This window comes from Pseudomonas sp. MIS38, from assembly GCF_019891575.1.
Taxonomy (GTDB): domain Bacteria; phylum Pseudomonadota; class Gammaproteobacteria; order Pseudomonadales; family Pseudomonadaceae; genus Aquipseudomonas; species Aquipseudomonas putida_A.
The window spans coordinates 512,813-628,155 of the sequence record NZ_JAFLXF010000001.1; the positions used below are offsets into that span (position 1 = coordinate 512,813).

Sequence of the window (115,343 nt, forward strand, 5' to 3'; positions counted from 1 at the left end):
CGCGAAAAGTTGAAAATCTTGATATTGCTGTTGCCGGCGCGTTTATCCACAACGTTAACGTGGCGGTCATCCACCTTCTCGATCTCTATTCCTTCCACTTTCCCATCGGGCACAGCCACCATTAAGGGAAACGCCATATCGCGTCCCACCTCCGCAGTAACGTAAGTCACAATCCGCCCTATATCCGACGTCCCCTTTAATACCAGCAGCTTCACGGCCTGCGCAGTTAGTCGCTTCTGCGACTCGACATTAGCGGAGAATGCTGGAAGAAACTGTGCAAAGTCTTGCGTAGGGCACGAGCCACGTCCAATTGTCGGGCCACTCCCGGTATCGGACGCGATATTGTCCAAAAACACTGAACGGTCGCGACTCATACTGGCGATGCAATTGTTCACCGCTGACACATGCGCCGAAGAGCCCGGTTCCGTCTCCAACGCATCGACCTGGCAATCGGTATCGCGCAGTTTGATCCAGGCGCGCTGAGCCTCCTGAACCATTGACTTTTGGCTCGCCGCAAGAACTGGATCGGTTTGATACCCACCCTCGAGCCGAACCATCAGTTCTTGATAACTGGTATTCAACTGTTTATCTGCAGCAACCTTGGCACTCACAGAACATCTTTCCCTCTGAGAGTTCGTAGTGATATCGGCACATGCATCGTCAGCAAATGCATGTCCCCCCAACAGAGATAAACCACCAATCAGCACGGTGGGAAGCACCGGAATAAGATATTTACTCAAGGCAAATTCCAACAATATTTTGCGAAAGTGTATTTTAAAGTCGTGCTTATTCTTCAAGGGAGATAGCCATTTTCAGAGTAGATCCATTCAGATAAACGACTGCTTCGCGCCCATTAATATCGACAGGGGTAGGATTCTGGATCATTCCTTCATCACTAGCCTTCGCAATTTTTGTTAACGTCTTATCCGCAACATTGGCACGCCAAATAGTTTCATCACCATTCTTGAAATAAAACGTCGGCCGTGACTTGCTCCAAATCGGAGCATATATATTCCAACCAGCCTCGAGCCGACCAGCCTGCGCTATCGTTTCATACCCTGGGGTGTGCGAGTAGTACGCTTGCAATTTTCCATACTCACCACCCCAACCGAATGTCAAACCACTAACAGCATTTTCATCAGTATTTGGCCACTGCTGGAACAGCAAACTGCTTTCCAATGGCGGAGATTTTGAACCGAGCTTATAGACCATCCCCCGCAGCTGATTCTTGGAGAGCTGCTGTCGATAGTAAAACGCCCCATCCAAGATTCCCGCGAATCTTTTCCCTTCGTCGTTTGAACCCAAACTCAAAGCACCGTCAAAACCGATATCTTTCGCAATCGTGTGCAATACCGGCCTGTCGTTGCGATCAACGTACTCATATAAATTACCCCGGTACGCAATCATCGCCGCATCAAAATGCCCTTCAAACACGATGACATGCAACATGCCTGAAATTGTTTCTGCGGAGATCACAAATCGTTCGACAGCCCCTTTTTCATTGGGAAGCCATGCTAAATCAATGACCTTCCATGAGCGCTCAAACTGTGTGTACGGCTTATCACCCAACATTAACTTAATATCTTTCTGATTTTTCCTAGGCGCAATAGGAACCGGCGACAGAAAGCGTATCTGCCGAACATAAGAGTCCTCTAAACACTCCACTGACTCACAAGAGTTACGCTCTGACTCAAGCCATTCACTTTCGATTATTTGTAAAGCTCGCCGATTTTTTATCGGTTTGAAGACCTCACTGAGCTTTTCGTCCATTGCGGACAAAGAAGGAGAACTACAAATTTTCCTCTCTACGTTCGTCGAAGCTTTGCCACAGTCGAAACTCGCAGAAAATGCGACCGAACTGAATAGCAAAAAGGTTAACGATAAAAAGCAGGGGAGCGAATATAAATTTTTCAATGAATCAGCCATAGGAGAAATTTTCCCACCATCGAAACGGATACGTTTACGCTCCGCCTCAAAATCAAAGAATGTTGGCGCAACAAATAAATCCGCCCCCTCTCACAGTCAAGACATGCTGTCCATCAGCGCCATCGCCGCAAAACTAGCGGACGACATCGAAGGCTCGAAGCGCTCCGTAGCGGTGGTCCTTGCCCGAATTGCCGATGGTGCACAAATTATAGTGGAACGCGCTTTGGACCATTTGGAAAAATTGATAGCGGTGAGGCAGACAGTGAATACGTAAGAGGTACCTGTGGGACGGACTAAAAAATAAATCCGTCCCTTTTTCTTGCGTCCCTTTTCCTTAATAAAAAGATCCGTCCCTTTTATTCGTTTCTCTCACTTTCTCCCATCACAAAGTCTCACTTAAAATCTTCAGCACTTTTCGGGAGGAGAAAATAGGGGACAGACCACGTTTTTCGGATTCTACTAAAAGGTGGTCTGGCCCTATTTCACTACTCTTAACCACCAAGCTCAGCAATCAAAAAATCGGAATCTGAAAACGCATCCTTCCCATGCACCGATCTTTAGCTTCGCCGAATAACCGGGATGTTATCGCGCAATTTTCTTCTGCATATCCTTTCCAAACCGGTCCAAAATCCTCGTTACCACCTACAAATTTCAAAGCTTCCGAATAATTCATAGCGGTGGCTTTTTCATTAACTAGCGATACGGCTTTATAAAAACCATCTCCTATGACCCCGGTGCGAAGATAAATAAGTTCGGCAACACGAAAACTCGTCAACTGTTTCTTACACGACAATTGCTCAATCGGAGACTCTCCGCCCTCTTCATCATCGTTTTTGCAGTATTCATCCCTAAGGGTTATCCATTTTTTTTGCGTAGAAAGCAGCGCCGCTTTATTTGATGAATCGAGCTCGGCAGACAAAGCTTTGTATTGCTCATTCAGAACTTTATCAATTTTTTCAAACGATTTCTGGGAACAGTTGACAATGTCAGGATTTGTTGAATTGACGGTGTTACAATCAATATCGGCCGACGCAACGCCGGCATAAAGAAATACCGTCGATAAAACAGAAAATATTTTCTTCGTCACTTCCAGCAATTGCATTTCAACGCCTCCTCAAAAAAAACCGCTTCTTTTTCACGTCTCGTGGCTACGCCGGCGGTATTAGGATCATTCTCCCAAAGCCGCTTCATGCTACGTAGCCGGGATGGAATCAGTTCGGGTTTATCGTTATCGAAATCTTCTTTTATCTGTTTCATCTCTAGTCGCTTCAATGCCTTAGCGGGCGTATTCCCTGATAACGAATTGCCCCGATTGACTACAAGAGAAAGTAATACACCCTGACAATCCGGATGCAAATTTATAGCTTTAGGGTATACGTCAACAACTTGTTGCGCATACCGTTTCTTCATAATTACAGCTAACTTTAAAGCGTTATCCTTACTAATGGATATCGAGCTGACGTTGTGCACATAGTCGCGCGCATCCTGACCTTTCTTGCCAAGAGCCCCTTTTAATCTTTCTATTTCTTCAGGGGTATACAGATCTTTAAGCTCTGCATCAACTCTCGCCGCTGTTTGCTGCCCCAGATCGTAACCATAACCTATCGTTATTCCACTGCTGGCATCGGACAAAGCATATGGATGTTCCCGATAAGCTTCGATTGCTAACAGAAATTCAAATAGCTTCTTGGACACCACATATGGCCCGACCGTTGTATCGAGGGTATAGACTTCGGCCTTGCACTTCTCAGGACAGCCGGACAAGAAACCGCCCAACAAACCAAGCAAATGAATATGCTGAACGTTATTATCACTGGTTATGCCATGTTTCCCAACCAGCTTATCCCACCAACTCAAGCGTTCAATTCTAAGTTTTTCTTCCACCCACTGCTGATGAGGATCCGAGACACTATGCCCCATCAGTTCGTCCAGCGAATCCCACTTTTCTCTTTTGAACTGCCACTCGCTTTCGTAGCGCGTAACCATTTGAGATATCGGCTGAGAAAACCAAGGCTTGCTTAACACTTCCTTGATTTCCGCGGGCGTAAGTTTGTTGTCGCTGTTTTTATCGAGCATCTTGTATAGGCGCTGCTTAGCGGGACCGTCATTGGCGTTTCCAATGTTTGGCAAATATGTCGCTCGCTCTTCCTCGGTCAAATTTTCCTGAGCATGGAGAGATGCCGCGAGGTGGTCCGCATTACTGACAGTTTCTTCGATGAAACTGAAACCTTCCCACTCAAAGGGTGAATGCCGCGATAACTTGGTATCTGGCTCTGCAAACCATCCATTGAGCTCATTCCCGTCGGCATCACCCAATAACCCGTCCAGGCGCCACCACAACGTATAGGTAGTGTTTCCTCCCATGACAACAGGAACCTTTATTTTTTTCTCAGCGGGTAGAGCTTCCAGCACTCCGACGGGAACCAGAAAATCATAGCCAACCGTTTTGTGTGGATCAGTCACTTTAGGTGGATTAGAAGGACCCATTCCTTCCATATGAGTAACCACCACGCTGCCTTTCGGGATTTTCACTAACGTTTTTTCAGCTGCTGGCAGTCCCGCAGCTTTCTCTTTGCTCAGCGCGGTAAAGGCTTTCACGTCTTCACAGCTGAACATCTCAACGTGCAGTAGGTTTTTGGGGGCTGAATCGGAGTGATTCTGATACTGCCCTACATGTCCAATCAGACTGCCCGCGGTAATCGGGAATGGAGTCGCCAAGACATGCACGGCGTCCTTTTCGGCTGGCTCACTCTTGGCCTCAAGTAGCCCTTCCCAGACATATCCAAGCACCTCCCCCGCTGCCAGCGGCGGAACAGCATTCCCACTGACGATCTCCAGTAGTTTCTGGTACTTACCACGCGTCCCGTCGTTTCCGATTTTAACTTGCGTACCGTGCGGCAAAATTGCTTTCACGGCGCCTGACTGGCTGGCAGAGGCGCGTACGACAAGACCTTTCTGTGGCGGAGTCATTGGGTCTTTGGCAGCGGCGCCAATGACGTAAGTATTGGGCGTTGGACCTGCGGTCATCTCTCTTTTGAACACCCAGCCTGTACCTGGCGGCAGGGCGCCACTGGCTGGCGTGACGCTGACAACCTTGAGCCAACCATTGTGCTCTTCGCCTGTCTCGACAACCGTGCCGCGATTCAAAACTGTCAAGACCGTTGCATACCCGGGCTTTCCTCGTGGTTCCTGGCGGACACGCAAGCCCAGAAGTTCATCGTTTGCAGTCTCCTTGACCTGCAACGTACCACCGCTCCAAAAGACCGGCCGCGGCAGTGCCGGGGTTTCTTCGTAGCTTTTCCATTGCAACAAATGCATATACAGACTGAAAAAGGTAAGACTCGGGCCGGGAACGGGTGCTGCAGGAGGAGATCCCGCAGGTACCGCTGGCGCTGGCGGCATCGGCGCTTCCAATCGGTGTTTGACCAATACAAAGCCAGTGGAAAAGTCGGACTGGCTTGTACCGAAATTCGACTTGGGATAGGTGCTATCGATTCGATAGGCAACCACTTCACCGTCCGCAATGCATCGGACTTCTGTCGAGTCCTGCACCAGACCCGAATCTTCATCGAAATGCACGCCGCCATGCCAAAGCCCATTGGCCCCCAGCGGATAGTAACCATCCTTCGCTTTGGCTAACGCCTTGTAGAACTGCTGCGGATTGCTCGCTTCCGCTGCCCCTACTTTCAATGGATACGACCATTTTTCTACTTTCTTGGTTGTCTCTGTCATTACCAATTACCTGAATTCTGATCCCTGGTGGCTTGGATTGCCGTCGATGTCTTAGCCAGAAAAATTAAGCATCCGCTTCGGTTTGCGTTTGATCTTCTCTTCAGACGCATTCCCCACCGCCTGATCCATCAAACTCCCCGCCTTATCCTTATCTGCCGCCCCCGGCAGTACCGGCGGTTTAATCCCGATCCCAGTCCCACTCCCCGGCGAGCCACCGGCATTAATCTTCACCACCGGCCCAACCACTGTCACCCCACCGCCATCGAGCTTGATAAAGCTCCCACCCCCCAGGATGGTCAGCTCCGTCCCCGCCTCGATAACAATCTTGTCCCCAGCCTTAAGGTGAATCTCTTTGCCCACGCTGGTGAGCTGCGCCGTACCCAGCTTCACATGCTGGTTCTGCCCAACCGTCAGGTGATCATCCAGCTTCGCTTCGATCTTGCGGTCGGAGATCGTCGTGCGGTGTTCTTCAGCCTTGAGTTCGGTGTAAGTGTTCTTCACCACCGTGTCATGACGTTCATTGCCGACCCGAATCTTCTGGTCATGCTCAACGTTTTCGTCCCAATCACGCTGGGCGTGGATGAAGATTTGTTCGGCGCCTTTTTTGTCTTCGATGCGCAGTTCGTTGTAACCGCCGCCACCCGGGGAGCTGAGGGTTTTGAAGACGGTGCGGGTTTTGTTCGCCGGCAGGGCGTACGGCACCGGGTTTTCCTTGTGGTACAGGCAGCCGGTGACGAGGGGCTGGTCGGGGTCGCCTTCGAGGAAGGTGACGAGGACTTCCATGCCGATGCGCGGGATGGAGATGGCGCCGTAGCGGTCGCCGGCCCAGGAGCTGGAGACGCGTAGCCAGCAGCTGGTTTTGTCGTCTGCCAGGCCTTCGCGGTCCCAGTGGAACTGGACTTTGATGCGGCCGTATTGGTCGCAGTGGATTTCTTCGCCTTTGGGGCCGGTGACCATGGCGGTCTGGCTGCCGAGCACGCGCGGTTTCGGGTGTTCGAGGGCCGGGCGGTAGAACACGTCCCATGGGGTGGCGAGGAAGGTGTTGCGGTAGCCCTGGTGGAAGTCGTCCTTGTTGTCGGTGGTGTCGCTGGTCACGCCTTCTTCGAGGACTTGCGGCTGTTTGCCTTCGTGGAAGATTTCGGTGAGCAGCCACAGGTCGTTCCACTCGCTGCGCGGGTGGTCGGACAGGGCCATGAAGTGGCCGCTGACCAGTTTGGTCTGGTCGCCGCGACCTTCGGCCTGGCGGTAGTCGGCGCGATGGCGTTCGAGGGCGCGCTGGCTGAGGAACTTGCCGCGCGCGCGGTCGATGAAGCGGCCCGGGTAATCGTAGTCTTCGAGATCCGGTTCGCTGTTTTCGCTGTCGGAAGCGCCGTCCGGTTTGTAGGCCGCTTCCATCTGCAGGCGCGGTTTTTCGAAGTCGTAGTCGCGGCGCGTGGTGCGGCTGGTGCGGGTTTCCAGGCGCAGTTTGAAGCCTTTGATCACCGGTTCTTCGGCGACCATGCCGCTGCCCTGTATGTAGGCGGTCGGCTGGCCGAGGTCGGGGAACACGGTCTGGTCGTCGCCGAACACCAGCAGGTGAGCCTTTTCGCTGTGCTGGAAGTGGTAGTGAATACCCTCCTCTTCGCACAGGCGCTGGACGAAGTGCAGGTCGGTTTCGTCGTACTGCACGCAGTAGTCGCGATCCGGGCACGGCTGGCTCAGTTGGAAGCTGTAGGCGTTGCCCTTGATCCCGTGTTCGTCGAGGATCAGCGCGATGATTTTCGGCGCCGACATCTGCTGGTAGATGCGCTGGTTGGTGCGGTGATGCAGGTATTGCAGCTGCGGCACCAGCGAGACCTTGTAGCGGGTCAGGCGCTTGCCGGCATCGCCCTGGGCGACGCGGTAGATCTGCCCGTGGATGCCCGAGCCCTGTGGATCGAACGCGAGGAACGCCTGCTTGTGCAGGAGTTTTTCCAGGTCCAGATCGGGGTTTTCGCTGACCAGTTCGAGGTCGAAACGAAACGGCTGGCTGATGCCTTCAGTGCCGGTGAACGACAGCACTTGCAGGTCGCCCACGTAGTCTTCGACCTTGAGGCTGAAGTGGGTTTCGTTAGCTGGGTTGAACATAAAGCGCTCCCTGTTCGAATGTCGTCCGTTACGCCCGAAGTCGCAACCGTTGCAGCCAGGACGAAGTGGCGCCCAAGGCGTCACGCAATTGGTCGGCAGTGATGGTGCGTTCTGCCGCATTGAAGCTCAGCGCGGTTCGCAGCGCTGGCCAGCCGTGTTTCGGTAAGTTCGCCGGGGCTTGCAGCTCGCGCTCCAGGTGCTCGTCGCGGGCCTGGGTCGAGGGCAAGCGGCGGAACGGGTGTTTGCCGCTCGCCAGTTCATAGATCACGCAGGCCACGCCGTACACGTCCGCGCTGGCCGACAACGGTTGGCCCTCAAGCAGTTCGGGGGCGGCGTAGCCCGGGGTCCAGGCGTTGAAACGCTCGCGGCTCAGGTGCGGCAGGCCGGGCAACACGCCCTCGTCTGCCTGACCGAGACCGAAGTCGAACAGGCGCAGGCCGTCTTCGCTGAGCATGACGTTGCTCGGTTTCATGTCACCGTGCAGCACGCCGCGACGGTGGGCGTAGGCCAGCGTATCGAGCAGCGGCAGCGCGATGTCGCGCGTTTCTTTCCACGGCAGGCCGAGGGGCCGCTCGCAGAGCAATTTGTCCAGGGTCAGGCCACGCATGTATTCCATGGTGATGAAGGCCCGCTGGCAGTCGGTGTCGACTTCAAAAGTGTGCGCACGCACGACGTTGTCGTGGCGCAGGCGTCGGGTCAGGGCGAACTCGCTGTAAAGCAAGGCACTGGCGTCCGGCGATTCGGCAAATTCTTCGCTGAGGATTTTCAGCGCAATGTAAGGGTCGGGATCGCCGAACTGTTCGTGCAGCAGATCCCGTGCCCGATAGACCGCACCCATGCCGCCCGCCCCGAGCAGACGCTCGAGGTGGTAACGGCCGGCGAGTACGTCCGGCAATGCACCGATGCTGGCCTTGGTCGGCGCCAGCAACGGCTCGGCGTTGTTTGCCTTGGCGAAGGCGAAGTAGGTCAGGTTGCTGGCCTGCTCTTCGCTCATCAGCAAGTCATCGACTGAGGATTCGATTTCAGTCATTGGCGGATCACCACGGCAGTCAGGTTGTCCCGGGCGGCGCCACGCAGGGCGCCGTCGAACAGACGTTCCAGCGCCACATGCGGCGCGCTGAGGCTGAGGGCGTTGCCCAGGGCATCGCTGCTCAGGCCCTGATACAAACCATCGCTGCACAGCAAAAACGCATCGCCCGGATAGACCTCGAGTTCGAGGACATCCAGGGTCAGCTGTTCGGCCGCACCGACGGCGCGGGTCAAGGCCTGAGCCGCCGGGTGCGCTGCCGCCTGTTCGACGCTCATCTGTTGCTCGTCGATCAGTTGCTGTTGCAGCGAATGGTCTTTGGACAGCTGATACAGCCGCTGCCCGCGCCACATGTAACAACGGCTGTCGCCGGCCCAGATGCAGGCCGCGCGATTGCCTTCCACCAGCAGCGCCACAACGGTGCTGCCCATGATGCTGTCATGGCGTCCGGCGGTGACCGTCAACTCCTGCCCCAAACGCCGATTCAACCAGTGCAGGCACTGGCGGATGGCTTTGAGGCGTTCGTCGAAGTCCTCGTGCTGCGGCAGTTCAGCCAGGCTGGCGACGATCAACTGGCTGGCGATGTCGCCACCCTGATGACCGCCCATGCCGTCCGCGACCACCCACAGCCCCTGCTGTGGCGAGTCGAGGAAGGCATCTTCGTTGCGCGCCCGCACCTTGCCCGGGTCGGTACGCGCCGCGCTGCGCCAGGGACTGGCCACCAGCATCAGAGCTGCACCGGCATACGGAAGGTGCGCAGCACGCCCATGTCGAACGGGTTCGGCGTGCGCTGGCTGGTCAGCAGGTAGTTGGCGCGCAGGCCACCCACGTCGGCTTTCAGCACCAGCACGTCGCGACCGGTCAGGTACTCGGTCTGCATCAAATCGAACAGACGGAACAGCGACCATGGGCCGGAGTTCTTCTCGATACCGATCGGACGCCCGGCCATCTTGTCCATCACCAGGCTGGTGCGACCGTCTTCAGCATCGGTCGGCCACTTGAACGTCATTGGCAGGATCGGACCGTGGCGGTACTCCATGGTCTTGTCGCCGAACTTGAACTCGGAACGGCTCACCGCCGGATCGAGGGTGTACGGTTCCAGTTTGAACTGCACGGTCGGCTCGGCCGGGTTGATCGAGAAGAAGCTCTGGCGAATCGTCAGCGCCGCCGCCATCTGGTCGAGGTACATCTTCGACACCGGCAGGCTGTGACCGTCGACGCTGCGCATCCGGTAGTTGCCCGGATCACCGCTGACGAACGGACGCATGTAGCTGTCGAAGAAGCGATCGACGGTGCCTTGAGCGCGGAAGAACTCGCGGAAGTCGCTGATCGCCACGTCGCTGGTGCTGCTGGCGCTGAACGGATAACGCTTGCTGATGGTTTTGCCATACACGCTGTACAGCTCGTTCTGATAACGGCCGTTCAGGTATTGGTAAGCGTCGTTAAGCACCAGGCGCCACGAGTCTTCGGCCAGCACGTTGAACCACACGCTCAGCGGACGCGGCAGGCGACCCGAGGCCGCACGCAGGTTGGTCAGCGCATCACGCTGGCCGCTCATGCGGGTTTTCGCCATTTCGAACGCGGCTTGTTCCGGCGTGCTGGAACGGGCCAGACCGGACAGTTGCAGTTGCAGATCGTTGAGCGCGCTGATGGCCGGGGTCAGGTCTGCGGCCGGGCCGTTGTTGTCATCGAGCAAACGGTGCAGCGGCTCGAAGCGGCGTTGCAGCGACTTCTTCGCGGTGTCCGGCAGGCTTTTCGCCACGGCCATCGCCGAAGCCTTGTCGGCGACAGCCGAGGCCAGTTTGCCGACCTTGCCCAGTTTGCCCTTCTGCCCGGCCAGTGCATCGGCGGCATCACCGGCTTCATCCACCGGATCGGCGGCGGCCGGGAAGCGCGTGTTCTCGCGCACTTCCGTGAGCAATGCCAGCACCGGCGAGTTGGCCGAAGTCAGGCCCGCCAGTTGCTCGGCGCCTTCACCGGCGTCGCTGATCGGCGGCAAGGCCACCTGGCCAACGGCTTCGCTCCAGTAGTTGGCGTAGTCGCGGAAGTACAGTTGCTCCAGCTCTACCATCAGGCGACGCAAGTCCATGTCGCTGATGCCCGCGCCTTCGCCCAGCACCCAGTTGTCACGCAGGATGTCGGTGACCAGCGCCGAACCCTGCACCGAGAAGTACTGCTGATAACCCTGCTGGGTGTAGAAGCCCGGGATCACGTATTCGGTGCCGATGAACAGCGAGCCTTGCGGGCCGAGGTGTTGGCTGAAACGGTACTCCGGCAGGTTGCGCGCCTGCTCGCGGAGCATGCGGTAAACCACGGTGGCCAGCGATTCGGCGCGCAGCACCTGACGTGCCTGAGTCACCAGTTGATCGTTCAGCGGGTAGATGAACGGCTGCTTCAGCAGGCGCTCAAGGTGAGTGTTCAGACCATTCTGCACCGCGGTGTTGCCGGTGTAGCGCTGCGACCAGTCAGTGGCGACCCAGTCCTTGAGCCACACGGCGTCACGACGGTCTTTCATGTTCAGCATCAGGTACGCACGCAGGCTGTTGAGCAGCTTGTCGCGGTCCTTCATGTTGGCGCGGATCTGCCCTTCGAGCATCGTCGCGACCCGTGGCAGCAATTGCGCTTCGAGCTCATGTTCGTAGGCTTGCTTGACCACCGGATTGACGTCTTCGCCCTGATACAGACCGCCACGCTCGTGGTACGAGACGTCGCCCTTCTTCGGGAACACCTGAGTCGCGGCGTAGCTGGTGTCGAGGGTTTTCAGCACGCCCATCGCATCATCACGCGGGGTCAGCGCTGAACGCTGCTGAGTCCAGTTCTGCGCCAGTGTGCGCAGGTTTTCCAGACGCTCATAGTTGGCCGAGAAACCACCGGCCCAGAGCATGCCGAACAGCGCCAGTGCCGCCAGTGCACCGACGTACAACGCACGCTGGCCCCAATGAATGCGGCTGCGCTCGCGCTTGTCCAGACCGGCCAGATCCGATTCCGGGAAGATCACCCGGCTGAGCAGATGATGGATGAAGCGCGAACGGCCGCTGCGCAGGGTAGGCAGCACACCGGCATTCATGCCCAGGTTGGCGCCGATGCCGGCGGTGGTCGCGTCCATTTCCTGCGTCAGATGCGGAGCACTGGTCAGGTAGAAACCCCGCAGCAGCGACGCGCGCTGGTAGCGGTTGCCAGTGAACGCCATGTCGACGAACAGGCACAGGCGCTCGCCGATCTGCCCCAGTTGATGCGGGAAGTCGAGGATGCGGCCACGGCGCTGGGTATCGCGCTCGGAGTGCATGCGCATGATCACCTGATTGTTCAGGCGCCGCAGCAGCTCTTCGAACTCGCCGCGCAGTACCGCGACGTCGGTGCCGACCTGATCCTTGCGGAAACTGGTACCCAGCACCTGATCGCTTTCTTCGCGAGTCAGTTGATCGAAGAACTCGTCGAAACCGAGCAGCTTGTCCGCCTTGCTCAGCACCAGGTACACCGGCACGTCGACATGCAGTTTCTGATAGACGTCTTGCAGACGACCGCGCACCTGGCGCGCCAGGGTATCGATGTCCTGCTCGCTGCCACCGATCAGGGATTCCACCGGAATGGTCACCAGCACACCGTTCAACGGACGCCCGCGACGACGCTTGCGCAGCAGTTCGAGCAGGGTGGTCCAGGCACTGCCGTCGACTTCCGCGTCCGGCTGGGTGGTGTAGCGCCCGGCTGTGTCGATCAGCACACCGTGATCGGCGAAGTACCAGTCGCAATGACGGGTGCCGAGGGTGTCGCGGGTCAGCTTGCGGTCGATCTTGTTGATCGGGAATTCCAGCCCGGAGAAGTCCAGCAGGCTGGTCTTGCCGGAGGCCTGCGGACCGATCAGCAGGTACCACGGCAAATCGTTGCGCCAGCGTTCGCTGCGGCCGCGATACAGGCTCGAAGTCTTCAGGGTTTTCAGCGCGTCCTTGAAGCGCGCCTTCAACTCTTTCTGCTCTTCTTCGATCAGCTCGTCACGACGGATGCGGTCCTGACCGTCTTCGGTTTCTTCGACGGCTTTCTTGCGGATGCCCGCGCGCCAGCTGACGAAGACCATGGTCAGGCCCCAGATCAGGAACAACACGGCGATGGTCAGCAGACGCGAGGTCGCGCTTTCCCAGAACTTGTAGTCATCCACCGCCAACAACGGACCAACGAACCACACCAGCAGTGCCACGAACAGCACCAGCAGCAGGGTCCAGACCCAGGTCTGGCGCAGGAAGGCGCCGACTTTCTTGAAAAACTTTTTCATCACACGTCCCTGTTTACGGCTGCGACTGCGGTTGCACCGCGGCCGGATCAAGCGGCTGATAAGGTTGCAGAACGGTGTCGCGCTGCTCGCCCAGGACCCAGGCGAAGCCCGAATACATCACCACCAGGCAGACCAGCGTGAACAGCACCACCATCCACGCCGGCACGATGCGCACCAGGTTGCGGCGCTGGTCGTTGAGGCCTTCCCAGTGCGGCGACAACTCGCGCGGCACGTCGCCACGCAACTGACGGATCTGCCGGTACAGGGCGTCGCGGATGCCTTCAAGCTCAAGCATGCCACGGGCCTGCACGCGGTACTTGCCCTCGAAACCAAGGGACAGGCACAGGTACATCAGCTCGAGCATCGGCAGGTGTTTGACCGGGTTCTTCGACAGCCGATCGAGCAGCTGGAAGAACTTCTCGCCACCGAACGTCTCGTTATGGAAGCTGCTGAGCAGGCTCATCTGCGACCACTCGCTTTCGTTGCCCCACGGCGTGGTCACCACAGCTTCGTCGACCACGGTGCAGAGCACGTAACGCGCGGCCATCACCTGGCTGCTTTCGGCGCCGTTGTGCAACGCGCGCACTTCAAACAGCTTGAGCCCGGCGGTCAGGCGCTCGTTGAGCGCGTAGAGGTCTTCGCGGGTTTCGCTGTGCTTGAGGCGCACCACTTCCGAGAGCAGTTCGGACGACGCCGCCACCAGCGAATTCAGGCTGATGTTGAACGCCTCCGCCGGGCGCAGGCGCGCGGCGTAGATCATCCGTTCTTCCAGTTGCTCGAAGCGCGGCGGCGCGGCGAAGTCGGTCAGCGGACTGGCTGCCGGTCCGTGGCCCTGACGATCGAGCAGGACGGTTTTGTCGTCCTGGTTGTAATCCGTTTCCTTGATCATGTCGGTCAGTTCCTGATGGCCCAGAATTTCAGTTCAAGCTCGGCGAATTCGCCGGACACGTGGAACGCGAAGCCGCCGGAGCGCTCGAGTTGCGCCAGGTCTTCGGAACTGAGTTCGAGGATGAAGTAGGTTTTGTTCGAGTGGAACGCGATCTGCCGCGGGGCCACCGGCAACGGTTTGACCTTGATCCCCGGCAAGTGCAGGTTGACCAGTTGGCGGATACGCTCCACCGGGCCGACCTTGAGGTGCGCCGGCAAGCGGTGGCGCAGTTCTTCGGAGTCGCAGTTGGCACTTGCCGCCAGCACGAACGATGCCGAGCCGAGCAGTTTGTGGTCGTGCAACGGCGACACGATGATGCCGTACTGACGCGCTTGCAGGATCAACTCGATGGCGTGCTGTTCCAGCACCATCGACAGCACCTGACGAATCGCTTCCATCAGTTTGCGGAAGCTCGCGCCCTGATCGGCGTGGGAATAGCGGCTGTCCAGACGCGGGCGCTTGCTGTCGCTGGAGAAGGTCGCCAGATCACCGAGCATGGTCAGCAGCGTGCGGTACAACTCTTCCGGGTGCACCTGCTCCAGACCGAGGTAGTGGCGCAGCAGCAGTTCGGTACGGTTGATCAGTTGCAGCATCATGAAGTCACCGACTTCCGCGCCACCGACCTTGCCGTTGGAGCGGATCCGCTCGGCAATCGTGTCGCCCCGGTGGTTGAGCATGCTGATGACTTCTTTGAGGCACGACAGCAGATAGCTGGAAGCATGAGCCTGGATGTAGGTCGGCACGAAATCCGGATCGAGGCTGATCACGCCGTCCGGCGTGGTGTCGAGCACGTCGCAGATCTTCAGCTTCACGTAGGCCTGATCGCTCTGCTGCTCGCCGAGCAACAGTTTGAAGTCCGGGCGGCCACAGCTGACCTGGCTGGCGGAATCATCGCCGGCGTTGGAGTCGGCCACTTCGGCGTCGTACGCGGTGTAACGTGCGAGCACGTCGGACTGCTCCGGGCGGCGCGCTTCGATGTGGTTACCGGTGACCAACGGCAGCGCCAGGTAAATCGGCGTGTTACCGGTGTTCGGCGGCACGTCCAGCGCCAGCGGCTCGGTGTTGCCGCCGAGTTCGAACAGGCTGCCGTCCGGCAGGATCCCCGAGGCGGCACTGATCACCAGTTTGCCCATGTTGAGGAACTGCAGGTCGATCTCCAGATTGAGGAAACCCCAGGTGTAGCCACCCAGCAACTGGGTGCGGGTTTTCATCTGGTGATCGTAATAGCGATCGTTGTGCTGGAAGTGCTGCGGCCGCAGCAACATGCCTTCCTGCCAAATGACTTTATGGGTATTCATGTTCAGTCATCCGCCTTGGCGAGCGCTTCATGGGTGTTGCGGATACCGGCCTGATCGAGGGTCAGATCGGCCTCGGTCAGCTCCAGCGGGGTGACCTGAACGGTGTAGCGCCACTTGGTTTCCGGCAGATCGCGGTAGGCGGCGAGAACGCCGACGTAGCGGCTGCCCTCCTCCACGCTGAGTTTCATTTCCACGGTTTCACCCGGGCGCAGTTCGAGTTCTTCGCTGGCCACCAGATCCGGGTTGAGGGATTCCTTGGCGCGCTCGTAGAGGCTGAAGAAATCAGCGTTCTCGAAGGTCACCGGGTGCTTGAGCTCGAACAGGCGCACGACGATCGGCGAAGGACGGCCGTTGAGGTCCGGGTTGAGCTGATCGCTGCCGGTCAGCTTCAGATTGATCTTGGTCACTTTCGAGTACGGCGACAGCGACGAGCAACCGGCGAGCAGCACCAGCACGGTGAGCGCAGTCAGCGTCTTGAAAAAAGCGGTCGAGCGGCGAGACATGCGCATCATCCTTGGTGGTCGGTGTGGAGGGTGGAGATCAGGCGGATCTGTTCTTCGTAGGCCTGGGCGAAGTCGCGGGCCAGCAGACGCTCGCTCCAGTCATCGTCCTGACGCAGTGCCTGGTGGTAACGGCCGAACGCTCTCCAGCGTCCGCCCGAGGTGGCGATCAACGGTTTGTTGTCGCGCTCGAAACGCAGGGTCAGTTGCTCTGGCGAGAAGTGCTCCAGAGTGCCGCGTACGGCGGCCCGGCTGGCGGTGAGCAAAGCCACCTGATGCGCCTGCAGATCGCGGAACGCCCGAGAGATCGCCTGCTCGGCCGGCAGATGACCGGGCTTGTGCGGCTGTAGCAGAATCTGCAGCGCTTCGCTCGGATCGACGGCGAATTTCAGCGGGTTCTTGTTGGTGCCTTGCACGGTGGTCTGGGCCAGACGCAGTTCATTTTTCAGCTCCGAACGAGTGCGCAGGCTCTGCTGCAAACCGCCGATGCTCTGGCGCAGCAGACGCGCGGCGTTCAGCGCCAAGGCTTCGCGGGCGTCGTGATCCAGGCCTTTGACATCCACGCCCAGCGCCGCGCCGAAATGCTCCCAGAACCCTTCGCTCTGACGCTCGACGGCTTTCGGGGCCGGAGCTGGCTCGGGTTCAACCGGGGCGATCAGCTCGGGCACCATCAGGCTTTCCATGTCGATGCGCGCGTAGTCGGCACGCTGACGGGAGTCCTCGGGCTTGGCCATCGGCGCCAACAGTTCGTCGATTTCCGAATAGACGCGCTCCTGCTGTTCGATCGCGTTCAACGGATCGAGGTCGAGGAAGGCGTCGTCCGGAATGATGCTGCCGGCGGCACGCGGACGGCCAACTTCGCCGTCGAAGGTCGCCGGATCGCGCACCAGCCGTGCACGAATCTCGAAGTCACCGAGCACGTAGGTGCTGCCGTGCTCGATGCGCACCGGTTCGCCCTTGTGCAGGCGTGCGCCGCTGCCGCCGTCCTGGACGCCGTTGCTGCTGGTGTCGGTGAGGAAAAACGTGCCTTCGCGGTAGCTGACAATCGCGTGGTGATTGGACAGGTGACGCTTGCGGTCAGGAATGATCCAGTCGCAGTCCTCGCCCCGCCCGATCACGCCGCCAGCCTGTTTGAAGGTCTTCTGGCACAACTCGGTGGGCACGAACTGCTTGGTGTTCAGCATTTCGAAAACCAGTTCCATGTTTGATGCTCCTTGCGGTCACTTGCCGCGATTGACCGCTTGCGGATCACCCAACGGGCGATAGTCGTTGTCGTTGAATTTGTAATTGCCGCTACAGCCGCCAAGGCCGCATAGAACGACGAGGGTCAGCAGGACAGCGTGCCAGTGACGAACAGACATCAGAGGGTCTCCAGGGGTAGACAAAGCACAAAGCGCCGACCCTTGCGGGCGGCGCTGAAATTAATTCTTTGAATGGTCTCGAAGGCTCTACATCGGGGCCTTGAGCCAGACCACCGAGGCGTACGCACCTCCTGTGGCAAGTGAGCAATTTGTGGCGAGGGGACTTGTCCCCGATGGGCTGCGAAGCAGCCCCAAAACCTGATTACCGGTTCTTTCAGGAGAACCGCGTTTGCTGGATTACGGCTGCTGCGCGGCCGATCGGGGATAAATCCCCTCGCCACAGAGAAGCCCTTCAAGACAGGAGTTGTGCAAACGGCAAGAGCCAGGTTCAGATCAACCATCGAAGTCACCCAAATTGATATTCAGGCGCCCGAGGCGGTAGAGCAGCGTGCGGCGTGGCAGGCCCAGTTCGCGGGCAGCGAGGGTCTGGTTGCCGTCGTTCTTGCGCAGGCAGTCGAGCAACAACGTGCGTTCGACTTTTTCCAGGCGTTCGCGCAGATTCAGGCCGCTGTGGTCTTCGGGCATCGGCTCCATGCGCAGGGAGAAATGCTCGGCCAGCAACTCGCCGCCCTCGCACAACAGCACCGCGCGTTCGACCAGTGCCTTGAGTTCGCGCACGTTGCCGGGGAAGGTGTAACCGGACAGGTGCTCCAGCGCCGCGCTCGACCAGCGCACCGGATCACGCTGCAAATACGCGCAGGTCTTCTCGGCGAAGTGCTGAGCCAGTTCGAGGATGTCGCCTTCGCGCTGACGCAGTGCCGGCAGCTCGATCGGAAACTGCGCCAGTCGGTAATACAGGTCCTCGCGGAATTTGCCTTCGCTGACCAGCGTCGACAGATCGCGGTGGGTCGCGGCGATGATGCGCACATCGATCTTGTGCGTGTCGTTGGAACCCAGCGGGCGAATCTCGCCCTCCTGCAACACCCGCAGAATCTTCGCTTGCAGCGACAGCGGCATGTCGCCGATCTCGTCGAGCAACAGCGTGCCGCCGTTGGCCGCATCGAACAGCCCCGCGCGGTCACGGTCAGCGCCGGTGAAGGCGCCTTTGCGATAGCCGAACAGCTCGCTTTCCAGCAGGTTTTCCGGGACGGCCGCGCAGTTCTGCACGATGAACGCCTGAGAGCGGCGCGGGCCGCAATCGTGAATCGCCCGGGCCACAACTTCCTTGCCGGTGCCGGTCTCGCCGCGCAGCAGCACGGTGTACGGGCTGTGCAGGACTTTGCTGATCAACGAGTGGGTCTGGCGCATGGCGGCGCTTTTGCCGATCAGGCCATAGCCGTTGATGCTCGGCACACTGCGCGCCACCGTGGACGACTCTGCCGGCGGCTGGCGCAGACGCTGCAGCAAATGCAATTGACCGAGGACGAACGAGCCGAGCTGGCCGAGTGAGTCGGCAAAACCCTGCAGGTCGACGTGACGACGACTGGCGCACAGCAGCAGGCCTTCAACCGCCTTCTGCTGATTGACCAGCGGCACGCACAGCAGCGATTGCCAAGCACCAGCGGTGGCCGGCAGGAAACTGGTTTCGTGCAGGCTGGCGCCGAGATCATCGAGGCAGACCACGCGGTTCTGGCACAGGGCGAACTGCAGCAGCTGCTCACCGTTGTAGTCCGCCGGCAGGCTGGTGGCGGCGCGCGGTTGCAGCGCGCCGTCGAGGCATTCGGCGTTCATCCCCAAGCAAGTGTGGGTGGCGTCGAGCAGATACAGCTGCGTCAGTTCGCAACCGCTCAGTTCGGCCAGTCCACGCACGAAGTCACCCAGCAGCGCAGCACCGTCCGCCGCGCGCGACAGGCTGGCGAACTGCGCCAGCAAGGCTTCGGCATAGACCAGTGGCTGCGGCACTTGAGTGAACATCACACCCACCTCAGGCGAACTCGCACGTCACGCTGGCGTTGCCGTCGAGCGTGGCATGCACACGTTTGAGGCTTTCACCGGTGGCCATCGCATCGAGCAGGCGGTCGGCTACCAACGGCAGCACATGCTGATCGAGCAGATGGTCGATCAGGCGCGCGCCGCTTTCGCTTTGCGTGCAGCGCTCGGACAGATGATCGACGAGGTTCTGGCACCAGCTGAAATCCAGCTGACGGCGGTTGAGGCGCTCGCCGAGACGACCGAGCTTGATCTCGATCAGCTCGCGCAACACCGGACCGCCGACCGGGTAGTACGGCACCACTTTCATCCGCGCCAGCAGCGCCGGTTTGAAGTGTTTGCTCAGCACCGGGCGAATGGTCTCTTCGAGCAGCTCGGCGGTCGGGCGGGCGCCGTCTTCGCAGAGGTCGCTGATCTTGTCGCTACCGAGGTTCGAGGTCATCAGGATCAAGGTGTTGCGGAAGTCGATTTCGCGACCTTCGCCGTCGTTGGCCACGCCCTTGTCGAAGATTTGGTAGAACAGGTTGAGCACGTCCGGATCGGCCTTCTCGACTTCATCGAGCAGCACCACCGAGTACGGTTTCTGGCGCACAGCTTCGGTGAGCATGCCGCCCTCGCCGTAACCGACGTAGCCCGGTGGCGCACCGATCAGACGCGATACGGTGTGTTTCTCCTGGAATTCGGACATATTGATGGTGGTGATGAAACGGTCGCCGCCGTACAGCAGGTCAGCCAGGGCCAGCGCGGTTTCGGTCTTGCCGACGCCGCTCGGGCCGACCAGCAGGAACACGCCGACCGGTGCATCAGGTTTGTTCAGGCCGGCGGCAGTGGCGCGCATCGAGCGATCCAGCGCGTGCACGGCTTGTTCCTGACCACGGATGCGCGTGCGCAGGTCGGTGGCAAAACTCGCGACCTTGGCGTTGTGCTCGCGGGCCAGTTGCGCCAGCGGCACGCCGGTCCAGGCGCTGATCACTTCGGCCACCAGACGCGGGCAGACTTCGAAGCTGACCAGACGCTCTTTGACCTGCGCAGCGGTCAGGGCGCTGTGGGTCTGGTGCAGTTCGGCTTCCAGCGCTTCAACGCTCTGGCCTTCCTCGACCTCGGCGGCGATGGTTTCGATCACCGTGCCTTCGGCGTCTTCTTCAACGCTGACGGTCGGCTCGACAGCGGCAGCTTCGCGGGCCTTGGCCAGTTGCTGGCGCAGTTCCAGCAGGCGCTCGGCCAGTTGTTTCTGCTCGGTCCACAGACTTTCCAGCGCGACCATTTCGCTTTCGGCTTCGTCCAGCCGCGCTTCCAGCGCATCCAGCGCTTCGTGGTCGATCAGCAGACCGGCCTCGGCATCGCGACGCAGGGCCTGACGCTGACGGCCACCTTCGGCCAGTTCGCCACGCAGGCGTTCGAGGCTTTCCGGGGCAGCGGCGAGGCTGATGCGCACCCGAGCGCACGCAGTGTCGAGGACGTCGACGGCTTTGTCCGGCAGTTGGCGACCGGCCAGATAGCGGGCCGACAGCTCGGCAGCGGAGACCACCGCGTCATCCCGCAGGTAGATGCCGTGGCTCTTCTCGTAGACCTGCGCCAGCCCACGGAGGATGGTCACCGCTTCGCTGACAGTCGGCTCATGCAACTGCACCGGTTGGAAACGCCGAGCCAGCGCCGGGTCCTTCTCGAAGTATTTCTTGTACTCGGCCCAGGTGGTGGCGGCGATGGTGCGCAGTTCACCACGGGCCAGCGCCGGTTTCAGCAGGTTGGCCGCGTCGGAACCACCGGCATTGCCACCAGCGCCGATCAGGGTGTGGGCTTCGTCGATGAACAGGATGATCGGTTTCGGCGAGGCTTTGACTTCGTCGATCACGCCTTTGAGACGACGCTCGAACTCACCTTTGACGCTGGCGCCAGCCTGCAGCAGGCCCATGTCCAGCGACAGCAGCTCGACGCCCTTGAGCACCTGCGGCACTTCACCGGCAGCGATGCGCGAGGCCAGGCCTTCGACGATGGCGGTCTTACCCACGCCAGCCTCGCCGACCACGATCGGGTTGTTCTTGCGGCGACGGGCGAGGATGTCGACCATCTGCCGAATCGCGCCATCGCGGCACAGCACCGGGTCGAGTTTGCCGTCGCGGGCCTGCTGGGTCAGGTTGTGAGTGAAGCGCTGCAGCAGCGATTCGCCCTGCGCCGCTGGCTTGCCGTTAGCGGCCGGTTGCTCCTGTTGCGACAGGGCGAATTCCTTCAGGCGATCGATGTTCAGTTTGGCGAGCAGCGGCTGGTAACGGCTGCCGGCATAGCGCATCGGGTTGCGCAGCAGCGCAAGGATCAGCGCGGCATCTTCGACCTGGGTCTGGCCCAGTTCGAGGTTGGCCACCAGCAGCGCGTCTTGCAGCCACTGCACCAGTTCCGGGGCAAACACCGGGTTGCGCGAGGCGCTGTGTTCAACCCGAGATTGCAGTGCGGCGCTCAGCTCACCCGCGTCGACATCCGCATCCTGCAGCGCGCGCGACAGCAAGCCGTTCGGACGCTCCAGCAGACCCAGCAACAGGTCTTCGACGAGGATCTTGCTGCCGCCACGGGCCACGCAACGTTCAGCCGAACGCTCCAGATCGCGACGGGTTTCGGCGTCCAGCGCCTGGATGAGTTGTTGCAGGTCTACGTTGATCATGGCTCACGTCCTTAATGAATTTTGCTGCCGAGGGTGACCACGCCGTCTGCTTTTTCGCAGCCCAGCCAACTGGTCCACCCCAGGCGACAGTCGTTCTTCTCACCAATGCGCAGTTCGCGGATTTCTTCCGGGCGCAGCACCAGGCGAATGTCGTAATCGAGCGGGTCACGCAAGGTGAACCGCACCAGCGCGCACAGCGGCTGGTAACCGAAACCGATCGGCAGAAATTCGTGGAATCGCTCCCAGTCGAGTTCGGTGATGTGAATGCGGAATTTGCCGCTGCGGTCGCGCACCTGTTCGCCCAGCACCAGGTCTTCACCGAGCAGGCTGTTGGCGCGACCGAGGCGGTTGCGCTGCTCGTCGAGGATCTCCACGCGACGCTCGATGCACTGCTCGATGACCAGGTCTTCGTGCTTGAAGTAATAACGCAGCACGGCTTCGATCAGCGCCGCCGAGTGCGCGCGCAAGCTGAGCAAACCGAGGTACGGCAGCAGGCGTTTCCAGTTCAGCTCCTTGGCCTTGCGGATCTCGTCGCCACCCAGACCGATCAGCGCGAACAGCTGCGAGGAGAACGGGTCGATCGCGCCGCTCTGGAAGCTGGCGCGATAGCGGTACTTGCGCCAGATCGGCAGCATCAGTCGTTGCAGGCGATGGTGGAACAGGTCGAGGAAGTTGCGCGTCGGGTTGCCGTCCTCGCTGTCGCCCAGAGCCTGCTCGCCGTAGAACGCCGGCAGCGGCGAACCGGAGCCGACCAGCCCGATCAGGTTGAAACGCATGCGTGCGCGCATCTGCCCGTGCTCTTCGAAAAACTCCACGCGATCAACGTCGCTGCGCGGAAAGCCCAGACTCGGGTTGGCCTGGAACTCCACCTGATCGTACAGATCGTCTTCGCTCAGGTACGGGTGCGCCTCGCGCAGCCGGTCGATCACCAGCAGCACGGCCTGAAACAGCGAGTACTCGCGTATTACCTTGGTCAGCCCGCTTAAAGCAGGGGCTGCAGGCCCATACGTGGTGTCCATTGGTACACCTCTCCCTGTGTGCTTTTTACCCGCAGCTCGTGGTACGAATTGAGACTGGCGTAAAGCGCGAAAAACTCGTTAAGAACCGAGGCGAAAACGAACAGGTCGCCTTCGCCGATATACCCTTCCGGGTCGATGGTCAGTTCGGTGCGCAGACCGCGCACCGGCAAGCCACGGTGCAGCCGGTCGACGTGGTGGTGCTTGATGTGCTTGAGGCCGCCGAGCAGGCGTTTGCTGACCTTCTCCGCGTGCTGGTCGTAGTAGCGCGGCAGGTCGTAGGTTTCGAGAATCACCTTCAACGCGTTGACGTCGGCCAGCGACAGATAGTTGAGCGACATGTTGCTGATCAGCTTCCACAGAAAGTCACGGTTCAGCGGCGGCGCAAAGCTCGACGTGGCCGGGGTGATGTTGCGGAAACTGAGGAACTCCGGGGTCTCTTCACAGGCCATGCAGATGTCGCCGAGCTTTAGCTTGCGCGGCAGGTTCTGGTTGGTGCAGATCAGCTCGATCGACAGGGTTTCGTGGGCTTCGGTGTGGCGGATGCCGAAGCTCAGGTAGGTGTCGAGGCCGTCATGCAGCAACGACGAACGCTGGCGGATGCTGTAATGCGGACGGCTGTTGGGCACGTCGAAACTCGGGTCATGCTCGAACGATTCGAACGGCACGTACTCCTGATAACCCAGGCCGCCGGGCTTCCAGCCGGTGACGGTTTCCACCGAGAACACGCCGCAGTTTTCCAGATCGTATTCCGCCGGCAGCAGCAGGTATTCATCCTGTTTGCCATCGAGGCGGATCGGCAGCGCGTCGTGGGCGAACAGGTTGGCAATCGGCGTGCAGAACAGCTTCACGTTATCCAGGGTCGGCCGCATGCGCATGATCCCGCTCTTGCGAATATCGAAACGCAACTCCAGGCCGCGCATCTGCTTGAGCGTGTCTTCCGGCAGCGCCTTGAGAATGTCCAGACCGTTGACGTCGACAAACAGGAACTTGTCCTGGAAGGCGAAGTATTCCTGCAGGTAGCGATAGCCACGGAAGGTGTTCAGCGGATACGGGATCAACGCTTCTTCTTCGGCAAAGCCCACCGGCTTGACCCGGTCACCGGGAATCTTGAACGCCATCGGCTTGCCCGCCACGCCATCGATTGGCTTGCCGGCGCCGTCGAGCGGGATCAGCTCGATGCCTTCCAGGTTGCGCAGCAGACTCAGGTAGAGCATCTGGCTGATGTAGCGCTCGCCGGCAAAATGCAGGCGCAGTTTGCTCAGTTCCAGCTCACCGAGGTGGCCGTCGGCGCTCATTTCCAGACGCAGGCTGAGCAGCGAACCGTCGCCCTTCACCGAGTAGTTCAGCGCCGCCAGATCCAGCGGCAAGACTTCAGTCGGGTAGCAGGTGCGGAAGCGGCAACGCACGTCTTCGATCGGTTTGCTTTCGATCGGCGTATCGCGCTCGACCACCAGCGCCGGGCCCGACCGCTTCAGCGGATCGAACTGCAGAATGCTGAACGCCGGCAGCGGGCGCATGTAATTCGGCCACAGCAGTTGCATCAGCGAGTGACTGAGCTCCGGCAGCTCGTCGTCGAGCTTCTGCCTCAGACGCCCGGTGAGGAACGCAAAGCCTTCCAGCAACCGCTCCACATCCGGATCCCGCCCAGCCTGGCCCAGGAACGGCGCCAACGCCGGACTACGCTCGGCGAAACGGCGACCGAGTTGGCGCAGTGCGGTGAGTTCGCTTTGGTAGTAGTGGTTAAAGGACACGGGTTACCTGCCTGGTAGTGGAACTCATGGAATAACTGTCCTGCGGATTACGCTGGATGTCCGACCTGGTCATTGGATTGCACCTGCAGGCTGACTTGGCTGAATGCGACCTGCGATGTTTCGCAAAGCCCAACGCAACTCGATGACTTGAGTGGTGAGGATCGCCAGCAACGTGACGCAGCCTTGAGCTACGCCGTAAAACAGGGCTCTTAACGGGGTGTCGGGTAGCATCCAGAGCAGGATGAAGCCCACCATCAGAAAAAGGATGGCCAGCTTGGCGACCAGACCTGGAATCAGCGCAACGATCAGGTTGACGCCCAGAAAAATGTAAAACAGTGCGTAACTCGCAATGCCGATGGCGACACCATGGGAGGTAAATCCGCCGTTAAAAAGCCTGTAAGCATGCACAACCGCGTCATTCAAAAATGCATAAGCCACGCATCCGAGGGCGTGGATTAATAAGCATAGGGTGAGACGAACGTAGCTGTTCATACTGCTATCAATTTTCCAGAATCTCGTAGGGTGTATTACTGATGAAAATATTCAGCCAACTTTCTTCCCATTGCGGCATGGAGATTATAAAAGTCTTATCTTTCTTTTCGAAGGCGATCCAAGTAATTCCAACTTCAGTATCATCTTCGAATGTGCGCATATCCAATGACTGAGTATCATACAGTGGGGTTCGATATACCTTTCCTGGTTCTTTTGAGTCGACAACTCTTAAATACGCCATACCGCCAAGCATGAAGATCCTGCCGACACGCACATTCTCAATTGTGTAGCGACCCGAGGGGCTAGCTGTAGTTGTACTTGCAGGATACCCTAGCATTGCGCTTACGCAATAAACGATCAATGCAATCAACGCCAAGAGCAAACTGATAGGCACTAGCCATTTCCTTTTAAGCGTAGTCATTCTTTCGCCACACCCACTTCGACAGCGATTGTATATGAGCAGAAAATGCGCATCATTTATTCCAAACATTAATAACTGTCACGGGAACATTCTGATATTGAACATCAGACAAAACCTGGAAATCACCGCCTTTTTTAAATTCCGTCCGATATTTTACAAAATGAGAATTCGTAATATAGAAATAACGCGAGTTCTCTATTTCCCGAAACATCGCCTGAGAATCTTCTGCACTGATATAGGGATTTGAAGCGATGTCTGACTTCATCTGCGCCGCACCGGCATTTGCAGTGGCCGCATAGGCCGGGTTGGCTATACCATCGAAGTTCCAGAACCCCAATGGCTGACTGAAATTGTCATCCGGTGCGTCATTGAAGTCATAGGCATCCTCAGCGTAAAACCCAATTCGCTCTACAAACAGTTGAATGCTGTCTACGGAAATAACCAGCTTTCCTTCTGGAAATACACGGACGTTAAAGTTTGCCAGCGCAGCTCGCAATTCATCAGTCTTCTCTATTAGACCGAATTTAACTGCTCGATTATTACTGTATCCAAACTCTTCAACCTTCCTGGCGCTCGCAAACTTAAAAGGATAGACACCCGGCGCCGAGCCAAGATACTTATCTTTAATCTTCTTGCTTATATTATTGCGGCCTGCAGGATTATCCCAGGCTGACTTAAGCTCTTCAATGACAGCTTTCGCAGGTTCAAACTTTTCCAACCAGGCCATTTTTACGATGGTGTCATTTACGTAGGCGATGTCAGCAAGAGCAATATGGTCTTTGACCTCTTTACTCATCGCACCATCGGCAGTTGGCCATGGCTTGCCATCAAACCAATGGCGCATCAGCTTCGCAGCAACTGGCCACTTCATCTTATCCATCGCATCAGGTATATCTGTGATTTTGAATTGACGGACAGCTGCAGACTTACCAGTTTGGTTACTGGCCGGCGTCAGACTTGATGCTATTTTCGTATCCGCCATAACAAAATCCTTTTATCCAATTACGACTTCAGATTGCTGTTCAATAATCAACTCATAGGACTCCGCTACAGAGGACGAGATTTTTTGCGTCTTCCCGTCGGCTCCCGTGACGCCACTGATAACTTTCCCCGAGGCGGTTTTGAAACTGTATGCCACTCCCGCCAGGGGCTTCCCGGAGTCCTGACAATTGATGACGTAGTGCTCGTTAAACGGCCATTTGATCTCCACCGGTAACGGCGGCACAAACGGCGCCGGCGAGTGCGAATTACCGATAATCACCGTCCCGGAACCTGCCGTGACTTTATTGCCGTGAGAACCAACCGAACCTACGGTCGCAGCTGGTTTGCCATTGATCAAAACCGTGGTCGCCAGATCGCCAACCAACGCACCACCACACGCCGAGGCATCGCCTTGGCGGGCGGCCGCGAGGCCGTCGAAGAACACGTCGCCGGAACCGGCGGCGATCGGGTTGGTACCGTGGCCAGGAAGTGGGCAAGCGGTGGGGTCGGATACGCGTGCTGCGGGTTTGCCAGACATCGGGAATCTCCTTAGGTGACCTTCACTTGACCGCTGCCATCCAGGCGCGCGGAAAAACTGACCTGACGCTTGAAACCCTCGACTTCCAGCAGGCCTTCGATGCTGAAGGCCAGCCGTAGCTGGTCGTGGTCACGCGGCAGGGAAATGACACGCACGTTGCTCAGGCGCGGCTCGTAGGCTTCGATGAAGTTTTCGATGGCCAGACGGGCCTGACTCAGGGAGTCGTGCAGGCTCAGACGCATGTCATTGAGATCGGGCAACCCGTAGTCGGCCAGCGTTTGCACGCTGCCGGCCCGGGTGCTGAGCATTTTGGCCAGATGGGCAGCCACTGACGCCATGGCACAAGCCTCAAGGCTGTTGCCCTTGCGTAGTTGCGCGTCGCCGTTGAGGCGCTCGAACAGGCTGCCGTATCCGTCCATGAGTCGCTCTTACTCTTTGTCCAGCTTGCCAACCAGCGACAGGGTGAAATCGGCACCCATGTACTTGAAGTGCGGACGCACGTTCAAGCTCACGCGGTACCAGCCCGGCTCGCCTTCAACGTCGCTGACGATCACTTGCGCAGCGCGCAGCGGACGACGGCCACGGACTTCGGCGCTCGGGTTTTCCTGGTCGGCGACGTACTGGCGGATCCACTTGTTCAGTTCCAGCTCGAGGTCGGTACGCTCTTTCCACGAACCGAGTTGCTCGCGCTGCAGCACTTTCAAGTAGTGAGCCAGGCGGTTGACGATCATCATGTACGGCAGTTGGGTGCCGAGCTTGTAGTTCAGCTCTGCCGCCTTGCCTTCTGCACTGATGCCGAAGAACTTCGGCTTCTGCACCGAACTCGCGGAGAAGAACGCCGCGTTGTCGGAGCCTTTGCGCATGGTCAGGGAGATGAAGCCTTCCTCGGCCAGTTCGTATTCACGACGGTCGGAGACCAGAACCTCGGTCGGGATCTTGGTTTCGATTTCGCCCATGCTTTCGAAGTGGTGCAACGGCAGGTCTTCAACCGCGCCACCGCTCTGTGGACCGATGATGTTCGGGCACCAGCGGAATTTGGCGAAGCTGTCGGTCAGCTTGGTGCCGAACGCGAACGCGGTGTTGCCCCACAGGTAGTGCTCGTGGCTGTTGGCAACGGTTTCCTTGTACACGAACGATTTGACCGGGTTTTCTTCCGGATCGTACGGGTTACGCAGCAGGAAACGCGGCACGGTCAGGCCGACGTAGCGGGAGTCTTCCGAAGTACGGAAGCTCTGCCATTTGGCGAATTGCGGGCCTTCGAAGTGGTCTTTCAGATCTTTCAGATCCGGCAGGCCGGTGAAGCTTTCCAGACCGAAGAATTTCGGGCCGGCGGCAGCGATGAACGGCGCGTGGGACATGCACGAAACGCTGGCCACGTACTGCATCAGTTTCACGTCCGGCGAGCTTGGGGACATGAAGTAGTTGGCGATGATCGCACCCACCGGCTGACCACCGAACTGGCCGTATTCAGCGGTGTAGATGTGCTTGTACAGGCCCGACTGCATGACTTCCGGCGAGTCTTCGAAATCGTCCAGCAGGTCTTCTTTGGAGACGTTGAGGATTTCGATCTTGATGTTTTCGCGGAAGTTGGTGCGGTCCACCAGCAACTGCAGGCCACGCCACGACGATTCCAGTGCCTGGAAATCCGGGTGGTGCAGGATCTCGTCCATCTGACGGCTGAGCTTGGCATCGATCTCGGCGATCATGCGGTCAACCATGGCCTTCTTGACCGGTTCACCGTTGTTCTGCGGCTTGAGCAGTTCTTCGATGAACGCCGACACGCCACGCTTGGCGATGTCGTAGGCTTCGTCGTCCGGAGTCAGACGGGTTTCGGCGATGATGCTGTCGAGAATGCTGTATTCGCCGCTTTCGGCGCTCTTCTCTTGTGCTGCGCTAGTGCTCATTGTGTTGGCTTCCTTGGCTGGAGTCTCAGGCGTCCGGGGCTGCGGCGTTCAGGCCCAGCTCACCGAGTACGCGACCGCGGGATTCGTCGTCGGCGAGCACGCCTTCGATCGCTTTACGGAACGCAGGTGCGTTACCCAGCGGGCCTTTGAGGGCCACCAGCGCATCGCGCAGTTCCATCAGTTTTTTCAGCTCAGGCACTTGCTCGACCAGGCTGGCCGGGTTGAAGTCCTTCATCGAATTGACGCGCAGTTGCACAGCCAGCTCGTCGGCCTCGCCATCTTCCTGCAGACGGTTCGGCACGCTCAGCGTCAGACCCAGCTCTTGCTTGGCCAACACTTCGTCGAAGGTCATCTTGTCGATGCTGATCGGCTTGCGATCTTCGATTTTGCGATCGTCCTTGCGGTGGGTGTAGTCACCGATTGCCAGCAGCTTCAGCGGCAGTTCAATCTCTTCCTGAGCACCGCCGGTGGCGGGTTTGAAGGTGACGTTGATGCGTTCCTTGGGGGCTACCGAGCCTTCTTTGGCCATGGCTTTTCTCCTTGCGGTTGTGGCCCTGGGGCCTATTCGAGTACCACTTCGAGATCGAGGTGGCACAGCCTGCGATAAATCTCTTCCTTGCGTTCACGCACTGCATGGTTCTGCGGCAACAACTCGCAGCAACTGTGCAGCAGGTGCAGCACTTCCAATGCAAGATCGGGCTCCCAGGCGTGCAGGCCTGAGTCCTGTAATGTCTGATCGAGGGTTTCGAGCTGGTTCTTGGCCAGTTCGTACTTCTTGGCCATGAAGCACAGCCGGGCGAGGGCGAACTGCCAGAAGAACCGCTCGCGGCCACCGTGGGCCGACTGCAGCCCCTGCTTGAGGATTTGCACGGCAGGCTTGAGGCCTTCTTTGCGCAGCAGCGGCAGCACGTCCTGCAGGGCCTTTTCCCAGGCGGGCTGGGTTTCGACGTCGTCGGTTTCGACCTTGCGCGGCGCGCTGGCGCTCTGCAGGTGCGGCATGACATTGCCGGCGATCCACGCCCGGGTGGACGGATCGGCAAACGGCGCGCCGTCATGGAAACGACATTCGATGATGCCGGGCAGGCGCTGAACCAAAAGCGCGAAGTGGATTTCCACTTCGCGCATTGCCATCTCGGCGTTGAGGTTCTGGAGACATTCCCAGACCATCCTCTGGCCATCGAACCAGAACGGCGCCTTCGCCAGGCTCGCCTCCAGTTCCACCAGCAGGTCGGCGTATTTGCCCTGATCGAAGCGATCCTGATACTGCTTGAGTTTGTCCACCGGCAGACCGCGCAGCACGGTGATCTGCTCAGCGTTGCGTTCGGGCACCGCGTCGATCGGCAGCCAGAGCAAAGTGCGGTTCAGGCGCAGGGCGCGCAGGTCGGTGGCCTTCTGCTTGAGCCACCAGGCACACAACGGACGCGCGCTTTCCTGCTGCGCGCGCAAAGCCTTGTAGGCATCTTTTTCGTTATCGATCGGTGCGCCGGGGGTCAGCAACTGGCTCGCGGCCTGCTTGACCTGCGCCACTGCTGCACCCACCACACCGGGGGCCGGCTGATTGTCGGCGGCACGCTGGATCATGGTTTTCAGGCGACGCGAGAGCGGCAGCAGCAGCGGTGCGTCATCGCCCAGGTGCTCGGTGCATGCGGCATCGAGGCCGGCCAGATGCTCGGACAGTTGCCGGAACATCGGCAGCTGTTCCTTGATCGCAATGTTTTCGGTGAGTACCTGCTCCAGACGCGGCACCAGCCAGCCGATGGCGGCGGCACGGGTGCGCGGTTTGAGCGGGTGAACGTCGGCCCAGTGGTTTTCCGACAGATGGTGCAGCAGACCGAGGCCGGCCAGCAGCCCGGGGAAGGATTCACGCTGGTACAACGACCAGGTCAGCCAGGCGCCGACGCGTAAATCCTTGGATTGGGTACGCAGCAGATTTTCGCTGTTTTCACGGATTTTCAGCCAGTCGATCTGCCCGCTTTCGTGCATCGACGAGGCTTTGGCCAGCTCGCTTTCCAGCGCCTCGAATTCGCTCGAAAAACGAACGTCTTCGCCCGCGAAATTCTCTTTGGAAACAGAGACTTTTGCGAGTTCGAGGTAATGGGCGGAAAGTTTGCTTGAGTAGGACATCCATGGCCTTTAATTAGGATTACAGTCATGCGCCTATTGGAGTTGCCGCGGCGCGGGACAGTATCGAAGAGCAGTGAAGCGACTCATCCAATTGAGATGTGCTCTTTCAAGTGGGCGCATCGTAATCACTATGATGGCCACTAGCAAGCATCTGGTTAAACAACAAGACGAAGTGTTCATTGGGCCGTGTAGGAGATCGCCCTATATGTGGCAGGGGAATCCCTGATGGCGATTTATATTGTGAACATTTGCCCTGCGCCCTCAGAACCCTTGATCCAGAGCGGCCCGATCCAGCCTGCGCGAATCGCGTCGAACATCCGTCCTATTACACGGGGGCCAGCATGACAACTCTCGAAAAAAATAGAAGTAGGATTTTTCCGAGAACCCGCTGGAATTACAAACAATTCAGCGGCGACAACGCTCAACAAAAAAAGTGCCATCAATTTGATGGCAATTCATTTTTCTGAAACTTTATTCATCTCGTGAATGCTGTACTTCAGTGCCAACTCAATAATTATCGAAGTGCGATCCAACAGTCATTTCCACCACTTACGCAACACTTCCACGCCGAAAATACTCTGACAAATGTCAGGGATAATTCTTACATCGTTTTATTTCCCACGTTGCCAGCTTGCCTTGGTAAATTCTTTTCGACCGGCAATGTCAACCAGACCGGCTGACTGTTGAGCCACGGTCCGAAGCCTGCATCTCATTCGGCTCCCGAGCCCGGAGCCGCCAAGGAGCTTTACCTCATGGAATTGAAAGCCATATTTTTTGCAGCACTTATTTGGTTGCCAACAACTCAAGCGTCAGCGGACACCCCGCCACTGGACGGTCATTACTATCTGACCGGCGCAATGGAAATGGGCGCCGAATTGCTGCTGCGCAAGGACGGCACGTTTGACGCAGGCGTGGCATATGGCAGCGCTAACGGCTTTGCCAAGGGCACCTGGCAGATGCAAAACAACACCGTGACGCTGAAGAGCGATACCCAACCGGCGTCGAACAGCGATTTGTCCGGCCTGTTTCAGGATCTGCAACTGGCGATCGAACCGAACTGTCTGGCCGTGGATTTCGGCAACGGCAAGGCCTGCTTCCGGCGTCAATAAGCCGATTGGCAGGCACAAAAAATGGGCACCCGACCGCAATCGGTGTGCCCATTTTTTATTGCAGTTATCCCACTTCTCAGGGAGTTCGCCGCAATTTAAGGATTGACGCTGTCTTTCAACGACTTGCCTGGCTTGAATGCCACGGTGTTGCTGGCCTTGATCTTCACCGGCTCACCGGTTTGCGGGTTCTTGCCGGTGCGGGCGCCGCGGTGGCGTTGCAGGAAGGTGCCGAAGCCCACCAGCGTGACGCTGTCCTTGCGGTGCAGAGCGCCGGTGATTTCTTCGAGGACGGCGTTGAGAACGCGGTTGGCCTGTTCTTTGGTCAGATCCGCTTTTTCAGCGATTGCAGCGGCGAGTTCTGGTTTACGCATTAGTGAAGCCCCTTTGACGGTTTTTTGTTGTTATGTCCGTGCTGTTCTCGTTGGAACAGCGCCCAAGGCGCCGCAGGCTCTACTCTGCGGCAGACGGGAGTGAGGATGGCACGCGGATACCGGCGGCGCCAGTCTCCCCGCGACCTTTGTAGGGGCAAAAGCGGGGTGATTCCGACAGAACGACCGGTATTTACGCCAGCAGGGGCGGAAGCTGTTTGTTCAGAGCAAGTTTTTCCATCACCGCCGCACCGGTCAGTGCATAGCCGAGCAACTGACCATCGGCACTGTGGCACAGGGCCTTGATGTCGGCGCCCTGCCCTTCAACGGTCCAGACGCCTTCGCTGCCCCGTGGCGGTGGCGAAACGACCAACGGGCACACCGGAGTTTTCACCGTGATCGGCATCGGGCCGTAACTCACGGCCGTCGGATTGCCGGCCAGGGTTTGTGCCAGCGCACGCGCACAGCTCATGAGGGGCATCACGTACAACAAATTCAGCCCATCGACCTCGGCACAGTCGCCCAAGGCGTAAATATTGGCGTGGGACGTCTTCAGATACCGGTCGACTACGACACCGCGATTGACCTGCACCCCGGCCGCCGCGGCCAGATCGATGCGCGGGCGCAGGCCGATGGCCGACACCACCACATCGCAGGCAATCACCTGCCCGTCGGACAGATGCGCTTCCAGCCCGTCTGCGACTTTTTGCAGGCGGTTCAGCACCGGGCCGAGGTGAAAACGCGCGCCCAGGCTTTCCAGCCCGGCCTGCACGGCGGCCGCAGCGGCCGGGTGCAGCAGCATCGGCATCACTTGCTCGCACGGCGCCACCAGTTGCACCTCGTAGCCGCCGAGGATCAGGTCGTTGGCGAATTCACAGCCGATCAGCCCGGCGCCCAGCAGCAACACGCGGCGCTTGCCCGCAGCGGCTGCACGAAAGCGCGCGTAATCTTCGAGATCGTTGATCGGGAACACCAGATCAGCACCGTCACCTTCGATCGGCACTCGCACGGTTTCCGCACCCCAGGCGAGGATCAGATCGCGGTAGTACACCGCTTCTTCGCCGATCCACAGGCGCTTGTGGCCGGCGTCGATGCCGCTGATGCGCGTGTGGGTGCGCACTTCGGCCTTCAATTGCTCGGCCATGGCGCCGGGTTCGGCCATGCTCAGGCCATCGGCGTCCTTGTTCTTGCCGAAACCGGTGGAGAGCATCGGCTTGGAGTAAGAGCGCCCGTCATCGGCGGTAATCAGCAGCAGCGGGGTTTCGCCATCGAGTTTGCGAAACTCCCGGGCCAGGTTGTAACCCGCAAGCCCGGTGCCGACGATTACGACAGGTGCGTTCATGCCTTACTCCTTGGTTTTTCTCAGTTGATTTCGATCATTTCGAAGTCCGACTTGCCCACGCCGCAGTCCGGGCACAGCCAGTCTTCCGGCACGTCCTGCCACAGGGTGCCCGGCGCGATGCCGTCATCCGGCCAACCGTCAGCTTCGTTGTAGATCAGGCCGCAGACGATGCATTGCCACTTTTTCATTCAGGTACTTCCTCAGGATTCAGGCTTTTGTCGGCGCGGACGGTCGATGGTGGGAGCGCTGCCATCCGGCTCAGGGCGTTTTGTACTGAGGGTGCCGGGCAGATGCAAGCCTGTTCGGCGCAACGGCGCCCCGGATCCATCAAATTCGCAGCACGCCATGTTAAGCTCGCCGCCTCATTTGCGGCCAATAATGACTCATTGTGCAACATTCAAATGCCTGCCCGACCCCGCTCTGGCTGACTCAAAGCCGACTGACGTCCCTTCCCGATTCGTTGACCCTGAACTGGTTGTTCGACGAAGGCTCGCTGACCCGCCGCCTGACGCGGCTGTCGAATGACGGCTTCAGCGTCACACCGTTGTTCGAAGGCTGGGACACTTTGCGCAGCGACGAATGCGCGGCGCTGGATCTGGCCGAAGGCAGCGAAGGCTGGGTGCGCGAGGTGTATCTGCGCGGTTACGGCGAGGCCTGGGTGTTCGCCCGTAGCGTGGCGTCACGCGTCGCCCTGCAAGGCGACGGCCTGCACATGGACGAACTGGGCAGCCGCTCGCTGGGCGAACTGCTGTTTTGCGACCACGCCTTCCAGCGCCGCGCCATCGAGGTCTGTCACTACCCGCAAGACTGGTTGCCGCCAGCCTGCCGCGCGCCCGAGCTGTGGGGCCGGCGCTCGCGTTTCGACCGTGGCGCCTTGAGCGTACTGGTGGCGGAGATTTTCCTGCCGACGTTGTGGAGCGCCGCCCGCGCCCATCCGGAGAACTGCTGATGTACCAGAGCCTGCTCAAATCCCTGAACCGCTTGAACCCGCGCGCCTGGGATTTCATTCAGCTGACGCGCATGGACAAGCCGATCGGCATTTACTTGCTGCTGTGGCCGACGCTGTGGGCGCTATGGATTGCCGGTAAGGGCTCGCCGTCGCTGGCCAACATTGTGATTTTCGTCCTCGGTGTGGTGCTGACCCGCGCCGGTGGCTGTGTGATCAACGACTGGGCCGATCGCAAGGTCGACGGCCACGTTAAACGCACCGCGCAACGACCGCTGGCCAGCGGCAAGATCAGTTCGAAAGAGGCGCTGGTGTTCTTCGCGCTGCTGATGGGCGTGAGCTTCCTGCTGGTGCTGTGCACCAATGCGCCGACCATCTGGCTGTCGCTGGGCGGCCTGGCGCTGGCATTCACCTACCCGTTCATGAAGCGCTACACCTATTACCCGCAAGTGGTATTGGGCGCAGCGTTCTCGTGGGGCATGCCGATGGCATTCACCGCCGAAACCGGCGCCGTGCCCGCCGCCGCCTGGCTGCTGTGGATCGCCAATCTGCTGTGGACGGTGGGTTACGACACCTATTACGCGATGACCGATCGTGACGACGACCTGAAGATCGGCGTGAAATCCACGGCGATTCTGTTCGGCGATGCGGATCGGGTGATCATCCTGACGTTGCAGGCGCTGTCGCTGGGCTGCCTGTTGCTGGCCGGGTCGAAGTTCGAGCTGGGCATCTGGTTCCATCTCGGCCTGTTGGTGGCCGCTGGATGCTATGCGTGGGAGTTCTGGTACACCCGTGATCGCGACCGGATGCGTTGCTTCAAGGCGTTTTTGCACAACCACTGGGCCGGGTTGGCGATTTTCGTCGGGATTGTGCTGGATTACGCGCTGCGTTGATCCACAAAACCTGTGGGAGCGGGCTTGCTCGCGAAAGCGTTTTGCCAGTGGCCTCTTCGTCAACTGACACACCGCTTTCGCGAGCAAGCCCGCTCCCACAGGGGATTTGCGTTTACTTGGCCTTGGCGACGTGCCAGGCGCCGTCCATTTTGCCCTCACCGGTCATGTCACCAGCCTTCTTGTCCATGACGAAGGTGTACAGCGGTTTGCCCTCGTAAGCCCATTGCATCTTGCCGTCATCGCGCTTGATCACGGTCCAGTCGCCCATGGACTTGTCGCCGGCCGTAGCCATTAGCGGTGGCCAGTTCGCCGCACACTTGTCGTTGCACATGGACTTGCCCGCAGAGTCTTTGGCAAAGGTATACAGGGTCATGCCCTTGTGATCGGTAAATATGCCGTCCTTCTCCATCGCTGGCTCAGCAGCAAACGCCATGGTCGGTAAAGCAACGGCAGCAGCCATCAGCAGAGCTTTGAAAGAAGCAGTCATTTGAGTCATGGAAACCTTCTTTTGTGGTTGTCAGGATTCGGACTTAGAGCTTAGTCCAGGATCACGCCAACCGCCGGGCGACTAAAATACTGTCACACGACTGCAATAATTCCGTTATCTAATGCGGCGCAAGACAGTTAAATGACAAGAGGATTAAGGCATGGTTGGCAGGAGCATTCTGATCGTCGACGACGAAGCGCCCATTCGCGAAATGATCGCCGTTGCGTTGGAAATGGCCGGCTATGACTGCCTCGAGGCGGAGAACTCGCAGCAGGCACACGCCATCATCGTTGACCGCAAACCAGACCTGATCCTGCTCGACTGGATGCTGCCCGGCACCTCCGGCATCGAACTGGCCCGCCGCCTCAAGCGTGACGAGCTGACCGGGGACATCCCGATCATCATGCTCACCGCCAAGGGCGAAGAGGACAACAAGATTCAGGGTCTTGAAGTCGGCGCCGACGACTACATCACCAAACCGTTTTCTCCACGCGAACTGGTCGCACGCCTCAAGGCTGTGCTGCGCCGCGCCGGCCCGACCGATGGCGAAGCGCCAATCGAAGTCGGCGGCCTGCTGCTCGACCCGATCAGCCACCGCGTAACCATCGACGGCCGTCCGGCCGAGATGGGCCCGACCGAATACCGTCTGCTGCAATTCTTCATGACCCACCAGGAACGCGCCTACACGCGCGGGCAGTTGCTGGATCAGGTCTGGGGCGGCAACGTCTATGTTGAAGAGCGCACCGTCGACGTGCACATCCGTCGCCTGCGCAAGGCCCTCGGCGACGCCTACGAAAATCTGGTACAAACCGTGCGCGGCACCGGCTACCGGTTTTCCACCAAGGCCTGATCCGACCGCCAGACTCGCTGACAAGGACCGTATTTTCCGTGAATCAAAACTGGCATGGCACCCTGATTCGCCACATGCTGTTGCTGGTCACAGCGTGTCTGGTGATCGGCCTGATCACCGGCTATTACGGCTGGAGCCTCGCTGCCGGCCTGGGCATTTACCTGGCCTGGACGCTCAAGCAACTGCTGCGTCTGCACGAATGGCTGCGCCTGCACCAACCCGATGAAGCACCGCCCGACGGCTATGGCCTGTGGGGCGAGGTGTTCGACAGCATCTACCACCTGCAACGCCGCGACCAACGGGTGCGCGGGCGCCTGCAAGCGGTGATCGACCGGGTGCAGGAGTCCACCGCCGCGCTCAAAGACGCGGTGATCATGCTCGACAGCGACGGCAACCTGGAATGGTGGAACCGCGCCGCCGAAACCCTGCTCGGCCTCAAGACCCCGCAGGACAGCGGCCAACCGGTGACCAACCTGGTACGGCATCCGCGCTTCAAGGAATACTTCGAGCAGGAAAGCTACGCCGAACCGCTGGAAATCCCTTCGCCGACCAATGATCGGGTGCGCATTCAGCTGTACCTGACGCGCTACGGCAACAACGAACACCTGATGCTGGTGCGCGACGTCACGCGCATCCATCAGCTGGAACAGATGCGCAAAGACTTCATTGCCAACGTCTCCCACGAACTGCGCACGCCGCTGACGGTGATCTGCGGCTACCTGGAAACCCTGCTCGACAATGTCGAGGAAGTGAACCCGCGCTGGAGCCGCGCGCTGCAACAGATGCAGCAACAGGGCGGGCGCATGCAGACGCTGCTCAATGACCTGCTGTTGCTGGCGAAGCTGGAAGCCACCGACTACCCGTCGGACAACCAGCCGGTGCAGATCGATACCCTGCTGCAATCGATCAAGAGCGACGCCCAGCAGTTGTCCGGGCAAAAAAACCAGAAAATCACCCTCGAAGCCGACGGCAAAATCCTGCTCAAGGGCAGCGAGGCGGAACTGCGCAGTGCCTTCTCCAACCTGGTGTTCAACGCGGTGAAATACACCCCGGCCGAAGGCAACATCCGCATTCGCTGGTGGGGTGACGATCAAGGCGCGCACCTGAGCGTGCAGGATTCCGGGATCGGCATCGACAGCAAGCACCTGCCGCGCCTGACCGAACGTTTCTACCGCGTCGACTCCAGCCGCAACTCCAACACCGGCGGCACCGGGCTCGGTCTGGCGATCGTCAAACACGTGTTGCTGCGCCATCGCGCGCGGATGGAGATCAGCAGCGTGCCCGGTCATGGCAGCACGTTCACCTGCCATTTCGCCCCGGCCCAGGTGGCCCAGGCACGGGCCATCAGCGCCGCCGAGTGATACCGGCCAGCACGCGCCACTAGGCAATCGCCATGTCAGCCGCTACATTGGCTGACTTGCGTCTGCCTTTCAGGCGCGATTTCTTCTCTCTTACGAATCACACGGAACCTGCAAAACTCCATCATGGACCCTTCCCCTGGCTTGTCCCTCGCTACGATTTTCGCCGATTTCGGCATGATTCTTTTCGCTCTGATCCTGGTTTTGCTCAACGGCTTCTTCGTTGCGGCGGAATTCGCCATGGTCAAACTGCGCTCGACCCGGGTCGAGGCCATCGCCGACAAGAACGGCTGGCGCGGGCACATCCTGCGCACCGTACACAGTCAGCTCGATGCGTACCTCTCGGCGTGTCAGCTCGGTATCACCCTCGCCTCCCTCGGCCTCGGCTGGGTCGGTGAGCCGGCATTCGCGCACATTCTCGAACCGCTGCTGAGCGCGGTCGGCGTGCAGTCGCCGGAAGTGGTCAAAGGCATTTCGTTCTTTACCGCGTTCTTCATCATTTCCTACCTGCACATCGTGGTCGGTGAGCTGGCGCCCAAGTCGTGGGCGATCCGCAAACCGGAGCTGCTGTCGCTGTGGACGGCGGTGCCGCTGTACCTGTTCTACTGGGCGATGTACCCGGCGATCTACCTGCTCAATGCCAGCGCCAACGCGATTCTGCGGATCGCCGGCCAGGGCGAACCCGGCCCGCACCACGAACACCATTACAGCCGCGAAGAACTGAAACTGATCCTGCACTCCAGCCGTGGTCAGGACCCGAGCGACCAAGGCATGCGCGTGCTGGCCTCGGCGGTGGAGATGGGCGAACTGGAAGTGGTCGACTGGGCCAACTCCCGCGAAGACCTGATCACCCTGGAATTCAACGCGCCGCTGAAAGAAATCCTCGCGATGTTCCGTCGCCACAAGTTCAGCCGGTATCCGGTGTACGACAGCGAACGTCAGGAGTTCGTCGGCCTGCTGCACATCAAGGACCTGCTGCTGGAGCTGGCGGCGCTGGACCACATTCCGGAGTCGTTCAACCTGGCTGAACTGACCCGTCCACTGGAGCGCGTGTCGCGGCACATGCCGCTGTCGCAGCTGCTGGAGCAGTTCCGCAAGGGCGGCTCGCACTTCGCCGTGGTGGAAGAAGCCGACGGCAACATCATCGGCTACCTGACCATGGAAGACGTGCTGGAAGTGCTGGTCGGCGACATCCAGGACGAACACCGCAAGGCCGAGCGCGGGATCCTCGCGTATCAGCCGGGCAAGCTGCTGGTGCGTGGTGATACGCCGCTGTTCAAGGTTGAACGCCTGCTCGGAATCGACCTGGATCACATCGAAGCCGAAACCCTCGCCGGTCTGGTCTACGAGACCCTGAAACGAGTGCCGGAAGAGGAAGAAGTGCTGGAAGTCGAAGGCCTGCGGATCATCATCAAGAAGATGAAAGGGCCGAAGATTGTGCTGGCGAAGGTGTTGATGCTGGATTGATGGGTGTTTTGGGAGACGCTTCTGTGGTGAGGGGATTTATCCCCGATGGGTCGCGGAGCGGCCCTGTAATCTGCAATCGCGTAACTCCTGACTCAATGCCTTCAATGATTTTGGGACGGCTGCGCCGTCCATCGGGGATAAATCCCCTCACCACAAAAGCCCCTCCACAGCGGCCCCCTAACGCTTCTACTGTTTGCCCAACGCAAAGTTGGGCAACGCCCCCAGTGGCTGGTTGAACTGATACGGAATCGACACCAGCCCCTGCCCGGTATTGCGCTGCACCACAAAGTGCAGGTGCGGGCCGCTGCTATTGCCGGTATTGCCGGACAGCGCCAGCGGGCTGCCAACCGTCACCCGCTGCCCCTCGCGTACGCTCACCGAACCTTGCTTGAGATGCAGGTAAACACCCATCGTGCCGTCGTCGTGCAGCACCCGGACGAAATTGCCGGACGCATCATTGCCGCGCCCGCTCTGTGAATTTTCGGTTTTCACCACCACACCGGCCCGTGCGGCAATGATCGGCGTGCCAACTGGCATGGCGATGTCCATCGCATACCGGTTCTTCGGCCCGTAGTGGCTGTACTGGCCGTTGGCGCCCTGACTGAGACGGAACGGCCCGCCCCGCCACGGCAACGGATAGCGATAGCTCTGCGCAGCGCCTGCGGGGTCACCCAGCGAATACTGGAATTGCGGCGAATACACCAGCGGCTGACCCCGGCTGATCGCCGTCAGCAACGCCAACCGGGTATTGCTGCGCGCCGGCAGCACCCGGCGAATCGTCTGCGCCGGAGCGCCACGCACATTGCTCAGGCCGGTAAACGCCAGTGCAATCTCGACCGGCGCATACAGATCGTTGCGCACGAACACCACGTCGCTGCCCTTCTGTTTCTTGATGTCGAGGTACACCTGACGTTCGAGGTGCTCGACCATGCGGTCCTGAAACACGAACACCTGCGAGCCTTTGCTCGGCCGGTCGCTGTACGAGACCACTCCGTTGGCATCGGTGGATTTGTAGATGGTCATGGCCACAGTCGAGGTGGAGGCCAGGAAAAGACCACAGAAAAACAGCAGGCGCGCGAGCATGGGCAAAGAGTCTGTCGAAGGAAGGCCTGGAAATGAGCCTAGCAGCTGAGACAGACCAGGCTAGTCGACAGATGTTTCAAATTGGGCAGTCTGGAAAATGGACGTCGTCAGTGATGACCCCTTCGCGAGCAAGCCCGCTCCCACCTTGGAATGCATTTCAAAGGTGGGAGCGGGCTTGCTCGCGAAGGCGGTGTGTCAGGCGACGAGGATCAAGCGCCCGGAACGAAGTGCTTCTGCGCCGTGCCGCGGGCGATCAGGCGGGAGATGTAATCGAGCTTCTGCGCATCCTGGTCGACGAAACGGAAAGTCAGTTGCAGCCAGTCGCTGTCGGCTTTTTGCTCGTGGGCAACGATGGCGTGCAGGTAGCCGTTGAGGCGGGCGATTTCGGCGTTGTCGCCCTGCTCCAGATCGAGCACGGCGCTGTCGAGGATCTGCGGCAGGGTGTCGGTGCGTTTCACCACCAAAAGCGCTTCCTTGATGCTCAGGGCCTTGATCACGCATTGCTGGGTGCCGCTCGGCAAGCGCAACTGGCCCTGGCCACGACCACCGGCCGGCGCTTTCGAGGCAGCCGGTGCCTGCACCGGCGGGCTGTTAAGCAAACCGCGCGACGGCGCAGCAGCTGGCGTTGGCGCGACAACAGCCGGTTTGGCAAACGGATTGACCGCAGCAGCGGCCGCCGGCGCAGCACCGACCACGGCAGGCTTGCCGCCGGTCAATGCGCTCAGGGAATCGTTGCCGAACGCCGAGTTCATCTTGGTCGGTGCGCTGTTCATCAGGGTGTCGAGCTTGCCAACCTTGTTCAGCGCCTGCTTGACCTTGGTCAGCAGTTGTTCGTTGGTGAACGGCTTGCTGACGTAGCCGGAAACCCCGGCCTGGATCGCCTGTACCACGTTCTCTTTATCGCCACGGCTGGTGACCATGACGAACGGCATGGTCTTGAGATTGTCCTGCTCGCGGCACCAGGTCAGCAGCTCGAGGCCGGACATTTCCGGCATTTCCCAGTCGCACAGCACCAGGTCAAACGCTTCCCTGGCCAGCATGGCCTGGGCCTTTTTGCCGTTGACGGCGTCCTCGGTGCGGATCCCCGGGAAGTAATTACGCAGGCACTTTTTCACCAGGTCACGAATGAACGAAGCATCGTCCACGACCAACACACTGATCTTGCTCATCCAACACCCCTATAAAAATCCCGGCAAGCATACCGCTTTTACTGATGGCACATTGCCAACAATCTTCAGTCACGCCGGGACTTTTCGTTCGCGGGTGCTGCTTTTTAATTCGATTTCCTGATTCAGGCGCCCTAAACAAAAACGCCCGGCCAAAGGGCCGGGCGCTTTTCTCAGGCAATCTTACTTATCGTCAGCATTGCCCGGAACATTAGCGGTTTCGCCGCTTGTACCTTCAACTTCTTCTTTCATGCGTTTGAGGCCCAGGTGACGCACGTCGGTGCCGCGCACCAGGTAGATCACCAGTTCCGAGATGTTGCGCGCATGATCGCCGATGCGTTCCAGCGAACGCAGCACCCAGATGATGCTCAGAACCCGCGAGATAGAGCGCGGGTCTTCCATCATGTAGGTCGCCAGCTCGCGCAGGGCGGTCTTGTATTCGCGGTCGATGACCTTGTCGTATTGCGCCACCGACAAGGCTAGATCGGCATCGAAGCGGGCAAACGCGTCCAGCGCATCGCGAACCATGTTGCGCACCTGATCGCCGATGTGACGGACCTCGACGTAACCACGCGGCGCTTCACCTTCTTCGCACAGCTGAATGGCGCGACGGGCGATCTTGGTCGCTTCGTCGCCGATGCGCTCCAGATCGATCACCGACTTGGAGATGCTGATGATCAGCCGCAGGTCGGACGCCGCCGGCTGACGACGGGCAAGAATGCGCAGGCATTCTTCGTCGATGTTGCGTTCCATCTGGTTGATCTGGTCGTCGATCTCGCGCACCTGCTGAGCCAGGCCAGAGTCGGCCTCGATCAGCGCGGTGACCGCGTCGTTGACCTGCTTCTCGACCAGCCCGCCCATGGCCAGGAGGTGGCTGCGCACTTCCTCAAGCTCGGCGTTGAACTGCGCGGAGATGTGGTGGGTAAGGCCTTCTTTACTAATCATGGTGGCGTCCTTGGAGCGTCCGGTAAGGTGCGGTGGGCCGCAGCGTCAATTCTGTGAATAACCGCAACTGTCAGCCATAACGACCGGTGATGTAGTCTTCGGTCTGTTTCTTCGCCGGATTGGTGAACAGGGTGTCGGTGTCGCCGAATTCCACCAGTTTGCCCATGTACATGAACGCCGTGTAGTCGGAAACCCGCGCGGCCTGCTGCATGTTGTGGGTCACGATGACGATGGTGAACTTGGACTTCAGCTCGTAGATCAGCTCTTCGACTTTCAGGGTCGAGATCGGATCGAGGGCCGAGCACGGTTCGTCGAGCAGCAACACTTCCGGTTCAACGGCGATGGTGCGCGCGATCACCAGACGCTGCTGCTGACCACCGGACAGGCCGAGTGCCGAGTCGTGCAGACGGTCTTTGACTTCGTCCCACAGTGCCGCGCCTTTCAATGCCCACTCGACCGCTTCGTCGAGAATGCGCTTCTTGTTGATGCCCTGGATGCGCAGCCCGTAGACCACGTTTTCGTAGATGGTTTTGGGGAACGGGTTGGGCTTCTGGAACACCATGCCGACGCGGCGACGCAGCTCGGCAACGTCTTCACCCTTGCGGTAGATGTTGTTGCCGTACAGGTTGATCGCACCTTCGACACGGCAACCGTCAACCAGGTCGTTCATACGATTGAAGGTACGCAGCAGCGTGGACTTGCCGCAGCCGGACGGGCCGATAAACGCGGTCACGCGCTGTTTCGGGATGTTCATGCTGACGTCGAACAGCGCCTGCTTCTCGCCGTAGAACAGGCTCAGGCCCGGGACTTCGATGGCCACGGTTTCCTGCTCAAGGCTCAGGCTCTGCTTGTCGCGACCCAGGGCCGACATGTTGATGCCGTGGGTATGTGTTTCGTGCTGCATGGGAGGCTCCCTGTGCTAACAAATTCGGTTCGGTTAGCCGCTTGGTGCGGCTGTACTCAATCTAGGGTGGGAGCGGGCTTGCTCGCGAAGAGGCCGGCACACTCGACATCAATGTCGCCTGACCCACCGCTTTCGCGAGCAAGCCCGCTCCCACAGGAATATCAACTGTCCAAAGCTTTGTATTTTTCACGCAGGTGGTTACGAATCCACACCGCCGACAGGTTCAACGTAGCGATCACCAGCACCAGCAGCAGCGCCGTGGCGTACACCAGTGGTCGTGCCGCTTCGACGTTCGGGCTCTGGAAGCCGACGTCATAGATGTGGAAGCCCAGGTGCATGATCTTCTGGTCCAGGTGCAGGTACGGGTAGTTGCCGTCCACCGGCAGCGACGGCGCCAGTTTCACCACACCCACCAGCATCAACGGCGCCACTTCACCGGCGGCGCGGGCCACGGCGAGGATCATGCCGGTCATCATCGCCGGGCTGGCCATAGGCAGGACGATCTTCCACAGCGTTTCCGCCTTGGTCGCGCCCAGCGCCAGCGAGCCTTCACGGACGGTGCGCGGGATACGCGCCAGACCTTCCTCGGTCGCCACGATCACCACCGGCACCGCCAGCAGCGCCAGGGTCAGCGAGGCCCAGAGCAGACCCGGAGTACCGAACGTCGGCGCCGGCAGTGCTTCGGGGAAGAACAGTCGGTCAACCGAACCACCCAGCACGTAGACGAAGAAGCCCAGACCGAATACGCCGTAGACGATCGCCGGAACGCCGGCGAGGTTGTTCACCGCGATGCGGATGATCCGGGTCAGGGCGTTCTGCTTGGCGTATTCACGCAGGTAGACCGCCGCCAGCACGCCGAACGGGGTGACGATCATCGCCATGATCAAAGTCATCATTACCGTGCCGAAAATCGCCGGGAAGATCCCGCCTTCGGTGTTCGCTTCACGCGGGTCGTCGGAAAGGAATTCCCAGACCTTGCTGAAGTAGAAACCGATCTTGGTCATCGTGCCCATGGCATTCGGCTGATAGGCGTGAACCACTTTACCCAGACTGATTTCGATCTCTTTGCCGTTGGCATCGCGGGCAGTCAGCGCGTCGCGGTTGAACTGCGCATGCAGATCGCTCAGACGCGCTTCGATGTCCTGATAACGCGCGTTCAGCTCGGCACGCTCGGCGTCCATGTCCGCTTGCGCGGTGGCGTCGAGCTTGCCGTCGAGTTCCAGTTTGCGCCCGTGCAGACGGATGCGCTCGAGCCCTGCGTTGATCGCACCGATGTCGGTCTTTTCCAGCGATTTGAGTTGTGCAGCAAGGCCGTTCACACGGTTGATCCGCGCTTGCAGCTCAGGCCAGGCCGCTTCGCCTTCGGCGATCACCTTGCCGTCCTGTTTGACGTTGACCAGGTAGCCGTAGAAGTTGCCCCACTCGCGACGCTCGATCGCCATCAGTTCCGGCGGCGTGGTCTGGTTGGTCAGCCACTCGCCGACCACCCAGGTGAAGTCGTTGCCGTTCAGGTCACGGTTGCCGACCTTGATCAGCTCGCGGGTCATGAATTCCGGGCCCTGATCAGGCACCGGCAGGCCGGCGCTTTTCAGGCGGGCGCGCGGCACTTCTTCTTTCTGTACCACTTCGCCGATGACCAGGTGATTGGCCTGGCCTGGTACGTCGTAGCTGGCGTGGATCAGGTCCGCCGGCCAGAAGTGACCCAGACCGCGCACGGCAATCACCGCCAGCAGGCCAATGGTCATGATGACCGCGATGGACACCGCGCCACCGCTGATCCAGACGCCCGGGGCGCCGCTCTTGAACCATCCATTCAGGGAGTTCTGTTTCACAGACTTCTACCTTTCTTAAAGCGACGAGTATTTCTTGCGCAGACGCTGACGAATCAGTTCTGCCAGGGTGTTCATGACGAAGGTGAACAACAGCAGCACCAGCGCCGAGAGGAACAGCACGCGGTAGTGGCTGCCGCCGACTTCCGACTCGGGCATTTCCACCGCGACGTTGGCGGCCAGGGTGCGCAGGCCTTCGAACAGGTTCATTTCCATGACCGGGGTGTTACCCGTGGCCATCAGCACGATCATGGTTTCGCCGACCGCACGGCCCATGCCGATCATCAGTGCGGAGAAGATGCCCGGGCTGGCGGTGAGGATCACCACGCGGGTCATGGTCTGCCACGGCGTGGCACCGAGCGCCAGGGAACCGAGGGTCAGGCCACGCGGCACGCTGAACACGGCGTCTTCGGCGATCGAGTAGATGTTCGGGATCACCGCAAAACCCATCGCCAGACCGACTACCAGAGCGTTGCGCTGGTCGTAGGTGATGCCCAGGTCGTGGGAGATCCACATGCGCATGTCACCGCCGAAGAACCAATTCTCCATGTACGGACTCATGTACAGCGACAGCCAACCGACAAACAGGATCACCGGAATCAGCAGCGCACTTTCCCAGCCGTCCGGGACTTTCAGGCGGATCGACTCAGGCAGACGACTGAAGGTAAAACCGGCGACCAGAATGCCGATCGGCAACAGCATCAGCAGGCTGAAGATGCCCGGCAGATGCCCTTCTACATACGGCGCGAGGAACAGACCGGCGAAGAAACCGAGGATTACCGTCGGCATCGCTTCCATCAGCTCGATCACCGGTTTGACCTTGCGGCGCATGCCCGGGGCCATGAAGTACGCGGTGTAGATCGCGGCGGCAACCGCCAGCGGCGCGGCCAGCAACATCGCGTAGAACGCGGCTTTCAGGGTGCCGAAGGTCAGTGGCGAGAGGCTCAGTTTCGGTTCGAAATCGGTGTTGGCAGCGGTCGATTGCCAGACGTATTTAGGCTCGTCGTAGTTTTCGTACCAGACCTTGCTCCACAACGCGCTCCACGACACTTCCGGGTGCGGGTTGTCGAGCAGCAGCGGTTGCAGCTTGCCGCCGGCCTCGACGATCACCCGGTTGGCGCGTGGCGACAGGCCGAACAGGCCCTGGCCTTCGGCGACCGGCTCGACCAGCAGGGTGCGGTGCGCGGTGCTGTGGAACACGCCGAGCTTGCCGCTGGCATCGAGGGCCACGAAGCCCTTGCGACGCTCTTCGGCGGTAATTTCAACAATCGGCGTGGTGCCCATCTGGAAGGTACGGATCTGCTTCAGGCGCAGCTCGCCATCGGTATCGCGAGCCATGAACCACTGGGCCAGACCACCCTTGGAATCACCGATGATCAGCGAGATGCCGCCCACCAGTTGCGTGCTCGCGGTGACTTCGGCGTCAGCGTTTTCCAGCAGTTTATAGCGACCGTTGAGGCTCTTGTCGCGCAAGCTGAACACGTCGGCCTGGGCACGCCCGTTGACCACGTACAGCCATTGCTGGCGCGGGTCGACGAAGATGTTTTTCACCGGTTCAGTCATCTGCGGCAGCTCGATACGCTTCTGCTCGTTGGTGACTTCGCCGGTCATCATGTTTTCTTCGCTGGTCAGCGCCAGCACATTGAGCTGCGAACCGGTAGAACCGACCAGCATCAGCGTCGAATCGGTGGCGTTGAGGCTGACGTGCTCCAGTGCCCCGCCGCCCTCGTTCACTGCGATCGGCGCTTCGCCGTACGGGTATTCGATGGCCGGGGTGATGGTTTTCTTTCCATCGGGGTAGCTGACTTTATAGGTGTGACGGAACACCAGCGCCTGGCCGTTGGACAGGCCCACGGCTACCAGCGGATGACCTGGCTGGTCTTCGCCAATGGAAGTTACGGTAGCGCCGGCAGGCACCGGCAGATCGACGCGCTTCAATTCAGCGCCACTGTCGATGTCGAAGAACAGCGCCTGGCCCTTGTCGGAAACGCGCATCGCCACCTGATTCTGCTCTTCGAGCGAAATCATCAGCGGCTTGCCGGCGTCCTGCATCCAGGCTGGGGTAATGGCATCTTTCGCGGTCAGGCTGGCACCCTGGAACAACGGTGCAACGACGTAGGCGAGGAAGAAGAAGATCAGGGTGATGGCTGCCAGCACCGCCAGACCGCCAACGAGGACGTACCAACGGGTGAAGCGATCCTTGAGCGCGCGAATGCGGCGCTTGCGTTGCAGCTCAGGCGTATTGAAATCAATGCGCTTGGGAGGGGAAGTCGTAGTCATTGGGGAATTGGCCAGATCATTCATGCGCTCACCCTAGCGATCCTGTATGACAGAAAGATGACAGTGCAGTGACGCAGCAAATCCACCGCCAGCGGGACTGGCAGAGGATCGAAAATTTGAGGTGTGTAAAAGGCCGGTCTGCGGGCAGAGCCGGCCTTTTACCTGAGTCCGGTGGGGTTCACCTCGGACTCAGTTTGTTACTTTTTTGCGACTTCAGCGCCGCCTTCCTGCAGACCCAGGTCAGCCAGTGCTTTTGCAGCAACCTTGGCCGGCAGTGGGATGTAGCCGTCTTTCACCACAACTTCCTGGCCCTGTTTGGACAGAACCAGTTTCACGAACTCGGCTTCCAGCGGGGCCAGAGGCTTGTTCGGGGCCTTGTTCACGTAAACGTAGAGGAAGCGCGACAGCGGGTACTTGCCGTTCAGGGCGTTTTCTTCGGTGTCTTCGATGAAGTCAGTGCTGCCTTTCTTCGACAAAGCAACGGTCTTCACGCTGGAAGTCTTGTAGCCGATGCCCGAGTAACCGATGCCGTTCAGCGAGGAGCTGATCGACTGCACGACCGACGCCGAACCTGGTTGCTCGTTGACGTTAGGCTTGTAGTCGCCTTTGCACAGGGCTTCTTCCTTGAAGTAGCCGTAGGTGCCGGATACCGAGTTACGACCGAACAGCTGAACCGGTTTGTTGGCCAGGTCGCCGGTCACGCCCAGGTCGCCCCAGGTTTTCACGTCGGCTTTGGCGCCGCACAGACGGGTGGACGAGAAGATCGCATCAACCTGTTCCATGGTCAGGTGCTGGATCGGGTTGTCCTTGTGCACGAACACCGCCAGGGCGTCCACGGCCACCGGGATAGCGGTTGGCTTGTAGCCGTATTTCTGTTCGAAGGCCGCCAGTTCGGTGTCCTTCATCTTGCGGCTCATCGGGCCGAGGTTGGAGGTGCCTTCAGTCAGCGCAGGTGGCGCGGTGGCGGAGCCAGCGGCCTGAATCTGGATGTTTACGTTCGGGTATTCTTTCTTGTAGTTCTCAGCCCACAGGGTCATGAGGTTGGCCAGAGTGTCGGAACCAACGCTGGACAGGTTGCCCGATACACCGGTGACCTTGGTGTAAGCCGGAATTGCCGGGTCAACGCCAGCGGCTACCGCGTGGGCAGTCGCAACGCCAGCAGCGACAAAAGTCATTGCCGCCATCAAACGCTTCAGTTTCATGCCTTACTCCTAGCAGATAGGGTGTGTTAAGTCGGGGCCAAGTATCAGCAGGCCGTGTGAACACTCTATGGCTGAAATATGACAATTGGATGAAAGGCCAGTATCGGGGTTTTGCAGGATGATTCGAAGATCTCAGAGAACAACACAGAACTAATGTGGGAGCGGGCTTGCTCGCGAAGAGGCCGTGTCAGCCTATTCATATGCAGACTGACACAACGCATTCGCGAGCAAGCCCGCTCCCACAGGTGAAAATTTTCAGCGCCCCTTTTTCCAGAGCCACGCCCCCACCAGAATCCCCATCGTGCACAGCACCGCCACATAGTAGGCCGGACCCATCGCACTCTCTTTAAGCAGCAGGCTGACCACCATCGGCGTCAGGCCACCGAAGATCGCGTACGCCACGTTGTACGAGAACGACAATCCGCTGAAGCGCACCACCGGCGGGAATGCCTTGACCATCACGTACGGAACCGCACCGATGGTGCCGACCAGCAGACCGGTCAGCGCATACAGCGGGAACAGCCAGTTCGGGTGATCGGCGAGGCTGTGATAGAAGGTCCAGGAGCTGATCAGCAAGCCCAGGGAACCGAAGACAAACACCCGGCCGGCGCCAAACCGATCCGCCAGGGCACCGGAGATGATGCAACCGACGCTGAGGAACACGATCGCCAGACTGTTCGATTGCAGCGCCACTGTCGCTGAGAAGTGATAGACCGTCTGCAGCACGGTCGGGGTCATCAGGATCACCACGACAATCCCGGCGGACAGCAGCCAGGTCAGCAGCATCGAGACCGCAATCGCCCCGCGATGGTCACGCAGTACCGCGCGCAGCGGCACTTCTTCGGCCAAGGCCTTGCGCAGTTGCAGCTCAGCGAACACCGGAGTTTCGTGCAGCCAGCGGCGCAGATAGACCGAGAACAGGCCGAATACGCCGCCGAGCAGGAACGGAATCCGCCAGGCGTAATCCGCGACTTCCCCCGGTGTATAAATGCTGTTGATTGCCGTGGCGACCAGCGAGCCGAGCAAGATGCCGGCGGTCAAACCGCTGGTCAGCGTCCCGCAGGCGTAGCCGATGTGCTTTTGCGGCACGTGTTCGGAAACGAAGACCCACGCCCCCGGCACTTCCCCGCCAATCGCCGCGCCCTGAATCACTCGCATCAACAACAGCAGGATCGGCGCCCACATACCGATCTGCGCGTAGGTCGGCAGCAGGCCCATGATCAGGGTCGGCACGGCCATCATGAAAATGCTCAGGGTGAACATCTTCTTGCGCCCCAGCAGGTCGCCGAAGTGCGCCATGACGATGCCGCCCAGCGGCCGCGCAAGGTAACCGGCGGCGAAAATGCCGAAGGTCTGCATCAGGCGCAGCCATTCGGGCATGTCGGCCGGGAAGAACAGCTTGCCGACCACAGTGGCGAAGAACACGAAGATGATGAAGTCGTAAAACTCCAGCGCACCGCCCAGGGCCGATAGCGACAGAGTCTTGTAGTCATTGCGGGTCAGGGGGCGTGCAGGTTGCTCGGGCTGCGCGAGGCTCGAAGGCGCTGTGGTCATGGCAAGGGCTTCTCTTATAGGCGGATCTACCGCCACAACAACGCTGGCTGTGGCTTGGGCAGGTTCGGCACCATAGCAAATTGTTCGAAAAAGCACATAGAGGCGCGTATTTGCCGGTCAAAATCAGAACCCGATGGTCGTCGTGGAGTCTACCGACCGATATACTCGCAACCTTGCTCCGGTTTGTAGGGGGTTGCTGTGCGAAAACGTCGTTGGCCCGGCCTTTGAACGGGATCAGCCGGTTTCGCAGAGTTTCCCCTTTAGGCGCCTATGGAAAACGTGACGAACGCAGTATGTTCGGTGCTGAATCGTTTTTCCTGAAGACGGCTACCACCAGCAATACCAACGAAGAGTCACGGGTCAGAGGCACCCCCGGCATGATAGAGCTCGAACAAGAAGATCCGATCCCGCAAGGCGACCTGGCCTTGCAAATTACCGCACTCCCGCGCGAAACCAACGGCTTTGGCGATATTTTCGGCGGCTGGCTGGTGGCGCAGATGGATCTGGCGGGTACCGCAATGGCCAGCCGCGTGGCCGGTGGTCGCGTAGCCACTGTCGCCATCGACCGCATGGCCTTCCTGGTGCCGGTCGCGGTGGGCGCGCAATTGTCCTTTTATACCCAGACCCTGGAAATCGGCCGCAGCTCGATCCAGATGATGGTCGAAGTGTGGAGCGACGATCCGCTGTCCAGCGAGTGGCGTAAAGTGACCGAGGCGGTATTCGTCTTCGTCGCCATCGACGGCAGCGGTCGCACCCGCTCGGTGCCACCACGCGCGCGTTAAACATCGCCGCGGTTTTGCGGTCGATAGTCGTCCCAAGTGTCTGATCGAGAGTTGCCCCATGAACACGCCCAACGTTGAAGCGGTGAAACTGGATGAACTGAACTGCTGGCGCATCCGCCACGGTCAGGCCGAAGTGCTGGTGGCCCAGCAAGGCGCGCACATCCTCAGTTATCAAATCGACGGCCAGCCGCCGATCATCTGGCTCAACGACAAGGCTGTGTTCAAGACCGGCAAGAGCATCCGTGCCGGTGTGCCGGTGTGCTGGCCGTGGTTCGGCAAGTTCGAACGCAACCCGCAGAGCGTGCAGGCCATGTATACCGGTGAGCAACCGGCACCCGCGCACGGTCTGGTGCGGGCGATGGATTGGGAGCTGGGCGGCATCGAATCAGAGGCTGACGGCGTCAAGGTTGAATTCAGGCTGCCCTACCCCGAAGGTGGCCTGCCGGGCTGGCCGCATCAGGTCGATCTGACCCTGACCCTGCATCTGAGTGATCAGTTGCACATCAGCCTGACCAGCCACAATCGGGGTGTCGAAACCGTCAGCATCAGCCAGGCGCTGCACACTTATTTCGCAGTCAGTGATGTGCGCAACGTGCACGTCGAGGGTGTGGCCGGTCTGGATTACATCGAGACGCTGGATGAGTGGAAAACCCACAGCCAGCAAGGTGACCTGCATTTCGCTGGCGAAACCGACCGCATCTACCTCGACGCTCCGCCGCAACTGAGCATTGTCGACCCGACCTGGGAACGGCACATCGTACTGAGCGCCAGCGGCTCACGCACGGCAGTGATCTGGAACCCGTGGATCGACCGCGCGGCAGCACTGGCCGACATGGACGACGATGGCTGGCAGCGCATGCTGTGCATCGAGACGGCGAATGTGATGGATGATGTGGTCACGCTGGGCTCGGGTGCGAGCCATACCATGGGCGTCAGCATCGGCAGCAAACCGCTCTGACCAACACCGCAATATCAATGTGGGTGAAAGCCTTTGTGGTGAGGGGATTTATCCCCGATGGCCTGCGGAGCAGGCCCCTGCCCCTGATTCAAAGCGGGGGTCGCTTCGCAACCCATCGGGGATAAATCCCCTCGCTACAATTGTTCAGATGTTAGAGATCGGACTCCTGCACCACCCGCACTTTGTCAGCTTCCAGCGCATACGCCGCATCGGCCAGGTCATTGCTGACCTTCTCGATCTTCAGCGTGCCGGTCACCCACAGCGGCGTGTAGATATCGTCCAGCTTCAAACCCTTCGGATAACGCACCAGCACCAGTTGATTCGGTGGTGGCGGTGGCACGTGGATGCAGGCGCCAGGGTACGGCACGAGGAAGAACAGCGTGCTGCGGCCCTTGGCGTCGGATTCCAGCGGCACCGGGTAGCCGCCGATGCGGATGTGCTTGTCGTTCATCGACGCCACGGTCTTGGTCGAATACATCACCGCCGGCAGGCCTTTAGCCTGTTTCATCCCGCCCTTCTCGGTGAAGGTGCCGGTGGCTTCCGGGGAGTTGTGGTCGATTTCGGGCATGGCCTCGAGGGCTTTCTGGTCCGACTTGGGCATCAGTTCCAGCCAGTCGGTTTCCGGCAGTTCGCCGGCGTGAGCCAGACCGCTGCCCAGCAAAAGAAGAGTCAACAGAAGACGGCGCATGGAGGTGCTCGGTAAAAGATGCTCGGATAAAGGAAGGACGTTAAATCGCCGAGCATTCTAGCCCTCCCTGCCACGTTGGCAGAGAGGACTTGGTCGCTTGGATCAGTTCTTTTTGATCAGGCCGTAGATCACCAGCAGCACGATCGCGCCGACCAGTGCACCGATGAAGCCTGCGCCCTGACCTGCCTGATAGATACCCAAGGCCTGGCCGCCGTAAGTGGCCGCCAGCGAACCGCCGATACCGAGCAGGATGGTCATGATCCAGCCCATGCTGTCATCGCCCGGTTTGAGGAAGCGTGCCAGCAGGCCGACGATCAAGCCGATAAAGATGGTTCCGATAATTCCCATGGCATTTCCCTCTGATTTGGTAGATATGCCAAAGCCTAGTCAGACTTTGGCATCCTGCCATGAGAGAACGGCGGCTCCCGAAGGTTCCGCCGTTGCCACATGAAACTGTTTACTCGGCGATCAGCGCTTCAACCTTGACGATCTGTGCCTGCAGCGTGGCCATGTCGGCGCAGCGCAGGTTGGCGTGACCGACCTTGCGCCCGGCCTTGAAGGCTTTGCCGTAGTGGTGCAGATGGCAATCTTCGATGGCGATCACTTTCTCAACCGGCGGAACCACGCCGATGAAGTTGAGCATCGCGCTCTCGCCGACCTTGGCGGTCGAACCCAGCGGCAGGCCGGCCACGGCACGCAGGTGGTTTTCGAACTGGCTGCACTCGGCGCCTTCGGTGGTCCAGTGCCCGGAGTTGTGCACGCGCGGGGCGATCTCGTTGGCCTTGAGGCCACCGTCGACTTCAAAGAACTCGAACGCCATCACGCCGACGTAATCCAGCTGCTTGAGCACACGGCTGGAGTAGTCTTCGGCCAACGCCTGCAGCGGGTGATCGGTGCTGGCTACCGACAGCTTGAGGATGCCGCTGTCGTGGGTGTTGTGTACCAGCGGATAGAACTTGGTTTCACCATCACGGGCACGCACGGCAATCAGCGAAACTTCGCCGGTGAACGGTACGAAGCCTTCCAGCAGGCAGGCAACGCTGCCCAGCTCGGCGAATGTACCGACCACGTCTTCCGGCTTGCGCAGGACTTTCTGGCCCTTGCCGTCGTACCCCAGGGTGCGGGTTTTCAGCACGGCCGGCAGACCGATCGAAGCCACGGCGGCGTCCAGATCGGCTTGCGATTGAATGTCGGCGAAGGCCGGGGTCGGGATGCCCAGGTCCTTGAACATGCTCTTCTCGAACCAGCGGTCGCGAGCGATGCGCAGGGCTTCGGCGCTCGGATAGACCGGGACGAATTGCGAGAGAAACGCCACGGTTTCCGCCGGGACGCTTTCGAACTCGAAGGTCACCAGGTCGACTTCATCGGCCAGTTGGCGCAGGTGATCCTGATCGCCGTAATCGGCCCGCAGGTGTTCGCCCAGTGCTGCGGCGCAAGCGTCCGGCGCCGGGTCGAGGAAAGCGAAGTTCATGCCCAGCGGAGTGCCCGCCAGCGCTAACATGCGGCCCAACTGGCCGCCACCGATTACACCGATCTTCATCTCAACAACCTCAGGCAATACGTGGGTCTGGATTGTCCAGGACGCTGTCTGTCTGCTCGGCACGGAAGGTTTTCAGTACCGCGTGGAACTGTGGATGCTTGGCACCAAGGATGCTCGCCGAGAGCAGCGCGGCGTTGATCGCGCCGGCCTTGCCGATGGCCAGGGTGGCAACCGGAATGCCCGCCGGCATCTGCACGATCGACAGCAGCGAATCAACGCCCGAGAGCATCGACGACTGCACCGGAACGCCCAGTACCGGCAGGTGGGTCTTGGCCGCACACATGCCTGGCAGGTGGGCTGCGCCACCGGCACCGGCGATGATCACCTCGATGCCGCGGCCCTCAGCCTCTTCGGCGTACTGGAACAGCAGATCCGGGGTGCGGTGGGCAGAGACCACCTTGACCTCGTACGGGATGCCGAGCTTTTCCAGCATATCGGCGGTGTGGCTAAGGGTGGACCAATCGGACTTGGAGCCCATGATCACGCCAACCAGTGCACTCATCGTCGCGCCTCTTCTCTCTGGGCGCCCGCAGGCGCGTCAAAAACAACAAGCCACGCAGGATTGCGTGGCTTGATTGTACGAAAAATGGCCGGACGTACCGGCCGAAGGCCGCGCAGTATACCGCAAAGAAAGCAATAAACAGCCCCCGAAACGACCATCTGTCAAATCAGCCAAAGGCCCGGTTTTATTGACTTGAAGGTCAGCGACAGAACACCGCAAATCCCCCCTGTGGGAGCGGGCTTGCTCGCGAAGGCGTCAGGTCAGATACATGAATGTCGACTGACACACCGTATTCGCGAGCAAGCCCGCTCCCACAATTGGATCTGCGATGGCTCAGGAAGCCTGTGCAGCGCCGCCTTCAAGCTTGCGCCACAGCAACCGCACGTTGGCCTTGCGCACCAGTGCGCAGCGATACAGGCGAATCTCCAGCGGCACGTGCCATTGCGGGCCGCCGCAGACAACAAGTTCGCCACGGGCCAGCTCTGCGCGCACACTCAACTGCGGCACCCAGGCGATGCCGAGCCCCTCCAGGGCCATGCTCTTGAGGCTGTCGGCCATGGCGGTTTCATAGATGGTGGTGAAACGCAGCTGACGCTGGCGCAACAAACCATTCACCGAACGCCCGAGAAACGCCCCGGCGCTGTACGCCAACAGCGGCACACTGGCCTCGCCTTCCAGATCGAACAGCGGTTTGCCATCGGCATCGGCTGCGCACACCGGGAGCATTTCAGTCTGGCCCAAGTGCAACGACGGGAAAATTTCCGGGTCCATCTGCATCGCCGCGTCCGGGTCGTAGAACGCCAGCATCAGGTCGCAGCCACCCTCGCGCAGCGCGTGCACCGCGTCGCCGACGTTGGTCGCCACCAATCTCGTCGCTATGTTCAGCCCTTCGTTGCGCAGTTGTGCGATCCAGCGTGGAAAGAAACCCAGCGCCAGCGAGTGCGCCGCCGCGACCTGGATCACTTCGCCCTGCCCACCTTCCAGGTGATGCAGATGGCGCAGCACTTCGCCGAGCTGTTCGACCACGGTACGCGCGGTCACCAGAAACAGTTGCCCGGCCGCCGTCAGCTCGATCGGCGTGCGCGAGCGATTGACCAGCGTCAGCCCAAGCGCAGCTTCCAGGCTGCGGATCCGCCGACTGAACGCCGGCTGGGTCACGAAGCGTCGTTCGGCCGCCTGCGAGAAGCTGCGGGTGGCGGCCAGAGCACTGAAGTCCTCGAGCCATTTGCTTTCCAGATTCATCACGCCCTCCCGGGAACGCACCAAAACAGGTCACACGTCTGCCGCGCAGGCGGCGTCACACGGGCATTATGCCGAATGTGCATAGGCCAGTGTTTAACAGCATTGGCCCAAAAAATCCCACAAGCCTAGCATTCGCAGCGTTCCGGCACAGACCGGGTCCATATCGAGATGATTTCTATCATGTCCTCCGCTGCATCTTTCCGCACAGAAAACGACCTGCTTGGCGCCCTCGAAGTACCGGCTCAAGCGTATTACGGCATCCAGACCCTGCGAGCGGTGAACAACTTCCGTCTCTCCGGCGTCCCGATTTCGCATTACCCGAAACTGGTTGTCGGTCTGGCCATGGTCAAACAGGCCGCTGCAGACGCCAACCGTGAACTGGGTCATCTGAGCGAAGCCAAGCACGCTGCCATCAGCGAAGCCTGTGCACGACTGATCCGCGGTGATTTCCACGAAGAATTCGTGGTCGACATGATTCAAGGTGGTGCCGGTACTTCCACCAACATGAACGCCAACGAAGTGATCGCCAACATTGCGCTCGAAGCAATGGGTCACCAGAAAGGCGAGTACCAGTACCTGCACCCGAACGACGACGTCAACATGGCGCAGTCGACCAACGACGCCTACCCGACCGCGATCCGCCTGGGTCTGCTGCTGGGTCACGACGCGCTGTTGGCCAGCCTCGACAGCCTGATTCAGGCCTTCGCGGCCAAGGGCAAAGAATTCGATCACGTCCTGAAAATGGGTCGTACCCAGCTGCAAGACGCCGTGCCGATGACCTTGGGTCAAGAGTTCCGTGCCTTCGCCACCACCATGGGCGAAGACCTGGCCCGTCTGAAGACGCTGGCCCCGGAACTGCTGACTGAAGTGAACCTGGGCGGCACCGCGATCGGTACCGGCATCAACGCCGACCCGCGTTATCAAGCGCTGGCCGTTCAGCGTCTGGCGCTGATCAGCGGTCAACCGCTGGTGCCAGCCGCCGACCTGATCGAAGCCACTTCCGACATGGGCGCCTTCGTGCTGTTCTCCGGCATGCTCAAGCGCACCGCGGTCAAGCTGTCGAAGATCTGCAACGACCTGCGCCTGCTGTCCAGCGGCCCACGCACCGGCATCAACGAGATCAACCTGCCAGCGCGTCAGCCAGGCAGCTCGATCATGCCCGGCAAGGTCAACCCGGTAATCCCGGAAGCCGTTAACCAGGTGGCCTTCCAGGTCATCGGTAACGACCTGGCGCTGACCATGGCAGCCGAAGGCGGCCAACTGCAGCTGAACGTGATGGAGCCGCTGATCGCGTTCAAGATCCTCGACTCGATCCGTCTGCTGCAACGCGCCATGGACATGCTGCGCGAGCACTGCATCGTCGGCATCACCGCCAACGAAGCACGCTGCCGCGAACTGGTCGAGCACTCGATCGGTCTGGTCACCGCGCTGAACCCGTACATCGGCTACAAAAACGCCACCCGCATCGCCCGTATCGCCCTTGAAAGCGGCCGCGGCGTGCTGGAACTGGTGCGCGAAGAAGGTCTGCTCGACGAAGCCATGCTCGCCGACATCCTGCGCCCGGAAAACATGATTGCCCCGCGTCTGGTTCCGCTCAAAGCCTGAGCCGACGCGTTACTTGTAGCACCGCTCACCAGGTCGAGGGACTAGACACCTCTCACCTTTTGAGGGCTTGGGGATCAGTCCCCAAGCCCTTTTTTTTAACTTTCTGATCCTGAGACCCGTATGTCTGGGGATTGCTCAATGTAGAGGTGAGCCCTTGTGGTGAGGGGATTCATCCCCGATGGGTCGCGAAGCGGCCCCAAAACCTGCAATCGCGATGTAACAAGTACACCGCATGCAATGATTTGCGACTGCTCCGCAGTCGATCGGGGATGAATCCCCTCGCTACAGGGTTTGCATCAACAGGAATGCAGTTCCCGCACAAGCCCGACGCCGGTAACGTCGGGTGTTTCAAAGCTTCGTTTCGTCGCTTGCACCACGAGCGTGCAGACGGGCGCCGCACTGATCGGTATAGTGCCGCCCCTCTTCGCGTGAGCGGTCGTCGGTAACGAGGCCATAACCCATGCGAAACCCGAACTAATAACAAACCCGCGAAATGGATCCGGGACGAAACCTTCGCCTCACCTGTCGTGCCGCGCGCAAACCGGTGTAACGCGATGTTTCGGAACATCCAGCATTTGCTTAAACAAAAAACAGCGAGGAAAAATCCATGCTCGAAGTCATCAACGACTTCCTCTCAGGGAAAGTACTGATCGTGCTCATTGTCGGGCTCGGTAGCTACTTCACGATTCGCTCGCGTTTCGTTCAATTGCGCCACTTCTTCCACATGTTCGCGGTGTTCCGCGACAGCCTGAAAAGCAGCGGCGGGCAACTCAGCTCGTTCCAGGCCCTGATGCTCAGCCTTGCCGGCCGCGTCGGTGCAGGCAACATCGCCGGTGTCGGCATCGCCGTGACCCTGGGTGGTCCGGGTGCGGTGTTCTGGATGTGGGTGACCGCACTGGTTGGCATGTCCAGCAGCTTCTTCGAGTGCACCCTGGCGCAGGTCTACAAGCGCGCCGAAGGCGACGGCCTGTACCGTGGCGGCCCGGCCTACTACATCCAGCACGGCCTGAAGTTGAAAGGCATGGCAGTGGTGTTCTCGGTCCTGCTGCTGGTCACCTACGGCTTCGCCTTCATCGGCCTGCAGTCCTACACCGTGACCCACTCGCTGCAAAACGCCTTTGCCTTCGACCCAAGCCACACCGGGATCGTCCTGGCGGTGCTGCTGGCCATCACCTTCATCGGCGGCATCAAGCGCATCGCTGCAGTGTCCGACCTGCTGGTACCGGTCAAGACCCTGGCCTATATCGGCGTGACCCTGTACGTGATCGGCACCCAGATCGAACACGTGCCAGCGATGCTGGAAACCATCTTCAAGAGCGCCTTTGGTCTCGACCCGGCCTTCGGTGGCCTGCTCGGCAGCGCCATCGTCATGGGCGTGAAGCGTGGCGTGTTCGCCAACGAAGCGGGCCTGGGCAGTGCGCCGAACGTCGCCGCCGTGGCCTCGGTGAAACACCCGGGCGCTCAGGGCGTGGTTCAGGCCTTCAGCGTATTCCTCGACACTTTCGTGATCTGCACCTGCACCGCGCTGCTGATCCTGTTGTCGGGCTTCTACACCCCGGGCTTCGAAGGTGACGGCATCGTCCTGACCCAGAACTCGCTGGCCGCCGTGGTGGGTGACTGGGGCCGCATCTTCGTCAGCGTCGCGCTGTCGCTGTTCGTCTTCACCTGCATCCTCTACAACTACTACCTGGGCGAAAACAGCCTGCAGTTCCTCAGCCGCAACCGCGCGTTGCTGATGGTGTTCCGCGGTCTGGTCCTGGCGCTGGTGGTATGGGGTTCGATGCAGGATCTGTCGACCGTGTTCGCCTTCGCCGACATCACCATGACCTGCCTGGCCTTCGTCAACCTGATGGCCCTGGCCATGCTGTTCAAGGTCGGCATGCGCGTGATGCGCGACTACGACGAGCAGCGCCGCGCCGGCATCAAGCAGCCGGTGTTCGACTCCAGCAAATTTACCGATCTGGATCTGGACCTGAAGGCCTGGCCGACCGAGGCGCCAGCCGCCGGCAAGACCGCAGTCGAGCCACAAGGCGTGCCTGCAGCGCAACGCTGACAGGTGAATGACGGGCGCATCCCCTGCGCCCGTCAGTTATTGTGATGCAATACCTGTAGGAGTGAGCCTGCTCGCGATAGCTGTCTTTCAGCCAACATTAATGTTGAATGATGAACCGCTATCGCGAGCAGGCTCACTCCTACAATGTCATCTCTTGTGGAGACCCTCAGATGATTGCCAACACCTTCCCCGCCGCCCAACACGTCATGGTGCTCTACACCGGTGGCACCATCGGCATGCAGGCCAGTGCCAACGGTCTGGCCCCGGCGTCCGGTTTCGAAGCGCGGATGCGCGACTACCTGCACAGCCAGCCTGAACTCGTTGTGCCGCAGTGGCGCTTCCGGGAAATGTCGCCGCTGATCGACAGCGCCAACATGACCCCGGCCTACTGGCAGCAACTGCGCGAAGCGGTGGTCGATGCGGTGGACGTGCAAGGCTGCGACAGCGTACTGATCCTGCATGGCACCGACACCCTGGCCTACAGCGCTGCGGCGATGAGTTTCCAGTTGCTCGGCCTGCATGCCCGCGTGTGTTTCACCGGCTCGATGCTGCCGGCTGGCGTCACCGACAGCGATGCCTGGGAAAACCTCGGTGGCGCGCTGGTTGCTTTGGGCCAGGGTCTGGCGCCGGGCGTGCACCTGTACTTCCACGGCGAGCTGCTGGCGCCGACCCGTTGCGCGAAAGTGCGCAGCTTCGGCCGGCATCCGTTCAAGCGCCTGGAGCGTCAGGGCGGCGGGGTGAAAGCGCCGTCGATTCCGGCCGCACTGAACTACAACCAGCCGAAACAACTGGCCAAGGTTGCTGTGCTGCCACTGTTCCCCGGCATCGGCGCCGAGGTGGTTGATGGCCTGCTGGCCAGCGGTATCAAAGGTCTGGTGCTGGAGTGCTACGGCAGCGGCACCGGACCGAGCGACAATCCCGAGTTCCTTGCCAGCCTCGGCCGCGCACGGGACAACGGTGTGGTGGTGGTTGCGGTCACGCAGTGCCATGAAGGCGGGGTCGAGCTGGATGTGTATGAAGCCGGCAGCCGTTTGCGCGGCGTTGGCGTGTTGTCCGGTGGCGGCATGACCCGAGAAGCGGCGTTCGGCAAGCTGCACGGCTTGCTCGGTGCGGGTCTGGACAACGCCGAAGTGCGGCGTCTGATCGAACTCGACCTGTGTGGCGAATTGCGCTGAGCCTGGTCCGGCGCCGGCGATAGTCCGACGCCCTACATATCTACCACCCACGCTGCATCGTGCCTCCCTAGCATGGAGCGATCCCGAGACTTGTCCTCGGGATCGCCTCCATCACCAGAACGCAGGGACGCACGATGAGTTCAGCAACCACAAGCTCCACCCGGCAGACGGCTGCCGGCACCAATCCCACCGAAGCCCTGATCACCCAATTGAGTGTCGGCCCCGACTTGCGCGACGTGGCCGCCGTGCTGTTGCGCGAACATTTGCGCAAGCTGTACCCCACGCTTGATCTGGAGCCGAGCATTACCATGATCGGCACGCCGCAATGGTCCATCGTCGACGAACAGATCGTTGCCGGAAATCCGACCTACCAGGCCTTGACCGAAATCCTCGCCGCCCAGGTCGTGCAGGGCACGCCGACGCTGTATATCGAAGGTGAACACTTTCTGACGCAACAACCGATCAGCGATCCGGCCGTCCACCTGCCGGTACGGATCGACGAAATCGCCAGCCTGCTCAACCTGCTGGCACCGGTCATGCTCACGGCGTTTCAGGAGCAACAGCTGGCGTACTGGAACAACGCCGACGACAGCAACGGCCCGCGTTGGCATACATTGTCGAACACCCTGCGCGAGATCTGGAACGTCAATCAGGTACAAGGCTGGAGCGAGAGTGACTGCGCAATGGCCCGCGCGCTGTATCGCACTGCCGGTCTGGCCGGCAGGAAAATCGATGACCAGAACAGCGCCTGCCTGATCGCCATTGATCTGATCGATGGCACAACCGTAAAGCATCTGAACGAAGTATCGATGGCCGTGCTGATCGGCACACAACAGGGAAAGACGGTCATCCTCGCCCATTCACTGCTCAAGGGTTATCAGAAGTTCGACTCTCTTGATGACCTGGGCAAATCCTTGCCTGCGCACGTGGGCAATCTTCAGCCGTACCAGCAGTTGAACTGGCGATTGCTGGAACCCTCGGGCAGCATCTTCGATTATCAGGCGTGTGCACTGGTCTCGATTCAGATCGATGTGATCGGCGCGCTGGATTTTTCTCCTGCCACACCTGCCCCGCTCGACAAGCCATTGTCCACGGCCACCCCCGAAGTCGACGCCACGGCGAAAAAGCCCGGCCCGCCATTGAGCTGGTTTCAGAATGCCTTGCCTGACTGGCTCATTGCTGCATCACTGCCGGATCTGAACAACTATTCCCGGCACTTGAAGGATCTGGCTGCACTGCATAACCAGAACACCGGCAAGTCCTATCTGGATGGCATCCTGCCAATCAGCGAATACGCGCTGAGCGAAATGAACGCCTTGCATGCCGAGACCCTTCGCGCGCACGCCGATGCGCAGCGTACCGATCTTGAAACAGCTCTGGAGTCGATCCAGTTGCGGGTCAAAAGTCCGGTGATCTGGGGCACCTTTACTGTTCCGGGAAAAATCGAGACTTACAATTTCAGCGTCACCGATCTGGCCTTGCAGAATCTGATTGCAGTGCCGGTAGGCAACAAGACCCTGCACTCCACCCGTGGCAAGCCATTGCCGACATGGCTGACCGTAAGCTATCTGGAAGACCTGGTAACCCGCGCGGATATCGGTACGACCTACCCGGCGCTGATCAAGCGTCAGTTGGTCGACACCACGCCAGCTTCCGCCGGGAGACAGGCACTGTTCACTCAACACTTGCGCATCCAGTTGCCGCTGCTGGCCCTGCAATCGAAAATTCGCGGCAAGGCCGGTATCGACGCACGCGGTTACCGCTATGTCGTCGCGGTGCTGGATCCCGACAGCAACCATCGCATGGTCGAGGACCAGACCATCGTCATGCGGCCTCTGGCTTTCGTACCTCAACGCAGAACAGACGGCAGCCATGACGAAGTCGCCAACATGTTCGTGATCGGTCCTGAGGACCCGAGCGCCGGGCCGTGCCTGCTGTATCGACCGATGCTCGACCAGCCGTTGACCCAATACCCTTCCCCCAGCAACTTGCTGTACGCCATCCAGCAATCCGCCAGTCTGCGTGACTCGGTGCTCGCCTGGCTCCCGGACCGCGTGCGCAGCGACTACGCCAACTATGTGTTTCCAGGCACGTTGCCCTCCCCCTGGGCCGTCACCGAGTTTCTGGTGGATGCGGAAAAAATGAGGGTCATGAGTGGGCCGATCAGCCTCGGTAGAAAGACCGTGGAGGGCGATCTGCCAGGCGCTCTGTACAAAGCCAACGCGTCGGCGCTGGTCGAGCTGGCCGACCGCCAGTCGGTGTCAAATGCGGAAAGTCGCTGGGCCAGTTTCAAACAGGCCGGATGGACCCTGTTCAATGCCGTCTTGCCGTTCCTCGGACGCACGGTGGGTGTCGCGACGTGGATCTGGCAGGTGATGGAGCAACTGCAAGCCCTGAAGGAAGCCCGGGAGCAGGATGACTCTTCCGCGCAATGGTCAGCGTTCACCGAGGTGTTGCTCAATCTGGGGATGGCGATCACGTTGCACATCGCAGGTCGCTCCCGACCACGGCTGGCCCATGAGACAGCGGCACGCGAAACACCGAAAAACCCTGACCCCACGACCACTGAAATCACCGTGCAACAACTGGAAAAAAGTGCTCCCCATGAAACCGCTGACCTGCAGCAAACCCTGAATATCAGCGGCGCCGCGAATCGCACGCCCGCAAGTCTGGGCACCGTGCTGTCCCACTTCAAAATCCTTCGCCCGCAACGTCTGGGTAGCGCCAACACCACGCCAGGGCTCTATCGCAATCTCTACAGCTACAACAGCAAATGGTACGCCCCGGTGGGCCATGACTGGTTCGAGGTCGCGGTGGACGAAAACGGTACCGTCATGATCATCGATCCGCAGGATCCAACCCGTACCGGCCCAGCCTTGATCGGCAATCTGCGTGGCGATTGGTTCGTCGATACCCGACTGCGTCTGCGCGGTGGCGGCTCGGCCGGCCTGACACAGCTGGCTGAAGCACAACGCCGCATCGAAGCGGAAAAACTGCGCACCCGCCTGACCGCCTTCGAAAGCCGTAAGGCGGCAGCGCAAGGCGAGCTGGAACAGGTCCGCCAGGCAATGAACGCTGCCACCGCTCAGACCGCTGCGGCCCACCGCCAGCTCTTTCTACAGTCTCTGGACAGGCAACGCGTCGCTTATGCCCAGGCGTTGAGCGATCTCAAGGCGTTGCATGTATTCTCGCCAACGGCTGACTACCAACAGAGATCCCTGAGCTACCTGAAGGCGCAGCTCGAACTCATCCATGCAGGGATTCGCGAAGCGCTGACCCTGTTCACGCCGACATTGCGCAGCGTACTCAATCATCTCGAAGAACAGGCTGAACAGCCCCAGAACCGGCATATTGCCGAAACGCGGCAGATGCTTGAGCTCAATCTGGACATGATCACGCGTCTGGAGCAGATCCAGGCACAATTGGTGCAACTCAAAGAGTTCGAGAGAGACGGCTTGCGCTTGATTCAACTGACCCGCAAGGCACTCCCGGCGTACTCGATCGAGGATCTCAAGGCACTGCAGGTGACACTGGCGCGCAATGTCTGCCTGCCCGAACACTCGGTAGCGACCGCCGCGGATGCCTGGCTCAGTCTCGACCAGATTGTCGATACCGCCGATATCGCCGTTCAAGCGCTGCGCGACACCCTTGAGGAGCGCAGCGTTTCCCGGCTCGACGAACGCATCGACTGCCTCAACGATCTGATCGAACAATTCAACGTACTCGACGAGCGCCTGGCAGACTTCAAGTCCGCGTTCGCTGACAGTGTGCAAGAGGCACCGCTGACAAACCTTCGCCAACAGCTCGAGCAATTCAACCGCAGCGCCCGCCACAACCTGGTGCTGTTGCTCGAAGAGCGCGACACCCTGCGCAGCCGCCCGGCGCTCCCCGTGCAACCGCCAAGGCCGAAAAAGAAGTTCATCCGCACCCGCTACAACGGCGTGCTGATCGGCGAGCCGCGCCTGACGGCACAGGGCCTGGAAACCGACCTGGTCGACATCAAGTCACCGCTCACGGACAAGGTCATCTCGACCTTTCATCAAAAAACTCCCGGGGTGTGGGTCGAACGTATCAGCACTGCCTTGCCGACGCCGACGCCAGCGCTCGAAACCAGCCTGAACAAGGGGCAGGACCTGCTCGACGGCCTGCCGGCGTTCACCCTGCGCATGAACGAACTCATGAAGCAGGCCGGACGCTCGGCGGTCGGTATCGAGTACCTGTTTCACCAGCACGCCCTGCAACTGGAACACGTCAGCGCGGCCATTGAACAGGCCCTGACCGACAGCAACGCCACGGACAGCAGCCAGCGCTCGGCTGCGGTGCTGAACAAGGCGCTGAGCGATGCCGTCGACAGCCTATATCAGCAGGCCAAAACCGCCATGTCGATGATGACCAGGGCACAATCACCCACACCATCAGGTGTCGCCTGGCTTCAGACCAATGACAGCATCCGTATTGCAAAAACTGTCAGTCGACGCCGCCTCAAGGGCGGCAAGGCGCTCTACCTGGACGAATACAGCATCACTGACCAGACCACGCGCAAGGTGCTGTGGTACGCGCACTTTCTGTACTCCACCTCATGGGTGCCGGACAAGGCCTTCCTCTCTGCACGTTTGAAAACCCCCGCGGAGCGGCAACTGGGATCCGATGCCGACAGCACTCGCGGGTTGAGCCGGGCCGAACGGCTGGCGTACTACCGCAGCATGATCGGCGTGGAGCAGGCCCGACAGCTGTTTTTCAGCGCGAGCTAAGGCATACGCTGATGACCGTGCACGACGTCACTCCTGCCTGTGGGCGTCGTGCACGGCACGCTACTTGCTGCCTCTTTTGCCAAAAACCAGCGGATGCCGCCTCATGCTCCACTCCCACCTCACGACGCTCAATGCCGTCTCACTGGTGCTCAACACCTTCAAGACCGAAGGCCTGTCGAGCGAAGCGCTGCTGGCCGGCAGCGGCATCAGTACGGCGGATCTGGCCCGTGCCGACACACGCATCACCACCAATCAGGAAATGCAGGTCTGCGCCAATGCGGTCGCGCTCAAGCATGACATCGGCCTGGAACTGGGCCGACGGATGCACGTTTCCTGCTACGGCATCCTCGGTTACGCCCTGCTCACCAGTGCCACCTTAGGTGACGCTTTGCGCCTGGCGATTCGCTATCCGGCGCTGCTGGGAACACTTTTCGAACTGAGCCTGGAAGACGACGGCGAGCGGGTCTGGTTCGTCGCCGCCGATTACCGCGAGAGCCCGTCGATGGCGGTGTTCAACGCGGAGTTCTGCCTGGTGTCATTGAAGGTCATCTGCGACGATTTGCTCGGGCATCCGCTGCCGCTGCTGGCGACACGCTTTGAACATGCCGCGCCGGATTATCGCGACAGCTACGCCGAGCACTTCGCCAGCCCGTTGCACTTCGGCGCCAAGGACAACGCCTTCGCCTTCGATCGGCGCTGGCTCGATCAACCGTTGCCGTTGGCCGACAGCATCACCCATCAGGCCATGGCCGACCGCTGCCGCAAACAGAACCTCGAGTTCACCGGGCGGCAGGCGTGGCTGGGGCGGATTCGTCAGTTGCTCAGTGCCCAGCTCAATGCAGCACCGGGGCTTGAGGGACTGGCCCAGCAGATGAAATGTTCGCCGCGCACCTTGCGCCGCCATTTGAAGGACATGGGCAGCAGTTATCAGGAACTGCTCGACGAACTGCGCTTCGAGCGGGCCAAGCAGATGCTGTGTGAGGATCAACTGCCGATCTACCGCATCGCCGAGACCCTGGGCTTCAGCGAGACCGCGAGTTTCCGCCATGCGTTCGTGCGCTGGAGCGGGGTGGCGCCGAGCCAGTTTCGCCCTCATTGATGTTCCAATGTGGGAGCGGGCTTGCTCGCGAATTCGCAGTGTCAGTCGCGATCAATTTATCTGACATACCGTATTCGCGAGCAAGCCCGCTCCCACCGGGACGCATTTCATGCCTGAATCGAAGCAAGGCTGTACTGAAAAGAGGGGCGAATTGCGGTCAGAGTTTTTGGCCATATCGATCCCCTTTTGGCCTTTCCTGCCGTTCTCCGATTCGCCGCGCGCCGCAACACTGGGGGCAACCGAATCAGCCCCCTGCGGAGAACAACAAATGCTGACGATCTACTCGGACGATCACCACCTGCACCACGGCCGCTGCGAACTCATCGACGGCCAGCTCAAGCCGTGTTTCGAAATGCCGTCGCGCGCCGACCACGTGCTGCAACGGGTACAGCACCAGAACCTCGGCCCGGTAGAAGCGCCAAAGGATTTTGGCCTCGAACCGATCGCGCGCATCCACAGCCGCGATTACCTCGACTTCTTCAAAGGTGCATGGGCACGCTGGACCGAATTCAACACCGACGGCGACCTGCTGCCCTACACCTGGCCCGCCCGCACTCTGCGGCAAATCAAACCGACCAGCCTGCACGGCCAGCTCGGCTACTACAGCTTCGACGGCGGCGCGCCGATCACCGCCGGCACCTGGCAAGCGGCGTACAGCGCAGCGCAGGTCGCCCTCACCGCCCAAGCGGAAATCCAGCGCGGCGCACACAGCGCCTTCGCCCTGTGCCGACCACCGGGACACCACGCCGCCAGCGACTTGATGGGCGGTTATTGCTACCTCAACAATGCCGCCATCGCCGCCCAGGCATTTCTCGATGCCGGCCACAGGAAAGTCGCGATCCTTGACGTCGACTATCACCACGGCAACGGCACCCAGTCGATCTTCTACGAGCGCAGCGACGTGCTGTTCACCTCGATCCACGGCCATCCGGAAGCCGAGTTTCCGTTCTTCCTCGGCTACGAGGATGAACGCGGTGAAGGCGCCGGTGAAGGTTTCAATTTCAACTATCCGCTGCCGGCCGGTTCCGGCTGGGATGTGTGGAGTGCGGCGCTGGAACAGGCCTGCAACGAGATCGACAGCTACGGTGCCGACATCATCGTCGTGTCGCTGGGCGTCGACACCTTCAAGGACGATCCGATCTCGCAGTTCAAGCTCGACAGCCCGGATTACCTGGCCATGGGCAAACGCATCGCCGCCCTCGGCAAGCCGACGCTGTTCGTCATGGAGGGTGGTTACGCGGTGGAGGAAATCGGCATCAACGCAGTGAACGTGCTCGAAGGGTTCGAACAATGAACCGACTCAAGCACTGCATTGCGCCAGCCCTGTGCGCCGCGCTGCTCAGCGTCGGCGCCCACGCCGAAGAACGCACCCTGCGCGTCTACAACTGGTTCGACTACATCACGCCCAAGGCGTTGGAAGACTTCAAGGCACAGAACACCCAGACCAGACTGGTCTACGACATCTTCGACACCAACGAAGCACTGGAAGCCAAGCTGCTGACCGGCAACTCCGGCTATGACGTGGTGGTGCCGTCCAACGTGTTCCTCGCCAAGCAGATCGAAGCCGGGGTGTTCCAGCCGCTGGATCGCAGCAAGCTGCCGAACTGGAATCATCTCGATCCGAAACTGATGAAGCTGATCGAAGCCAACGACCCGGGCAACAAATTCGCCGTGCCGTACATGTACGGCACCATCCTGATCGGCTTCAACCCGGCCAAGGTCAAAGCCGCGCTGGGCGATAACGCGCCGGTGGACAGCTGGGACCTGATCTTCAAGGAAGAGAATCTCAGCAAGCTCAAGCAGTGCGGCGTCGCCCTGCTCGATTCGCCGTCGGAGATCCTGCCGCTGGCGCTGCAACACCTGGGTCTGGATCCCAACAGCAAGAACCCGGCGGATTACGCCAAGGCCGAAGCGCTGCTGATGAAGATCAGGCCGTACATCACCTACTTCCACTCATCCAAGTACATGGCCGACATCGCCAACGGTGACATCTGCGTCGCGGTCGGTTATTCCGGCAGCTTCTCGCAAGCGGCCAACCGCGCCAAGGAAGCGAAGAACGGTGTGGTGGTCGACATGCGCCTGCCCAAGGAAGGCGCACCGATCTGGTTCGACATGCTCGCCATTCCCAAGGGCGCGAAGAACACCGAGGACGCCTACACCTTCATCAACTACCTGCTGCAACCGGCGGTGATCGCGCCGGTCAGCGACTTCGTCGGATATCCGAACCCGAACAAGGACGCCACGCAACTGGTCGATCCGGCGATCCGCAACAACCCCAACCTGTACCCGACCGATGCGGCGATGGGCACGCTTTACACCCTGCAACCGCTGCCGCGGGATGCCGAACGGGCACGCACCCGGGCCTGGACCAAGATCAAGTCCGGTACCTGAGCCGACGCTGACGACAAGACCCGCCGCCGTGCGGGTCTTTTTTTGCCTGCGATATCTATCTACCACCTTCGGTGCTCGGCCCGTCACTACCTTGCAACGCATCGCCCGCCGCCACTTTCGCGGTGCCTGCTGTTCTGACCAAGGATGTGACCATGCCAGAAACCCTCAACTCTCCCGCCGACCACAAGCTGCCGGATGATCAAGACGCCCTGCTCACCCAACTGATCGCCGGCCCCTCAATCAGGGAAGTCGCCACCCGCGCCCTGCAACCGGCACTGAAGACGCTATACCCCAAGTTACAGATCGACCCGCGACTGGCAATGGTGGTGACACCTGGCTGGACCTTGCGTGACCAGCGTGTCGTCCCCGGGCCGCGACACTTCGAATCGCTGACCGATGCGCTGGTGCGTCATGGCGTCGCCAACAAGCCAGTGACCTACCTGGATGGCGAGCACTACCTCACCTTGCATCCTGCGCACGAGACGCCGGTACAACTGCCCGTCAACATCGAGGCCATCGCCAGGCTGCTCAATGAACTGGCGCCGCTGCTGTTTGTTGCCTTCGAGGAACAACAGGTCGATTACTGGAACCAGTTCACCCGCGCCTCCGCCCCGCGCTGGCAGGGATTGTCCAGATCCCTGCGCGAACTGTGGAACGTCGGGACGAACCCGGCGTGGGACGACGACCAGCGCGCCATGGCTCAGAGTCTTTTCGACCATCCGCAAAAAACTGCCCGCAGTACCGATGATCGCTATCAGTCCCGCGCCTGCCTGATCGATCTGGACACCACGCGCGATGGTACTTCCAGTCACCTGCACGTCCTCGACATGGCCGTACTGATCGGCACGCTCGGCAGCCGCACGCTGATTCTCACCCACACCATCACTCGCGGTTTCCAGGCCTTCGATACCCTGCAGGAACTGGGTGCCTCACTGCAGAGCCAGACGGAGGGACCGCCGCCTGCAACCCTGCAATGGCGGCTGATCGAACCTGACGGTGACTACTTCGATCATCTGGCGTGCAATCTGATCGCCCTGCAGGCCGACGCGATTGGCGAGCTGGCAAACGAACCGGCGACAACCAACCTGACGCCCCACGTAAGCCGCGCGACCAACGAACTCGATCCCACGGACAAGCAGTCGTCTTCACGCTTCAACCTGGTCGAGCAAGCGTTGCCAGAGTGGATGGTCGACGCCTCGCCCAGCGACCTGACTGCCTACAGCCGTCATCTGATGGATCTGGCGCAGGTGCAAAGTCAGAACGCCGAGCAGTCCTTTGACGACGGCATCAAACCGATTCGCGAGTTCGCGCTGGAGCAACTGCAGGCGGCCCTGCTCAAGGAGCATCCCGAAGCCACTGAACTGAATCTGGCCGAGATTCGCATCGTGGTCGACAGCGTGGTGGTGTGGGGCAGTTTCACACCGTTGCTGGAGCCCGAACGCAGCACCTTCAGCCTGGTCGATCTGGCGTTGCAGAATCTGATTGCCTTGCCGCTGGGCAACAAGACCGTGAGCAGTATCGGTAGCACTGCGGTGCCGGCATGGATGACGGCCGATTATCTGGAGAGATTGATCGTCAGTGTCGACATCGGCCAGACCTATCCTGCGCTGATCAGGCAAAAACTGCGCGATGACCCGCTGGAAAGCCTGCGACGGCAGAACCTGTTCACCAGCCGGCTGCGTGTCGAATTGCCGTTACTGGCGTTGCAGCAGAAGATTCGCGCGCAGGGCGGGGTCGACGAGGCGGGCTATCGCTATGTCGCGGCCGTGGTTCAGTTGCTGGACGCCAATCGCCGGGTGGACGGTCAGGAGATCGTCATTCGACCGCTGGCCTTCAATCCCGCGTGGCGCCCGGGGACGACCACCGATGAAGTGGCCAACATGTTCGTGATCGGGCCCCGACAGATGGACAAGGGACCCTGCCTGCTGTACCGGCCGCTGTCCGATCACGCCTTGCTCCAGTACCCGTCGCCGGCCAACCTGGTGTACGCCATCAAGCATTCACCGACATTGCGTCAGGCGGTTCTCGCCTGGTTGCCGGACAGTGCGCGCGCCAACTATGCCAATTACGTGTTCTGCGATGATCGCCCCTCGGTATGGTCGCTCTCACAACTGCTCGCCGATCCACTGACTTCCTTGCAGATGAGCGGCACGCTGACCTTGGGAACAGCAGTCATCGCTACCGATTACCTGGCTGTTCTGTTCAAGGCCAACGTCAGTGCAATGGTCGAACTGGCGAATCGGCAATCGGTGTCCAATAGCGAAAGTCGCTGGGAAAGCTTCAAGCATGCGAGCTGGATGATCCTCAGCGCCGCACTGCCGTTTTTCGGTCGAACCGTCGGTACCGCCGCCTGGATCTGGCAAGTGCTGGACGATCTGCAACAAACCTTCGACGCCGCCGCCACAGGCGACACCGCGCAGCAGAAAACCGCGATGACCGATCTGTTGCTGACCCTGGCCATGGTGCTCGCCCATCACGCCAGCACCCGTAACGCGACGCCTCGGGACATCACTGAAAAGAAGCCGGTGACCGTCGAGACCGAGCCCAGGGAGCCGGCACCACCAACGCCGGTAAGCATCGTGCAACGCCCTGATGTGATCGGTGAGTATCCGGCGCAACACCAGACTTCGCTGATGACCGACACCGCCCTGAGCCTGACCCAAACCCTGGATCGGTTTGCCGTTACGCGCCCCGAAGCGCTCACCCCGACCGCCAGCGACGCCGGCCTTTATCGTCACCTTTATCGACATGCCAGCGGGTACTACGCACCCGTGGGTGAGCGCTGGTTCGAAGTAGCGGTCACCGACACCGGTGAGGTATCGATCATCAATTCGCAGCGACAGCCCGGACGTGCGGGTCCGGGGTTGATCCGCAATCGACGGGGCGAGTGGTTCGTCGACACTCGCCTGCGTCTGCGCGGTGGTGGTCTGTCGAGTCGGCGCAAGGCCAAACGACGGGAAAACAATGAACGCATCGCCGAACTCAAGAAACAACTGACCGAGTTCGATAACACGCGCGAGCAGGCCCGCACAGAGCTGACAGCCGCTCACACCGCCATGACCGCGGCCAGCGATGACACTCTGGTGGCGCAGCAGACCACGTTTCTTGCAGCACTTGAACGCCGCACCGGGGAATACGCGGCGCCCATCGACCAACTGAAATCGCTGAACCTGCTTGAGACCGTACCCCATTTCCGCACCGCCATGACCGAGATGCTCGGTACCCAGTTGTTCTTCAACCAGACATGGCTCACTCAACGTGACCCCCTCTTCGCCAGAACCCTCAAGGAAACCCTGGTGCTGCTCGAGGCCGAGGAAATGGCTGCAGGCACCGGTGACCCCGTCACCTACCGCAGAATGTACGATTTGACCGAGGACATGATCAGCAAGATCGAGTTTGCCCAGTCACGTTTTCAGGAGTTGAGCCGACTGGGCAAACGTGCCGCTGAAGTCGCCAATACCTATCGCGCAAAGCTGCCTGTGTTCAGTCTCAATGATCTCAAGGCGCTTCAGGTGTCGCTGGCTCGCGACATCTGCCTGCAAGAGCAGGCTTCGCCAGCGCTGACTCAGGCACAAGGCGATCTGGTACGCCTGCTCGACACAACCAACCTGGTGATTCAGACCTCCCAGGAACTGCTGCTTGACCACACCAGCCTGGGGGCCAACGAGCGGATCGAAGGCCTCAACGGCATGCTCGAACAGTTTGCCGCCATCGATCAGTCGTTCGAGGATTTCGCCCTCAACCACAAGGATGTGCTGCTCGACGAGCCCTTCAGCCATACGCGTAAACGAATCAACGAGTTTCAGCACCAGACCGAAGAGCACCTGGCGCAATTGCTCCTCGAACACCGGCCGGTGGAGCCTCGGCCCGGTCCTTCAAGGCCCGCGCCAGCCTCACGTAAACGGATTATCAAAACCCGCTTCAAGGGCACAGTGGTCGGCGAGTTGCGTTCCTCGGCGCCAGGGCAACCGGTCCTGCTGGACGTGAAAGCGCCCATGACCGGGAACGTCATCGCCACTTTTCACGAGAAAACGCCCGGTGTCTGGGTCGAACGCATTCAGCCCGGACGGCGCCGCCCGCCTGCTCCGGTAGCGGATCTCGCCACCCAGATCAGCCAGGGCCAGACGCTGCTCGATGGCGTGGAAAGCTTCATCCGGCAAACCGAAGCCCATGCCAAAAAACCCGGTCGGATTCCGGTGGAGATCGAAGAGCAGTTCCAGCGCAAGGCCGAACAGCTCGACGAAAGCGCGAAAAGCCTTGAACAGGCCCGGCTGCGGGCGAACAGCACCGAGGAGCCGCCAGCCCTGATCGGCCAATTGAACCAGGCGGGTGAACGCCTGTACGCCGAGGGCTACCGGATACGGGTCGAGATGACCAAGCAACAACCGCCAACCGCCGCCCGGGTCGAATGGTTATTGCACAAAAATGAGATCGACATTGTGTCTGGCGGTGCCCGGCGTCGCCTCAAAGGACCGCGCAGGGATTATCTGCAGGAGTACGAAATTCGCGAGCGGCGCACCGGCAAGACGTTGTGGTACGCGCACTTCCATTACAACAGCCCCGATGCACCGGCCGACGCCTTCACCGCCGCCCATTTGAAACTGCAGGAGCAACGGCGGATGGCCGGCGCCTTCGACCTGGACTCAACCACCAGCAGCCCGCAAATCATCGCTATCTATCGCAGCGCGATCGGCCCGCAGCTGGCGCGTTCGCTGTTTTTCTCATAAGCCCCAAACGTCAAAAAGGACAATGACAATGACTGAGCATTCAGCGAACACCGAAACCCATGCATTGCTGCAAAAGAGCCAGATCGTCCATCAGACCAGTCGCGGGCCCACAGTCGATGAAGTCGCCAGCGCAGTGCTGCGCCAGGCGCTCGAAGCGCTGTATCCACAACGCAAGATCGATCCCGAGCAGGCCATGATCGGCACGCCACAATGGCAATGGCTGAACGCGGAACGAGTGGCCCTGCCGACCCGATTTGAATCACTGACAGAGGCACTCGTCCGGCAATTTTTCAACGGCTCCAGCGCCAACTATCTGGAGGGTGAACACTTTCTGACCTTGAACCACCAGGCCACGCCAGTGGTGCATATGGATGTCGATATCGAGGCCATTGCCGATCTGCTCAACGATTATTCGCCCCTGTTGTTTGTCGCCTTCGCCGAGCGACAGCTGGATTACTGGAACAGCACCCGACGCCAATTGCCGCGCTGGCAAGAACTCTCCGATGCCCTGCGCGAAGCCCTGAACGTCCATCACGCCGAGGGCTGGGACGATGAACAGTGCCTGGTCGCCCGGGCGATTTCGCGGCGCCCGGACAAACAGGAGCGCCAGCGTCACGACATAACACTGTCGGACATCCGCGTGTGCCTGATCGACATCGACTCGGTCGATGCTCAAGGCGCTGCCCGGCACCTGATTCTGGGCGGCGCCGTGGTGATTTTCGGACGCTATGGCCTGCGCGATCTGGTCATGATGTACACCGTGGAAGATGGTTACGAGACATTCGACTCTCTGCAGCAACTGGGTGAATCACTGCCGCAGCGTATCGAACTGTTGCCGGCCGGACAGAATCTGCAGTGGCAGTTGTTCGAACCCGAGGGCAATTTTTTCGACCACATGGCCTGGGTCCTGATTGCCAACCAGCTCGATGCCATCCGGGCAATCACCCGACAAAGTCTCGACGAGGAAAGCGAGGACGGCTCCTCCCTTCTGCCCCTGATCGAGCAAGCCAGCGAACCGCAGAAAAACACCCTCATCGACCTCGATGATTCGATACCCGACTGGTTGCTCGACGCTTCGGCTTCCGAGCTCGATCAATACAGCCAATCGATCAATGCGCTGGGCCAGTTGTACCGGCAGGCAGACAAGGCGCTGTTGCCAATCCCGCCGATCGATACCTATGCACGCAATTGCATGCGTGAGGCGATCATTGCCGATCAGCCATCGGCGGCCAGGCTGCCTTTGGACAAATTGCAAATCCGCATCACCAACAGCTTCGAATCGGGAGGCGTGACACTGCCCGATCCGCATGACACCCATATCGAAACCCTGGGCGAGTACGCCTTGCAAAACCGCACGCCGTATCTGGCGACTCTGCAATTCGACCCGCCACAAGCGCTGCCGCAGTGGCTGACTGTCGCCTACCTGACGAAGATGGCAAACAAGATCGACATGGGTGAGGTATACCCCGGCTTGATCAGGGACAGGCTGATCAACGATCCGCTGCAGGCCCCCCTGCAGCAGCGTTTTTACCTCCGCCAGTTGCACGCACTGCTGCCGCTGATTGCACTGGAATCCAAGCTGCGTCGCCTCGGCGGCGTGGATGAGCAGGGTTATCGCTGTGTCCAGGAGTGGCTCAAACCGATACCCGGTCATCCACACACTGTGGTCATTCGCCCGCTGACGTTTATCCATGCCGGGGAGACTGTTGGCGATGTTGTCACCAACATGTTCATCATTGCCCCGCGTCTGCCTGGAGCCGGGCCATGCCTGCTGTATCGTCCGTTGCTTGAGCAGCCATTGCTGCAATTCCCCTCAACGCAAAACCTGCTGTACGCCGTCCATCAGCCAGGCGAACTGAGAGATTCGGTGCTGGCGTGGCTGGCGGATTCCCAAACCAGCTTCAAATATGCCCAATACACCTTCCCCATCGGTCTGCCCAGTCCGTGGCTGGGCGCGCAATTGCTCGCCGAGCCCTGGACCAGCGTCAAGTGGGCCGGGCCGGTCGGGCTTGCCTCCACGGCGCTGACTGGCGACGTGTTCCCGGTGCTGTTCAAGACCCATGCACTGGCGATGGCCGAACTCGCTGACCAACAGTCGTTGTCCAATGCGCAACGCCGCTGGGCCTTGCTGCGAGACAGCGGGTGGGCGTTGTTCAACGTTGCCGCGAACTTTCTCTGCGGCCCGGCAGGCGCGGCGATCTGGGTCTGGCAAAGCATCAGCGAAATCGATCAGGTCGTGGATGCCCACAACCGTGGCGATACCCACGCCCAGTGGAGCGCGGTTGCCGATATGTTGCTGAACCTGGGCATGATCCTGGCCCATCATGCGGCCACCCAACGCACAACCGGCCCCCGCACAGCGTTACGCAGCGAAGGCGCAAGCGATATCGAAAGCGAAGGACTGCCCCGGATCCAGACCGCCCCTGCACAAGCGCCTGTCCCGCCCACGGTTACACACGTCACCACGCTGCTGAAGGACCAACTCCCGGCCAGCCATTACTCCTCGCTTGAAGCCTACGGCTCGGTGCCCCGGCGTTCGCCCGGTGCCTTGGCAACGTTTCTGAATACTCTGGCCGTGCCGGCTCCCGACCTCACGGCAGCCGCGGTGGAAACCCTGCTGCGCGGCAAGGCGACCTTGTATCGCCTCGCTAACAGCACCTATGCGCAGGCGGGCGACCGCTGGTTCCGCGTGATTGAAAACGATGACCAGCAAGTGCAAATCGTTGATCCGCAGACACCGTCAAAAACCGGTCCGCTGCTGATTCACAATCAGCAAGGCCAATGGTTCGTGGATACCCGACTGCGTCTGCGCGGTGGCGCCGGGGGCACCAGCCTGCAAAGTCAGCTCAAGGCCCAGCGCAAGGAAAAAGAAATCCAGAGGAACCAGCTCGGTGCGGCTCTGGAGGCATTCAGAAGTCAGGAAGCCGTCGGCAACGCTGCTCTGGAACAAGCCCAGTCAGCCATGCTTGGCGCCTCCGGACAAGCCCACGAAGAGGCGACCCGGCGTTACCTTGACCAAGTCGAAAAGCTGATCGGGGATTACGACGAGGCCTTGAAAATACTCGGCCAATGGCGCCTCAAAGGGGGGAGCGATGGCTATTTCGTCGAATTGCAGCGCATGACCACTTTGCTGCAAAAAAACCTCAGCCTCTGGTTCGTTCTCAAACGCAACGCTTACGCAGTATTGACCCGTAAATTGGCTCAACACACGGTCATCGATACACCGCAAGCGCTGCAAAGTTACAACGAGGAACTGCACCAGGCTCTGGCTTTGAGCCAGGACATGATCGCCCGCCTGCAGCTGTCCCGTACCTCCTTGGAAACTCTCGACACCATCGGCAGTGCAGGCATGACCACCGCGCAACGCTTGCGCCAACTGCTCCCGGCGTTTAACCAGTGGGACCTGAAATCCAATGCCATCGGCATGTCTCACGAGTTGTGCATGCAGGAAACTGCCACCGAAGCGGCGCGGGAAGCCACCGGTTGGCTGATAATCGAAGCCGCCACCGCCACACACCGCCATGCCGCCCTGATCAGGAAACCCGACAACGGCGACAGCACTGCGCTGCGCATTGATCGTCTGAGCCGACTGATTGATGTCTATGTCGATGCCGATCAGCGTCTGGGGGACTTGCCAGGCGAATACCCGGGCATGGTGGTTGCGGCGGAACTGACACGGATGAGGAGCTTGCTCGGCGAATTCAGACAACTGGCGCAGGAGCAACTGAGCGAACTGCTGCCGGAAACCGGAGCCCGCAGCACGCCGGCCACACCGGGCCCCTCTGTCGCAGGACCGTCCCGACCGGTTGGCAAGGTCACCAAGAGCCGGCCTCGTGACCCTGCGCCCGCCAGACCCGCAGCCGCCAGCGAATCACCTCTGGAAGAAATGCTTCCCGTCAGACCCTCCGCCTCCCCGACGACGCAGGTGGGCGACATCGAGTTCATTGCCGATGCCCTGACCCAGAATGAGCGAGTGCAGGCGTTCATTGACCGGACCCGGCGTGACGCTCTGAGGCCCAACCGCATACCGGCAGACATGCAGGATCTGTTCGATCAGCAGGCTCGGCGACTGGAACAGATTGCTGTCAGCGTCGAACAGGCGCAGGCCCGCATTGTCGCCTCCGGCGGCACGCGGTTGCCGGTGGGCAACTTGAGTGCGGAACTCAACAGTGCTGCGGTCCGGTTACGCGCTCAAGGCATCGCCGTGCGCGCCAGTCTGCTCAAGGATCGCCAGCCTCGACAAGCCTATTTGCACTGGTTGCTGGACAATCAACAGGTCCGGATCGTCAGGAACGCCCTGGGCCGGATCAAGACCAAAAAGCGCCAGGATTATTTTCAGGAGTATCAGATACTCGACAGTACCCAGCATGATCAGCCGTTATGGCTCGCGCATTTTCACTACGACTCGCCCGAAGCCGCGCCGGAACAATTCACCGCGGCGCACTTGAAAGTCGCCGATGCGCATTTGAAGACCCTCAGCGCAGAGCGTCGAGAAGCCCTGACAAACCTGACGCCAATTGATTACGTGCTGCGCCGGATTGGCGATCCGAGCCTGTTCCTGCAACTCGAAGCACAACCGTGATACCGCTGTCGGGCGCATTGATCTGCGCCCGCTTCAGAGGGTGTGCCACACGGTTCGCAAACGCTCGAGCGCCGCTTCGATTGCGCGCTCAGGCACCGCGGCAAAGCCCAGCACCAGTCCGGCGCGCTGGTCGACCGGGGTCGTGGAATCAGGCAGCCAATAACTGCTCAGACCATTGATCTCGACGTCGACGCTACGCGCCAGTTCGATCAGTTGGCTTTCACGCGCCACACTGGCGACCGGCACGGTCAGGTGCAGCCCGGCGGCAACGCCGGGCAACTGGCCGACGCCCGCAATATTCTGCGGCCAGCCGCCGAGCAAGACATTGCGTCGGCTCAGCGCCGCGCGGCGCATGCGTCGGATGTGCCGCTGGAAATGCCCGGCGGCCATGAACTCGGCCATCACCGCCTGGGTACTGACTTCGGAGTGACGCACATCCACCGCACGCCTTTGCGCAAATGCCTCCACCAACCCCGGCGGCAACACCAGATACCCCAGGCGCAACGCCGGGAACGCGACCTTGCCGAACGTGCCGACATACAGCACTCGTCCCTGTCGATCGAGGGCGGCCAATGGCGCCAGCGGCGCGCCGCTGTAACGATACTCGCCATCGTAATCATCCTCGACGATCCAGCCCTGCGTGCGCTCGGCCCACGCCAGCAATTCGAGGCGACGGGCCAGACTCATTACCACCCCCGTGGGGTACTGGTGGGATGGCGTGACATAGGTCAGGCGACAATCGGTCAGTCCTGCCAGTTGCTGGCAGTCGATTCCCTCGCTGTCCACCGCCACCCCGTGCAACCGGGCACCGGCCACGGCGAAGGCATGACCGGCCGCTCGATACCCGGGATTTTCAATCGCTACGCCGTCGCCCGGCGCTACCAGCAACTGTGCACAAAGGCTTATGCCCTGCTGTGCGCCACTGGTGATCACAATTTGCTCAGCCGTGCACTGCATGCCCCGTGAGCTGCGCAAATAGGCCGCGATCATCCCGCGCAACCGCGCATCGCCCGCCGGATCGCCATAACACAACTGCTGCAAATCCGGCTTGCGCCAGAAAGCCGCGTTCAGCTTGGCCCAGACGTCAAACGGGAACAGATCGAAGGCTGGAACGCCGACCCGAAAAGCACGCGGCGGACCACTGGGGGGAAGGGCCAGATGATTGTTTTCAACCCGCCGCAATGCGTCGCTGTGGATAACTTTACTGGATGGAACCACAGGTAAATCCAGCCAATTTGTGGATAAGGCTGTGGGTAAGCCTGTTGAAAACCCTGTGGATACTTTTGTGGATAGTTTTTTTGTGGGCAATGCGCTTTGCGGCAACTGGGCGACATACGTGCCGTCCCCGACCCGGCCTTCGATGAAGCCTTCGGCGTACAGCTGATCGTAGGCGCGCACCACGCTGTTGCGGGAAATCGCCAACGCTGTCGCCAGATCACGGCTGGCCGGCAGCCGTGTGCCACTGGCCAGACGCCCGTCCAGCACGCGCAGACGTAGCGCCTGATAGAGCTGACGGCTCAAACCCTGACGGCGGTCGAGCTCGATACCGGCCGGATTAAACGGCATGGACAGCGTGGGCGATTCGGGCATGACAATGGACCTATGAAATTGGTCATCAATGGCTCTTACAACAGACCATTAGCCTGCCTAGGATGCAGGCATTCGCCAAGGAAAATCTCTCCATGTACACGCCCCGCGCCTTTGCCATCGACGAACTGTCGCAACTGCACGAACTGATCCTCGCCACCCGTCTTGCGATTCTGGTGAGCCACGGTGAAAACGGCCTTCAAGCCAGCCACGTGCCAGTGCTGCTGCACCGCGAACAGGGTCCGAACGGCACGCTGTACGGGCACCTGGCCAAAGCCAATCCGCAGTGGAAAGACCTGCGTGACGGCGCTGAAGCGATGCTGATATTTGCCGGCCCCGACGCCTACGTCAGCCCGGGGTTTTACCCAAGCAAGACTGAGCACGGCAAAGTCGTGCCGACCTGGAACTACGTCGCCGTGCACGCCTACGGTCACGCCGAAACCTTCAGCGACGGCGGGCGCCTGCTCGACATCGTCAGCACGCTGACTGATCGCCATGAAGCCGGTCGCGCACAACCGTGGAAGGTCGACGATGCGCCGGCCGACTACATCGACGGCATGCTCAAGGCCATCGTCGGTTTCGCTATTCCCATCGACCGCCTCGAAGGCAAGCGCAAGCTCAGCCAGAACCGCAGCGCCGAAGACATTGCCGGCGTGCGCGAAGGCCTGGCTGCCAGCCCCGACATCGCCGACCGAACCCTCGCCCACTTGATGCGTTAAGGAAATCAGCATGAGTCAGATCCAGATCCGCCCGGTGACCGCCGGTGATCACGCCGCCTGGTTGCCGTTGTGGCAGGCCTACCTGCGCTTTTACAACAGCGAGTTGCCGGAAGCTGTCACGCACAGTACCTGGCAGCGTTTCCTCGACCCGAGTGAGCCGACTCACGCCGCCCTCGCCTGGGCTGACGGTAAAGCAGTGGGCATGGTGCATTTCATTTATCACCGCTCCAATTGGAGCATCGAAAACTCCTGCTACTTGCAGGATCTGTTGGTGGCACCGGAGACTCGTGGCACCGGCGTCGGTCGCTTGCTGATCGAACACGTCTACGCCACTGCCAAGGCCGACGGTTGCTGCAAAGTGCATTGGCTGACCCACGAAACCAATGCCACCGCGATTCAGCTCTACGAGCGCATCGCCGAGCGCCCGGGATTCATCCAGTTTCGCAAAGCCATTTAAGGAGCCGCGTACATGACCACTGCACTTGCCGACTGGAAAGGCGTCCCCGCCCCCACCGCCACCTTGCTCGAAGGCCGCTTCATCCGCCTGGAACGCCTCGACCCGGCGCGCCACGGCGACGAGTTGTTCAACGCCCTCGAAGGCCCCGGCGCCGACCCGAAGCTGTGGGATTACTTGCCCTATGGGCCGTTCCCCGAGCGCAGCGTTTTCAATGACTGGTTGAACAACCATGCGGCCAGCAGCGATCCGTATTTCTTCAGCGTGATTGACCGCGTCACGGGCGAGGTGCAAGGCATTCTGAGCCTGATGTCGATCGTCCCGGCGCAGGGGCGCATCGAGATCGGCCACGTCACCTTCGGTGCGCCGATGCAACGTTCACCGAAGAGTACCGAAGCGGTTTACCTGTTGGCCAAATACGCCTTCGAACAGGGCTATCGTCGCCTGGAGTGGAAGTGCAACAACGGCAACGCCCGCTCCAAATACGCCGCCGAACGTCTGGGTTTCAGCTTCGAAGGCGTGTTCCGTCAGCACATGGTGGTCAAGGGCCAGAACCGCGATACCGCGTGGTATTCGATTGTGGATTCGGAGTGGCCGGCGATTGCGGCAGGGTTCGAGCAGTGGTTGAGCGATGCCAACCAGACGCCGACCGGGCAGCTCAAAGGGTTGGTCGAGTGCCGTAGTTAAATCGTCAAAGCAAAAGATCGCAGCCTGCGGCAGCTCCTACAGGGTGAACGTCAATCCCATGTAGGAGCTGCCGCAGGCTGCGATCTTTTGATCTGGTGTTTACCCCAGTTTCTGCGCCAGCACCGCGATGTGTTCCGGGCCGATCCCGCAGCAACCGCCCAAATGGCTGGCACCGCGCTGCTGCCAATCCTGCGCCCAGTGCAAATACCCCGGCGGATCCAGATCGTCGCGCAATGGGTCGAGGCCGTCGTTGGCCGTTGCCTCTTTGGGTTGCGGTGGGAACGCATTGGCATACGCGCCGATGTGAATCTGCACACCCAGACGCTCGAAGGTATCGCGCGCCGCATCAATCGCCGCACCGATCACTTCCGGCTGGCTGCAGTTGAACAGCAGCGTCTCGACGCCCAATTCCGCCGCCACCGCCGCTGCTTCGGCCACCGGTTCGCCGGAACGCAGACGCGGCACCTCGTCGGTGTCTTCATCCTTCAAAGTAAATGACAGCCAGAACGGTTTGCCGTCCTGCGGCAGACCGGCGCGAATGGAACGCGCCTCGATGATCGAGCTCTGGGTTTCCGCCAGCCACAGGTCGACATGTGGCGCCAGCCCGGTCACCAGTGGCGTCAGCAATTCGTTCACCCGCGCCGCTTCGAACAGGTCCGGGCGATAGGAACCGAACAGCGGTGGCAACGAACCGGCCACCCGCACCGCTTTGCCCGACGCCTGCACCGCACGCTGCGCCAGCTCTCCGGCCAACGCCGCGAGTGCCTGACCCTCAGCGGCAAACCGCGCCTCGCCGATGTGAAACGGCACGACCGCATAACTGTTGCTGGTGATCACATTGGCGCCGCTGGCGATGTAGGCGGCGTGCACCGCTTCGACCGCTTGCGGCGCTTCGATCAGGGCCAGCGCCGACCACTCGGGCTGCCGAAACGGCGCCCCGGCGCGTTGCAACTCACGGCCCATGCCGCCATCGAGAATTACCGTGCTTGCTGTGCCCATATGCTTTTCGCTCATATGCTTATGAAAATTACTCACTACCAGAGTAGTTCTTATAACTATTTAATACGCACCATTCGGTTAATAACAACCCCTTTTTTTCAGGTGTCGACTGTGAAACTTCAACCGCTACTGGCCCTGGGCCTGACGATTCTGGCCGCGTCCACTCAAGCCTTCGGCGGCGCCACACTCGATCGCGTCGAACAGAAAAAACAACTGGTCGGCGTGCTGATGGAAAGCTACCCACCCTTCTCGTTTCTCAATGAGCAGAATCAGCTCGACGGCTTCGACGTGGACGTCGCCAAAGCCGTTGCGGACAAGCTGGGGGTCAAGCTGCGCCTCGAAACACCATCCTGGGACGTCATTGCGGCCGGCCGCTGGAGCGGGCGCTATGACATCTGCATCTGCTCCATGACTCCGAGCAAGGCGCGCGCCGAAGTGTTCGATTTCCCGGTCGAGTACTACGCCTCGCCTGCCGTGATCGTGGTCAACGCCAAGGACGATCGCATCCACGGCGCCAAGGACCTGAGCGGCAAGAAAGTCGGCCTGACCAGCGCCAGCAGCTACGAAAGTTATCTGAACAAGAATCTGGTCATCGAAGGCGCCGAAGACACGCGCCTGGAGTACCCGTTCGAGGATGTGCAGATCGCTCCGTACGATACCGACAACGTCGCCTTCCAGGATCTGGGCCTGGGCGCCGGTGTGCGCCTGGATGCCATCCTCACCAACTTGGTGACCGCGCAGCCGCGCCTGAATCAGGATCAGCGTTTCAAACTGGCGGGCGCGCCGCTGTACTCGGAACCTAACTCGGTGGCCATCGAAAAGGGTGATGCCGAGTGGGACGCCAAAGTGCGCGAGGTGTTCGCGCAACTCAAGCAGGACGGCACGCTGAGCAAGCTGTCGCAGAAATGGATCGGCGCCGATATCAGCCAATGACTGCCTTCCCGACACCTCCACAGCCGCCGCAACCGGTGGCTGAATCGCGCCTGCAACGGCTGTTCGGTTTCCGCACGCGCCTGTACCTGACCTGGGCGGCGATGTTCAGCCTGTTCGCCGGGTTTTTCCTCAGCTTCGATCTGAAGCTCTCGATCATCCTCGACAAGCTGCCGAATCTGCTCGGCGTGCACCTGGCGCCCAACGGCTTTCTGCAGGGCGCGGCACTGACCCTGTTTCTCTGCGCCTGCGCGATCGTCGCCTCATCCTTGCTGGGCTTCGTCACCGCTCTGGCGCGTCTGTCGAAAAGCGCCGTGGCGTTCGGGATCGCCAGTTTCTACACCTCGTTCTTTCGCGGCACGCCGCTGCTGATCCAGATCCTGTTGATCTACCTCGGCCTGCCGCAACTGGGCGTGGTGCCCGGCGCGGTGGTGGCGGGGATCATTGCCCTGTCACTCAACTACGGCGCCTACCTCAGCGAGATTTTCCGCGCCGGCATCCTCGGCGTGCCCTACGGCCAACGCGAAGCTTCGCTGGCGCTGGGCATGCGCGAGAGCGTGATCTTCTGGCGCATCACCCTGCCCCAGGCGATGCGCACGATTATTCCGCCGACCACCAACCAGTTCATCTCGATGCTCAAGGATTCGTCACTGATCTCGGTGATGGGCGTCTGGGAAGTGATGTTTCTGGCGCAGTCCTACGGACGCTCGAGCTACCGCTATATCGAGATGTTGACCACGGCGGCGATCATTTACTGGCTGATGTCGATCGGTCTGGAGCTGATCCAGGCGCGCATGGAGCGGCATTACGGCAAGGCTTATGTGCGGCGTAGCTGAGCGGATCCGCCGACAGACTTCCACCACGGGCGGATCGAGCAGTGGCAGATGAATTTCTGATCATTACAAGCGGCTAATGGCACCGTAACTTGTAGGAAACGACAACGCGGCGCCACGACGCAATCCGCCAATCCGTGTCGAGCCGCTCTTTTCCGAAGATCAAACAGACGCAGCCCGCAGCACCGAGCGATCCGGCTGACATCGGCGCCTGCCGGCTCCAACTTAGAGTTTGGCCTCCTTCCACGAGAGGCTGAACTCGATGCCCGTTCAATTCCACTTTCGACCAAAACACCTGACATTAGCCATTGCTTTGGCCATGGGATGTGCCGATCTGTCCATCGCCCAGGACGCACCGCCCGACACTCAAGGCATCTCTGCCGCCTCCCCTGAAACATTCAAATCAGCGATCACCGCTTTCGCTAATCATCCGGAAACCGTCCAGCTGAAGGTCAGCAAAGCCTATCCGGCACAGGAGGGTGTGGCGCTGGCGCTTGATGAGCGCAATGACCTTGTCACCGTGCAATCTCGGGGCAGCTTCGCCGGCCTGGTCGACGGTGGCGGGGGCGACAACCTGCTGCAACTCGACGCGAACAGGAAAGGCGTGCTGGGTGAAACCCGTAACTTCAGTGGGCTGGAGGTCAGGCGCGGGAGCTGGACCCGCAGCGGACCGGGTGATTTCAGCCTCGGTGTACTGGTTCATCCAAAGGCATTGCTGGTCAATGAAGGGCAAATTCTGGGTACGGCAGTGACCGAGGGCATCTTGATCAACAAAGGGGCGATCAATGGTGGCGCCACTGTCGCGTCTGGCGGTGACCTGACCAACCAGGGCCTGATTGACGGCATTGTGGAGGTTCAGGAAAACGGCCATATAGCCGGGAATGGTGCGATTAATCATTTGAACGTGTACGGACGCATGACCGTCGACGATGTCTATGGCGCACCCAAGATCGCGGGAGATCTGCGCCTGGCCCGGTCTGCCGTGCTGGCCTATGCCGTGGATGCCTCCGGCAACAGTCCCACCGTGATCGTCAAGGGAACCGCTCATTTGGGTGACGCCACCCTGAAACTCGTCACCGCCGGCGACTACCCGCAAAGCAGTCAGCACACCATTCTGGAAGCGGGAAAGATTGAGGGACAGTTTGGCACCGTTGAAAACGATCTGGCATACATGACTCCGACGCTGCACTACGAAGCACAACGAGTGGGCTTGCTCTATGCCCGTAACGATGTGCCGCTCGAAAACCTTGCGACCACGCAGAATAGTCAGGCGCTCGCGCAAAGCATTGACGAGACACCCTCCACCCCTCAGCAACCTCAGCAACCTCAGCAACCTCAGCAACCTCAGCAACCTCAGCAACCTCAGCAACCTCAGCAACCTCAGCAACCTCAGCAACCTCAAGAGCCTGAGACACCTCGCCAACCAGATAAAGCCTCGGAAGCGGCCACACCTCAAAATACTGCCGTCACGGCCCTGATCGGCGCCAGCAAGCCGACGGCCAGCGTGGCCCTCGAACAACTCGCCGCCGGCAGCAACGCCAACCTCGCCAAAGCTACACTGAGCAGCGTCAATCCGCTCAGCGCCAGCATGCTCTCGGCCATGCATCAATTGGACGGCCGCCATGGCACGCAAGGATCGGGGAATACACCGCGGCTGGCGGCTGGCGGCGAAGGCAACGGGCGGGTCTGGCTGCAGGCTCTGGGAAATGGCGGCAAGGTCGACCGGGACGCCGACAGTGTCCTGAAGCATTCCACTCAAGGTCTGATCATGGGGGCCGACTGGCGAATCGACGAGCAATGGCATGTCGGCCTGATGGGCGCAAAAGCGCAAACCCGCTTCGATGCCCAACAGTTCGACGGCGATCTCGACAGTTGGTACCTCGGCGCCTACGCCCAGCGACAGGACGGCCCGTTCGCCCTGCGCCTGGGCGCCTCGTACGGCCATCATGACGGCAACGGCAAACGTCGCGTCGACTTCAATGGTTTCAGTGATCGGCTCAAGAGCAGCTATGACGCCAGTACCCAGCAGATCTTTGCCGAAGTCGGCTACAACCTCGGTCGCGGCAACGTCAGCATCGAACCGTTCGCCAGCGTGGGTTATCAACGCTACCAGCGTGACGGCTACACCGAGAAAGGTGGCGATGCGGCACTCAAGGTTCACGGGCAAACGCGGGCGAATCCGAGCAGCACCCTCGGCCTGCGCATGGCGAAAACCAGCCACCTTTCCAATGGCATGCAGCTGACGCCGCGCCTGAGCGCGAGCGTAAAACACACCTACGGTGAGCTCGACAACGAAACGCGCCAGCAACTGGTCAGGGGTGGCAAAAGCTTTGAAGTCACCGGAGCCGAGATGGATCGCAACAGCTTTACGCTGGATGCGGGTGTGGATCTGACTCTGTCCGCCCGCAACACCTTGGGCATTGGCCTCACTGGCGAGGCCGGCAACGACAGCCGCAGTTACGGCGTGACAGGCCAGTGGCGAATGGCGTTCTGATGAGTTGAGCCCCCCCTTGTAGGAGTGAGCCTGCTCGCGATAGCGGTAGATCAGTCGACGTACGTAGAAACCAATACACCGCTATCGCGAGCAGGCTCACCTCTGCAAAGGGCCTTGGTGCAGATAAATTGCAGGCGAAAAAAAAGGGGAGCACATGCCCCCCCGAGGTTTAAAACGTTGGATCGCGGCAGTTATCTCAGCCTTCGATCTCGATCAGGATTTCGCCAGGATTCACCCGGTCGCCCTTGGCGACATGGATGGCGGTGACCTTGCCGGCAATCGCTGCCTGAACTTCGGTTTCCATCTTCATCGCTTCGGTGATCAGCACCGCCTGACCGGCCTTGACGGTGTCGCCTTCCTTGACCAGCACATCGACGATGTTGCCCGGCATGGTGGTGCTGACGTGGCCCGGTGCCGATGCTTGTTTGCGTTTGCTGCTGCCACCGCCGACGAATTCGTTGAGCGGTTCGAACACCACTTCTTCCGGCATGCCGTCGATGGACAGGTAGAAGTGACGCTTGCCTTCGGCCTTCACGCCGACACCGGTGATGTCGACGCGGTAGGTTTCGCCGTGGACGTCGATGACAAACTCGGTCGGCACGCCTTCGCCGCCGGCCTTCGCCACACCACCGGCCTCAGGGATCGGCAACAGCACTTCCGGAACGAGGGTGCCGGCGGCACGCTCTTCGAGGAACTTGCGGCCGATGTCCGGGAACATGGCGAAAGTCAGCACGTCTTCTTCGGACTTGGCCAGCGCACCGATGTCGGCACGCAGCTTGGTCATTTCCGGCTTGAGCAGATCGGCCGGACGCACGTCGATCACCTCTTCGCTGCCGATGGCCTGACGACGCAACTTCTCGTTGACCACGCCCGGCGCCTTGCCGTAGCCGCCTTGCAGGTACAGCTTCACTTCGTTGGTGATGGTCTTGTAACGCTCGCCGGCCAGCACGTTGAAGAACGCCTGAGTGCCAACGATCTGCGAAGTCGGCGTCACCAGTGGCGGGAAACCAAGGTCTTCACGCACCCGCGGGATTTCCGCCAGGACTTCGCCCATGCGGTTCAGCGCGCCCTGCTCTTTCAACTGGTTGGCGAGGTTGGAGATCATCCCGCCGGGTACCTGGTTGACTTGCACACGGGTGTCGACCGCAGTGAATTCGCTTTCGAACTGGTGGTACTTCTTGCGCACGGCGTAGAAGTACAGACCGATTTCCTGCAGCAGCTCCAGGTTCAGACCGGTGTCGTACTCGGTGCCTTTGAGCGCAGCAACCATCGACTCGGTGCCCGGATGGCTGGTGCCCGAGGCGAAGCTGGAGATCGCGGTATCAATGTGATCGGCACCGTTTTCGATGGCTTTCAATTGGCACATCGCCGCCAGACCCGCCGTGTCATGCGAATGGATGAACACCGGCAGCGACTGCTCGGCTTTCAACGCACGGACCAGTTCACCGGTGGCGTATGGCGTGAGCAGACCGGCCATGTCTTTGATCGCCACCGAGTCGCAACCCATGGCTTCCATCTGCTTGGCCTGCGCCACGAACGCGTCGATGGTGTGCACCGGGCTGGTGGTATAGGCGATGGTGCCCTGTGCGTGTTTACCCGCAGCCTTCACTGCTTCGATGGCTACGCGCAGGTTACGCACGTCGTTCATTGCGTCGAAGATGCGGAAAACGTCGATGCCGTTGACCGCTGCCTTGGCAACGAAAGCTTTGACCACGTCGTCGCTGTAGTGGCGATAGCCGAGCAGGTTCTGCCCGCGCAGAAGCATTTGCAGACGGGTGTTGGGCAGCGCGGCGCGCAGTTGGCGCAGACGCTCCCACGGGTCTTCTTTCAGAAAGCGTACGCAGGCGTCGAACGTCGCGCCGCCCCAGCACTCCAGCGACCAGTAGCCGACTTTGTCGAGCTTATCGCAGATCGGCAGCATGTCTTCGGTGCGCATGCGAGTGGCGAGCAGCGATTGGTGAGCGTCGCGCAGGATGGTATCGGTGACAAAGATCTTCTTGGACATTGTTGTATTCCTCACAGGCCTGCGTGGGCGGCGATGGCGGCGGCGATGGCCAAGGCCAGCTCTTCGGGTTTGCGCTTGATCGAGTAGTTGGTCAGTTCCGGGTGGCTTTCCACGAAGCTGGTATTGAACTGGCCGCTACGGAATTCCGGGTTGCGCAGGATTTCCTGGTAGTACGCGGCGGTGGTCTTCACGCCTTGCAGGCGCATGTCGTCCAGCGCCCGCAAGCCACGGTCCATTGCCTCTTCCCAGGTCAACGCCCAGACCACCAGTTTCAGGCACATCGAGTCGTAGAACGGCGGAATGGTGTAGCCGGTGTAGATCGCCGTGTCGGTGCGCACGCCCGGGCCGCCAGGGGCGTAGTAACGAGTGATCTTGCCGAAGCTCGGCAGGAAGTTGTTTTTCGGGTCTTCGGCGTTGATGCGGAACTGCAACGCGAAACCACGGTGCTGGATGTCTTCCTGCTTAACCGACAGCGGCAGGCCAGAGGCGATGCGGATCTGCTCACGAACGATGTCGATCCCGGTGATTTCTTCGGTGATGGTGTGCTCCACCTGCACCCGGGTGTTCATCTCCATGAAGTACACCTCGCCCTCGGCGAGCAGGAACTCCACGGTACCGGCGTTCTCGTAGCCCACAGCCTTGGCCGCACGCACCGACAGGTCGCCGATGTAGGCGCGCTGTTCCGGGGTCAGTTGCGGGCTCGGGGCAATCTCGATCAGCTTCTGGTTGCGGCGCTGGATCGAGCAGTCGCGTTCGAACAGGTGCACGACGTTGCCGAAGCTGTCGCCGAGGATCTGCGCTTCGATGTGCTTGGGATTGACGATGCATTTTTCCAGGAACACTTCTGCCGAACCGAAGGCCTTGGTCGCTTCGGAGATCACCCGAGGGAAGTTCTGTTCGAGTTCTTCGCGGCTGTTGCAGCGACGGATACCGCGACCGCCACCACCGGAGGTGGCCTTGAGCATCACCGGATAACCGATACGGTCGCCTTCGGTCAGGGCTTCTTCGATGCCCGACACGTTGCCTTCGGTGCCTGGGGTGACCGGTACGCCGGCCTTGATCATGCTGCGCCGGGCTTCGGTCTTGTCGCCCATGCGGCGAATGACTTCTGCCGACGGGCCGATGAATTTGATCCCGCGTTCGGCGCAGATGTCTGCCAACTCGGCATTTTCCGAGAGAAAGCCGTAACCGGGGTGCAATGCATCGCAACCGGTTTCCACCGCCAGGTTCACCAGCTTGCGCGGGTTGAGGTAGCCGGCCAGTGGCTCGGCACCGATGCTGTGGGCTTCGTCCGCACGCTTCACATGCAGGGCATGGCGATCGGCGTCGGAAAAAATCGCTACCGAGCGAATGCCCATCTCGGCGCAGGCCCGCACGATTCGTACGGCAATCTCACCACGGTTGGCGATCAGGATCTTTTTTATCACTTGGAAATTCCCTTGAGCCGGTGGCACCACGACCTGCTAGACCCAGGTCGACGCGTGACCAAATGTTTCAATCTGGTCGCGCCCCCACACTAGCCCTCGCAAGGGATTAACAAAAATGAATAAAAATTGGGTCAGGCATAAGCAAAGACTTATAGTTAAACCATCAGCCTGCCGTCAGAGCCCATAAAAAATGCGTAAGTCCTTGATGCGTATGACATTACGCCAATTGCAGATTTTCAACGAAGTGTGTGATTTACGTTCCTACAGCCGCGCAGCCGATGAAATGTCTCTGACACAACCGGCCGTCAGCCTACAGATTCGTCAGCTGGAAGAGCTGATCGGGCAACCATTATTCGATTATGTCGGCAAAAAACTCTACATGACCGAGGCCGCCGAAGCCCTGCAGCGCGCCAGCCGGGATATCTTCGGCCGCCTGGAAAACCTCGACATGCAGCTGTCGGACATGCAGGGCTCGCTGCAGGGGCAACTGAAACTGGCGGTGGAATCCAGCGCTAAATACTTCGTGCCGCATCTGTTCGCCGCGTTCAAGCGCCAGCATCCGGAAGTGAATCTGCAACTGACGGTGGTTAACCGTGGCCAAGTGATCCGCCGCCTCTCCGACAACCGCGATGATCTGGTGATCATGTCGATGGTGCCACAGGACATGGGCCTGGAGTTCCTGCCGTTTCTCAATAATCCGATTGTCGCTGTCGCGCGTCCGGACCATCCGTTGGCACACATGGGGCCGCTGCGCCTGCAGGATCTTGAGCCTTACACACTGCTGATCCGCGAACCGGGTTCGGGCACGCGACTGGCCTGTGAAGAGTATTTCAAGGAGAAACGCGTGCACTTCACCCAAACCCAGGAAGTGGCCTCGGCTGAAGCCCAGCGCGAATGCGTAGTGGCGGGTCTGGGCCTGGCGCTGTTGACGCGCCACGCCCTGAACCTGGAGCTGGCGACCGGCGGCCTGGTCGAGCTGCCGGTCGAAGAGTTGCCGCTGTTTCGCAGCTGGTGCCTGGTGCAAGCCAAGGCCAAACGCCTGTCACCGGTGGCGCACGCCTTCCTGGCGTTTATCCGCAGCGAACGGGTGCAGATCAGCGCGCTGGTTGAACGCTTCGACGGGAAGCTGCGGGCGCTGCCTGCCAGTGATTAAGTTCGAGTTCCTCGGGAAAACCACCGATTTCAGCCTGAAGCTGACGGAGTTCGAAGCGATCTTCGATCGCGCGACGGAATTCCATGCGGCGCTGGTCTTCCTGCTGACGACGGGTTTTCGCGGCGCTGTTGCGTTCTTCGTAGGGCTGAGCCATTTCGAGTCTCCCAAGGCGAGTACGGGAGTTTCACGATAGGCGTGGGGGATGACGGTTTGGCTGCGCGGGGATGACAGTGCGATGAAACTTTGCCGATTGCGGTGCTATTGAGGACGCTTTCGCGAGCAAGCCCGCTCCCACATTTGATCTCGATATGACACAAAATCTGTGGTCACCAGAGATCCCCTTTGGGAGCGGGCTTGCTCGCGAATAAGGTCGGAACGACCTTGCTTTAATCGTCCAGCGCTTTCACAGCCTTGGGGGAAAGCCGCAAGCTGCGCAGACTGCGCTTCACGCTCTTCAGGTGGTTGACCAGACTCGGCCCGCGCGCCATGGCCACGCCCATGGCCAGCACGTCGATCACCACCAGATGGGCGATGCGCGAGGTCAGCGGCGTATAGATCTCGGTGTCTTCGTGCACATCGATCGCCAGGTTGACGGTCGACAGCTCAGCCAGCGGTGTCTGGCTCGGGCACAAGGTGATCAGCGAAGCGCCGCTCTCGCGAACGAGGTTGGCGGTGATCAGCAGATCCTTGGAGCGCCCGGACTGGGAAATGCAGATCGCCACGTCGGTCGGCTTCAACGTCACCGCCGACATCGCCTGCATGTGCGGGTCGGAATACGCCGCCGCCGTCAGCAGCAGACGGAAGAACTTGTGCTGCGCATCCGCCGCCACCGCGCCTGACGCACCAAAGCCATAGAACTCGACACGCTGGGCCTGGGACATCAACGTCACCGCACGCTGCAATTCCACCGGATCGAGCTTCTCGCGAACCTCCATCAGGGTGTGCAGCGTGGTGTCGAAAATTTTCAGGCTGTAGTCGGCGACCGAGTCGTCCTCATGGATCGCGAACTGACCGAAGCTGGCACCAGCGGCCAGGCTTTGCGCCAGTTTCAGCTTGAGATCCTGAAACCCGGAGCAGCCGATGGCCCGGCAGAAACGCACAATGGTCGGCTCGCTGATGCCGACGCTGTGGGCCAGGTCGGCCATGGAACTGTGCATCACGGCCGCAGGGTCAAGCAGCACGTGGTCGGCGACCTTGAGCTCCGACTTGCGTAACAGGTGACGTGACTGGGCGATGTGTTGCAGCAGATTCAAGGGGCTGGACTCTTCTTATGGGCAAGGATGTAGCACGCTTGTAGTTATACTACATGAATTGGCTTTTTGCCTGCTCAATGCGTAACTCCATGTCCCCATATCAGGCGCGATGGAGTGCATGTAGCCCTTAAAGCGGATTTCCCTGTTCGCGCAAAAGCCCGGCCAGACGCTCAGCCTCCACTGGGCGACTGATCAGATACCCCTGCACTTCGTCGCAGCGCTCAGCACGTAAAAATTCCAGCTGTTCTTGCCGCTCGACGCCTTCAGCCACCACTTTCAACGACAGCCCGTGCGCCATGGCAATGATCGCCCGGGTGATCGCGGCATCCTCGCTGCCCTGCCCCAGCCCGCGAATGAACGCCTGATCGATCTTCACGTAATCCACCGGAATTCGTTTCAGGTAACTCAGCGACGAATAGCCGGTGCCGAAGTCATCGATCGCCAGCTTCACCCCCAGATCACGCAACTGCTGGAAGGTCGCGATGATGTGTTCGACGCTGTCGAGCAACTGGCTTTCGGTAAGTTCCAGTTCGAGGTAATGCGGCGCCAGCCCGGTTTCTTCCAGCACCTGGCGCACCAGGCTGACCAGTTTGCCCTGACGCAGTTGATGCACCGACAGGTTCACCGATACCCGAATCGGCTCCAGCCCTTGCCGCTGCCACTCGCACGCCTGCCAGCAGGCCTGGCGCAGCACAAACTCGCCGATCGGGCCGATCAGTCCGGTTTCCTCGGCCAGACCAATGAAGTCCCCCGGCGGCACCCGGCCCATGCTTGGATGATCCCAGCGCACCAGCGCTTCCGCCGCATTCAGGCGCCCGGTTTGCAGGCACAGCTTCGGCTGGTAGAAAACCTTGAGCTGCTTGTCTTCGATGGCTTTGCGCAGCTGGTTTTCCAGTTGCAGGCGCTCAAGGGTGCTGGCCTGCAGGCTGTCGGTGTAGAACTGGAAATTGTTGCCGCCCAGATGCTTGGCGTGTTGCATGGCCATGTTCGACTGACTGACCAGCGCCGAGATTTCCCGGGCGTTGTCCGGCAGCATGCTGATGCCCATCGAGGCGCTGACCACCAGTTCATGCCCTTCGACCGTCAATGGCAGGCGCAGCTTGCTCGACAGCCGCGTAGCGACCCGCGCCAGGCTCGACAGGTTGCCGTAGGCATCGAACAGTACGGCAAACTCGTCACCGGACAGTCGGGCGATGGTGTCGGCCTCCGGCAACGCATTGACTAAGCGACGGGCCATTTTCTGCAGCAACTGATCCGCCACCTCATGGCCGAGGCTGTCGTTGAGCAATTTGAAGCGATCCAGATTGATGTGCAGCAGCGCCAGACTGCGGCGCCCGCCCTGACGCACGCGCTGATGGGCTTCGTGCAGGCGTTCGCGGAACAGCGAGCGGTTCGCCAGCCCGGTCAGCTCATCGTAATGCGTCAGGAAGCGCATGCGCTCCTCGGATTCGCGCCGCGCCGACAGATCGGCGAAGAAGCCGACGATATGGCTGACATTTCCTCGACTGTCGCGCACCGCGTTGAGTTGCAGCCACTGCGGATACAGCTCGCCGTTCTTGCGGGTTTCCACCAGTTCGCCCTGCCAACTGCCGTGCTGCTCCAAAGCGTGGCGGATCGAGACGTAGTGCCGCCGCGCATCACGACTGCATGGCAGTTCGACGACGTTGCGCCCGAGCATGTCTTCGATGTCATAACCGGTGACGCGGCTGAACGCCTGATTGATCGCGATCAAGGCGTAGTTCGGATCAAGAATGACGATGCCTTCGCTGGCCGCTTCGAACACCGTGGCCGCCAGTCGCTGCTGTTCTTCGAGGCTTTTGCTCGCGCTGATGTCGCGCCGGGTGCCGACCATGCGGATCACCCGCCCACTGTCACTGCGCTCCACGGCGCGACCGCGGTCTTCGATCCACACCCAATGACCGTCGCCGTGACGTACGCGGTATTCGATCTGATAGTCCTCGGTGCGCCCTTTCAGGTGTTCGATCAGCGCCTGCTTGAGCCCTGGCACATCCTCCGGGTGCAGGCGTGGCTTGAGGTCGCGCAAGATCGCCGTGACGTACTCCGGCGCGAGGCCGAACAGCTCCTGAATCTGCGTGTGGTGGACTTCGTCGGTTTGCAGGTTCCAGTCCCACAGCCCCAGTTCACTGGCCTTCAACGCCAGGGCCAGACGGGCTTCGCTTTTGCTCAGCGCTTGATTGGCCACGTCCAGCTCGCGGCTGCGCTGGGCCACGCGGTCTTCCAGCTCGATCTGTGCTTCACGCAATTGGCCCTCGGCACAGCGCCGCTGTTCGATCTCCTTGGCCAGCGCCTGATTGAGCTGCTCGCTGCGGTTCTGCGCTTGCTGCAGGTGTTCGATCAGGTGCTGATTCTGAAACCGTCGCAGCAAGCCGCGATCAATCAGCCGATTGACCTGCCAGGCGACCACGCTCAGCGAACCGAGCAGAATCAGCCCGAGCCAGCCCCAACCGCGCGCCTGCTCATCACCGCCCCAGAACAGGTAGCCTATCGCCGGCAGCAGGCACGGCAAGGTAAAGGACAGAAACGCCGGCAGGCTGACGGCGTAGGCAACGCTGGCCGATAACGTCGCGGCACCGATCAGGCCGAACACCCAGGCTTGCTGCATGAAGTTGTCGGCAGGCACCAGGGCGATGCCGGCACCGGCCAGGGTCAGACCGGTCATGGTCGAGCCGAGCAGGAACATGCGGAACCAGATCGGCTGGGCCTGACGGTCCGGGATCGCCGAATCGAATGCGGCGACCTGAATCACCCGCAGCGCCACCAGCGACAACAACCAGACCAGCCAGATGCTGACCACGAAATAGCGCTGCGGGCTCCAGAGCAAAGCGGCGCAGACCAGGCCATTGAGTAACATGAACATCGTCGGCAGCAGCGAGCCCTGATACAGCAGGCGCGTGCGTTCGACCGCCATTTCGGTGGCGTAATGCTTGCGGATGACCCGGGGTTCCACAGAGGGGCCCGACAGGTCTGAGCTGAGGGTCTTGTGCAATGTTGTTGTTCTTATAAGAGTGAGCATGGGCCCGAAACGTGGACGGAGCATACACAAGCCAACCCCGTTGCCAAACTGCTCCAGATCATAATTTGCCGGAAACTTTCCGCCGTCCGATCACTGGCAAAACCCGCAGAGTGAGGCGGGCCGAAGCCTGTAGCCAGTGACCGACCGGTCGTCATCGGCGGCACTTTCATCGGCTAATGCAAAGCTCGGTTTGCCCGGGCCTGCGGCGCACCCTAGAATGCCCCGATGCGCGATGATCTCTCCCTTCTGCTGAACTCCCTCAACGATGCCCAACGCCAGGCCGTAGCAGCCCCCGTTGGCCGTCAGTTGGTCCTGGCCGGTGCCGGTTCCGGTAAAACCCGAGTGCTGGTGCACCGTATCGCCTGGCTGATCCAGGTCGAAAACGCCTCGCCCCACTCCATTCTGTCGGTGACCTTCACCAACAAGGCCGCTGCCGAGATGCGTCATCGCATCGAGCAGTTGCTGGGTATCAACCCGGCCGGGATGTGGGTCGGTACCTTCCACGGCCTGGCGCACCGCTTGCTGCGGGCGCACTGGCAGGAAGCGGGCTTGAGCCAGACTTTCCAGATTCTCGACAGCGACGACCAGCAGCGGCTGGTCAAGCGGGTGATCCGCGAGCTGGGACTGGACGAACAACGCTGGCCAGCCCGTCAGGCCCAGTGGTTCATCAACGGGCAGAAAGACGAAGGTCTGCGTCCGCAACACATTCAGGCCAGCGGCGACTTGTACCTGGCGACCATGCGCGGCATTTACGAAGCTTACGAGGCGGCCTGCCAGCGCGCCGGCGTCATCGACTTCTCCGAACTGCTGCTGCGCGCCCTCGACCTGTGGCGCGATCACCCGGGTCTGCTGGCGCACTATCAGAAGCGCTTCCGTCATATCCTCGTCGACGAGTTCCAGGACACCAACGCCGTGCAATACGCCTGGTTGCGCCTGCTCGGCAAGGGCGGCGACAGCCTGATGGTGGTCGGCGACGACGACCAGTCGATCTACGGCTGGCGCGGGGCGAAAATCGAGAACATTCATCAGTACTCCTCCGACTTCCCGGATTCGGTGACCATTCGCCTGGAGCAGAACTACCGCTCCACCGCCGGCATCCTCAAGGCGGCCAACGCCCTGATCGCCAACAACACCGGACGCCTCGGCAAAGAGCTGTGGACCGACGGTGGCGACGGTGAAGCGATTAACCTGTACGCCGCGTTCAACGAACACGACGAAGCACGCTACGTTGTCGAAACCATCGAAAGCGCGCTGAAAACCGGCTTGGCCCGTAGCGATATCGCAATTCTCTACCGCTCCAACGCCCAATCGCGCGTTCTCGAAGAAGCCTTGCTGCGCGAACGCATTCCGTACCGCATCTATGGCGGCCAGCGCTTCTTCGAACGCGCGGAAATCAAGAACGCCATGGCCTACCTGCGTTTACTTGAAGGCCGTGGCAACGACGCCGCACTGGAGCGGGTGATCAACGTCCCGGCCCGCGGCATTGGCGAAAAAACCGTCGAAGCGATCCGCGACCATGCTCGCCACAGCGATGTATCAATGTGGGAAGCGATGCGCCAACTGGTCGCCAATAAAGGCCTGACCGGTCGCGCTGCCGGCGCCTTGGGTGCGTTTATCGAGCTGATCGAGAACCTTGCCGCCAAGTGCATGGAGATGCCGCTGCATCTGATGACCCAGACCGTCATCGAGCAATCGGGGCTGATCGCCTATCACGAAGCGGAAAAAGGCGAGAAAGGCCAGGCCCGGGTGGAAAACCTTGAGGAGCTGGTCAGCGCCGCGCGCAACTTCGAGAACACCGAAGAAGACGAAGAGCTGACGCCGCTGGCGGCGTTCCTCGGCCACGCTTCGCTGGAGGCCGGCGACACTCAAGCCGACGAGCACGAAGACAGCATTCAGCTGATGACCCTGCACAGCGCCAAAGGCCTGGAATTCCCTTACGTGTTCCTGGTGGGCATGGAAGAAGGCCTGTTCCCGCACAAGATGAGCCTGGAAGAACCGGGTCGTCTGGAAGAAGAGCGCCGTCTGGCCTATGTGGGCATCACCCGTGCCATGCAGAATCTGGTGATGACCTATGCTGAAACCCGGCGCCTGTATGGCAGCGAAACCTACAACAAGGTCTCGCGTTTCGTCCGTGAAGTGCCGAAGGGGCTGATTCAGGAAGTGCGCCTGTCGAACAGTGTCAGCCGACCGTTCGGCGGCAACCAGTCGATGAGCGGCAGCAACCTGTTCAGCGGTAGCGAGATCCCGGAAACCGGCTTCAGCCTCGGTCAGGCGGTACGACATTCGATCTTCGGCGACGGCGTGATCCTCAACTTCGAAGGTTCCGGCGCGCAGGCGCGGGTGCAGGTGAACTTCAGCGAAGGCAGCAAGTGGCTGATGCTGGGGTACGCGAAGCTGGAAGCCATTTAACGCCTTGCTCGATTGCTTCTGTAGGAGTGAGCCTGCTCGCGATAGCGATTTATCATTCAATATATTTATTGTCTGACACGCCCTCATCGCGAGCAGGCTCACTCCTACAAAGCTTTGTGTCGGCTCATCTTTAAGGATATTTCCATGGGCTCAGGCTTCTTTTCTTCCTGGACATTCTGGGCCTTGCTCTCGGCGACTTTCGCCGCGCTGACGGCGATCTTCGCCAAGATCGGCATCGAAAACGTCAATTCCGACTTCGCTACCCTGCTGCGCACCATCGTGGTCCTGGTCAGCCTGGCCTTGATTTTGTACGCGACGGGCCAATATCAGTCATTGGGATCAATTTCCGCCAAGAGCTACTTGTTCCTGCTGTTATCTGGCCTGGGTACCGGCGCATCGTGGCTGTGTTACTTCCGCGCGCTGAAAGTCGGCCCGGCTTCGCTGGTCGCGCCAGTCGACAAGCTCAGCGTGGTACTGGTGGCGGTGCTCGGCGTGATCCTGCTGGGCGAGAAACTCGACCTGCGCCAATGGGGCGGCATCGGCCTGATCACCGCCGGTGTGGTAATGCTGGCGTTGCGTCGATAAGCAGGTTTCCCGCTGAACCTATCCCATTTTCCTACAGACAAAAGTACATGGCCTTATTGCTTCGATGGAGCTGAACCTAAGCTGTCAGGCAAAAGCCCGAAACACTCTCTCGCTAGCCAGTAACACTTCAGCTGTGCAACATGGCGCGCGTGTCTCCACAAACGGGAATTCCCTTTATGAAACGTTTTCTTAGCATCGCCATGGCGTTGTGCATCGGCCTGACGATGAGCCTCGACGCCAACGCCAAGCGCTTTGGTGGTGGCAAAAGCGCCGGCGCTGCGCCGACGCACCAGACCAGCCAGATGGCTCCTTCTTCCCCAGGCATGGGCGGCGCAGCAGCGACCGCTGGTGCAGCCGGCGCTGCCGGTGCCGCGGCCAAGGCTGGCGGCGCTTCTAAATGGCTCGGCCCTCTGGCCGGTATCGCCGCCGGTGGCCTGCTCGCGTCCATGTTCATGGGCGGCGGCTTCCAGGGCATGCAGATCTTCGACATCCTGATCATGGCCGTGATCGCGTTCGTGATCTTCCGCTTCATCGCTGCGCGTCGACGCAAGCAGCAGGAGCACCTGGCTCCGGCCGGCGCGCCGATGCAGCGTGAAGTGTTCGAGCAGAAGCCTGCCGCCATGGGTTCGATCTTCGGTGGTTCGGCCGCGCCGGTTGCCGCTCGTCCGGTGATCAACGCACCGGCCTGGTTCAACGAGCAGAACTTCCTTGCCGCCGCGCGCAGCCACTTCCAGTCGCTGCAGCAGCACTGGGACGCCAACGAAATGGACAAGATTGCTGAGTTCGTGACCCCGCAAATGCTCGACTTCCTCAAGCGTGAGCGTGCGGACCTGGGCGACGGCTTCCAGTCGACCTACATCGACAACTTGCAGGTACAGCTGGACGGCGTGGATGATCGTGCCGACAAGACCATCGCCACCCTGACCTTCAGCGGCGTGTCGAAGACCTCGCGTTTCGACCAGGGCGAAGTGTTCAGCGAAAGCTGGAACATGGAACGTCCACAGGGCGAAAACCAGCCTTGGCTGGTGGCCGGTATCCGCCAGAACGGCTGATCCCCATCGCGTTACGCATGTGGTAATGAAAACCCCGGCCTCGGCCGGGGTTTTCTATTTCGCAGTTGCATCTATAGCGAGCTACTGTATAAACCGGCCCATATAAACCGCGCCATTCAAGCAAGAGGATCCCGGACGTGGAAGAAATCATCGAACAACTGCGCGAAGCCAACGAACCCGTACCGGTTCCCCTGGAGTTGCCCGACGAAGACCAATTGGTGGAGATCGAAGAAGAACTCTTCATCAACATCCCGTTCGTCTTCAAAGAGTTTCTGCTGACCGTCAGCGACGTGGTGTACGGCAGCCTCGAGCCGGTGACCGTCACCGACCCGCAATCACACACTTACCTGCCGGATGTCGCGGCCAACGCCTGGGATGCTGGCGTACCGCGCGACCTGATCCCGATCTGCCAGGACGGCGACAACTACTACTGCGTCGAAGAAGACGGCACCGTGGTGCTGTGGTCCGGCGAAGAAGAGCTGATCACCGAAGAGTCCTGGGAATCGGTGTGGCATTGGGCGCGGGATGTCTGGCTGGAGAGCTGATTCGCCAGACGCCCGGGTCGGTCAGTGCCCCGACGACTCCTTGTGGTTGTCGAGGGTCTCCAGCAGGGCCACCTGCATCCGCGTGTGCACGCGGATGAACCAGCGCCAGAGCAGCGCCGCCACGGCGGCCGCGACCACGGCGACCAGCACCAGCAACTTGTTGGTCGGCAGGATACTGGCCGACAAGGCTGCCAACAGCAGGAAGATCACCAGCAGCGAGAGGATCGGGATCACTTCGGAGATCACCCGACGCACTCGCTGCGTGTGCCGCCCGGCCATCTCCGGCTTCACGCCCATCTCCGCCAGCAGCATCGACAGCGCCTTGAGCTTGCGATACGCCGCAATCAGGAACGGCAGCGACAGCAGCAGTGCCCCGCCCCAGATCAACGCCTTCTGCCAGCTCGGATCAGCGATCCAGTCCTGCATCCACACCGACAACCGTCCGGCGAAGAACGCGCCGCTGAAGAAGATCGCGATCACCAGCGCCAGATTGACCCCGACCTGCAACAGGATCCGCCGGATCATCGCCGCCAGCATCGCGCCCTCGCCTTGCGGTTGAATGCTGCGCAGCCATTCGCCATACATGCCGAACACCCGGCCCAGACGCTTGGGCACTGCCGCCGAGAGCTTGATCGACAGCGGATCGGCCGCACGGATCAGATACGGCGTCAGCAGCGTGGTGATCACCGACACCGCCACCGCGACGGGATACAGAAAGTTGCTGGTGACCTGCAGCGTCATCCCGAGCGCGGCGATGATGAAGGAAAATTCGCCAATCTGTGACAGCCCCATCCCCACACGCAGTGAGGTGCGTCCGTCATTGCCGGCGATAAACGCCCCGAGGCCGCAGGACAACATCTTGCCGAGCACCACCGCCACGGTAATGACTGCAATCGGCCACGCGTATTGCAGCAGGATCATCGGATCGAGCATCAGGCCGATGGCGACGAAGAAGATTGCACTGAACAGGTCGCGAACCGGTTCGATCAGGCGTTCGATCTTTAGCAACTGCCGCGACTCGGCCATGATCGCGCCGATCAGGAAGGCGCCGAGCACCATGCTGTATTCGAGCTTGACCACCAGCAGGCAGAAGCCGAAACACAAGCCCAGCACGGTAATCAGCAGCATCTCGTTGCTTTCGAATTTGGCGACATACGCCAGCAGACGCGGTACCAGCAAAATGCCGACCACCAGCGCGACGATCATGAACAGCGACAGTTTGCCGACCGTGGAGAACACTTCGCCGGAGCTGACCGTGCCGCTGACTGCGATGCTCGACAGCAAGGCGATGATGCCAATGCCGAGGATGTCCTCGACGATCAGTACGCCGAAGATCAGTTGCGCAAAGCGCTCGTTCTTCATCTTCAGGTCGTTGAGCGCCTTGACGATGATGGTGGTTGAGGAGATGGCGAGGATTGCGCCGAGGAACAGCGAGTCCATGGTGTTCCAGTCGAACCAGCGGCCGATTTCGTAGCCAATCCAGATCATCAGGACGATTTCAAGGAACGCTGCGATAAACGCCGTGGCCCCGACCTTGAACAACTTGCGCAGACTGAATTCCAGCCCGAGGCAGAACATCAGGAAGATCACCCCCAGCTCGGCGAGGGTCTTGATGGTTTCTTCGTCGTGGATCAGGCCGAACGGCGGTGTGTGCGGGCCGATGATGAAACCGGCGACGATGTAACCGAGCACCACCGGCTGCTTGAAGCGGTGAAACAGCACGGTGACCACACCTGCGACCAACATGATCACTGCCAGATCCTGAATAAAGCTGATGGCATGCATGGTGTGGGCTCCTTGTATGACGTGACCCGCCGTCAGACTTCAGAAAGGTCTGAGCGAGTTGGGTAAAAATCCGCTTTTCGTGTAGGAATTGCCCTTGGGCAGGGCCTTTTGCAGGTTAACACCGCGACTTCCGGCTGGAAGGCGGTGCAATATAAGGAAACAGATCGGTCGCGGCGTGACGGCAGCCAGTCGTCTGGCGTCCCGATAACGGTGCTTTTGAAAAAACCACCAGGCACCCGCAGAGGTGCGTCCAGCCATCCAGCCTTGATCCGTGAGAACGTTATGGAACCCGGAAACGCCCAACTGTCGATGACGGTATTGATGACCCCCGACATGGCCAACTTCTCTGGCAATGTCCACGGCGGTACCCTGCTCAAATACCTCGACGAAGTGGCCTACGCCTGTGCGAGCCGCTATGCCGGCCGCTACGTGGTAACGCTGTCGGTGGATCAGGTGATTTTCCGCGAGCCGATCCATGTCGGCGAACTGGTGACCTTCCTCGCGTCGGTCAACTACACCGGCAACACCTCGATGGAAGTCGGCATCAAAGTGGTGACCGAAAACATCCGCGAGCGCTCGGTACGCCACACCAACAGCTGCTTCTTCACCATGGTTGCGGTGGATGACCAGCGTAAACCGGCCCCCGTGCCGCCGCTGCAACCGCAGAACAGCGAAGACAAGCGCCGCTACATGCAGGCGCAGCAGCGTCGGCAAATTCGCCAGGAGCTGGAAAAGCGTTATCAGGAGATCAAGGGCGACGCCTGATCAGCCCTTTGGAATGATGTCGCTTTACAGATCGCCTTCGCGAGCAAGCCCGCTCCCACATTGAATCGCAGTCCTCCCATGGGAATGCAGTCGAACGTGGGAGCGGGCTTGCTCGCGAATGGACGTAATGCGGTCTTACAGGCTGATCGCCGTCGCCTCGAACTTCACCCGCGGATGCGCGATCCGGTCCTGCGCTCGCACCAGTTGCAGCTCGTAACTGGCACACGCCTGGGTTTCCAGCAGCACCTCATGCACCGCCGCTGCGGTGAACTCAAACGCCGCCACCAGACTGTCGCCGAGCAGTACCCGCGCCAGGAACAAACCGGAAGTCAGATCGCCGACACCCACCGGCTGACGCGGAAACGCCAGTAGCGGACGGCGCAGGTGCCAGCTTTCGTCGGCGGTCACCAACAACATCTCGAAACCGTCCGCCGGCTTGCCCGGATAATCCAGATGCTTGACCAGCACCGCTTTCGGCCCACGTGCCAGCAACGCCCGAGCCATCGCCAGACAATCGAACAGCGACTGCGGCTTGCGCCCGGAGAAGCTGTCCAGCTCCAGTTGGTTCGGGCACATGATGTCCGCCACCGCAGCGGCTTCTTCCAGCAGGAAATCGCTGACTTCGGCCGGCACACTGCAGCCCTTCTCCGGATGACCCATCACCGGGTCGCACAGGTACAACGCCTTCGGATTGACCGACTTGATGCGCTCGACGCCACTGAGAATTGCCCGGCCCTGCGCCGCGCTGCCCAGATAACCGGAAAGCACGGCGTCGCAATTGCCCAGCTCGCCAATGGCGGCAATGCCTTCGACCAGTTCGGGGATCTGGTGCGGCGCCAGCACTTCACCGGCCCACTGCCCGTACTGGGTGTGATTGGAAAACTGCACGGTGTTGAGCGGCCAGACATTCACCCCGACCCGCTGCATCGGAAACACGGCGGCGCTGTTGCCGGCGTGGCCGAAGACCACATGGGACTGAATGGCGAGCAGATGAGGCGTACGTTTCATTCGGGTTATTCCGTAAAACGATTGAAATTCAAGCCGCGCAGTATGCGACGAAACACAGCCTGTACGACAGACCGGCGACGCAGTTAAGCTGAGCTTATCTTTTGGAGTTTCCTGTTGATGCTGACCCTCGAAAACATCTTCGTGCTGATGCTGTTCGCCGCAGCCGGCGCATGGCTATGGCACAACCACGGCTTGCGCGAGCGGGCGCTGGAGCGGGTCAAGCAGCATTGCATCAACGTCGGCGTCGAACTGCTGGACGGTAACGTCGCGTTGAAAAAAATCGGTTTGATCAAGGATGCCAGCGGGCGGCGGCGCCTGGCCCGGGTCTATAACTTCGAGTTCACCGTGACCGGCGAAACCCGGCACAACGGCACCATTACCCAGTTTGGCGCGCACAGCGCACAGATCGAACTGGCGCCCTACCCGGCGCCGTTCGACGATACGCCCCCGGTGGTCGAAGTTACCCGCCCACGGGCCGAAGTGATCGAACTGAGCCAGTGGCGGCAGGAACACAACAAGTGGAAGCCTTGAGCTAACCCGCCTGCACCCGGCATTGCGTCAGGCCTGACTGCAAAGCATCGATACGTTGTGCATCGGCAAAGATCAGCTCTATACGTGAATCCCGTCGCCACTCACTCGGTTGCCAATCCAGTTCGGCGTTATCCACCGCATTGGCCGACACCCAGCCCTCGGCGCTGTGGATAACCAGTTTGGCCCGCCGCCAGTCCAGGCTCTGCAGCCATTGGCTCAGACGTTGCGTATCGAACGTCTGTCCAGGGTGCCAACGCCAGCCGATGCTCCAACCGCCCTCCTGTGCCTGACTCAGGCAGATCGGCGATGCCGGGTCGCTCCAGATCGCCGGAATCGGTCCCGCTCCCTGCGGCACGACGAGGTTATCCGCACCTGCCATTGCTTGCGCCGTGACACCCGGCAACTCGCGTAAAGGCAGTTGCGCCTGCTGCGTCCAGACCAGTTTGACTGCCGGCAAACGCTCGACGATGGTCTGCCGTGCAGCCTCATCCAGGCTTTCTGCCTTGTTCAGCAACAGCAGACCGGCGCTACCCAAAGCGTCATGCTGAGCGGTCGGCAAGGCTTTCCCGGCGGCCAGCGCCTGGGCATCCAGCACTAACACGCAGGGCTGCAGCGCCAGCACACCCAACCACGGCGCCTCGCCTAACTGCTTGAGCAATTGCGCCGGATGGCCCAGTCCGGACGGCTCGATGAGCAGCCGATCCGGCCTGGCCTTGCGCAGCAAACGGCCGAGGCCGATCTGAAACGGCGCACCGCTCACGCAACACAGGCACCCTCCGGCGACTTCGCCCAGTGCGATACCATCGGCGTCGCGGGTCAGCAACGCAGCATCGAGGCCGATCTGACCGAACTCGTTGATCAGCACCGCCCAGCGCTCGCCGTCCGGCCGTTGGGCCATGAGCTGGCGAATCAGGCTGGTCTTGCCAGCGCCCAAAGGGCCGGCGATGACATGGGTAGGAATGTTCTGCAACATGACTGGGCGTTTTCTGAGGGGATTGGACATGCGTTGGATGGGATGGTCGTTGCTGTTGACGCTGCTGTCGAGCGAAGCATGGGCCCAGGCTTGCGTGGTGCACAGCCAGGGCGAGCGGCTCGACGTCAAAGTCTGCCAGCAGAACCGCAATATTCCCGAGAAGCTGTTTAGCGACGGCTTCTGCCAACCGACCCTGGCCGGGCAGAAAGTCGAGGTGCAGTACGTCGATCAATGCCCGAGCGGCGCGTTCGGCGTGTGCAGCAACGCGCAAGTCGCCAATATGCCCTATCGCCAGGATATCCACTATTACGGCGTCGCCTCCGACGCGGCGTATTTACAGCCGTACTGCGAAGGCCAGAGCCAGGGCAAATGGCTCAAGCCTTGAGCCGTCAACCGAGCCAGTCGAGGGTCAGCAGCAGCCGTCGTTCGCCCGGCGCCGGTTGCGGGGAACGATGAATCAGGCCGAAGCCTTCGTTGCCGTGCCACTTCTCACCTTTCAATAACGCCACGTCACCGCTCTGCAGTTGCTGGATGTTCGCGATGTCCCGTGGTTCGGCGTTTGCCTGGCCCAATTGCTCGCGATCCATCACGCCTTCCTTGAGCCACTGACTGCCGATCCCGCCGTAGGTTGTAATCAAGCGCACCGGCACATGATCGACATGGAAGCGTGGGCACATGGCTTTGTCCAACACCCGCAGGCGCAAACCGATGCGGCGAGCGCCCAGCAGACAGGCGAAGGCACTCACCAGCCATTGCAGGTCCGCGATGAAGCCCTCGTAGCCTTGCAGATCACGGAACCCGGCGGCCAGTCCTTGCAGATCAGGGTCGGCGTCTTCATTCGGCAATTCGATGCACAGTGATTCCGCCAAAGGCTCGTTGAGCGAGAGCAGCAACTCTGCGAAATCGGCGATGTGCAGCGGCAGTTGGCGCTGCCAGACCGCGAGATTGACGTCGTCTTCGAGGATTCGCGTCAGCGTTTTCGGCGTCACCCCCTGATGCTGATGGCGCGCCCGGTTTTGCTGCAGTTTGAGCGCAAGCATCAGGCGGCCTCTTCGTGCCAAGGGCCGAACGGGTCCGGCAGCCTGCGCCAACCATCTGCGCCAATGGCCATTTCTTCATCAGTCAGCAGGCAGGCGTCGAGCTCCGACTTGAGCTGTACGAAGTCGATGTTCTGGCCGATGAATACCAGCTCCTGACGACAATCTCCAACGCTCGGTGTCCAGTTCTCCATGATCGCTGCGGTACTTTCCTGATCCTGCGGCCATTGGTTTTTCGGCACGAAACGCCACCAGCGACCGGCGAAACCATGGCGCATCAAACCGCCGGCCTGCGACCAACTGCCTGCGTCGGAGGGTTTGCTGGCGAGCCAGAAGAAGCCTTTGGAGCGCAGCAGTTTGCCGTTCGGCCATGGACGATCGATGAAGTCGAAAAAGCGCTGCGGATGGAACGGACGGCGTGCGCGGTAGGCCGTCGAGGCGATACCGTATTCCGTGGTTTCCGGCACGTGCTCACCGCGCAATTCCTGCAACCAGCCTGGGGCCTGAGCGGCTTTCTCGAAATCGAAACGCCCGGTGTTGAGGATTTTCTCCAGCGGCACCTCGCCCATCACCATCGGGATGATCTCCGCTTGGGCGTTGAGACGCTTGAGGATGGCCATCAGCTCTTCGCGCTCCTGGCGGCTGATGAGGTCGATCTTGCTGATCAGCAGTACATCGGCGAACTCGATTTGTTCGATCAGCAGATCGGTGATCGAGCGTTCATCTTCATCGCCCAGGGTCTCGCCTCGGGAAGCCAGACTCTCGGCGGCCTGGTAGTCGAGGAGGAAATTCACGCCGTCGACTACCGTCACCATGGTGTCGAGGCGCGCGACATCGGCGAGGCTCTGGCCCTGCTCGTCACGAAAGGTGAACGTTTCGGCGACCGGCAGCGGTTCGGAAATACCGGTAGATTCGATGAGCAAGTAATCGAATCTTCCTTCGCGGGCGAGTTTGCTGACTTCTTCGAGCAGGTCCTCGCGTAACGTACAGCAGATACAACCGTTGCTCATCTCCACCAGTTTTTCTTCCGCACGATTCAGGCTGACATCACGCTGGACTTCGCTGCCATCAATGTTGATCTCACTCATATCGTTAACGATGACCGCAACACGCAAGCCTTCTCGATTACGTAGTACGTAATTCAAAAGTGTACTTTTTCCGGCGCCGAGAAAGCCCGATAGAACGGTCACGGGAAGTGGAGATGACATTGGATAATCCTCATCAGGTTGTGGCCGATGTGCGTTTTGGCCTGTTTTGGCGTAGCTCACCGCGTACTTGAGCTTCAAAACAGCGCTTTGGCAGAAGCAGACGCTTGCAATCGGCGAGCTCAGGCTCAATTCAAATTTATGTTATAGTATAACAATGTAAATAAGCCAGCCCCGCTCTTGCCCAAACCGATAAAGCGCTGGAAGCTGCACGCAAACTGCCCATCGGATACCGAGATGAAAATTGCCCTGAAATGCTCGCTGCTGAGTCTCGCGTTGCTATCGTGGGCCAACGCATGGGGACAAATTCCTGCACTCGCCAACTGCACACGCAGCGCCAATCTGCTGGCCTGCATCGATGCGCAGGGCAATACCTACAGCGTAAACACGGTGGGCAGCACGATTTACCTGCGTGGCTTTGAAAAGGACGGCAATCGCTACTGGGCACAGACCAACAGTCGTTTCGGCCAGCTGACGTTCTTCACCGGGCTCGCCTCTGACGGCGAAGCCTGGGCTGGCTACACCCGTCGCGTTGGCTGGACGACAATCAATCGCTTTTCCAGCTCTGGCGGCAGCAGCGCCAAGTTCACCTGCAGTCGGATCACCGGCTGCTAAACCTGCGCTTCTTACTGCTCCTGCTGCCAGGCGATGTAGCTATCTACTGGCGGATTCTTCTGGAAGTAACGCTGCAGCCCTTCGAACAAACCATCCGCCACGGCTTGCTGATGTCGTGGAGTGACCAGGCGCTGGCTGTCACGGGCGTTGGAAATGAAGCCGGTTTCCACCAGAATCGACGGCACGTCCGGCGACTTCAGCACGGCAAACCCTGCCTGCTCCACGCGCTTCTGATGCAGCGTGGTAATGCCCGCCAGACTGCCGAGAACGGTGCTGCCGAGTTGCAAACTGGCGGCAATGGTGGCGTTCATCGACATGTCGAGAATCACGCCGGCGAGCATCGGATCCTTGTCCTTAAGGTTGAGCAGACTGGTCGCGCCCAGCAGATCCGCGCCGTTCTCTCGCTGTGCCATGAAGCGTGCAGTCGCAGACGTCGCGCCACCCTCGGACAGGCAATACACAGACGCTCCCGACGCCGTTAGACGTGGCGCCGCATCGGCATGCACTGAGATAAACATGTCGGCCTTGTGCTGGCGCGCTATATCCACACGTTTGCGAAGTGGCACGAAGAAATCATCATTGCGCACCAGTTTCACGTCGAAGCCTTTCTCCCTCTTCAGCCGTTTGGCGAGCAACTGGGCGATGGACAGCACCACATCTTTTTCCCGTTCACCTTTGGCACCAACCGCGCCCGGGTCTTTCCCGCCGTGCCCGGGATCAACGACAACGATGATGTCGCGCTTGGGGTGAGCCTGATTCGAAAGTGTTTCACGTGGAACCATTGCCGGACTTGATGCCTGTTTGGCGTTTACCAGATCAAGCACCAAGCGGTGCCCCTGGCCATCTTGAGGCGCCAAAAGGAAGCTGCTCAATAGCACCGGATGGTTCAGATCGAGAACGATCCGTGTATCACCCTGACCAAAGCGCCCTGATCGAATCGAATGAATAGCTGTATCGGCAAGCATCAATTGACTGAGATCGCTACTCAAGCTCGCCCCGGAAAGGTCGATGATCAAGCGTTCTGGAGCGCTCAGGGAGAAGGTTTTGTAGCGCACCGGACCGCTCAGATCGAATACCAATCTGAGCTTGTCATCCGAACGCCAGAGGCGTGCATTGCGAATTTGTGTAGCCGAAACGGTGAAGGGAAAAGCCAAAGCCGTGCTGGCCACAAGCAGGTTGAGCAGATGACGTCGGTGCATATGAAAGCCTGTTCATGAAAAAGGCATCGTGATTTGAATTGTTATAATGTAACATCTAATTCAATCAACACGATGGTTTCGAACATGAATTCGCTGACACTTCCGGATATTGCGACTCAAGCCGCTCGGCAGGCGTTACCGCTTGATTGGGTGGGAATGTGCGGCATTGCTCTGCCTGTTTTATTAGGAGGCCAACGTCTGAGCGCAAAAGCTGATGCAGGCGTAAGTCTCGATGATGGCGAGGCGCGCGGCATTCACATGTCGCGGCTATATCTCGCACTGGCGGCACTTGAGCGGCAGGACCTCTCTCCCTCCCTATTGCGCCAGGTTCTCAAGGAATTTCTGGTCAGCCATGACGGTTTATCCAACAGCGCCTACCTGAAAATCCACTGCGAAGTGCTGCTGAAAAGGCCTGCGTTAGTCAGCCCTCTAGCGGGTTGGAAGAGCTACCCAGTGAGCATTTCAGCGAGTCTGAAAAACCAAATGTTCCACGTGGAACTTAAAATCGAGGTGCCCTACTCCTCAACTTGCCCCTGCTCAGCAGCGCTGGCGCGACAGTTGATTCAGCAGCAATTCATCGATGATTTCGCCAACAAGCCACTGCAACATGCCGAAGTGTTGGCCTGGCTAGGATCAAGCCAAGGCATTGTCGCCACCCCGCACAGCCAACGCAGCATCGCGCAATTGCATATGCACCTCGACGAGTTCATCGACGAGCTTCCCCTGAGTGTGATCATCAATGACGCCGAAGCGGCGCTCGGCACCGCCGTGCAAACCGCCGTGAAACGCGCCGACGAGCAGGCCTTCGCGTTGGCCAATGGACAGAACCTGATGTTCTGCGAAGACGCCGCGCGACGACTCAATCTGGCTCTGCGTCGCTCCCCCGGGGTCTGTGGCTTCCACCTGCGGGTGATCCACGCCGAAAGCCTGCACGCTCACGACGCGGTCGCCGAAAGCCACTGGCATCGAGAACTCGAATGATCCGTTGCCACACCTTGAGTTGGGGCGCACCCGGCCAACCACTGACTTCGCCACTGACCCTCTCGCTGGAACACGGCAGCCTCAGCGCCATCATCGGCGCCAACGGCTGCGGTAAGAGCAGCTTGCTGAAAGTCATCGCCGGATTGCAGAAGCCGCTATCGGGAAAAGTCGCACTGGGTGTTCCACGCCAGGGCGGCCTGGCGTTCCTGCCGCAACAGCAACACCTCGACCGGCAGTTCCCCATCAGCCTCGAAGAACTGGTAGCCGCGGGTTTCTGGGGGCGTCGATTGTCGACGCAACTGCGAGCACAACGACTCGGTAACGCACTGGAAAACTGGCACTTGAGTGGATTGGAAAAGCGTCCGCTGATGGCCCTTTCCGGTGGCGAGTTGCAGCGCGCCCTGCTCGCCCGCTTGAGTCTGACCGACGCCCAATTGCTGCTGCTCGACGAACCCCACGCAGCTCTCGATGAACTGGGCCAGCAGTTACTCTGGCAACACATCCATGCCTGGCACTCCGAAGGACGAACATTGCTGATGGTCTGCCATGACCTCGCCGCCGTCCGCCAACACATCCCGCAGACACTGCTGATCAAAAACCGCGAATGCGTGTTCGGCCCCAGTGCCGAACTGATCCAGCAAACACCCAATATGCAGGTGGCCTGATGCTCACCGTCGCCCACCTCTGGCAACCGTTCAGCGAGTTCGTGTTCATGCGCCGAGCGCTGCTCGGCGGACTGGTATTGGCCTGTAGCACAGCGCCACTCGGCATTTTTCTGATCCTGCGGCGCATGAGCCTGATCGGTGACGCCGTTGCCCACGGTATCCTTCCCGGCGCGGCATTGGGCTTCTGGCTCGCCGGTCTGAGTCTGCCCGCGTTGACCTTCGGTGGTCTGGGTGCCGGCCTGGGCATGGCTGGACTGGCTGCCTGGATCACTCGACGCACAGGCCTGCGCGAAGACGCCAGCCTCGCGGCGATCTACCCGATCTCGCTCGCCAGTGGCGTGCTGATTCTTGGCATCGCCGGCAAACGCCTCGACTTGCTGCACCTGTTGTTCGGCTCGGCACTGGCGGTCGACGGCCCTACTCTTCACGGCATGTTATGGGTCTCGGCCTTTAGCCTGATTGCCATGGCACTCATCTACAAACCGCTGCTGCTCGATACCCTCGACCCATTATTCCTGCAAACCGTCAGCCGCCTCGGCCCTCTCGCCCACGGTGTGTTCCTGACCTTGGTAGTGCTCAACCTGGTGATTGGTTTCCAGGCCATCGGCGCCTTGATGGTCGTCGGCCTGATGATGCTGCCCGCCGCCGCTTCACGGTTCTGGAGTCGTCGCCTGCCGAGCCTGATTGCCATCTCGGCGCTTATCGGCTGCCTCTCGGTGTGGTGCGGATTGTTGATCTCGTTCTACTACTCGCTGCCCAGCGGTCCGGCGATCGTGCTGGTCGCGGGTATCAGTTATCTGCTGTCCGTGGTATTCGGGCCGGTGCACGGCTTGTTGCGCCGCCCGCCTTTGCTCACATCCCAATGAGGTGTTTCCCGATGCGCGCTCTACTCGTGTTGTTCAGCTTGCTGCTATCGATGTCGTTGTCGGCGGCGGAAAAATTGCCGGTGGTTACCAGCTTCAGCATCCTCGCCGACATGGTTCACCAGGTGGGCGGCGAGCATATCCAGATCACCAACATGGTCGGCCCGGATGCCGATGCCCACACTTATGAGCCGACGCCCGATGACGCCAAAGCACTGCTCAAGGCCAAACTGATCATCAAGAACGGCCTCGGTTTCGAGCCTTGGCTCGATCGCCTGGTGACCAGCACCGAGACCAAATCCCCCGTCATCAGTGCCAGTCATGGCGTAATACCACGCTCGCTGGATGAAGACGGCGAGACCATTCCCGACCCGCACGCCTGGCACAACCTGGCCAACACCGAGCTGTACATCGCCAACATCACCAAGGCGCTGATCGCCGCCGATCCGGCGAACAAAGCCGACTACCAACGCAATAGCCAGACCTACCTGAAACAGATTTACGCCCTGCTCGCCGAAGCCAAGGCCAAGCTTGGCTCGCTGCCACCGGGCAACCGCAAGATTGTCACCAGCCACGATGCTTTCGGTTATCTCGGCCAGGCCTACGGCATCGACTTCATGGCGCCGCAAGGTCTGTCCACCGAGCGCGAACCGTCAGCCGCCGAAGTCGCCGCGCTGATCAAGCAGATTCGTCAGGCCAAGGTCAAAGCGGTGTTCATGGAAAACATCAAGGACGCGCGCCTGCTCAAGCAGATCGCCGACGAAAGCGGCGCGCACATCGGCGGCACGTTGTACTCCGATGCCCTCGCCGCTAGCGGCCCGGCCAGCACCGTTACCGGACTGTTCGAATACAACCTCAACACCCTTTACAAAGCGCTGAGCCAGCCATGATCCGTAAAAATCCTTCCGGCGATCTTCCGCAAATTGCCGAGTCGGCCTACGTCGACAAAACCGCGATCATCTGCGGCAAGGTGGTCATTGGCGAGAACGTCTTCGTCGGCCCCTACGCAGTGATCCGCGCCGATGAAGTAGACGCTTCAGGCACGATGGAGCCGATCACTATCGGCGCCAATTCGAACATCCAGGACGGCGTGGTGATCCATTCCAAATCCGGCGCCGCGGTGACCATCGGCGAATTCACCTCGATCGCTCACCGCTCGATCGTGCACGGCCCGTGCGTAGTCGGCGACCGGGTGTTCATCGGCTTCAACAGCGTGCTGTTCAATTGCGTGATCGGTGACGGCTGTGTGGTGCGGCACAACTCGGTGGTCGATGGCCGCGATTTGCCGGATGCGTTCTACGTGCCCTCCACCACCCGCATCGGCCCCAATACCGACCTCTCGCAGTTCCCGCCGGTGAGTGTCAGCGCCTCGGAGTTTTCCGAAGACGTGGCACGCACCAATGTCGATCTGGTACGCGGCTACAAAGCCTTGCAGAACGAGTTCTGAATCATGAGCAGCGTGCTGATTCGCAACGCCAGACTGGTCAATGAAGGACGCGAGTTCGACAGTGATCTGCTGGTCAGCCATGGCCGCATCGTCAAGATCGCGCGCAGCATCGACGGTGAAAATGCCCGTGTGGAAATCGACGCCAACGGTCAATGGTTGTTACCGGGGATGATTGATGACCAGGTGCATTTTCGCGAGCCGGGGGCGCCGGCCAAGGGCTGCATCCACACCGAGTCGCGCGCAGCGGTGGCGGGCGGCATCACCAGTTTCATGGACATGCCCAACACCCGACCGGCCACCCTCACCCTCGAAGCACTGGCGGATAAAAAGCGTCGGGCGGCAATCAACTCTGTGGCCAACTACGGCTTTCATTTCGGTGTGAGCCGGGACAACCTCGACACCGTCGCCGCACTCAACCCCTGCGAAGTGGCCGGGGTCAAAGTGTTCATGGGCGCGTCCACCGGCAACCTGTTGGTGGACGATCCGAGGACTCTCGAGCGTTTATTCGCCGAAGTGCCGACGATACTGCTGGCGCATTGCGAACACACGCCGAGCATCGAGGCCAATGCAGCACGTCTGCGCGAACGTCTTGGCGAACACCTGCCGGCGAATATCCATGCACTGATTCGCGATGCCGAGGCTTGCTACCGCTCCTCTTCGCTGGCGGTGGAACTGGCCAGACATCACGGCACCCGCCTGCACGTTTTACACCTGACCACCGCTCGCGAACTCGAGTTGTTCGAGGACAAGCCGCTCGCACAGAAACACATCACGGCCGAAGTCTGCCTGCATCATCTGCTGTTCGATGACCGTGACTATCCAGCCCTCGGCAACCTGATCAAATGCAATCCGGCGATCAAGACCCAAGCCGACCGCGATGCCTTGCGCGCGGCGCTGCTGAGCAATCGCCTGGACGTGATCGGCAGCGATCACGCTCCGCATACCTGGGCAGAAAAACAGCGCCCGTATGCCGATGCGCCGTCCGGTTTACCGCTGGTGCAACACGCTTTGCCGGCACTGCTGGAGCTGGTGGCCGATGGCGTGCTGCCGATCACCACGTTGGTGGCGAAGACCAGCCATCGGGTGGCGGATCTGTTTGCGATTCCGGATCGAGGTTATTTGCGTGAAGGGTATTGGGCGGATCTGGTGCTGGTTGAGCCTGTGGCTCTTGAAGTGTCGCGGCAACCGATTCTGTCGCAGTGCGGATGGACGCCGTTCGCTGACAAGACTTTTCGCTATCGGGTGAATACCACGTGGGTGTCGGGGCAGATTGCCTGGCGGGAGCAGCGCATCAACGAAGGATGTCAGGGGCTGGCGCTGCGATTCAT

General features: G+C 60.3%; 94 protein-coding genes (2 of these 94 running past the window's edge). 39 read left to right on the top strand and 55 right to left on the bottom strand.

What is annotated here, in order from left to right; genetic code table 11:
• Nucleotides 1-740 carry the 5' portion of a lysozyme inhibitor LprI family protein gene (locus tag J1G18_RS02335; protein ID WP_135296962.1) on the bottom strand. It extends 628 nt beyond the left edge of the window, so only the first 740 of its 1,368 coding nucleotides appear in the window; the start codon lies at nucleotides 738-740; its stop codon lies beyond the left edge, outside the window.
• Nucleotides 741-786: 46 nt separating this feature from the next.
• Nucleotides 787-1,572: a hypothetical protein gene (locus tag J1G18_RS02340; protein ID WP_245223411.1), complete on the bottom strand. Its 786-nt coding sequence runs from the start codon at nucleotides 1,570-1,572 to the stop codon at nucleotides 787-789.
• A 169-nt stretch (nucleotides 1,573-1,741) separates the two neighbouring features.
• Between J1G18_RS02340 and J1G18_RS27940 the strand changes: the two genes are divergently transcribed.
• A complete protein-coding gene (locus J1G18_RS27940; protein ID WP_245223413.1) occupies nucleotides 1,742-2,200 on the top strand; it encodes a DUF6124 family protein in 459 nt (152 codons plus the stop codon).
• 237 nt (nucleotides 2,201-2,437) lie between these two features.
• Here the strand turns inward: J1G18_RS27940 and J1G18_RS02350 are convergent, their stop codons facing one another.
• The 23 genes from J1G18_RS02350 to tssA all read right to left on the bottom strand — a co-directional run bounded on the left by J1G18_RS02350 (nucleotide 2,438) and on the right by tssA (nucleotide 30,897).
• Nucleotides 2,438-3,028 carry a lysozyme inhibitor LprI family protein gene (locus J1G18_RS02350; RefSeq protein ID WP_223007028.1) on the bottom strand — a complete coding sequence of 197 codons (591 nt, stop codon included), beginning with the start codon at nucleotides 3,026-3,028 and terminating at the stop codon, nucleotides 2,438-2,440.
• Complete coding sequence (locus J1G18_RS02355; protein WP_223007029.1) at nucleotides 3,010-5,658, bottom strand: pesticin C-terminus-like muramidase; 2,649 nt, start codon at nucleotides 5,656-5,658, stop codon at nucleotides 3,010-3,012. Before J1G18_RS02355 ends, J1G18_RS02350 begins: the two co-directional genes overlap by 19 nt.
• Before the next feature lie 51 nt (nucleotides 5,659-5,709).
• Nucleotides 5,710-7,764, bottom strand: a complete 2,055-nt coding sequence (locus J1G18_RS02360; protein WP_223007030.1) for a type VI secretion system tip protein VgrG — start codon at nucleotides 7,762-7,764, stop codon at nucleotides 5,710-5,712.
• A 28-nt stretch (nucleotides 7,765-7,792) separates the two neighbouring features.
• A complete protein-coding gene (locus J1G18_RS02365) occupies nucleotides 7,793-8,794 on the bottom strand; it encodes a serine/threonine-protein kinase (RefSeq protein ID WP_027610390.1) in 1,002 nt (333 codons plus the stop codon).
• Complete coding sequence (locus J1G18_RS02370) at nucleotides 8,791-9,519, bottom strand: PP2C family protein-serine/threonine phosphatase (RefSeq protein ID WP_027610389.1); 729 nt, start codon at nucleotides 9,517-9,519, stop codon at nucleotides 8,791-8,793. Before J1G18_RS02370 ends, J1G18_RS02365 begins: the two co-directional genes overlap by 4 nt.
• Nucleotides 9,519-13,058 (bottom strand): type VI secretion system membrane subunit TssM, encoded by a 3,540-nt coding sequence (gene tssM / locus J1G18_RS02375; protein WP_223007031.1) that lies wholly within the window; start codon nucleotides 13,056-13,058, stop codon nucleotides 9,519-9,521. The genes J1G18_RS02370 and tssM overlap by 1 nt, the downstream gene beginning before the upstream one ends.
• A 13-nt stretch (nucleotides 13,059-13,071) precedes the next feature.
• On the bottom strand, nucleotides 13,072-13,947 hold the full coding sequence (gene icmH, locus J1G18_RS02380; protein WP_003229559.1) for a type IVB secretion system protein IcmH/DotU: 876 nt from the start codon (nucleotides 13,945-13,947) through the stop codon (nucleotides 13,072-13,074).
• Between the two features lie 5 nt (nucleotides 13,948-13,952).
• Nucleotides 13,953-15,284 carry a type VI secretion system baseplate subunit TssK gene (gene tssK, locus J1G18_RS02385; RefSeq protein ID WP_007962327.1) on the bottom strand — a complete coding sequence of 444 codons (1,332 nt, stop codon included), beginning with the start codon at nucleotides 15,282-15,284 and terminating at the stop codon, nucleotides 13,953-13,955.
• Between the two features lie 2 nt (nucleotides 15,285-15,286).
• Complete coding sequence (tssJ, locus tag J1G18_RS02390) at nucleotides 15,287-15,787, bottom strand: type VI secretion system lipoprotein TssJ (RefSeq protein ID WP_007962325.1); 501 nt, start codon at nucleotides 15,785-15,787, stop codon at nucleotides 15,287-15,289.
• Nucleotides 15,788-15,792: 5 nt separating this feature from the next.
• Nucleotides 15,793-16,986: a type VI secretion system-associated FHA domain protein TagH gene (gene tagH, locus J1G18_RS02395; RefSeq protein WP_135296851.1), complete on the bottom strand. Its 1,194-nt coding sequence runs from the start codon at nucleotides 16,984-16,986 to the stop codon at nucleotides 15,793-15,795.
• An 18-nt stretch (nucleotides 16,987-17,004) separates the two neighbouring features.
• Nucleotides 17,005-17,145: a hypothetical protein gene (locus J1G18_RS02400; RefSeq protein WP_003229566.1), complete on the bottom strand. Its 141-nt coding sequence runs from the start codon at nucleotides 17,143-17,145 to the stop codon at nucleotides 17,005-17,007.
• 333 nt (nucleotides 17,146-17,478) lie between these two features.
• Nucleotides 17,479-18,999, bottom strand: coding sequence for a sigma-54 interaction domain-containing protein (locus J1G18_RS02405; RefSeq protein WP_115988608.1), 1,521 nt, complete (start codon nucleotides 18,997-18,999; stop codon nucleotides 17,479-17,481).
• Nucleotides 19,000-19,009: 10 nt separating this feature from the next.
• A complete protein-coding gene (gene tssH / locus J1G18_RS02410; RefSeq protein WP_095137721.1) occupies nucleotides 19,010-21,667 on the bottom strand; it encodes a type VI secretion system ATPase TssH in 2,658 nt (885 codons plus the stop codon).
• An 11-nt stretch (nucleotides 21,668-21,678) separates the two neighbouring features.
• On the bottom strand, nucleotides 21,679-22,686 hold the full coding sequence (gene tssG, locus J1G18_RS02415; protein ID WP_003229570.1) for a type VI secretion system baseplate subunit TssG: 1,008 nt from the start codon (nucleotides 22,684-22,686) through the stop codon (nucleotides 21,679-21,681).
• The gene (gene tssF, locus J1G18_RS02420; RefSeq protein WP_007962320.1) at nucleotides 22,650-24,437 is read right to left on the bottom strand and encodes a type VI secretion system baseplate subunit TssF; all 1,788 of its coding nucleotides are present in this window, start codon (nucleotides 24,435-24,437) and stop codon (nucleotides 22,650-22,652) included. Before tssF ends, tssG begins: the two co-directional genes overlap by 37 nt.
• A 69-nt stretch (nucleotides 24,438-24,506) precedes the next feature.
• Nucleotides 24,507-24,929 (bottom strand): hypothetical protein, encoded by a 423-nt coding sequence (locus J1G18_RS02425; protein ID WP_223007032.1) that lies wholly within the window; start codon nucleotides 24,927-24,929, stop codon nucleotides 24,507-24,509.
• Between the two features lie 7 nt (nucleotides 24,930-24,936).
• Nucleotides 24,937-25,323 carry a hypothetical protein gene (locus J1G18_RS02430; RefSeq protein WP_223007033.1) on the bottom strand — a complete coding sequence of 129 codons (387 nt, stop codon included), beginning with the start codon at nucleotides 25,321-25,323 and terminating at the stop codon, nucleotides 24,937-24,939.
• Between the two features lie 79 nt (nucleotides 25,324-25,402).
• Nucleotides 25,403-26,332: a DUF6402 family protein gene (locus tag J1G18_RS02435; protein WP_223007034.1), complete on the bottom strand. Its 930-nt coding sequence runs from the start codon at nucleotides 26,330-26,332 to the stop codon at nucleotides 25,403-25,405.
• A 12-nt stretch (nucleotides 26,333-26,344) separates the two neighbouring features.
• Entirely contained in the window at nucleotides 26,345-26,869 is a 525-nt protein-coding gene (locus J1G18_RS02440; RefSeq protein ID WP_223007035.1) for a PAAR domain-containing protein, read from the bottom strand.
• Between the two features lie 11 nt (nucleotides 26,870-26,880).
• The gene (tssE, locus tag J1G18_RS02445; RefSeq protein WP_007920274.1) at nucleotides 26,881-27,288 is read right to left on the bottom strand and encodes a type VI secretion system baseplate subunit TssE; all 408 of its coding nucleotides are present in this window, start codon (nucleotides 27,286-27,288) and stop codon (nucleotides 26,881-26,883) included.
• A 9-nt stretch (nucleotides 27,289-27,297) separates the two neighbouring features.
• On the bottom strand, nucleotides 27,298-28,773 hold the full coding sequence (gene tssC, locus J1G18_RS02450) for a type VI secretion system contractile sheath large subunit (protein ID WP_003229584.1): 1,476 nt from the start codon (nucleotides 28,771-28,773) through the stop codon (nucleotides 27,298-27,300).
• A 25-nt stretch (nucleotides 28,774-28,798) separates the two neighbouring features.
• The gene (gene tssB / locus J1G18_RS02455; protein ID WP_003229587.1) at nucleotides 28,799-29,302 is read right to left on the bottom strand and encodes a type VI secretion system contractile sheath small subunit; all 504 of its coding nucleotides are present in this window, start codon (nucleotides 29,300-29,302) and stop codon (nucleotides 28,799-28,801) included.
• A 32-nt stretch (nucleotides 29,303-29,334) separates the two neighbouring features.
• Complete coding sequence (tssA, locus tag J1G18_RS02460; protein ID WP_223007036.1) at nucleotides 29,335-30,897, bottom strand: type VI secretion system protein TssA; 1,563 nt, start codon at nucleotides 30,895-30,897, stop codon at nucleotides 29,335-29,337.
• A 752-nt stretch (nucleotides 30,898-31,649) separates the two neighbouring features.
• On the opposite strand from tssA, the gene J1G18_RS02465 reads away from it, so the two are divergent.
• The gene (locus tag J1G18_RS02465; protein ID WP_223007037.1) at nucleotides 31,650-32,006 is read left to right on the top strand and encodes a hypothetical protein; all 357 of its coding nucleotides are present in this window, start codon (nucleotides 31,650-31,652) and stop codon (nucleotides 32,004-32,006) included.
• A gap of 95 nt (nucleotides 32,007-32,101) precedes the next feature.
• On the opposite strand, the gene J1G18_RS02470 is transcribed toward J1G18_RS02465, so the two are convergent.
• The 3 genes from J1G18_RS02470 to J1G18_RS02480 form a co-directional block, all read right to left on the bottom strand.
• The gene (locus J1G18_RS02470; protein ID WP_003213368.1) at nucleotides 32,102-32,377 is read right to left on the bottom strand and encodes an HU family DNA-binding protein; all 276 of its coding nucleotides are present in this window, start codon (nucleotides 32,375-32,377) and stop codon (nucleotides 32,102-32,104) included.
• A 190-nt stretch (nucleotides 32,378-32,567) separates the two neighbouring features.
• On the bottom strand, nucleotides 32,568-33,716 hold the full coding sequence (locus J1G18_RS02475; RefSeq protein WP_223007038.1) for an NAD(P)/FAD-dependent oxidoreductase: 1,149 nt from the start codon (nucleotides 33,714-33,716) through the stop codon (nucleotides 32,568-32,570).
• A 20-nt stretch (nucleotides 33,717-33,736) separates the two neighbouring features.
• Complete coding sequence (locus J1G18_RS02480; RefSeq protein ID WP_003229600.1) at nucleotides 33,737-33,904, bottom strand: rubredoxin; 168 nt, start codon at nucleotides 33,902-33,904, stop codon at nucleotides 33,737-33,739.
• A gap of 200 nt (nucleotides 33,905-34,104) precedes the next feature.
• Between J1G18_RS02480 and J1G18_RS02485 the strand changes: the two genes are divergently transcribed.
• Nucleotides 34,105-34,665 carry a chorismate--pyruvate lyase family protein gene (locus J1G18_RS02485; protein ID WP_223007039.1) on the top strand — a complete coding sequence of 187 codons (561 nt, stop codon included), beginning with the start codon at nucleotides 34,105-34,107 and terminating at the stop codon, nucleotides 34,663-34,665.
• Nucleotides 34,665-35,555, top strand: a complete 891-nt coding sequence (gene ubiA, locus J1G18_RS02490; RefSeq protein ID WP_134785017.1) for a 4-hydroxybenzoate octaprenyltransferase — start codon at nucleotides 34,665-34,667, stop codon at nucleotides 35,553-35,555. The genes J1G18_RS02485 and ubiA overlap by 1 nt, the downstream gene beginning before the upstream one ends.
• 112 nt (nucleotides 35,556-35,667) lie before the next feature.
• Here ubiA and J1G18_RS02495 read toward each other — a convergent pair whose 3' ends face one another.
• Entirely contained in the window at nucleotides 35,668-36,051 is a 384-nt protein-coding gene (locus tag J1G18_RS02495) for a hypothetical protein (protein ID WP_223007040.1), read from the bottom strand.
• A 151-nt stretch (nucleotides 36,052-36,202) separates the two neighbouring features.
• Between J1G18_RS02495 and phoB the strand changes: the two genes are divergently transcribed.
• The 3 genes from phoB to J1G18_RS02510 all read left to right on the top strand — a co-directional run bounded on the left by phoB (nucleotide 36,203) and on the right by J1G18_RS02510 (nucleotide 39,717).
• A complete protein-coding gene (gene phoB, locus J1G18_RS02500) occupies nucleotides 36,203-36,892 on the top strand; it encodes a phosphate regulon transcriptional regulator PhoB (RefSeq protein WP_003229608.1) in 690 nt (229 codons plus the stop codon).
• 74 nt (nucleotides 36,893-36,966) lie between these two features.
• Nucleotides 36,967-38,253 carry a phosphate regulon sensor histidine kinase PhoR gene (gene phoR / locus J1G18_RS02505; RefSeq protein WP_262415505.1) on the top strand — a complete coding sequence of 429 codons (1,287 nt, stop codon included), beginning with the start codon at nucleotides 36,967-36,969 and terminating at the stop codon, nucleotides 38,251-38,253.
• 123 nt (nucleotides 38,254-38,376) lie between these two features.
• Nucleotides 38,377-39,717 carry a hemolysin family protein gene (locus J1G18_RS02510; protein WP_003229612.1) on the top strand — a complete coding sequence of 447 codons (1,341 nt, stop codon included), beginning with the start codon at nucleotides 38,377-38,379 and terminating at the stop codon, nucleotides 39,715-39,717.
• Nucleotides 39,718-39,903: 186 nt separating this feature from the next.
• On the opposite strand, the gene J1G18_RS02515 is transcribed toward J1G18_RS02510, so the two are convergent.
• From J1G18_RS02515 to J1G18_RS02550, 8 genes are all read right to left on the bottom strand, one after another.
• Nucleotides 39,904-40,800: a peptidoglycan DD-metalloendopeptidase family protein gene (locus J1G18_RS02515; RefSeq protein WP_027610372.1), complete on the bottom strand. Its 897-nt coding sequence runs from the start codon at nucleotides 40,798-40,800 to the stop codon at nucleotides 39,904-39,906.
• A gap of 209 nt (nucleotides 40,801-41,009) precedes the next feature.
• On the bottom strand, nucleotides 41,010-41,969 hold the full coding sequence (locus J1G18_RS02520; protein WP_202369221.1) for a response regulator: 960 nt from the start codon (nucleotides 41,967-41,969) through the stop codon (nucleotides 41,010-41,012).
• A gap of 180 nt (nucleotides 41,970-42,149) precedes the next feature.
• Entirely contained in the window at nucleotides 42,150-42,911 is a 762-nt protein-coding gene (gene phoU / locus J1G18_RS02525; RefSeq protein WP_003229617.1) for a phosphate signaling complex protein PhoU, read from the bottom strand.
• A 70-nt stretch (nucleotides 42,912-42,981) separates the two neighbouring features.
• Entirely contained in the window at nucleotides 42,982-43,815 is an 834-nt protein-coding gene (pstB, locus tag J1G18_RS02530; RefSeq protein ID WP_007962289.1) for a phosphate ABC transporter ATP-binding protein PstB, read from the bottom strand.
• Between the two features lie 161 nt (nucleotides 43,816-43,976).
• A complete protein-coding gene (pstA, locus tag J1G18_RS02535) occupies nucleotides 43,977-45,647 on the bottom strand; it encodes a phosphate ABC transporter permease PstA (protein ID WP_223007042.1) in 1,671 nt (556 codons plus the stop codon).
• 15 nt (nucleotides 45,648-45,662) lie between these two features.
• Complete coding sequence (locus J1G18_RS02540) at nucleotides 45,663-47,696, bottom strand: ABC transporter permease subunit (protein WP_193774904.1); 2,034 nt, start codon at nucleotides 47,694-47,696, stop codon at nucleotides 45,663-45,665.
• 425 nt (nucleotides 47,697-48,121) lie between these two features.
• Nucleotides 48,122-49,126, bottom strand: a complete 1,005-nt coding sequence (locus tag J1G18_RS02545; protein WP_223007043.1) for a phosphate ABC transporter substrate-binding protein PstS — start codon at nucleotides 49,124-49,126, stop codon at nucleotides 48,122-48,124.
• A gap of 255 nt (nucleotides 49,127-49,381) precedes the next feature.
• Nucleotides 49,382-50,680, bottom strand: coding sequence for an MFS transporter (locus J1G18_RS02550; protein WP_202369223.1), 1,299 nt, complete (start codon nucleotides 50,678-50,680; stop codon nucleotides 49,382-49,384).
• Between the two features lie 377 nt (nucleotides 50,681-51,057).
• Between J1G18_RS02550 and J1G18_RS02555 the strand changes: the two genes are divergently transcribed.
• Nucleotides 51,058-51,462 (top strand): acyl-CoA thioesterase, encoded by a 405-nt coding sequence (locus J1G18_RS02555; protein ID WP_003229628.1) that lies wholly within the window; start codon nucleotides 51,058-51,060, stop codon nucleotides 51,460-51,462.
• 58 nt (nucleotides 51,463-51,520) lie between these two features.
• Complete coding sequence (locus J1G18_RS02560) at nucleotides 51,521-52,420, top strand: D-hexose-6-phosphate mutarotase (protein ID WP_210556287.1); 900 nt, start codon at nucleotides 51,521-51,523, stop codon at nucleotides 52,418-52,420.
• A 151-nt stretch (nucleotides 52,421-52,571) separates the two neighbouring features.
• Here the strand turns inward: J1G18_RS02560 and J1G18_RS02565 are convergent, their stop codons facing one another.
• The 5 genes from J1G18_RS02565 to J1G18_RS02585 form a co-directional block, all read right to left on the bottom strand.
• The gene (locus J1G18_RS02565) at nucleotides 52,572-53,108 is read right to left on the bottom strand and encodes a DUF3299 domain-containing protein (protein WP_027610367.1); all 537 of its coding nucleotides are present in this window, start codon (nucleotides 53,106-53,108) and stop codon (nucleotides 52,572-52,574) included.
• A 102-nt stretch (nucleotides 53,109-53,210) separates the two neighbouring features.
• Entirely contained in the window at nucleotides 53,211-53,456 is a 246-nt protein-coding gene (locus J1G18_RS02570; RefSeq protein WP_003229635.1) for a GlsB/YeaQ/YmgE family stress response membrane protein, read from the bottom strand.
• A gap of 109 nt (nucleotides 53,457-53,565) precedes the next feature.
• Nucleotides 53,566-54,648, bottom strand: a complete 1,083-nt coding sequence (locus J1G18_RS02575; protein ID WP_047596872.1) for a 5-(carboxyamino)imidazole ribonucleotide synthase — start codon at nucleotides 54,646-54,648, stop codon at nucleotides 53,566-53,568.
• Nucleotides 54,649-54,658: 10 nt separating this feature from the next.
• A complete protein-coding gene (purE, locus tag J1G18_RS02580; protein ID WP_003229641.1) occupies nucleotides 54,659-55,150 on the bottom strand; it encodes a 5-(carboxyamino)imidazole ribonucleotide mutase in 492 nt (163 codons plus the stop codon).
• Between the two features lie 333 nt (nucleotides 55,151-55,483).
• Nucleotides 55,484-56,392: a LysR substrate-binding domain-containing protein gene (locus J1G18_RS02585; RefSeq protein WP_096795416.1), complete on the bottom strand. Its 909-nt coding sequence runs from the start codon at nucleotides 56,390-56,392 to the stop codon at nucleotides 55,484-55,486.
• A gap of 180 nt (nucleotides 56,393-56,572) precedes the next feature.
• On the opposite strand from J1G18_RS02585, the gene aspA reads away from it, so the two are divergent.
• The 9 genes from aspA to J1G18_RS02630 all read left to right on the top strand — a co-directional run bounded on the left by aspA (nucleotide 56,573) and on the right by J1G18_RS02630 (nucleotide 78,775).
• A complete protein-coding gene (gene aspA, locus J1G18_RS02590; RefSeq protein WP_027610364.1) occupies nucleotides 56,573-57,997 on the top strand; it encodes an aspartate ammonia-lyase in 1,425 nt (474 codons plus the stop codon).
• 607 nt (nucleotides 57,998-58,604) lie between these two features.
• Nucleotides 58,605-60,050 (top strand): alanine/glycine:cation symporter family protein, encoded by a 1,446-nt coding sequence (locus tag J1G18_RS02595; protein WP_135296861.1) that lies wholly within the window; start codon nucleotides 58,605-58,607, stop codon nucleotides 60,048-60,050.
• Nucleotides 60,051-60,220: 170 nt separating this feature from the next.
• A complete protein-coding gene (locus J1G18_RS02600; protein WP_098966334.1) occupies nucleotides 60,221-61,225 on the top strand; it encodes an asparaginase in 1,005 nt (334 codons plus the stop codon).
• A 134-nt stretch (nucleotides 61,226-61,359) separates the two neighbouring features.
• Nucleotides 61,360-65,976 carry a hypothetical protein gene (locus J1G18_RS02605; protein WP_098966336.1) on the top strand — a complete coding sequence of 1,539 codons (4,617 nt, stop codon included), beginning with the start codon at nucleotides 61,360-61,362 and terminating at the stop codon, nucleotides 65,974-65,976.
• 103 nt (nucleotides 65,977-66,079) lie between these two features.
• Complete coding sequence (locus tag J1G18_RS02610) at nucleotides 66,080-67,075, top strand: AraC family transcriptional regulator (protein ID WP_223007044.1); 996 nt, start codon at nucleotides 66,080-66,082, stop codon at nucleotides 67,073-67,075.
• 268 nt (nucleotides 67,076-67,343) lie between these two features.
• Nucleotides 67,344-68,369, top strand: a complete 1,026-nt coding sequence (locus J1G18_RS02615) for a histone deacetylase family protein (RefSeq protein WP_134785022.1) — start codon at nucleotides 67,344-67,346, stop codon at nucleotides 68,367-68,369.
• Complete coding sequence (locus J1G18_RS02620) at nucleotides 68,366-69,466, top strand: polyamine ABC transporter substrate-binding protein (RefSeq protein WP_134785023.1); 1,101 nt, start codon at nucleotides 68,366-68,368, stop codon at nucleotides 69,464-69,466. Before J1G18_RS02615 ends, J1G18_RS02620 begins: the two co-directional genes overlap by 4 nt.
• Before the next feature lie 152 nt (nucleotides 69,467-69,618).
• Nucleotides 69,619-74,193: a hypothetical protein gene (locus J1G18_RS02625; protein WP_223007045.1), complete on the top strand. Its 4,575-nt coding sequence runs from the start codon at nucleotides 69,619-69,621 to the stop codon at nucleotides 74,191-74,193.
• A 28-nt stretch (nucleotides 74,194-74,221) separates the two neighbouring features.
• Complete coding sequence (locus J1G18_RS02630) at nucleotides 74,222-78,775, top strand: hypothetical protein (protein WP_223007046.1); 4,554 nt, start codon at nucleotides 74,222-74,224, stop codon at nucleotides 78,773-78,775.
• 33 nt (nucleotides 78,776-78,808) lie between these two features.
• Here the strand turns inward: J1G18_RS02630 and J1G18_RS02635 are convergent, their stop codons facing one another.
• Nucleotides 78,809-80,365 carry a PLP-dependent aminotransferase family protein gene (locus J1G18_RS02635; protein ID WP_223007047.1) on the bottom strand — a complete coding sequence of 519 codons (1,557 nt, stop codon included), beginning with the start codon at nucleotides 80,363-80,365 and terminating at the stop codon, nucleotides 78,809-78,811.
• A gap of 92 nt (nucleotides 80,366-80,457) precedes the next feature.
• Here J1G18_RS02635 and J1G18_RS02640 point away from each other — a divergent pair, with 92 nt between their 5' ends.
• The 3 genes from J1G18_RS02640 to J1G18_RS02650 are packed head-to-tail and all read left to right on the top strand — an operon-like array spanning nucleotide 80,458 to nucleotide 82,222.
• The gene (locus J1G18_RS02640; protein WP_098966347.1) at nucleotides 80,458-81,081 is read left to right on the top strand and encodes an FMN-binding negative transcriptional regulator; all 624 of its coding nucleotides are present in this window, start codon (nucleotides 80,458-80,460) and stop codon (nucleotides 81,079-81,081) included.
• A gap of 10 nt (nucleotides 81,082-81,091) precedes the next feature.
• Nucleotides 81,092-81,538: a GNAT family N-acetyltransferase gene (locus tag J1G18_RS02645; protein ID WP_139055080.1), complete on the top strand. Its 447-nt coding sequence runs from the start codon at nucleotides 81,092-81,094 to the stop codon at nucleotides 81,536-81,538.
• A 12-nt stretch (nucleotides 81,539-81,550) separates the two neighbouring features.
• Entirely contained in the window at nucleotides 81,551-82,222 is a 672-nt protein-coding gene (locus tag J1G18_RS02650; protein ID WP_098966349.1) for a GNAT family N-acetyltransferase, read from the top strand.
• 99 nt (nucleotides 82,223-82,321) lie between these two features.
• On the opposite strand, the gene J1G18_RS02655 is transcribed toward J1G18_RS02650, so the two are convergent.
• Nucleotides 82,322-83,221 carry a homocysteine S-methyltransferase family protein gene (locus tag J1G18_RS02655; RefSeq protein WP_134785028.1) on the bottom strand — a complete coding sequence of 300 codons (900 nt, stop codon included), beginning with the start codon at nucleotides 83,219-83,221 and terminating at the stop codon, nucleotides 82,322-82,324.
• Nucleotides 83,222-83,332: 111 nt separating this feature from the next.
• On the opposite strand from J1G18_RS02655, the gene J1G18_RS02660 reads away from it, so the two are divergent.
• From J1G18_RS02660 to J1G18_RS02670, 3 genes are all read left to right on the top strand, one after another.
• Nucleotides 83,333-84,154: an ABC transporter substrate-binding protein gene (locus tag J1G18_RS02660; protein WP_027610350.1), complete on the top strand. Its 822-nt coding sequence runs from the start codon at nucleotides 83,333-83,335 to the stop codon at nucleotides 84,152-84,154.
• Nucleotides 84,151-84,987, top strand: coding sequence for an amino acid ABC transporter permease (locus J1G18_RS02665; RefSeq protein WP_003229672.1), 837 nt, complete (start codon nucleotides 84,151-84,153; stop codon nucleotides 84,985-84,987). Before J1G18_RS02660 ends, J1G18_RS02665 begins: the two co-directional genes overlap by 4 nt.
• A 259-nt stretch (nucleotides 84,988-85,246) precedes the next feature.
• On the top strand, nucleotides 85,247-87,478 hold the full coding sequence (locus tag J1G18_RS02670) for an autotransporter outer membrane beta-barrel domain-containing protein (protein ID WP_223007106.1): 2,232 nt from the start codon (nucleotides 85,247-85,249) through the stop codon (nucleotides 87,476-87,478).
• A gap of 196 nt (nucleotides 87,479-87,674) precedes the next feature.
• Here the strand turns inward: J1G18_RS02670 and oadA are convergent, their stop codons facing one another.
• Together oadA and J1G18_RS02680 are read right to left on the bottom strand one after the other, a co-directional pair.
• Nucleotides 87,675-89,483: a sodium-extruding oxaloacetate decarboxylase subunit alpha gene (oadA, locus tag J1G18_RS02675; RefSeq protein ID WP_098966358.1), complete on the bottom strand. Its 1,809-nt coding sequence runs from the start codon at nucleotides 89,481-89,483 to the stop codon at nucleotides 87,675-87,677.
• Nucleotides 89,484-89,494: 11 nt separating this feature from the next.
• Nucleotides 89,495-90,910, bottom strand: a complete 1,416-nt coding sequence (locus J1G18_RS02680) for an acetyl-CoA carboxylase biotin carboxylase subunit (protein WP_027610345.1) — start codon at nucleotides 90,908-90,910, stop codon at nucleotides 89,495-89,497.
• A gap of 190 nt (nucleotides 90,911-91,100) precedes the next feature.
• On the opposite strand from J1G18_RS02680, the gene J1G18_RS02685 reads away from it, so the two are divergent.
• Nucleotides 91,101-92,063, top strand: a complete 963-nt coding sequence (locus J1G18_RS02685) for a LysR family transcriptional regulator (protein WP_097089426.1) — start codon at nucleotides 91,101-91,103, stop codon at nucleotides 92,061-92,063.
• Here the strand turns inward: J1G18_RS02685 and J1G18_RS27945 are convergent.
• From J1G18_RS27945 to J1G18_RS02700, 3 genes are all read right to left on the bottom strand, one after another.
• Nucleotides 92,005-92,217 carry a PA3496 family putative envelope integrity protein gene (locus J1G18_RS27945; RefSeq protein WP_095137820.1) on the bottom strand — a complete coding sequence of 71 codons (213 nt, stop codon included), beginning with the start codon at nucleotides 92,215-92,217 and terminating at the stop codon, nucleotides 92,005-92,007. The genes J1G18_RS02685 and J1G18_RS27945 overlap by 59 nt on opposite strands.
• A gap of 232 nt (nucleotides 92,218-92,449) precedes the next feature.
• Nucleotides 92,450-93,316: a transcriptional regulator HexR gene (gene hexR / locus J1G18_RS02695; protein WP_007962240.1), complete on the bottom strand. Its 867-nt coding sequence runs from the start codon at nucleotides 93,314-93,316 to the stop codon at nucleotides 92,450-92,452.
• Between the two features lie 127 nt (nucleotides 93,317-93,443).
• A complete protein-coding gene (locus tag J1G18_RS02700) occupies nucleotides 93,444-96,374 on the bottom strand; it encodes a GGDEF domain-containing phosphodiesterase (protein WP_193774867.1) in 2,931 nt (976 codons plus the stop codon).
• 201 nt (nucleotides 96,375-96,575) lie between these two features.
• Between J1G18_RS02700 and uvrD the strand changes: the two genes are divergently transcribed.
• The 4 genes from uvrD (at nucleotide 96,576) to J1G18_RS02720 (ending at nucleotide 100,941) form a co-directional block, all read left to right on the top strand.
• Nucleotides 96,576-98,759, top strand: coding sequence for a DNA helicase II (gene uvrD / locus J1G18_RS02705; protein ID WP_041073860.1), 2,184 nt, complete (start codon nucleotides 96,576-96,578; stop codon nucleotides 98,757-98,759).
• 144 nt (nucleotides 98,760-98,903) lie between these two features.
• The gene (locus J1G18_RS02710) at nucleotides 98,904-99,344 is read left to right on the top strand and encodes an EamA family transporter (protein WP_027610340.1); all 441 of its coding nucleotides are present in this window, start codon (nucleotides 98,904-98,906) and stop codon (nucleotides 99,342-99,344) included.
• Nucleotides 99,345-99,520: 176 nt separating this feature from the next.
• Entirely contained in the window at nucleotides 99,521-100,396 is an 876-nt protein-coding gene (locus J1G18_RS02715) for a Tim44 domain-containing protein (RefSeq protein WP_007962237.1), read from the top strand.
• 137 nt (nucleotides 100,397-100,533) lie between these two features.
• Nucleotides 100,534-100,941 carry an SMI1/KNR4 family protein gene (locus tag J1G18_RS02720; RefSeq protein WP_024164487.1) on the top strand — a complete coding sequence of 136 codons (408 nt, stop codon included), beginning with the start codon at nucleotides 100,534-100,536 and terminating at the stop codon, nucleotides 100,939-100,941.
• Nucleotides 100,942-100,962: 21 nt separating this feature from the next.
• Here J1G18_RS02720 and J1G18_RS02725 read toward each other — a convergent pair whose 3' ends face one another.
• Nucleotides 100,963-102,726, bottom strand: coding sequence for a cation:proton antiporter (locus tag J1G18_RS02725; protein WP_007960872.1), 1,764 nt, complete (start codon nucleotides 102,724-102,726; stop codon nucleotides 100,963-100,965).
• A gap of 282 nt (nucleotides 102,727-103,008) precedes the next feature.
• On the opposite strand from J1G18_RS02725, the gene J1G18_RS02730 reads away from it, so the two are divergent.
• Nucleotides 103,009-103,491 (top strand): acyl-CoA thioesterase, encoded by a 483-nt coding sequence (locus J1G18_RS02730; RefSeq protein ID WP_041073853.1) that lies wholly within the window; start codon nucleotides 103,009-103,011, stop codon nucleotides 103,489-103,491.
• Between the two features lie 135 nt (nucleotides 103,492-103,626).
• Here the strand turns inward: J1G18_RS02730 and pdxY are convergent, their stop codons facing one another.
• On the bottom strand, nucleotides 103,627-104,499 hold the full coding sequence (gene pdxY / locus J1G18_RS02735; protein WP_027610337.1) for a pyridoxal kinase PdxY: 873 nt from the start codon (nucleotides 104,497-104,499) through the stop codon (nucleotides 103,627-103,629).
• Between the two features lie 117 nt (nucleotides 104,500-104,616).
• On the opposite strand from pdxY, the gene J1G18_RS02740 reads away from it, so the two are divergent.
• Complete coding sequence (locus J1G18_RS02740) at nucleotides 104,617-105,030, top strand: DUF3301 domain-containing protein (RefSeq protein ID WP_025112628.1); 414 nt, start codon at nucleotides 104,617-104,619, stop codon at nucleotides 105,028-105,030.
• Between the two features lies 1 nt (nucleotide 105,031).
• Here J1G18_RS02740 and J1G18_RS02745 read toward each other — a convergent pair whose 3' ends face one another.
• Nucleotides 105,032-106,003, bottom strand: coding sequence for a CobW family GTP-binding protein (locus tag J1G18_RS02745; RefSeq protein ID WP_223007048.1), 972 nt, complete (start codon nucleotides 106,001-106,003; stop codon nucleotides 105,032-105,034).
• A 28-nt stretch (nucleotides 106,004-106,031) separates the two neighbouring features.
• Here J1G18_RS02745 and J1G18_RS02750 point away from each other — a divergent pair, with 28 nt between their 5' ends.
• Nucleotides 106,032-106,388, top strand: coding sequence for a hypothetical protein (locus tag J1G18_RS02750; protein WP_027610335.1), 357 nt, complete (start codon nucleotides 106,032-106,034; stop codon nucleotides 106,386-106,388).
• A gap of 4 nt (nucleotides 106,389-106,392) precedes the next feature.
• On the opposite strand, the gene J1G18_RS02755 is transcribed toward J1G18_RS02750, so the two are convergent.
• Entirely contained in the window at nucleotides 106,393-107,043 is a 651-nt protein-coding gene (locus J1G18_RS02755) for a DUF1826 domain-containing protein (RefSeq protein ID WP_223007049.1), read from the bottom strand.
• Nucleotides 107,043-108,248 carry a zinc metallochaperone GTPase ZigA gene (gene zigA, locus J1G18_RS02760; protein WP_027610333.1) on the bottom strand — a complete coding sequence of 402 codons (1,206 nt, stop codon included), beginning with the start codon at nucleotides 108,246-108,248 and terminating at the stop codon, nucleotides 107,043-107,045. The genes J1G18_RS02755 and zigA overlap by 1 nt, the downstream gene beginning before the upstream one ends.
• 234 nt (nucleotides 108,249-108,482) lie before the next feature.
• Between zigA and J1G18_RS02765 the strand changes: the two genes are divergently transcribed.
• Nucleotides 108,483-108,860, top strand: a complete 378-nt coding sequence (locus J1G18_RS02765) for a glutamine synthetase (RefSeq protein ID WP_134785037.1) — start codon at nucleotides 108,483-108,485, stop codon at nucleotides 108,858-108,860.
• An 11-nt stretch (nucleotides 108,861-108,871) separates the two neighbouring features.
• Here J1G18_RS02765 and J1G18_RS02770 read toward each other — a convergent pair whose 3' ends face one another.
• The gene (locus J1G18_RS02770) at nucleotides 108,872-110,059 is read right to left on the bottom strand and encodes an N-acetylmuramoyl-L-alanine amidase (RefSeq protein ID WP_223007050.1); all 1,188 of its coding nucleotides are present in this window, start codon (nucleotides 110,057-110,059) and stop codon (nucleotides 108,872-108,874) included.
• Between the two features lie 84 nt (nucleotides 110,060-110,143).
• On the opposite strand from J1G18_RS02770, the gene folE2 reads away from it, so the two are divergent.
• The 6 genes in view from folE2 to J1G18_RS02800 are tightly spaced (at most 11 nt apart) and all read left to right on the top strand, a layout consistent with a single transcriptional unit that may run on beyond the window.
• On the top strand, nucleotides 110,144-111,040 hold the full coding sequence (folE2, locus tag J1G18_RS02775; protein WP_098966368.1) for a GTP cyclohydrolase FolE2: 897 nt from the start codon (nucleotides 110,144-110,146) through the stop codon (nucleotides 111,038-111,040).
• Nucleotides 111,037-111,705 carry a metal ABC transporter ATP-binding protein gene (locus tag J1G18_RS02780; RefSeq protein WP_223007051.1) on the top strand — a complete coding sequence of 223 codons (669 nt, stop codon included), beginning with the start codon at nucleotides 111,037-111,039 and terminating at the stop codon, nucleotides 111,703-111,705. Before folE2 ends, J1G18_RS02780 begins: the two co-directional genes overlap by 4 nt.
• Nucleotides 111,705-112,571: a metal ABC transporter permease gene (locus J1G18_RS02785; RefSeq protein WP_223007052.1), complete on the top strand. Its 867-nt coding sequence runs from the start codon at nucleotides 111,705-111,707 to the stop codon at nucleotides 112,569-112,571. The genes J1G18_RS02780 and J1G18_RS02785 overlap by 1 nt, the downstream gene beginning before the upstream one ends.
• Nucleotides 112,572-112,582: 11 nt before the next feature.
• On the top strand, nucleotides 112,583-113,458 hold the full coding sequence (locus J1G18_RS02790; RefSeq protein WP_223007053.1) for a metal ABC transporter substrate-binding protein: 876 nt from the start codon (nucleotides 112,583-112,585) through the stop codon (nucleotides 113,456-113,458).
• On the top strand, nucleotides 113,455-114,015 hold the full coding sequence (locus J1G18_RS02795; RefSeq protein WP_223007054.1) for a DapH/DapD/GlmU-related protein: 561 nt from the start codon (nucleotides 113,455-113,457) through the stop codon (nucleotides 114,013-114,015). The genes J1G18_RS02790 and J1G18_RS02795 overlap by 4 nt, the downstream gene beginning before the upstream one ends.
• A gap of 3 nt (nucleotides 114,016-114,018) precedes the next feature.
• A protein-coding gene (locus tag J1G18_RS02800; protein WP_223007055.1) for a dihydroorotase crosses the window boundary here: on the top strand, nucleotides 114,019-115,343 show its 5' portion. The gene runs 7 nt beyond the window's last position; the window shows 1,325 of its 1,332 coding nt (coding positions 1-1,325); the start codon lies at nucleotides 114,019-114,021; the stop codon falls past the right edge of the window.

Bases quoted from the DNA above. Each gene is read 5' to 3' on its own strand.
- J1G18_RS02340 (WP_245223411.1), bottom strand. From the start codon at position 1,572: ATGTTGGGTGATAAGCCGTACACACAGTTTGAGCGCTCATGGAAGGTC.
- J1G18_RS02350 (WP_223007028.1), bottom strand. From the start codon at position 3,028: ATGCAATTGCTGGAAGTGACGAAGAAAATATTTTCTGTTTTATCGACG.
- J1G18_RS02355 (WP_223007029.1), bottom strand. From the start codon at position 5,658: ATGACAGAGACAACCAAGAAAGTAGAAAAATGGTCGTATCCATTGAAA.
- J1G18_RS02360 (WP_223007030.1), bottom strand. From the start codon at position 7,764: ATGTTCAACCCAGCTAACGAAACCCACTTCAGCCTCAAGGTCGAAGAC.
- J1G18_RS02365 (WP_027610390.1), bottom strand. From the start codon at position 8,794: ATGACTGAAATCGAATCCTCAGTCGATGACTTGCTGATGAGCGAAGAG.
- J1G18_RS02370 (WP_027610389.1), bottom strand. From the start codon at position 9,519: ATGCTGGTGGCCAGTCCCTGGCGCAGCGCGGCGCGTACCGACCCGGGC.
- tssM (WP_223007031.1), bottom strand. From the start codon at position 13,058: ATGAAAAAGTTTTTCAAGAAAGTCGGCGCCTTCCTGCGCCAGACCTGG.
- icmH (WP_003229559.1), bottom strand. From the start codon at position 13,947: ATGATCAAGGAAACGGATTACAACCAGGACGACAAAACCGTCCTGCTC.
- tssK (WP_007962327.1), bottom strand. From the start codon at position 15,284: ATGAATACCCATAAAGTCATTTGGCAGGAAGGCATGTTGCTGCGGCCG.
- tssJ (WP_007962325.1), bottom strand. From the start codon at position 15,787: ATGTCTCGCCGCTCGACCGCTTTTTTCAAGACGCTGACTGCGCTCACC.
- tagH (WP_135296851.1), bottom strand. From the start codon at position 16,986: ATGGAACTGGTTTTCGAAATGCTGAACACCAAGCAGTTCGTGCCCACC.
- J1G18_RS02400 (WP_003229566.1), bottom strand. From the start codon at position 17,145: ATGTCTGTTCGTCACTGGCACGCTGTCCTGCTGACCCTCGTCGTTCTA.
- J1G18_RS02405 (WP_115988608.1), bottom strand. From the start codon at position 18,999: ATGTTCACTCAAGTGCCGCAGCCACTGGTCTATGCCGAAGCCTTGCTG.
- tssH (WP_095137721.1), bottom strand. From the start codon at position 21,667: ATGATCAACGTAGACCTGCAACAACTCATCCAGGCGCTGGACGCCGAA.
- tssG (WP_003229570.1), bottom strand. From the start codon at position 22,686: ATGGACACCACGTATGGGCCTGCAGCCCCTGCTTTAAGCGGGCTGACC.
- J1G18_RS02425 (WP_223007032.1), bottom strand. From the start codon at position 24,929: ATGAACAGCTACGTTCGTCTCACCCTATGCTTATTAATCCACGCCCTC.
- J1G18_RS02435 (WP_223007034.1), bottom strand. From the start codon at position 26,332: ATGGCGGATACGAAAATAGCATCAAGTCTGACGCCGGCCAGTAACCAA.
- J1G18_RS02440 (WP_223007035.1), bottom strand. From the start codon at position 26,869: ATGTCTGGCAAACCCGCAGCACGCGTATCCGACCCCACCGCTTGCCCA.
- tssE (WP_007920274.1), bottom strand. From the start codon at position 27,288: ATGGACGGATACGGCAGCCTGTTCGAGCGCCTCAACGGCGACGCGCAA.
- tssC (WP_003229584.1), bottom strand. From the start codon at position 28,773: ATGAGCACTAGCGCAGCACAAGAGAAGAGCGCCGAAAGCGGCGAATAC.
- tssB (WP_003229587.1), bottom strand. From the start codon at position 29,302: ATGGCCAAAGAAGGCTCGGTAGCCCCCAAGGAACGCATCAACGTCACC.
- tssA (WP_223007036.1), bottom strand. From the start codon at position 30,897: ATGTCCTACTCAAGCAAACTTTCCGCCCATTACCTCGAACTCGCAAAA.
- J1G18_RS02465 (WP_223007037.1), top strand. From the start codon at position 31,650: ATGGAATTGAAAGCCATATTTTTTGCAGCACTTATTTGGTTGCCAACA.
- J1G18_RS02470 (WP_003213368.1), bottom strand. From the start codon at position 32,377: ATGCGTAAACCAGAACTCGCCGCTGCAATCGCTGAAAAAGCGGATCTG.
- J1G18_RS02475 (WP_223007038.1), bottom strand. From the start codon at position 33,716: ATGAACGCACCTGTCGTAATCGTCGGCACCGGGCTTGCGGGTTACAAC.
- J1G18_RS02480 (WP_003229600.1), bottom strand. From the start codon at position 33,904: ATGAAAAAGTGGCAATGCATCGTCTGCGGCCTGATCTACAACGAAGCT.
- ubiA (WP_134785017.1), top strand. From the start codon at position 34,665: ATGTACCAGAGCCTGCTCAAATCCCTGAACCGCTTGAACCCGCGCGCC.
- J1G18_RS02495 (WP_223007040.1), bottom strand. From the start codon at position 36,051: ATGACTCAAATGACTGCTTCTTTCAAAGCTCTGCTGATGGCTGCTGCC.
- phoB (WP_003229608.1), top strand. From the start codon at position 36,203: ATGGTTGGCAGGAGCATTCTGATCGTCGACGACGAAGCGCCCATTCGC.
- phoR (WP_262415505.1), top strand. From the start codon at position 36,967: ATGCTGTTGCTGGTCACAGCGTGTCTGGTGATCGGCCTGATCACCGGC.
- J1G18_RS02510 (WP_003229612.1), top strand. From the start codon at position 38,377: ATGGACCCTTCCCCTGGCTTGTCCCTCGCTACGATTTTCGCCGATTTC.
- J1G18_RS02515 (WP_027610372.1), bottom strand. From the start codon at position 40,800: ATGCTCGCGCGCCTGCTGTTTTTCTGTGGTCTTTTCCTGGCCTCCACC.
- J1G18_RS02520 (WP_202369221.1), bottom strand. From the start codon at position 41,969: ATGAGCAAGATCAGTGTGTTGGTCGTGGACGATGCTTCGTTCATTCGT.
- phoU (WP_003229617.1), bottom strand. From the start codon at position 42,911: ATGATTAGTAAAGAAGGCCTTACCCACCACATCTCCGCGCAGTTCAAC.
- pstB (WP_007962289.1), bottom strand. From the start codon at position 43,815: ATGCAGCACGAAACACATACCCACGGCATCAACATGTCGGCCCTGGGT.
- J1G18_RS02540 (WP_193774904.1), bottom strand. From the start codon at position 47,696: ATGCAGGACGCCGGCAAGCCGCTGATGATTTCGCTCGAAGAGCAGAAT.
- J1G18_RS02545 (WP_223007043.1), bottom strand. From the start codon at position 49,126: ATGAAACTGAAGCGTTTGATGGCGGCAATGACTTTTGTCGCTGCTGGC.
- J1G18_RS02550 (WP_202369223.1), bottom strand. From the start codon at position 50,680: ATGACCACAGCGCCTTCGAGCCTCGCGCAGCCCGAGCAACCTGCACGC.
- J1G18_RS02555 (WP_003229628.1), top strand. From the start codon at position 51,058: ATGATAGAGCTCGAACAAGAAGATCCGATCCCGCAAGGCGACCTGGCC.
- J1G18_RS02560 (WP_210556287.1), top strand. From the start codon at position 51,521: ATGAACACGCCCAACGTTGAAGCGGTGAAACTGGATGAACTGAACTGC.
- J1G18_RS02565 (WP_027610367.1), bottom strand. From the start codon at position 53,108: ATGCGCCGTCTTCTGTTGACTCTTCTTTTGCTGGGCAGCGGTCTGGCT.
- J1G18_RS02570 (WP_003229635.1), bottom strand. From the start codon at position 53,456: ATGGGAATTATCGGAACCATCTTTATCGGCTTGATCGTCGGCCTGCTG.
- J1G18_RS02575 (WP_047596872.1), bottom strand. From the start codon at position 54,648: ATGAAGATCGGTGTAATCGGTGGCGGCCAGTTGGGCCGCATGTTAGCG.
- purE (WP_003229641.1), bottom strand. From the start codon at position 55,150: ATGAGTGCACTGGTTGGCGTGATCATGGGCTCCAAGTCCGATTGGTCC.
- J1G18_RS02585 (WP_096795416.1), bottom strand. From the start codon at position 56,392: ATGAATCTGGAAAGCAAATGGCTCGAGGACTTCAGTGCTCTGGCCGCC.
- aspA (WP_027610364.1), top strand. From the start codon at position 56,573: ATGTCCTCCGCTGCATCTTTCCGCACAGAAAACGACCTGCTTGGCGCC.
- J1G18_RS02595 (WP_135296861.1), top strand. From the start codon at position 58,605: ATGCTCGAAGTCATCAACGACTTCCTCTCAGGGAAAGTACTGATCGTG.
- J1G18_RS02600 (WP_098966334.1), top strand. From the start codon at position 60,221: ATGATTGCCAACACCTTCCCCGCCGCCCAACACGTCATGGTGCTCTAC.
- J1G18_RS02605 (WP_098966336.1), top strand. From the start codon at position 61,360: ATGAGTTCAGCAACCACAAGCTCCACCCGGCAGACGGCTGCCGGCACC.
- J1G18_RS02610 (WP_223007044.1), top strand. From the start codon at position 66,080: ATGCTCCACTCCCACCTCACGACGCTCAATGCCGTCTCACTGGTGCTC.
- J1G18_RS02615 (WP_134785022.1), top strand. From the start codon at position 67,344: ATGCTGACGATCTACTCGGACGATCACCACCTGCACCACGGCCGCTGC.
- J1G18_RS02620 (WP_134785023.1), top strand. From the start codon at position 68,366: ATGAACCGACTCAAGCACTGCATTGCGCCAGCCCTGTGCGCCGCGCTG.
- J1G18_RS02625 (WP_223007045.1), top strand. From the start codon at position 69,619: ATGCCAGAAACCCTCAACTCTCCCGCCGACCACAAGCTGCCGGATGAT.
- J1G18_RS02630 (WP_223007046.1), top strand. From the start codon at position 74,222: ATGACTGAGCATTCAGCGAACACCGAAACCCATGCATTGCTGCAAAAG.
- J1G18_RS02635 (WP_223007047.1), bottom strand. From the start codon at position 80,365: ATGCCCGAATCGCCCACGCTGTCCATGCCGTTTAATCCGGCCGGTATC.
- J1G18_RS02640 (WP_098966347.1), top strand. From the start codon at position 80,458: ATGTACACGCCCCGCGCCTTTGCCATCGACGAACTGTCGCAACTGCAC.
- J1G18_RS02645 (WP_139055080.1), top strand. From the start codon at position 81,092: ATGAGTCAGATCCAGATCCGCCCGGTGACCGCCGGTGATCACGCCGCC.
- J1G18_RS02650 (WP_098966349.1), top strand. From the start codon at position 81,551: ATGACCACTGCACTTGCCGACTGGAAAGGCGTCCCCGCCCCCACCGCC.
- J1G18_RS02655 (WP_134785028.1), bottom strand. From the start codon at position 83,221: ATGGGCACAGCAAGCACGGTAATTCTCGATGGCGGCATGGGCCGTGAG.
- J1G18_RS02665 (WP_003229672.1), top strand. From the start codon at position 84,151: ATGACTGCCTTCCCGACACCTCCACAGCCGCCGCAACCGGTGGCTGAA.
- J1G18_RS02670 (WP_223007106.1), top strand. From the start codon at position 85,247: ATGCCCGTTCAATTCCACTTTCGACCAAAACACCTGACATTAGCCATT.
- oadA (WP_098966358.1), bottom strand. From the start codon at position 89,483: ATGTCCAAGAAGATCTTTGTCACCGATACCATCCTGCGCGACGCTCAC.
- J1G18_RS02685 (WP_097089426.1), top strand. From the start codon at position 91,101: ATGCGTAAGTCCTTGATGCGTATGACATTACGCCAATTGCAGATTTTC.
- J1G18_RS27945 (WP_095137820.1), bottom strand. From the start codon at position 92,217: ATGGCTCAGCCCTACGAAGAACGCAACAGCGCCGCGAAAACCCGTCGT.
- J1G18_RS02700 (WP_193774867.1), bottom strand. From the start codon at position 96,374: ATGCTCCGTCCACGTTTCGGGCCCATGCTCACTCTTATAAGAACAACA.
- uvrD (WP_041073860.1), top strand. From the start codon at position 96,576: ATGCGCGATGATCTCTCCCTTCTGCTGAACTCCCTCAACGATGCCCAA.
- J1G18_RS02710 (WP_027610340.1), top strand. From the start codon at position 98,904: ATGGGCTCAGGCTTCTTTTCTTCCTGGACATTCTGGGCCTTGCTCTCG.
- J1G18_RS02715 (WP_007962237.1), top strand. From the start codon at position 99,521: ATGAAACGTTTTCTTAGCATCGCCATGGCGTTGTGCATCGGCCTGACG.
- J1G18_RS02725 (WP_007960872.1), bottom strand. From the start codon at position 102,726: ATGCATGCCATCAGCTTTATTCAGGATCTGGCAGTGATCATGTTGGTC.
- J1G18_RS02730 (WP_041073853.1), top strand. From the start codon at position 103,009: ATGGAACCCGGAAACGCCCAACTGTCGATGACGGTATTGATGACCCCC.
- pdxY (WP_027610337.1), bottom strand. From the start codon at position 104,499: ATGAAACGTACGCCTCATCTGCTCGCCATTCAGTCCCATGTGGTCTTC.
- J1G18_RS02740 (WP_025112628.1), top strand. From the start codon at position 104,617: ATGCTGACCCTCGAAAACATCTTCGTGCTGATGCTGTTCGCCGCAGCC.
- J1G18_RS02745 (WP_223007048.1), bottom strand. From the start codon at position 106,003: ATGTTGCAGAACATTCCTACCCATGTCATCGCCGGCCCTTTGGGCGCT.
- J1G18_RS02750 (WP_027610335.1), top strand. From the start codon at position 106,032: ATGCGTTGGATGGGATGGTCGTTGCTGTTGACGCTGCTGTCGAGCGAA.
- J1G18_RS02755 (WP_223007049.1), bottom strand. From the start codon at position 107,043: ATGCTTGCGCTCAAACTGCAGCAAAACCGGGCGCGCCATCAGCATCAG.
- zigA (WP_027610333.1), bottom strand. From the start codon at position 108,248: ATGTCATCTCCACTTCCCGTGACCGTTCTATCGGGCTTTCTCGGCGCC.
- J1G18_RS02765 (WP_134785037.1), top strand. From the start codon at position 108,483: ATGAAAATTGCCCTGAAATGCTCGCTGCTGAGTCTCGCGTTGCTATCG.
- J1G18_RS02770 (WP_223007050.1), bottom strand. From the start codon at position 110,059: ATGCACCGACGTCATCTGCTCAACCTGCTTGTGGCCAGCACGGCTTTG.
- folE2 (WP_098966368.1), top strand. From the start codon at position 110,144: ATGAATTCGCTGACACTTCCGGATATTGCGACTCAAGCCGCTCGGCAG.
- J1G18_RS02780 (WP_223007051.1), top strand. From the start codon at position 111,037: ATGATCCGTTGCCACACCTTGAGTTGGGGCGCACCCGGCCAACCACTG.
- J1G18_RS02785 (WP_223007052.1), top strand. From the start codon at position 111,705: ATGCTCACCGTCGCCCACCTCTGGCAACCGTTCAGCGAGTTCGTGTTC.
- J1G18_RS02790 (WP_223007053.1), top strand. From the start codon at position 112,583: ATGCGCGCTCTACTCGTGTTGTTCAGCTTGCTGCTATCGATGTCGTTG.
- J1G18_RS02795 (WP_223007054.1), top strand. From the start codon at position 113,455: ATGATCCGTAAAAATCCTTCCGGCGATCTTCCGCAAATTGCCGAGTCG.